At 62.1% G+C, this 115,343-nt stretch carries 108 protein-coding genes and 1 pseudogene (1 of these 109 running past the window's edge); 74 read left to right on the top strand and 35 right to left on the bottom strand.

All coding sequences use genetic code 11. The features are described 5' to 3' along the window. From Q7S58_RS12050 to trxB, 6 genes are all read right to left on the bottom strand, one after another. On the bottom strand, positions 1–524 hold the 5' portion of the coding sequence (locus Q7S58_RS12050; protein WP_304825588.1) for a hypothetical protein. The gene continues 52 nt to the left of window position 1, outside the view; 524 of the gene's 576 nt are visible here — the first part of the coding sequence; its start codon is at positions 522–524; its stop codon lies off the left edge, out of view. Positions 525–578: 54 nt separating this feature from the next. Further along, complete coding sequence (locus Q7S58_RS12045) at positions 579–1,937, bottom strand: GH1 family beta-glucosidase (RefSeq protein ID WP_304825585.1); 1,359 nt, start codon at positions 1,935–1,937, stop codon at positions 579–581. A gap of 68 nt (positions 1,938–2,005) precedes the next feature. Further along, positions 2,006–2,365: a cytochrome P450 gene (locus Q7S58_RS12040; RefSeq protein WP_304825582.1), complete on the bottom strand. Its 360-nt coding sequence runs from the start codon at positions 2,363–2,365 to the stop codon at positions 2,006–2,008. A gap of 7 nt (positions 2,366–2,372) precedes the next feature. After that, a complete protein-coding gene (locus tag Q7S58_RS12035) occupies positions 2,373–2,897 on the bottom strand; it encodes an aromatic ring-hydroxylating dioxygenase subunit alpha (protein ID WP_304825579.1) in 525 nt (174 codons plus the stop codon). A gap of 127 nt (positions 2,898–3,024) precedes the next feature. Then, the gene (locus Q7S58_RS12030) at positions 3,025–3,246 is read right to left on the bottom strand and encodes a hypothetical protein (protein ID WP_304825576.1); all 222 of its coding nucleotides are present in this window, start codon (positions 3,244–3,246) and stop codon (positions 3,025–3,027) included. Positions 3,247–3,317: 71 nt separating this feature from the next. Continuing rightward, positions 3,318–4,262, bottom strand: coding sequence for a thioredoxin-disulfide reductase (gene trxB / locus Q7S58_RS12025; RefSeq protein ID WP_304825574.1), 945 nt, complete (start codon positions 4,260–4,262; stop codon positions 3,318–3,320). 91 nt (positions 4,263–4,353) lie between these two features. On the opposite strand from trxB, the gene moaC reads away from it, so the two are divergent. From moaC to Q7S58_RS11990, 7 genes are all read left to right on the top strand, one after another. Further along, positions 4,354–4,896 carry a cyclic pyranopterin monophosphate synthase MoaC gene (gene moaC, locus Q7S58_RS12020; RefSeq protein ID WP_304825571.1) on the top strand — a complete coding sequence of 181 codons (543 nt, stop codon included), beginning with the start codon at positions 4,354–4,356 and terminating at the stop codon, positions 4,894–4,896. Continuing rightward, positions 4,881–6,089, top strand: coding sequence for a class I SAM-dependent rRNA methyltransferase (locus Q7S58_RS12015; RefSeq protein ID WP_304825569.1), 1,209 nt, complete (start codon positions 4,881–4,883; stop codon positions 6,087–6,089). The genes moaC and Q7S58_RS12015 overlap by 16 nt, the downstream gene beginning before the upstream one ends. Before the next feature lie 181 nt (positions 6,090–6,270). Beyond that, a complete protein-coding gene (locus Q7S58_RS12010; RefSeq protein WP_304825567.1) occupies positions 6,271–7,407 on the top strand; it encodes a YCF48-related protein in 1,137 nt (378 codons plus the stop codon). 28 nt (positions 7,408–7,435) lie between these two features. Continuing rightward, positions 7,436–9,826 carry an RND family transporter gene (locus Q7S58_RS12005; protein ID WP_304825565.1) on the top strand — a complete coding sequence of 797 codons (2,391 nt, stop codon included), beginning with the start codon at positions 7,436–7,438 and terminating at the stop codon, positions 9,824–9,826. Positions 9,827–9,864: 38 nt separating this feature from the next. Then, positions 9,865–10,248, top strand: a complete 384-nt coding sequence (locus tag Q7S58_RS12000; RefSeq protein WP_304825563.1) for a VOC family protein — start codon at positions 9,865–9,867, stop codon at positions 10,246–10,248. Positions 10,249–10,250: 2 nt separating this feature from the next. After that, positions 10,251–11,240, top strand: coding sequence for an ABC transporter ATP-binding protein (locus Q7S58_RS11995; RefSeq protein ID WP_304825561.1), 990 nt, complete (start codon positions 10,251–10,253; stop codon positions 11,238–11,240). 61 nt (positions 11,241–11,301) lie between these two features. Continuing rightward, positions 11,302–13,032, top strand: coding sequence for an ABC transporter permease (locus Q7S58_RS11990; protein WP_304825559.1), 1,731 nt, complete (start codon positions 11,302–11,304; stop codon positions 13,030–13,032). Positions 13,033–13,093: 61 nt separating this feature from the next. Here Q7S58_RS11990 and Q7S58_RS11985 read toward each other — a convergent pair whose 3' ends face one another. Beyond that, complete coding sequence (locus tag Q7S58_RS11985) at positions 13,094–14,731, bottom strand: Rne/Rng family ribonuclease (protein WP_304825557.1); 1,638 nt, start codon at positions 14,729–14,731, stop codon at positions 13,094–13,096. A 311-nt stretch (positions 14,732–15,042) separates the two neighbouring features. Between Q7S58_RS11985 and Q7S58_RS11980 the strand changes: the two genes are divergently transcribed. Beyond that, positions 15,043–15,642 (top strand): HNH endonuclease, encoded by a 600-nt coding sequence (locus tag Q7S58_RS11980; RefSeq protein WP_370655509.1) that lies wholly within the window; start codon positions 15,043–15,045, stop codon positions 15,640–15,642. A gap of 139 nt (positions 15,643–15,781) precedes the next feature. Then, on the top strand, positions 15,782–19,309 hold the full coding sequence (smc, locus tag Q7S58_RS11975) for a chromosome segregation protein SMC (protein WP_304825553.1): 3,528 nt from the start codon (positions 15,782–15,784) through the stop codon (positions 19,307–19,309). Positions 19,310–19,563: 254 nt separating this feature from the next. Here the strand turns inward: smc and Q7S58_RS11970 are convergent, their stop codons facing one another. Next, entirely contained in the window at positions 19,564–20,412 is an 849-nt protein-coding gene (locus Q7S58_RS11970) for an SDR family NAD(P)-dependent oxidoreductase (RefSeq protein ID WP_304825551.1), read from the bottom strand. A gap of 303 nt (positions 20,413–20,715) precedes the next feature. Here Q7S58_RS11970 and ftsY point away from each other — a divergent pair, with 303 nt between their 5' ends. The 16 genes from ftsY to Q7S58_RS11890 all read left to right on the top strand — a co-directional run bounded on the left by ftsY (position 20,716) and on the right by Q7S58_RS11890 (position 34,306). Next, the gene (ftsY, locus tag Q7S58_RS11965) at positions 20,716–21,981 is read left to right on the top strand and encodes a signal recognition particle-docking protein FtsY (protein ID WP_304825549.1); all 1,266 of its coding nucleotides are present in this window, start codon (positions 20,716–20,718) and stop codon (positions 21,979–21,981) included. Between the two features lie 46 nt (positions 21,982–22,027). Beyond that, positions 22,028–22,276 (top strand): cell division protein ZapB, encoded by a 249-nt coding sequence (gene zapB, locus Q7S58_RS11960; protein ID WP_304825547.1) that lies wholly within the window; start codon positions 22,028–22,030, stop codon positions 22,274–22,276. Positions 22,277–22,278: 2 nt separating this feature from the next. Further along, a complete protein-coding gene (locus Q7S58_RS11955) occupies positions 22,279–22,557 on the top strand; it encodes a cell division protein ZapA (RefSeq protein ID WP_304825544.1) in 279 nt (92 codons plus the stop codon). A gap of 267 nt (positions 22,558–22,824) precedes the next feature. Beyond that, the gene (locus tag Q7S58_RS11950) at positions 22,825–23,556 is read left to right on the top strand and encodes a 5-formyltetrahydrofolate cyclo-ligase (RefSeq protein ID WP_304825541.1); all 732 of its coding nucleotides are present in this window, start codon (positions 22,825–22,827) and stop codon (positions 23,554–23,556) included. Beyond that, on the top strand, positions 23,465–25,024 hold the full coding sequence (gene rny / locus Q7S58_RS11945) for a ribonuclease Y (protein WP_304825538.1): 1,560 nt from the start codon (positions 23,465–23,467) through the stop codon (positions 25,022–25,024). The genes Q7S58_RS11950 and rny overlap by 92 nt, the downstream gene beginning before the upstream one ends. A gap of 96 nt (positions 25,025–25,120) precedes the next feature. Further along, on the top strand, positions 25,121–25,660 hold the full coding sequence (locus Q7S58_RS11940; protein ID WP_304825535.1) for a hypothetical protein: 540 nt from the start codon (positions 25,121–25,123) through the stop codon (positions 25,658–25,660). Positions 25,661–25,679: 19 nt separating this feature from the next. Further along, a complete protein-coding gene (locus tag Q7S58_RS11935) occupies positions 25,680–26,540 on the top strand; it encodes an RNA polymerase sigma factor (protein WP_304825532.1) in 861 nt (286 codons plus the stop codon). 86 nt (positions 26,541–26,626) lie between these two features. Beyond that, the gene (locus tag Q7S58_RS11930; RefSeq protein WP_304825529.1) at positions 26,627–27,883 is read left to right on the top strand and encodes a hypothetical protein; all 1,257 of its coding nucleotides are present in this window, start codon (positions 26,627–26,629) and stop codon (positions 27,881–27,883) included. Positions 27,884–27,949: 66 nt separating this feature from the next. Further along, positions 27,950–28,918 (top strand): RnfABCDGE type electron transport complex subunit D, encoded by a 969-nt coding sequence (locus Q7S58_RS11925; protein ID WP_304825526.1) that lies wholly within the window; start codon positions 27,950–27,952, stop codon positions 28,916–28,918. Next, the gene (locus Q7S58_RS11920) at positions 28,842–30,224 is read left to right on the top strand and encodes a DUF2330 domain-containing protein (RefSeq protein ID WP_304825524.1); all 1,383 of its coding nucleotides are present in this window, start codon (positions 28,842–28,844) and stop codon (positions 30,222–30,224) included. The genes Q7S58_RS11925 and Q7S58_RS11920 overlap by 77 nt, the downstream gene beginning before the upstream one ends. Before the next feature lie 217 nt (positions 30,225–30,441). Continuing rightward, entirely contained in the window at positions 30,442–31,782 is a 1,341-nt protein-coding gene (gene ffh / locus Q7S58_RS11915) for a signal recognition particle protein (RefSeq protein WP_304825520.1), read from the top strand. A 19-nt stretch (positions 31,783–31,801) separates the two neighbouring features. Further along, entirely contained in the window at positions 31,802–32,059 is a 258-nt protein-coding gene (gene rpsP, locus Q7S58_RS11910; RefSeq protein WP_304825516.1) for a 30S ribosomal protein S16, read from the top strand. A gap of 27 nt (positions 32,060–32,086) precedes the next feature. Then, entirely contained in the window at positions 32,087–32,323 is a 237-nt protein-coding gene (locus Q7S58_RS11905) for a KH domain-containing protein (RefSeq protein WP_304825513.1), read from the top strand. Between the two features lie 111 nt (positions 32,324–32,434). Then, a complete protein-coding gene (rimM, locus tag Q7S58_RS11900; protein ID WP_304825510.1) occupies positions 32,435–32,935 on the top strand; it encodes a ribosome maturation factor RimM in 501 nt (166 codons plus the stop codon). Positions 32,936–33,050: 115 nt separating this feature from the next. Further along, complete coding sequence (gene trmD / locus Q7S58_RS11895; protein WP_370655507.1) at positions 33,051–33,746, top strand: tRNA (guanosine(37)-N1)-methyltransferase TrmD; 696 nt, start codon at positions 33,051–33,053, stop codon at positions 33,744–33,746. Positions 33,747–33,748: 2 nt separating this feature from the next. Next, the gene (locus Q7S58_RS11890) at positions 33,749–34,306 is read left to right on the top strand and encodes an RNA methyltransferase (protein ID WP_304825504.1); all 558 of its coding nucleotides are present in this window, start codon (positions 33,749–33,751) and stop codon (positions 34,304–34,306) included. A 115-nt stretch (positions 34,307–34,421) separates the two neighbouring features. Here the strand turns inward: Q7S58_RS11890 and Q7S58_RS11885 are convergent, their stop codons facing one another. Then, a complete protein-coding gene (locus Q7S58_RS11885) occupies positions 34,422–35,654 on the bottom strand; it encodes a hypothetical protein (RefSeq protein ID WP_304825501.1) in 1,233 nt (410 codons plus the stop codon). A gap of 174 nt (positions 35,655–35,828) precedes the next feature. Here Q7S58_RS11885 and mutL point away from each other — a divergent pair, with 174 nt between their 5' ends. The 13 genes from mutL (at position 35,829) to Q7S58_RS11820 (ending at position 50,275) form a co-directional block, all read left to right on the top strand. Beyond that, complete coding sequence (gene mutL / locus Q7S58_RS11880) at positions 35,829–37,676, top strand: DNA mismatch repair endonuclease MutL (RefSeq protein ID WP_304825498.1); 1,848 nt, start codon at positions 35,829–35,831, stop codon at positions 37,674–37,676. Further along, on the top strand, positions 37,673–38,659 hold the full coding sequence (gene miaA / locus Q7S58_RS11875; protein WP_304825495.1) for a tRNA (adenosine(37)-N6)-dimethylallyltransferase MiaA: 987 nt from the start codon (positions 37,673–37,675) through the stop codon (positions 38,657–38,659). The genes mutL and miaA overlap by 4 nt, the downstream gene beginning before the upstream one ends. Continuing rightward, on the top strand, positions 38,656–39,585 hold the full coding sequence (locus tag Q7S58_RS11870) for an acetyl-CoA carboxylase carboxyltransferase subunit alpha (RefSeq protein ID WP_304825493.1): 930 nt from the start codon (positions 38,656–38,658) through the stop codon (positions 39,583–39,585). The genes miaA and Q7S58_RS11870 overlap by 4 nt, the downstream gene beginning before the upstream one ends. A 140-nt stretch (positions 39,586–39,725) precedes the next feature. Further along, positions 39,726–40,841, top strand: coding sequence for a prephenate dehydratase (pheA, locus tag Q7S58_RS11865; RefSeq protein ID WP_304825490.1), 1,116 nt, complete (start codon positions 39,726–39,728; stop codon positions 40,839–40,841). Between the two features lie 42 nt (positions 40,842–40,883). Beyond that, entirely contained in the window at positions 40,884–41,960 is a 1,077-nt protein-coding gene (gene hisC, locus Q7S58_RS11860; RefSeq protein ID WP_304825488.1) for a histidinol-phosphate transaminase, read from the top strand. Between the two features lie 104 nt (positions 41,961–42,064). Next, on the top strand, positions 42,065–42,928 hold the full coding sequence (locus Q7S58_RS11855; protein ID WP_304825484.1) for a prephenate dehydrogenase/arogenate dehydrogenase family protein: 864 nt from the start codon (positions 42,065–42,067) through the stop codon (positions 42,926–42,928). A 115-nt stretch (positions 42,929–43,043) separates the two neighbouring features. Then, on the top strand, positions 43,044–43,742 hold the full coding sequence (gene cmk / locus Q7S58_RS11850; protein ID WP_304825481.1) for a (d)CMP kinase: 699 nt from the start codon (positions 43,044–43,046) through the stop codon (positions 43,740–43,742). 50 nt (positions 43,743–43,792) lie between these two features. After that, positions 43,793–45,538, top strand: a complete 1,746-nt coding sequence (locus tag Q7S58_RS11845; protein ID WP_370655506.1) for a 30S ribosomal protein S1 — start codon at positions 43,793–43,795, stop codon at positions 45,536–45,538. A gap of 41 nt (positions 45,539–45,579) precedes the next feature. Further along, positions 45,580–45,876, top strand: a complete 297-nt coding sequence (locus Q7S58_RS11840; protein ID WP_370655508.1) for an integration host factor subunit beta — start codon at positions 45,580–45,582, stop codon at positions 45,874–45,876. Then, positions 45,851–46,405: an HIT domain-containing protein gene (locus Q7S58_RS11835; protein ID WP_304825472.1), complete on the top strand. Its 555-nt coding sequence runs from the start codon at positions 45,851–45,853 to the stop codon at positions 46,403–46,405. The genes Q7S58_RS11840 and Q7S58_RS11835 overlap by 26 nt, the downstream gene beginning before the upstream one ends. 33 nt (positions 46,406–46,438) lie before the next feature. After that, complete coding sequence (locus Q7S58_RS11830) at positions 46,439–47,848, top strand: hypothetical protein (protein WP_304825469.1); 1,410 nt, start codon at positions 46,439–46,441, stop codon at positions 47,846–47,848. Next, the gene (locus tag Q7S58_RS11825; protein ID WP_304825466.1) at positions 47,845–49,458 is read left to right on the top strand and encodes a VWA domain-containing protein; all 1,614 of its coding nucleotides are present in this window, start codon (positions 47,845–47,847) and stop codon (positions 49,456–49,458) included. Before Q7S58_RS11830 ends, Q7S58_RS11825 begins: the two co-directional genes overlap by 4 nt. 64 nt (positions 49,459–49,522) lie before the next feature. Beyond that, the gene (locus Q7S58_RS11820) at positions 49,523–50,275 is read left to right on the top strand and encodes a site-specific DNA-methyltransferase (protein ID WP_304825463.1); all 753 of its coding nucleotides are present in this window, start codon (positions 49,523–49,525) and stop codon (positions 50,273–50,275) included. A gap of 6 nt (positions 50,276–50,281) precedes the next feature. Here the strand turns inward: Q7S58_RS11820 and Q7S58_RS11815 are convergent, their stop codons facing one another. From Q7S58_RS11815 to Q7S58_RS11800, 4 genes are read right to left on the bottom strand one after another with little or no spacing between them, the layout of a single operon-like run. Next, the gene (locus tag Q7S58_RS11815) at positions 50,282–51,256 is read right to left on the bottom strand and encodes an MBL fold metallo-hydrolase (RefSeq protein ID WP_304825460.1); all 975 of its coding nucleotides are present in this window, start codon (positions 51,254–51,256) and stop codon (positions 50,282–50,284) included. Then, complete coding sequence (locus tag Q7S58_RS11810) at positions 51,253–51,846, bottom strand: hypothetical protein (protein ID WP_304825457.1); 594 nt, start codon at positions 51,844–51,846, stop codon at positions 51,253–51,255. The genes Q7S58_RS11815 and Q7S58_RS11810 overlap by 4 nt, the downstream gene beginning before the upstream one ends. Then, entirely contained in the window at positions 51,843–52,841 is a 999-nt protein-coding gene (locus tag Q7S58_RS11805) for a methyltransferase (RefSeq protein ID WP_304825454.1), read from the bottom strand. The genes Q7S58_RS11810 and Q7S58_RS11805 overlap by 4 nt, the downstream gene beginning before the upstream one ends. A gap of 23 nt (positions 52,842–52,864) precedes the next feature. Further along, a complete protein-coding gene (locus tag Q7S58_RS11800) occupies positions 52,865–53,473 on the bottom strand; it encodes a CAP domain-containing protein (protein ID WP_304825451.1) in 609 nt (202 codons plus the stop codon). Positions 53,474–53,679: 206 nt separating this feature from the next. On the opposite strand from Q7S58_RS11800, the gene Q7S58_RS11795 reads away from it, so the two are divergent. From Q7S58_RS11795 to Q7S58_RS11780, 4 genes are all read left to right on the top strand, one after another. Further along, a complete protein-coding gene (locus Q7S58_RS11795) occupies positions 53,680–55,695 on the top strand; it encodes a thioredoxin domain-containing protein (RefSeq protein WP_304825447.1) in 2,016 nt (671 codons plus the stop codon). 113 nt (positions 55,696–55,808) lie between these two features. Continuing rightward, positions 55,809–56,306: a helix-turn-helix domain-containing protein gene (locus Q7S58_RS11790; protein WP_304825444.1), complete on the top strand. Its 498-nt coding sequence runs from the start codon at positions 55,809–55,811 to the stop codon at positions 56,304–56,306. A 101-nt stretch (positions 56,307–56,407) separates the two neighbouring features. Beyond that, positions 56,408–57,037: an HAD family hydrolase gene (locus tag Q7S58_RS11785; RefSeq protein ID WP_304825442.1), complete on the top strand. Its 630-nt coding sequence runs from the start codon at positions 56,408–56,410 to the stop codon at positions 57,035–57,037. Positions 57,038–57,134: 97 nt separating this feature from the next. Next, positions 57,135–59,057 carry an ATP-binding protein gene (locus Q7S58_RS11780; RefSeq protein WP_304825439.1) on the top strand — a complete coding sequence of 641 codons (1,923 nt, stop codon included), beginning with the start codon at positions 57,135–57,137 and terminating at the stop codon, positions 59,055–59,057. Here Q7S58_RS11780 and Q7S58_RS11775 read toward each other — a convergent pair. Genes Q7S58_RS11775 through Q7S58_RS11765 form a run of 3 tightly spaced genes read right to left on the bottom strand, consistent with a single transcriptional unit; the run spans position 59,054 to position 62,256 of the window. Continuing rightward, positions 59,054–60,598 (bottom strand): acetolactate synthase large subunit, encoded by a 1,545-nt coding sequence (locus Q7S58_RS11775; protein WP_304825436.1) that lies wholly within the window; start codon positions 60,596–60,598, stop codon positions 59,054–59,056. The two genes, Q7S58_RS11780 and Q7S58_RS11775, sit on opposite strands and share 4 nt — an antisense overlap. 13 nt (positions 60,599–60,611) lie before the next feature. Next, positions 60,612–61,343, bottom strand: coding sequence for an MlaD family protein (locus Q7S58_RS11770; RefSeq protein WP_304825433.1), 732 nt, complete (start codon positions 61,341–61,343; stop codon positions 60,612–60,614). Then, positions 61,336–62,256: a TIGR03560 family F420-dependent LLM class oxidoreductase gene (locus tag Q7S58_RS11765; RefSeq protein ID WP_304825430.1), complete on the bottom strand. Its 921-nt coding sequence runs from the start codon at positions 62,254–62,256 to the stop codon at positions 61,336–61,338. Before Q7S58_RS11765 ends, Q7S58_RS11770 begins: the two co-directional genes overlap by 8 nt. Before the next feature lie 129 nt (positions 62,257–62,385). On the opposite strand from Q7S58_RS11765, the gene Q7S58_RS11760 reads away from it, so the two are divergent. Continuing rightward, positions 62,386–63,576 carry an alpha/beta hydrolase gene (locus tag Q7S58_RS11760; protein WP_304825427.1) on the top strand — a complete coding sequence of 397 codons (1,191 nt, stop codon included), beginning with the start codon at positions 62,386–62,388 and terminating at the stop codon, positions 63,574–63,576. Here the strand turns inward: Q7S58_RS11760 and Q7S58_RS11755 are convergent. Beyond that, positions 63,557–63,838, bottom strand: coding sequence for a hypothetical protein (locus Q7S58_RS11755; RefSeq protein WP_304825424.1), 282 nt, complete (start codon positions 63,836–63,838; stop codon positions 63,557–63,559). The genes Q7S58_RS11760 and Q7S58_RS11755 overlap by 20 nt on opposite strands. A 40-nt stretch (positions 63,839–63,878) precedes the next feature. On the opposite strand from Q7S58_RS11755, the gene Q7S58_RS11750 reads away from it, so the two are divergent. Next, positions 63,879–64,244: a hypothetical protein gene (locus tag Q7S58_RS11750; protein ID WP_304825421.1), complete on the top strand. Its 366-nt coding sequence runs from the start codon at positions 63,879–63,881 to the stop codon at positions 64,242–64,244. A gap of 2 nt (positions 64,245–64,246) precedes the next feature. On the opposite strand, the gene Q7S58_RS11745 is transcribed toward Q7S58_RS11750, so the two are convergent. Further along, the gene (locus tag Q7S58_RS11745) at positions 64,247–65,368 is read right to left on the bottom strand and encodes an ArsA-related P-loop ATPase (RefSeq protein ID WP_304825418.1); all 1,122 of its coding nucleotides are present in this window, start codon (positions 65,366–65,368) and stop codon (positions 64,247–64,249) included. Beyond that, a complete protein-coding gene (locus Q7S58_RS11740) occupies positions 65,368–66,246 on the bottom strand; it encodes an ArsA-related P-loop ATPase (protein ID WP_304825415.1) in 879 nt (292 codons plus the stop codon). The genes Q7S58_RS11745 and Q7S58_RS11740 overlap by 1 nt, the downstream gene beginning before the upstream one ends. Before the next feature lie 38 nt (positions 66,247–66,284). Here Q7S58_RS11740 and Q7S58_RS11735 point away from each other — a divergent pair, with 38 nt between their 5' ends. Further along, complete coding sequence (locus Q7S58_RS11735) at positions 66,285–66,512, top strand: DUF4911 domain-containing protein (protein WP_304825411.1); 228 nt, start codon at positions 66,285–66,287, stop codon at positions 66,510–66,512. Positions 66,513–66,515: 3 nt separating this feature from the next. Here Q7S58_RS11735 and Q7S58_RS11730 read toward each other — a convergent pair whose 3' ends face one another. Genes Q7S58_RS11730 through Q7S58_RS11720 form a run of 3 tightly spaced genes read right to left on the bottom strand, consistent with a single transcriptional unit; the run spans position 66,516 to position 70,040 of the window. Next, positions 66,516–68,915 (bottom strand): glycoside hydrolase family 15 protein, encoded by a 2,400-nt coding sequence (locus Q7S58_RS11730; RefSeq protein WP_304825408.1) that lies wholly within the window; start codon positions 68,913–68,915, stop codon positions 66,516–66,518. Between the two features lie 27 nt (positions 68,916–68,942). Continuing rightward, on the bottom strand, positions 68,943–69,755 hold the full coding sequence (tatC, locus tag Q7S58_RS11725; protein WP_304825405.1) for a twin-arginine translocase subunit TatC: 813 nt from the start codon (positions 69,753–69,755) through the stop codon (positions 68,943–68,945). A gap of 15 nt (positions 69,756–69,770) precedes the next feature. Then, entirely contained in the window at positions 69,771–70,040 is a 270-nt protein-coding gene (locus Q7S58_RS11720) for a twin-arginine translocase TatA/TatE family subunit (protein ID WP_304825402.1), read from the bottom strand. Between the two features lie 81 nt (positions 70,041–70,121). On the opposite strand from Q7S58_RS11720, the gene Q7S58_RS11715 reads away from it, so the two are divergent. Continuing rightward, positions 70,122–71,156, top strand: a complete 1,035-nt coding sequence (locus Q7S58_RS11715) for a histone deacetylase (RefSeq protein WP_304825399.1) — start codon at positions 70,122–70,124, stop codon at positions 71,154–71,156. Positions 71,157–71,169: 13 nt separating this feature from the next. Then, on the top strand, positions 71,170–72,648 hold the full coding sequence (locus Q7S58_RS11710; protein ID WP_304825396.1) for an FHA domain-containing protein: 1,479 nt from the start codon (positions 71,170–71,172) through the stop codon (positions 72,646–72,648). 21 nt (positions 72,649–72,669) lie between these two features. On the opposite strand, the gene Q7S58_RS11705 is transcribed toward Q7S58_RS11710, so the two are convergent. Beyond that, positions 72,670–74,205 (bottom strand): alpha-L-fucosidase, encoded by a 1,536-nt coding sequence (locus tag Q7S58_RS11705; protein WP_304825393.1) that lies wholly within the window; start codon positions 74,203–74,205, stop codon positions 72,670–72,672. Continuing rightward, positions 74,124–77,546, bottom strand: a complete 3,423-nt coding sequence (locus Q7S58_RS11700; RefSeq protein WP_304825391.1) for a carboxyl transferase domain-containing protein — start codon at positions 77,544–77,546, stop codon at positions 74,124–74,126. The genes Q7S58_RS11705 and Q7S58_RS11700 overlap by 82 nt, the downstream gene beginning before the upstream one ends. 189 nt (positions 77,547–77,735) lie before the next feature. On the opposite strand from Q7S58_RS11700, the gene Q7S58_RS11695 reads away from it, so the two are divergent. The 5 genes and pseudogenes from Q7S58_RS11695 (at position 77,736) to Q7S58_RS11670 (ending at position 83,300) form a co-directional block, all read left to right on the top strand. Further along, a complete protein-coding gene (locus Q7S58_RS11695; RefSeq protein ID WP_304825388.1) occupies positions 77,736–79,016 on the top strand; it encodes an acyl-CoA dehydrogenase family protein in 1,281 nt (426 codons plus the stop codon). Positions 79,017–79,337: 321 nt separating this feature from the next. Next, on the top strand, positions 79,338–80,339 hold the full coding sequence (locus tag Q7S58_RS11690; RefSeq protein WP_304825385.1) for a phosphotransferase family protein: 1,002 nt from the start codon (positions 79,338–79,340) through the stop codon (positions 80,337–80,339). Positions 80,340–80,437: 98 nt separating this feature from the next. After that, positions 80,438–80,782, top strand: a complete 345-nt coding sequence (locus Q7S58_RS11685; RefSeq protein WP_304825382.1) for a DUF6285 domain-containing protein — start codon at positions 80,438–80,440, stop codon at positions 80,780–80,782. Between the two features lie 165 nt (positions 80,783–80,947). After that, positions 80,948–82,233, top strand: a pseudogene (locus Q7S58_RS22185) (glycosyltransferase family 87 protein). Positions 82,234–82,592: 359 nt separating this feature from the next. Beyond that, positions 82,593–83,300 (top strand): hypothetical protein, encoded by a 708-nt coding sequence (locus tag Q7S58_RS11670; RefSeq protein WP_304825374.1) that lies wholly within the window; start codon positions 82,593–82,595, stop codon positions 83,298–83,300. 95 nt (positions 83,301–83,395) lie between these two features. Here Q7S58_RS11670 and Q7S58_RS11665 read toward each other — a convergent pair whose 3' ends face one another. Then, positions 83,396–84,199 carry a hypothetical protein gene (locus Q7S58_RS11665; RefSeq protein WP_304825371.1) on the bottom strand — a complete coding sequence of 268 codons (804 nt, stop codon included), beginning with the start codon at positions 84,197–84,199 and terminating at the stop codon, positions 83,396–83,398. 468 nt (positions 84,200–84,667) lie between these two features. On the opposite strand from Q7S58_RS11665, the gene Q7S58_RS11660 reads away from it, so the two are divergent. The 13 genes from Q7S58_RS11660 (at position 84,668) to Q7S58_RS11600 (ending at position 98,237) form a co-directional block, all read left to right on the top strand. Beyond that, complete coding sequence (locus Q7S58_RS11660) at positions 84,668–85,930, top strand: LLM class flavin-dependent oxidoreductase (protein WP_304825369.1); 1,263 nt, start codon at positions 84,668–84,670, stop codon at positions 85,928–85,930. Between the two features lie 159 nt (positions 85,931–86,089). After that, a complete protein-coding gene (locus Q7S58_RS11655; protein WP_304825366.1) occupies positions 86,090–86,872 on the top strand; it encodes an alpha/beta fold hydrolase in 783 nt (260 codons plus the stop codon). 101 nt (positions 86,873–86,973) lie between these two features. Next, the gene (locus Q7S58_RS11650) at positions 86,974–87,540 is read left to right on the top strand and encodes a peptidylprolyl isomerase (protein WP_304825363.1); all 567 of its coding nucleotides are present in this window, start codon (positions 86,974–86,976) and stop codon (positions 87,538–87,540) included. 31 nt (positions 87,541–87,571) lie between these two features. Continuing rightward, positions 87,572–88,318: a CehA/McbA family metallohydrolase gene (locus tag Q7S58_RS11645; RefSeq protein ID WP_304825360.1), complete on the top strand. Its 747-nt coding sequence runs from the start codon at positions 87,572–87,574 to the stop codon at positions 88,316–88,318. 179 nt (positions 88,319–88,497) lie between these two features. Further along, positions 88,498–90,873 (top strand): phosphoenolpyruvate--protein phosphotransferase, encoded by a 2,376-nt coding sequence (gene ptsP / locus Q7S58_RS11640; protein ID WP_304825357.1) that lies wholly within the window; start codon positions 88,498–88,500, stop codon positions 90,871–90,873. 149 nt (positions 90,874–91,022) lie between these two features. After that, positions 91,023–92,891, top strand: a complete 1,869-nt coding sequence (locus Q7S58_RS11635) for a radical SAM protein (RefSeq protein WP_304825354.1) — start codon at positions 91,023–91,025, stop codon at positions 92,889–92,891. Between the two features lie 131 nt (positions 92,892–93,022). Next, a complete protein-coding gene (locus tag Q7S58_RS11630) occupies positions 93,023–93,832 on the top strand; it encodes a hypothetical protein (protein ID WP_304825351.1) in 810 nt (269 codons plus the stop codon). Between the two features lie 21 nt (positions 93,833–93,853). Continuing rightward, the gene (locus Q7S58_RS11625; protein ID WP_304825348.1) at positions 93,854–94,129 is read left to right on the top strand and encodes a DUF507 family protein; all 276 of its coding nucleotides are present in this window, start codon (positions 93,854–93,856) and stop codon (positions 94,127–94,129) included. Positions 94,130–94,146: 17 nt separating this feature from the next. Next, the gene (locus tag Q7S58_RS11620) at positions 94,147–94,428 is read left to right on the top strand and encodes a DUF507 family protein (protein ID WP_304825346.1); all 282 of its coding nucleotides are present in this window, start codon (positions 94,147–94,149) and stop codon (positions 94,426–94,428) included. Between the two features lie 323 nt (positions 94,429–94,751). Continuing rightward, complete coding sequence (gene cyaY, locus Q7S58_RS11615) at positions 94,752–95,072, top strand: iron donor protein CyaY (protein ID WP_304825343.1); 321 nt, start codon at positions 94,752–94,754, stop codon at positions 95,070–95,072. Between the two features lie 409 nt (positions 95,073–95,481). Continuing rightward, positions 95,482–95,769 carry a co-chaperone GroES gene (gene groES, locus Q7S58_RS11610; RefSeq protein ID WP_304825340.1) on the top strand — a complete coding sequence of 96 codons (288 nt, stop codon included), beginning with the start codon at positions 95,482–95,484 and terminating at the stop codon, positions 95,767–95,769. A 71-nt stretch (positions 95,770–95,840) separates the two neighbouring features. Beyond that, positions 95,841–97,469, top strand: a complete 1,629-nt coding sequence (gene groL / locus Q7S58_RS11605; protein WP_304825337.1) for a chaperonin GroEL — start codon at positions 95,841–95,843, stop codon at positions 97,467–97,469. Between the two features lie 351 nt (positions 97,470–97,820). Then, entirely contained in the window at positions 97,821–98,237 is a 417-nt protein-coding gene (locus Q7S58_RS11600; RefSeq protein ID WP_304825335.1) for a response regulator, read from the top strand. A 92-nt stretch (positions 98,238–98,329) separates the two neighbouring features. On the opposite strand, the gene Q7S58_RS11595 is transcribed toward Q7S58_RS11600, so the two are convergent. Continuing rightward, positions 98,330–99,085: a DNA repair exonuclease gene (locus Q7S58_RS11595; protein ID WP_304825332.1), complete on the bottom strand. Its 756-nt coding sequence runs from the start codon at positions 99,083–99,085 to the stop codon at positions 98,330–98,332. 158 nt (positions 99,086–99,243) lie between these two features. Here Q7S58_RS11595 and aroF point away from each other — a divergent pair, with 158 nt between their 5' ends. Further along, entirely contained in the window at positions 99,244–100,263 is a 1,020-nt protein-coding gene (gene aroF / locus Q7S58_RS11590; protein ID WP_304825329.1) for a 3-deoxy-7-phosphoheptulonate synthase, read from the top strand. Between the two features lie 41 nt (positions 100,264–100,304). Here aroF and Q7S58_RS11585 read toward each other — a convergent pair whose 3' ends face one another. The 4 genes from Q7S58_RS11585 to Q7S58_RS11570 form a co-directional block, all read right to left on the bottom strand. Further along, positions 100,305–101,465, bottom strand: coding sequence for a methyltransferase domain-containing protein (locus Q7S58_RS11585; RefSeq protein WP_304825326.1), 1,161 nt, complete (start codon positions 101,463–101,465; stop codon positions 100,305–100,307). A gap of 57 nt (positions 101,466–101,522) precedes the next feature. After that, positions 101,523–102,086, bottom strand: a complete 564-nt coding sequence (gene efp / locus Q7S58_RS11580; protein ID WP_304825323.1) for an elongation factor P — start codon at positions 102,084–102,086, stop codon at positions 101,523–101,525. 91 nt (positions 102,087–102,177) lie between these two features. Beyond that, a complete protein-coding gene (locus Q7S58_RS11575; RefSeq protein ID WP_304825321.1) occupies positions 102,178–103,671 on the bottom strand; it encodes a hypothetical protein in 1,494 nt (497 codons plus the stop codon). 15 nt (positions 103,672–103,686) lie between these two features. Further along, positions 103,687–103,824, bottom strand: a complete 138-nt coding sequence (locus Q7S58_RS11570; RefSeq protein WP_304825318.1) for a hypothetical protein — start codon at positions 103,822–103,824, stop codon at positions 103,687–103,689. 112 nt (positions 103,825–103,936) lie between these two features. On the opposite strand from Q7S58_RS11570, the gene Q7S58_RS11565 reads away from it, so the two are divergent. The 8 genes from Q7S58_RS11565 to Q7S58_RS11530 all read left to right on the top strand — a co-directional run bounded on the left by Q7S58_RS11565 (position 103,937) and on the right by Q7S58_RS11530 (position 110,921). Then, a complete protein-coding gene (locus Q7S58_RS11565; protein ID WP_304825315.1) occupies positions 103,937–104,944 on the top strand; it encodes a folate-binding protein YgfZ in 1,008 nt (335 codons plus the stop codon). Positions 104,945–105,061: 117 nt separating this feature from the next. Continuing rightward, complete coding sequence (locus Q7S58_RS11560) at positions 105,062–105,205, top strand: hypothetical protein (protein ID WP_304825313.1); 144 nt, start codon at positions 105,062–105,064, stop codon at positions 105,203–105,205. Positions 105,206–105,250: 45 nt separating this feature from the next. Beyond that, the gene (locus Q7S58_RS11555) at positions 105,251–106,810 is read left to right on the top strand and encodes an amidohydrolase (protein ID WP_304825311.1); all 1,560 of its coding nucleotides are present in this window, start codon (positions 105,251–105,253) and stop codon (positions 106,808–106,810) included. A gap of 6 nt (positions 106,811–106,816) precedes the next feature. Beyond that, positions 106,817–107,587, top strand: a complete 771-nt coding sequence (locus tag Q7S58_RS11550) for an enoyl-CoA hydratase/isomerase family protein (protein WP_304825308.1) — start codon at positions 106,817–106,819, stop codon at positions 107,585–107,587. Between the two features lie 24 nt (positions 107,588–107,611). Then, complete coding sequence (locus Q7S58_RS11545; RefSeq protein ID WP_304825304.1) at positions 107,612–109,159, top strand: class I adenylate-forming enzyme family protein; 1,548 nt, start codon at positions 107,612–107,614, stop codon at positions 109,157–109,159. A 98-nt stretch (positions 109,160–109,257) separates the two neighbouring features. Then, entirely contained in the window at positions 109,258–109,941 is a 684-nt protein-coding gene (locus Q7S58_RS11540) for an enoyl-CoA hydratase/isomerase family protein (RefSeq protein WP_304825301.1), read from the top strand. A 38-nt stretch (positions 109,942–109,979) separates the two neighbouring features. After that, a complete protein-coding gene (locus Q7S58_RS11535) occupies positions 109,980–110,099 on the top strand; it encodes a desulfoferrodoxin (RefSeq protein WP_304825298.1) in 120 nt (39 codons plus the stop codon). 579 nt (positions 110,100–110,678) lie between these two features. Then, positions 110,679–110,921 carry a GlsB/YeaQ/YmgE family stress response membrane protein gene (locus Q7S58_RS11530; RefSeq protein WP_304825295.1) on the top strand — a complete coding sequence of 81 codons (243 nt, stop codon included), beginning with the start codon at positions 110,679–110,681 and terminating at the stop codon, positions 110,919–110,921. Between the two features lie 7 nt (positions 110,922–110,928). Here Q7S58_RS11530 and rsfS read toward each other — a convergent pair whose 3' ends face one another. The 5 genes from rsfS to cgtA all read right to left on the bottom strand — a co-directional run. Next, positions 110,929–111,318 carry a ribosome silencing factor gene (gene rsfS, locus Q7S58_RS11525; protein ID WP_304825291.1) on the bottom strand — a complete coding sequence of 130 codons (390 nt, stop codon included), beginning with the start codon at positions 111,316–111,318 and terminating at the stop codon, positions 110,929–110,931. A gap of 85 nt (positions 111,319–111,403) precedes the next feature. Continuing rightward, a complete protein-coding gene (gene nadD, locus Q7S58_RS11520) occupies positions 111,404–112,042 on the bottom strand; it encodes a nicotinate-nucleotide adenylyltransferase (protein WP_304825288.1) in 639 nt (212 codons plus the stop codon). A 19-nt stretch (positions 112,043–112,061) separates the two neighbouring features. Then, positions 112,062–113,315, bottom strand: a complete 1,254-nt coding sequence (locus Q7S58_RS11515; RefSeq protein ID WP_304825285.1) for a glutamate-5-semialdehyde dehydrogenase — start codon at positions 113,313–113,315, stop codon at positions 112,062–112,064. Positions 113,316–113,323: 8 nt separating this feature from the next. Further along, positions 113,324–114,478: a glutamate 5-kinase gene (proB, locus tag Q7S58_RS11510; RefSeq protein ID WP_304825282.1), complete on the bottom strand. Its 1,155-nt coding sequence runs from the start codon at positions 114,476–114,478 to the stop codon at positions 113,324–113,326. Continuing rightward, a partial coding sequence (gene cgtA, locus Q7S58_RS11505) for an Obg family GTPase CgtA (protein WP_304825279.1) occupies positions 114,466–115,343 on the bottom strand: 878 nt, incomplete at its 5' end. The genes cgtA and proB, both read right to left, overlap by 13 nt.

The raw sequence follows: 115,343 nt of genomic DNA, 5'->3' as shown, positions 1-115,343 counted from the left end.
GCCCGGTGCGCACCGGCAGCTATCCGCGCGGAGATTCGAGAAGCGGTGGGTACGGCATTCACCACGCGCGAGACCATGGTGAGAGATACCCAGATGATGGCGGCCGCGAGCACGATCGTGAACCATGCCATCGCGCGAATTCTGCGCAGCATCGAGTTCAACTGCTTGACGGTGAACGGATCCCCGTCGCCATGCGCGGCAACTTCCTCCTGGCGTCCGATCCTGAATGCCAGTCCGAAGGTGATATAGGTCTGGATGAAGATGAGCAGGAAGGCGAGCGCCAGTTTTAGTTCGAGCGGCCCGCCGATCCGCGCGAAGTAGTCGAACTTCATCGACGCTTTCAGGTCCGTCAGGCGCATCGCGCCTGTAATCACAATAATTCCCAGCACGGCGATCGTGAACGGGTTATAGAACTTGAACCCAGCGATCAGGCTTTTACGGCGCGAGACTTCGTCGGGCGCGGTCTCGGCGGCGGGAATCAGCATATAGATGACGGCGAATTGCGCGCCGACGTATGCGGCCATCGCGCACAGATGCAGCCAGATGAGGATGTTGCCGCTGAGCATCAGTGTGCGGCGTTACTCGGCGGGATCGAAATCGAGGGCGCCGGTGCGGGCGAGCCTCGAGTACCAATGGCCGCTTTCCTTGACGAAGCGATCCTGGGTTTCGAAATCGCAATAGACAATTCCGAAGCGCTGGCGAAATCCTTCGGCCCATTCAAAATTATCGGTAAACGTCCACAGAAAATAACCGCGCACGTCGGCGCCTGATTGCATCGCGCGCGCGACCTCGCCGATAAAGCGGCGTAGAAAACTCACCCGCCGCTGATCGTTGAGCTTGCCGTCGGGGCCGGGCGCGTCGCCGTAGGAGCATCCGTTCTCGGTGACGTAAAGCGGCAGGCTCGGGTAGTCGTGCGCGATCTTCAGGATCATCTCGGACAGCGCCGGCGGATAAACCTCCCAGCCGAAGTCAGTGACTTCCTCGCCGCCAGGGCGTTCCTGCTTCACGCCGATGTTGCGATCGTGCGGATCGTGCGCGACGACTGCGCGCGTGTAGAGATTGATGCCGATGAAATCGAGCGGCGCCTTGATTGTCTCGAGATCGCCGGGACGAATATCGACGTGATTGCCAAACGATCCCTCGACGTAGGCTTGCGGATATTCGCCGCGCATCACCGGATCGAGAAACCACATGTTGTAGAACTGATGCCATCGTTGCGCGGCGGCGCGATCCTCGAGCGAACCGGTGCTCGGATGCACCGGCGACATGCTGAACGCGGTGCCGACCGCAGTCGGCGTGTTGCGCGACTCGCGAAGTGCGCGAATCGCCAATCCCTGCGCGATATTGACCGTGTGCGTCGCCTTCATCGCTGCGAGCGGTTCGCGGCGGCCGGGCGCGTGAATTCCCGTCAAGTAGCCGAGGATGGTGAAAATCCACGGCTCGTTGAATGCCATCCAATGCTTGACGCGATCGCCGAGCGAGTCCACCACGACCGCGGCGTAGTCACGAAAATATTCCGCGAGATCGCGATTGGGCCATCCGCCGGCATCTTCGAGCGCCTGCGGCAAATCCCAATGATAGAGCGTGACCCACGGCTGAATGTTGCGCTTGAGTAGCGCATCGACGACGCGATCGTAAAAATCGAGGCCCTTCTGATTCACCGCGCCCTTGCCGTCGGGCATGATGCGCGGCCATGAGAGCGAAATGCGCGCGGCATTCAGGCCGAGGTCGGACATGAGCGCGATGTCGCTTTCATAGCGATGGTAAAAATCGCAAGCGACGTCGCCGGTATCGCCCTTTTTGATTTTGCCGGGCGTGTGCGAAAAACGATCCCAGACTGATTCGGACTTGCCGTCCTCGTTCCACGCGCCCTCGATTTGATAGGACGCGCTCGCGGTGCCCCACAGGAAGTCCTTGGGGAAAGTGAAGGTCGCCATGGCGGGTTTGTTATCACAGCGAAATCAAGTTCGCGACCCCGCCACATTCTGGTGCGAGCGCGAGTGATTCAGGCGCGATCGAACTCGATATGCAATGCGCGCAAGCCGCGCAGGATGAAGCTCGGCGTATGCGTGAAATCGTTGCCGGCAGGCGCAAAGCGGATATTGCGGAGTCGCGCCAACAGCGTCTCGAACGCGACTTTGCCCTCGAGGCGCGCGAGTGCTGCGCCGAGACAAAAGTGGACGCCTTGGCCGAATGACAGATGAGTGCGGGCGTTCTCGCGGCGAAGATCGAAGCCAGCCGCATCCTTATATTGCGCTTCATCGCGATTGCCCGACGCGAACATCACGAAGATCAGCGACCCGGCCGGGATTTTCACGCCGCCAATTTCCGTGTCGATTTTTGCGAGCCGCGTCAGCCCTTGCACCGGCGATTCACTGCGTAGCGCTTCCTCGACGAAGTTGGGAATCAGCGCGGGCGTCGGCGGCGGCTGCACTCCAGGCGGCTGATGCGACGAAAAAATATCGGGGTGATTCAGGACGAAGAGGACGTCGTCGTAGCGATTGACGATGAAGAATCCCGCGCCGGGCACCTGGTACAGGGATGTGCTTCAGGCTGCCGTCGAGGTTCCACGCGAAGCCGTGAAAGGGGCATCGAATTTCGGCGAGACCGCATCCACCCTGCTCGCGCAGCAGGCGACCGCGATGCAGGCACGCATTGACGTACGCCTTGATCGTGTCTGGCCGAGTGCGCAGCACGACGAATGACATCCCCGCGATGTCGTACACGATATTGTCGCCGACGTTGGGGATGTCTTCCTCGCGGCACGCCATCTGCCACACGCGCTTCCAGACTTTCTCGACTTCGAGATCGAAAAACGCGCGCGAGGTGTAGCGCTCGATCGGAATTTCGTTGGGCATCGCGCTGACAGGATTTTCGCGGCGGAGAACTTCGGGCACCGGATGCGTATCGGTCGCGAGCAGGTGCTGATAGGTCGATGCCTTTGGAGCGCGCCGCCGCTGGATGTTCGCTGAGACCCATCGATGAAATTCCCCGTGGTCGAACTTTTGATGCGCCGCGGGCGGTTCAGGATTTCTTCAACGCCTCGGCGGCCTGGCGAGATCGCGATGGAAGGTCGCGGCCGCCAATCCATACGCACATATGAGGATCGGCGAACTTGGTTTCGCCCGAGATGTAACTGCCGTCGGCGCGGAACGTTCCGAATTTGCCGTCTTTCTCGACGCGCACGGTGCCATCGGATTGCAAATCATAGAGCGCACCGCTCAGCGGATGTCGAATCGATCTCATGTTCCTCGCACGCGCACGAACCGTATTGTCCGGCGATAACCCGCTCGCGAGGTGCTATGTCAAATGACCGCTTACGCGTGGTCGGAATGCGATTCGAGCCAGCGTTCGGCGTCGATCGCCGCCATGCATCCGGTGCCGGCGGCAGTCACTGCCTGACGATAGACGCTGTCGGCGACATCGCCCGCGGCGAACACGCCTTCGATGTTGGTGTAGGTCGAACCGGGACGAACCTTGAGATAGCCGACGTCGTCCATCTCGAGCTGACCCTTGAAGATCGCGGTGTTCGGCTGGTGGCCGATCGCGACGAAAACCGCGTCGGTCTTGACCTCGCTGGTGGCGCCGGTTTTGAGATTTTTCAAGCGCGCGCCGGTCACGCCATTTTTGGGATCGCCAAAAATTTCTTCGATCGCTGAATCCCAGATGAAACCAATCTTCGGATTCTTGCGCGCGCGATCCTGCATGATCTTCGACGCGCGCAACGTATCGCGTCGATGCACGATCGTAACCTTGGTGCAGAAGCGCGTCAGAAACGTCGCCTCTTCCATCGCGGTGTCGCCGCCGCCGACGACCAGCGCTTCCTTCTCCTTGAAAAACGCGCCGTCGCAGGTCGCGCACGCGCTGACGCCGTAGCCCATCAGGCGTTTTTCCGATTCGATATTGAGCAGCTTCGCCGATGCGCCCGTGGATACGATCAGCGTCTCGGCCTTGACGATCTCGCCTTCGACGTCGAGTTCGAAGGGCCGCTTGCCGAGCTTCACGCCGGTCACGTCGCCCGCCATGAAACGGGTGCCGAAGCGCTCGACCTGGCGGCGAAACACTTCCATCATCTCGGGCCCCTGGATGCCGTGTTCAAAGCCCGGATAATTCTCGACCTCGGTCGTGATCGTGAGCTGCCCGCCGGGCGCGTTGCCTTCGATCAGCAGCGGCTGCAGATTCGCGCGCGCGGTGTAGAGCGCCGCAGTGTAGCCGGCAGGACCGGAACCGAGGATCACGACCTTGTTGATTTCGTCAGCCATAAGTCTCGCGGGAGAAATTCAGTTGGGATGAGTTTCACCACTTTATTGAATATCCGGAGGCGGTCAACATAAGCTCTAAGCATTCACTTCGATGGCGAGCAAGAGAGCCCAAATCAAATCGAGCAACGCCGCCGCGGAGCGCCTGACGCATCTCGATCGCGACGGACAAATCCGGATGGTCGATGTCGGCGAGAAGCCGGTGACGCGGCGCGAGGCGATCGCGCGCGGACAGGTGAAGATGGCGCCGGCGACGCTCGAGGCGATCGTGGGCGGCCGCCTCAAAAAGGGCGAAGCGCTGGCGGCGGCGCGAATCGCGGGAATCATGGCGGCGAAACGCACCGCTGAGACAATTCCGCTCTGTCATCAGATCGCGCTCGAAGTTGTCGAAGTCGAGTTCAGGCCCGATACCGCCAAATCGACGCTCGAGATCCAGGCGCGCGCCGTCACCGACTCGCGCACGGGCGTCGAGATGGAAGCGCTGGTCGCGGTGAGCGCCGCGGCGCTGACGATCTACGACATGGCGAAGGCGATCGATCGCGCGATGGAGATTGGCGCGGTGCGGCTGGTCTCGAAACGCGGCGGCCGGAGCGTCGATTTCGTCCGGCCCGGCGAGTCCGAGTGGCCGGCGAAGTAAATCAGCCGCTCGCGCGAGTGATCCTGAAGCGCGGACGCGAGGGTCCGGTGCGCGGCGGCAATCCGTGGATATTTTCGCAGGCGATCGAACGCATCGCGCCGGCGCGGCCCGAGGCGGGCGCGCTCGTTTCGGTGCACGATGCGAACGACGCGCTGCTCGGGATGGGCTATTGCAATCCTGCGACCACGATCGCGGTGCGGATGCTCGCGTGGGGCGAAACGCCCGACCTCCGCGAGTTGATCGCGCGTCGTCTGAAAAACGCGCTCGAACTGAGGCGTCGGTTCATTCGCGGGGACACCGATTCATATCGATTGATTAACGGCGATGGCGACGGGCTGTCGGGCATCGTCGTCGATCGATACGGCGGCGTGCTGGTGATTCAACTGCTGACCGCGGGCGCGGAGCGGATGCGCGAGGCGCTGATCGCGGAACTCGACGCGATGCTTCATCCGCGCGCGATTATCGAGCGCAGCGCGGGCGCGGTGCGGCGGCAGGAAGGACTCGAAGATCGCGTTGGCTTGGTAAGCGGCGAATCGAGCGATCGGATGATTGCGCAGGCGATTGCGACGGAGAATGGAATTCGCGTTCACGTCGATTTCGAGCACGGGCAGAAGACCGGATACTTCCTCGACCAGCGCGAGAATCGGGCGCTCGCGGGATCGTTGGCCAAAGATGCGCGCGTGCTCGACGCCTACTGCTACGAAGGCGGCTTCGCGCTAGCTGCGGTCGCGGGCGGTGCGCGGCAGATCGTTGCGATCGACACGTCGGCGCGCGCGATTGGATTCGCGCGGCAGAATCTCGAGCTCAATACATACGCGCCCGACGCGGTGGAATTCGTTCATGGCGAGGCGCCGAAGTTCATGGCCGAGATGCCGAATCGATTCGATCTTATCGTGCTCGATCCGCCGCCGCTGGCGAGAACTCGCGGCGACGTCGAGCGGGCGGGGCGGATGTACGTCGAGTTGAACACGCTTGCGATGCGCGCGCTGGCGCCCGGCGGACGAATCCTGACGTTCTCATGCTCGACGCATTTTCGCGCCGAGGAATTCATCCGAGCGGTGCGCTACGCGGCGTCGAATGCGGGCCGTCAGATGCGCCTGATTGCGCATCTGGGGCCCGGCGCCGATCATCCGGTGCTGCTCGGCCACGCCGAGGGCGAGTACCTGACCGGTCTGCTACTTTCGGAATTATAGTTGCTGGCGGGACGCGCGGGCCTTGCTGTGGCGCGGCGCGGCGAACTCATCCAGCAAATTGGATATGGGAATTGACGAATCGAAAGTTGAGTTCGATCGAACGGTTGCCTAAATGAACAGCTTGCCAAGCCGGACGCTTTACTTGAGTATAGAGCAAATTTTTCCGCCGGATCGGAACTAGATGGAGCGACCTATCACGTCCTCACGACTAATCAAGACGCTGCTGGTTCTTGTCGCGCTCGCGACCGCCGCGTGTCATCGCGAAGTCGCGATGCCGCCGATGCCGGTCCACAACATCCGCTTTACGGACAAGTTTTTCGACGTGTGGCCGACCAGCCCGACGCGCGCATTTATCGTCGGCGATCGCGGCAAGGTATTGCTGACCGAAGACGGCGGCAAAACATTTCAACGGATCAATATCGGCGTAAATCTCGGCATCTTCGGCATCCAGATGACCGACGATCAGAACGGATTTCTGTGCGGCCAGGACGGGCTGATCATGCGCACGCGCGACGGCGGCAAGACCTGGGAGCGGCTGAATTCGCGGACGCATCTGTTTATTTTCGGGATGTCATTCACCGATCGATTGCACGGCTTCCTGGTCGGCGATCGCGCGCTCGTGATGAACACCAGCAACGGCGGAGAGACTTTCTTCAAGCGGCAGCTCGATCGGCAATTTCCGCCGGAGATCGCTGACTACGCGCTGCCGTACGAGGAGCCGGTGCTGTACAGCACGAGATTTGTGGACTCGGATCACGGCTTCGTGGTCGGCGAGCTCGGGCGGATCTGGGCCACCGACAACGGCGGCAAGAGCTGGAACGAGCAGCAGCAATCGCTGGTATCGCAATGGAAACGCGCGCTCGGCCCCAACGAGGATCAGCGCTTCGCGGATTACATTTTGCCGACTTTCTTCGGCGTTTCGTTTCGCGACCTAAAGAACGGCGCGGCGTGCGGGCTCGAGGGCGTCGTGGTGCAGACTGGGGACGGCGGCAAGTCCTGGCGCTTTGCGCATCAGGCCGAGAAGCCGGGTATGCCGCCCGACTCGCTGGTGCCGGGAACCGTGGTGTATCCGGCGCGCGATCCGCTGTTCTCGATCGATCTCTTTGGCGGCGACCAGGGCATCAGCAGCGGCAATACCGGCACAGTGCTGCGCTTGCAGGGCAACGGCGCATGGGCGCACGATCCGACGGTACCTTCGATTCCAGTCCAGTTCAGCCAGGTGCGATTCTTCGACCCGCAACACGGCTGGATCGTGGGCCAAGGCACGATCCTCTACACCGACGATGGCGGCAAGACCTGGCGCTCCTGCCAGGGCTAGGGCTGCGCCAAGGAACCCGGAGTACGCGATGACCTGGTATCGATTTGGAGAATGGATTCTGCGCCGCCGCTTCCTGGTGCTGGGCGTGGTCGGCGCGATGACCGCATTTTTCGGCTACTTCGCGCTCCAGACGCAGCTCGTGACCAGCTTCGGCGAACTGCTGCCGCAGGATCATCCGTTCATCAAGATTGCGCATAAGTACGATCAGTACTTCGGCAGCGTGAACAACGTGACGATCATGATCGAGGCCAAGGAAGGCACGATCTACCAGACCGAGATCGTCAAGAAGATCGTCCAGATGACGCGCAACCTGGATCTCGTTTACGGCATCCAGCACGGATCGGTGCGCTCGGTCACCACCTCCAGCTACTTCAAGCCGATGGCTGGCGGCGTGATTTTGAACTCGCCGATTCTGCCCAACGGCGAGATTCCGACCACCGCGGTCGAACTCGAGGAACTCAAGAGCAACGTCCACAAAAATCCCGGCGTGATCTTCGGCCAGTTCATCTCGTTCGACGACAAGGCCGCGGTCGTGGTCGGCAGCTTTCTCGAGACGCGGCTCGACTACAAATCGATCCTGAAGGACATCCGCAAGATCGTCGTCGATCCGGCCAAGGACAACACCGTCCACATCTATATCGGCGGCCAGCCGATTCTCTACGGCTGGGTGTACTCGTACACCAATCAGTTCCTGTGGATCTTCGGCGCGACGGTGCTGGCGGTCTGGATACTGCTGTACCTCTATTTTCGCGATTGGCGCGGCGCGCTCAGGCCGACCATCTCCGGCGTCATCTGCGCGATCTGGGGACTCGGCTTCATCCGGCTGATTGGCTTCGGACTCGATCCGCTGGTGCTCGTCATCCCGTTCCTCATAACCGCGCGCGCGGTCAGCCATTCGGTGCAGATGCACGATCGGTATTACGAGGAATTTTACCGGCTGCGCGACAAGGAAAAAGCGATCCTGTCGTCGTTTTCGGAACTGTTCGTGCCGTCGTTGTCAGGCATTCTGACTGACGCGTTCGGCGTGCTGGTAATCCTGTTGGTGCCGGTGCTGTTCCTGCAGAAGCTGGCGATCACGGCCAGCTTCTGGATTGCCGCGATTGTCGTGAGCGAGCTGTTGCTCAATCCGATCGTCTACTATTACCTCGAGCCGCCGCATATTGACGTGATCGAGAAGCGCGAACGCGGCGTCTTCAAACGCCTGCTGCAATCGATCGCGCGGCCGATGCTCGAGCCCGGCGGACGGATCGCGACGTTCGCCGCGACGCTCGGCGTGATCGCGCTTTGCGTATTCTTCTGGCAGGGCCTTAAGGTGGGCGACCCCTCGTCGCAGACGCCGATCCTGTGGCCGGATTCGCCGTACAACCGCGCGATGGCAGCAATCCAGAATGAGTTCGGCGCGATCGAGCAATTCGTGGTGGTGGTGGAACTCGAAAAGCGCGACGGTCTCAACAATCCCAAGCTGTACCACGTGATGGACGAGTATCAGCGCTACATGGAAGGCGACGCGGACGTCGGCCGCACCTTTTCGGTCGCCGATTTGCTCTCCAACGGCGGCTCCGCGCTGAAGGAATTCCAGCCGAAGTGGAACGTGCTGCCGACGACGGCGCGCGGCACCGGACAATTGCTCGGCGGATTGCTCGCCGGTGCGTCGCCGGCCTCGACCGCGTATATCCTGACGCCGCGCCGCGACGCGACGCAAATCACGGTGTTCTGCCGCAATCGCATCGGCGAGAACGTGCAGCGAATCGTGCTCCGCACGCAAAGATTCTTCGCCGATCCCAATCATCAGATTCCGGGCGTCAAGTTCTCACTCGCGGCGGGAATTATCGGCGAACTGGCGGCGGCCAATCAGGAAATTATCGACAATGACGTGCTGCTGAACGTGCTCGCCTTCACGACGATCTACATCATCGTGCTTTTCACTTATCGATCGTTCATGGCGGGACTCTACCTGCTATTCCCGCTGGCGCTGGCGAATGCCGCGATCAATGCCTACATGGGCGCGCACGATATCGGCATCAACATCAACACGCTGCCGGTAGTGACGGTCGGCGTCGGCTTCGGTATCGACTATTCGATTTACATCGTGAGCCGGATAATCGAGGAACTGGCGCTCGGCCGCGAACTCAAGGACGCCACCTACACCACGCTGGTGACGTCGGGCAAGGCGGTGGCGTTCACGGCGCTGACGCTGGTCGCGTCGGTACTGTTCTGGTACTGGTCGAGCATCCGCTTCGATGCCGAGATGGGGTTGCTGCTGGCGGTCTGGATGTTCGTTTCGATGCTCGGCGCGATGACCATCCTGCCGGTGCTGATCGTGACCTTCAATCCCGGTTTCATCCGGCGCGAGCGGGATCGCGTAATCGCGACGCGGCGTCCCGACCTGGCGCAGCGTGCGGTGGCAGCCTCTTCCTAGAGGCCGCTGTGCGTGGTTATTTTGCTCCGGAGCCCGAGATGAAACTGGAGCGGCTGGATCACTTTGGAGTGGAGGTCGCCGACCTTGCGCGTGCCGAGCGCTTTTACACCGCCGTGCTTGGCCTCGAAGTTGCCGCGCGGTTCGGCGATCAGATCCTGCTGAATTGCGGCGGCCAGAACCTCGCGCTGTTCGAGGTGAGCCGGCCTGCGCTCGACCCAGGCCAGCGTCGATCGATCATCGCGCATCCGCTCGGCCGCGGCCATCACGCATTCACGGTGACTCGCGAAGATTTCGCCGAAGCGCCCGAACGACTCGCGGCGGCCGGAGTCGAAACCGCGACGCCGATCGATTGGGGCGATCACGATTGCCTGTATTTTCTCGACCCGGATGGGAATCTACTGGAAATGGTGAGCTACCGCTGAGCGTGGAGACGAAAACGGGCCTCGGCGCGCCGGTCACGAACGGCGCGTCGGCGATTATACGTGCGAGCGATCTGCGCAAGTGCTACGACGATCGCGTCGCGCTCGACGGCGTTTCACTCGGCGTCAATCGCGGCGAGATCGTCGCCTTGCTGGGTCCCAATGGCGCGGGCAAGACTACCACGCTGTCGATCCTCTCCGGCGTCCTCGCGCCCGACTCCGGCACCGTCTCGATCGACGGCCACGACCTCGCGACCGCGAAGCGCCAGGCGCGCGACAGCCTCGGCCTGGTGCCGCAATCGCTCGCGCTATATCCAACGTTAACCGCAATCGAAAATCTGATGTTCTTCGGCCGCATCCAGGGCCTCTCGTCGAGTCGCGCCAAGGAGGCGTCGCTCAAATTGCTCGAGGAAGTTGGGCTGAGCGATCGCGCCGACGACATCGTCGATGGATTCTCCGGCGGGATGAAGCGGCGGCTGAACATCGCGTGCGGGATGCTCCATTCGCCAGCCGCGATCATGCTCGACGAGCCCACGGTCGGCGTCGATCCGCAATCGCGTGAGCGGATTTTCAGAGTGGTCGAAGCGGCAGCGGCGCGCGGCGCTGCGATTCTCTACAGCACGCACTACATGGAAGAGGCGGAGCGGCTCTGTGACAGGATTATCCTGATCGATCACGGCAATATCGTTGCGCGCGGCACCGCGACCGAATTGATCGCGCTGGCCGGCACCGAGACGCGCCTCGAGGTGACGACGCGCAAAGCGCTCGCGCCCGGATGGTGCAACGGGATGGCGGGCGTCAGCGAACTGCCGTGGGAAGTCGCGGAGGGATTTGCCGCGGCGCTTTCGGTCGTGAGCATCGATCACGTTCCCGAGTTGATTCGCCGCGCGGGCGAACTGGGCAGCGAGGTGATCGAATTTCATGTGCATCGGCCAAACTTGCAGGATGCATTCCTGAAGCTGACGGGGCACGCTCTGCGCGATGCGCCCGCGTGATCGTAAAAATCGTCAATTCAGCGCGATGCGTCCCGGCCGAGAGATGGCTCGCTGAGCGCTTATGAGGGCGCTGCGCGCAATCTGGTTCACGCTCGGCAAGGAATTTCGGCTGATTCGGCGCGACCGCATCGGGCTGTTCATGCTGCTGGTGGCGCCGATCGCGGTGATCGCGGCGGCGGGCTTTTCGCTGGCCAGAGTTTTCGGCGGCGACACCGGCGAGCGCGGCGAATATACGATCGCGATCGTCGATGAAGACCACGGCCTGATTTCGCACACTATTTTCAACGCGATCGCGCGCGACCAAAGCGTGAATCTCATGCACGTCGATACGCGCGCCGACGCGGAGGCCTCGGTGCGCGAGCGCAAGCAGGCAGTCGTCGCGATCGTCATCCCTGCGGGCACCACGCGCACGGTCGCCGGCGGCGGCAAAGCGCGGCTGATCCTCTACACCGATCCGGTCAAGTACCTGCAGACCGTTCGGATCGAGCTGATGGTTTCGGAAATGTGCCGCGAGATAAACGCCGGCGCAATCGAAAAAGTCCGGCGCGGCGCGACCCAGCAGGCGCAATATATCCACGATGAATTCGCCGCAGCGCAAGCCGCCGCCGAGAAGGCGCATGCCGAAGCGAACCGTCTCGCGGCGGCGAGCCTGGCTTCGCGCGAGGTGATCGCGGCGCACATCCGCGAACGTATCGAGAAGGAACTGAACGCCGCTCGCGATCATGCGAAGGCCGCGATCGACGCGGAGTTCGATCGCATCAAGGCCGACTTGAACACGCAGGCCGCCGCGCAACGCGCGAGGCTGGATCAATTGAAGGACTACTTGCAGCGGCTCAAGGTGTCGCAGACGGAATTCGAGGCCTGGTTCGCGCAGCTCAAGGAAATCGCCGGCAGCCGCGCCTCGAGTCTCCCGCCGCCGCCGTCGATCCCGGCCGCGCCCGCCAATCTCGATCTCACCGATTTGAAAATCGAATCGCCGGACGCGCAGTTGAAAACGGCGCAGCGCAATCTCGAAGCTTCGCTCACCGTGCCGCGAATTGAGATCAACGCGCGCGATTTTCCGCTGCCGAAGATTCCGAATATCGCGATACCGTCGATGGGCAAGATGAATGCGAACCTCGCGATACCGGGCACGCTCGGCTTCACCGAGTTCGATCTCAACGGCAAGGAAACCGCCGCCGCCAGCGGCTTCAACGCCTTCGACCTGCAGGTGCCCGGCTTCGCCGTGACGTTCCTGATGATCGGGATGCTGATGGGCGTATCGCTCGCGCTCATCGACGAGCGCGATTGGGGCACGCTCGAGCGCCTGCGCTCGGTATCGGCGCCGCTATGGACGACTCTCACCGGCAAACTGCTTGCGCGTTTCGTGGTCGGCTTCGTGCAGATGATGGTGCTGTTCGGGGCGGGATGGCTGCTGTTCGGAATTTCGCTCGGCCACATGCCGGAGGCGCTGATGCTGCCTGCCGCGGCGATCGCATTCGCAGGCGCTGCCTTCGGCCTGATCGTCGCCGGCGTGGGCCGCACGCGCGACGCGGTGATGCCGGTGGGCGCGATCGTGATCATGACGATGGCCGCGATTGGCGGATGCTGGTGGCCGATCGATCTTGAGCCGGCGTGGATGCAACAAGTCGCGCTGGGGTTGCCGACCACGTGGGCGATGCGCGCGTTCAACGACCTGATGATCCGCGACCTGTCGGTGACCAGTGCGCTGATGCCGACCGCGATCAACTTTGGCTTCGGATTGATCTACACGGTGATCGGCGTCGCGATCGCGCGCCGCCGCTTCGGCTGATCGATCCCGCCATTTCGGCTCGTGCAACTACCGCGGCGATCGATAATACAGGGCAGTTGAGCTATGCGGCGGCGGGGGCTTGCGCGAGTTCGAAGGCGCCGCCTTCGAGATTATCGCTCGATCGCAAAACGATTTTGGTCGATAGCCGATGCTCGAGCGTCTCGAGATCCTTGGCGCCGTGATCGTACAGGTAGCGCGCGACCTCGGGATTCAGTTTCACCACCAGCAGATCGTTGGGGCCGCGGCGCACCGCCTCGCGCTGGATTCCGCGCAGCACCTCGGCCGCGATGGTCGGGACGGATTTTACGACGCGGCGCCCTTCGCATCGCGGGCAGGTATCGGTGAGCAGTTTTTCCAGGCTCTCGCGCGTGCGTTTGCGAGTCATCTGCACCAGGCCAAGCTCGGAAATCTTGAGCGCCGAGGTGCGCGCCTTGTCGCGCTTAAGCGCCAGCGCGAGCGCGTCGCTGACTTTCTTGCGATCGCCCTCGCGCTCCATGTCGATGAAATCGACGATTATGATGCCGCCGATATTTCTAAGGCGCAGTTGATTGACGACTTCCTCGACCGCTTCGAGATTGGTCTTGAACACCGTATCGTCCTGGCTGCGCTTGCCGACGAAGCGCCCCGTGTTCACGTCGATCGCGGTCAGCGCTTCGGCCTGATCGAACACCAGATAGCCGCCCGATTTGAGCCACACCTTGCGATCGAGCGCGCGTTCGATTTGCGGCTCGATATTGAAGCGATCGAACAACGGCTCGTTGCCGTCGTGCAGCGACACGCGATTGCGCAAGCGCGGCATGTAATTCTGGACGAACTGCACGATGCGGCTGTATGTATTCGGCTCGTCGCACCACAAGCGATCGACTTCGCTCGAAAAAAGATCGCGCATCACGCGCAGCGCCACGTCGAGATCGCTGTAGAGAATCGAGGCCGGCGGCATGCTCTCGTTCTTGCGCAGAATCGAGGCCCACAACTTGGTAAGAAACGCGACGTCGCGCTGAATCTCGCGGCGGCTGACGCCCTCGCACGCCGTGCGCACGATGAACCCGCCCTGCGCCGGCCGGAGTTCGCCGACGTCCGCGCGCAGTCGCGCGCGTTCCTCCGCACTCGCGATCCGCCGCGACACCCCGATGTGATTGCTGGTCGGCGTGAACACCAGATGGCGCCCCGGCAGCGAGATCGACGAAGTCAGGCGCGCGCCTTTGGTGCCCATCGGCTCCTTGGCGATCTGCACGATGATCTCCTGGCCACGCCGAAGCTGCTGCTCGATGGGAAGATTGCTGCGCTGCGGTTTCTGCTGCCCCCTACCGCCGCGACGTCTGCGCGAGGGCTGCTCCGCCGCCGGTTGCGAGGCGCCGTCGGGCGCAGCCGGTTCCTCAAACGCGATTTCGCCGTCGCCGTTTTCGCCGAGCGGTTCAGTCTCGACGTCTTCCTCGCCGATCACTTCGGCGACGCTGCTGAGCGCCGAGATGCCGTCCTGGAAATCCGACACGTGGAGAAAACCGGCTTTTTCGAGCCCGATATCGACGAACGCCGCCTGCATCCCGGGCAGCACGCGCGTGACCTTGCCCTTGTAGATATTGCCGGCGAGGCCGACCTGCCGATTGCGCTCGAGGTAAAATTCCGCGAGTTCGTTATCTTCCAGCACCGCTACCCGCACTTCGAGTGCGGATGCGTTAATTGCAATTTCTCGTTTCACAGATGGACTCTTCTTATGCGGCGCGGAGGGTGCGTGACCTGGTCGATATCCAGGTTGCGATTGGTCCGCTGGCGTCTGAGCGAGGAGTTCAAATCGCGCACACTCACAGGGACATCGTTTTACCCTCTGCTTTCAATAACCTTGTGCCGGATCATACGAGCCGCGCTCGACCTCCGCAAGCAAGGCGTAAATGATTAAAAAATAACGACGTTTTTATCTTGGATGCCTTGACTTGAATGCTTGGGGCCGATACTCGTCTTAACGTGTCCGCAGCAACTCAAATGGCTGCTTCTCCTTCGCTGGGAACCAACCTGCTCAATAGCAGGGTTCTCGTGCTCAACCGCTCCTATCTGCCGGTCCACGTCACCTCGGTAAAACGGGCCTTTGCGCTCCTCTATCAGGGTGTGGCAAAGGCGGTCGATGAGCAATACCGGACCTTCGATTTCGATTCCTGGCGCGACCTCGCGATCGAAGTCGAACACGAGCGGCTCGGGATCGTCAATGGCTTCGTCCGTGTGCCGCGCGTGCTGGTGCTGACCGTCTACGAGAGGGTGCCGAAGCGCCACGTGCGATTTTCGCGCTTCAATATCTTCACGCGCGACGGCAATACCTGCCAGTACTGCAATCGCCGGCTGCCGCGCACCGAACTGAATCTCGATCACGTCATTCCGCGCTCCCGCGGCGGCATGTCCACTTGGGAGAATATCGTCTGCTCGTGTCATCACTGCAATCGGCGCAAGGGCGGCCGCACGCCGGAAGAGTCGGGGATGTTGCTGGTGAAGCGTCCGCGACGCCCCCAGTGGACGCCATTTTCGACCGACATGTTCAGCCTCAAGCATTACCGGGAATGGATGCCGTACCTGTCGCAGGTCGACAGCGCATACTGGAACACTGAGCTGATTCAGGACTAGATCGCGTCGGCAATCCCGCCGATCCACAACGAGGTGGGGTAGCGCGATTGCTGTGCACGATATGTAGGGTACGGTTGGCCTCTGACCTGACTTTGAGATAGGTTTTCAGAGGCGGCGGTGTGGTGGAGGCGATGGCAGCATGCGTCTTAAGAGCCTTGAATTACTAGGCTTCAAGTCCTTTCTCAATTCTACGACGATTAGCTTCGCGTCCGGGATGACGGCGGTGGTCGGTCCCAATGGATGCGGCAAATCGAACGTCGTCGATGCGATCCGATGGGTGCTCGGCGAGCAGGCGCCGACACGGCTGCGCGGCAAAAGCGTTGAAGATCTCATCTACGCCGGCAACGATTCCAATCCCGCAGCCGGGATGGCCGAAGTATCGCTGGTGCTGGAGGCCGAAGAGCGCAGCCTGTTGCCGGAACCGTATTCGGCGCTGAGCGAAGTCGCGGTCACGCGACGCGCGTATCGCTCGGGCGAGTCGGAGTACCTGCTCAACAAGATTCCCTGCCGCCTCAAGGACATCACGGAATTTTTCATGGCCGCGCAGATTCACAGCCGCGGCTACTCGCTGATCGAGCAGGGGCGAATCGAGGAAATAATCCAGGCCAAGCCGCACGAACTGCGGACGCTGGTGGAGGAAGCGGCGGGACTCTCGCTGTTCAAGGGGCGGCGCGAGATGAGCGAGCGCAAGCTCGAGCGGGTCAAGGAAAATCTCGCGCGCGTCGATGACGTGCTGAGCGAAATCGAGCGCCAACTGAACTTCGCGCGGCGGCAGGCAAAAAAAGCCGAGACCTACAAAATCGTCAAGGCGGAACTCGGCGAACTCGAGCGCTACGCCGCGGCGCGCCGGCTGATCGATCAGCGCGAAGAGCTGGCATACCAGACCGGGCGCGACGCGGAACTGAAGGCGGCGCTCGAGCAGTCGCGCGAGCACGTCGCCGCGATGCAGCACGCGGTCGAAACTGCGGCGTCGGCGGCGCAATCGGCGCGATCGGAACTGGGCGGGACCCAGCGCGAGCTCGAAAATCTGCATTCGAATGCGCAGCAGCGCGCGCGCTCACGCGAATTTTTAGAGCATCGACTCGCACGGATCGCGGAGCACGAACCCAACCTGCGCGCGCGGCTCGCAGAGCTTGATTCGAACGCGACGCTCGCGCGCGCGAATCGCGCGCTCGCGGGCGCAATGCTCGCGCGGGAAGTCGCGCTCGGCGGCGGCGACGGCGAATCAGAGCTGAAGGAACTTTCAGCGCGGCACGATTCAGCACAAAGCGAACTCAAGCAAGCCGAACGGCGCGCGGAAGAATTCAAGGACGACCTGTCGGACACCATTCGCGAGGCCGCGGTGATTCGTGGGCGACTCGGCGATCTCGCGGGCGAACGCGCGGAACTCGGCCAGCGGCTCGATGCGATCGAGATCGATACTCCGGCGATTGCGGCGGCGCTCGAGCGCGCGCGCGAGCTGATGAGAATCGCGGAAGCGGAACTCGAGGCGTGTCGGGCATCGGCAACCGGGCTTGAAGGAACAAGCCGCGACGCGGCCGATCGCGAGATCGAGGCGCGCGCGGCGCTCGAGCATCTCGCGGCGCGAATCGCGCATCGCAAGACTGCTTTGAATTCGCGAATCGAACAGACCTCGCAGCGGCCATCGAGCGGCGCCGGGCTGCGCCTCCGCACGGTGCTCGAATCGCTCAACGGCGATCGGCCCGCGACCGATCCCGCGATTCTGAATGATGTCGTGCGCGCGCCGAGGCCGCTCGAACCGGCTCTGAGAGCCGTGCTGGGCGCTTCGATGGAAGCGGTGATCGTCGAATCGCCGACGTTTGCGCTACGCGCGATCGAAATTCTTAAAGAGACTCGCGCCGGCCGGCTGGATTTCGTGCAGCAGCCTGACAGCGATATCGCGGCGCACGCGGCAATCGAGGCGCCCGGAATTTCGGGTCGCCTGCTCGACCTGCTCGAAGTCGAACCCAGGTTCGTGCAGGTCGCCGAGGTGATGCTCGGTCACGTGATGCTGGCCGATGATCTCCGCTCGGCGCTCGCCGCATCAAATTTAAATGGACACGGCACCGTTTTCGTCACGCGCGAGGGCGACTTGGTGTGGCCGGGGCGCATGATTTCCGGCGGCAGCGCCGACGACGGACAAACCGCCGCCGACCTCGTCGCGATGGAATCCGACATGCGCGATCTGGCTCGCGACGAAGCCGAGTACCAGGTTCGCGCCGACCAGGTGGTCGCGATTCGCGCGGCGCGCGAACGCGCCGATGCGGAACTTGATGCGGCGCGCAATCGCTCGCGCGATGCGGAAAAAAACCTGGGCGATTGCCGCACAGCCGCGGCGCAGGCCGAGCAGGCGGTCGTATTGGCGGAAGCGAATGCGAACAATTCGCGCCGCCGGCTCGCGGAAATTGCGGCGCTGATCGTCGCGTCGAATGCGCGCTTCGAAGAACTGGCGCTCGCGGAGCAGGAAGCGCGCGCGCGGCTCGCCGCGATCCAGAGCGAGCTTGCGATGTTGCGCTCTATCGCCGAGCAGACCGGCGCCGCGATGCTCGACGCGGCAAGCAAAGTCAAAGCTCGCAAGGCGCACCTGAACGCGCTTGAGAACGAACTCGCGCACGCGCGGCGGATCGCGAACGATGTCGAAGCGCAGTTCGATGAGCATCGCGCGAGCCTCGAGCGATCGAGCGCCGAGCGAGCCGAGTTCGAGCGCGAGCTTGAAACGCTGGCGGAGCAGGAAATTGCCGCGCGCGCTCGGCAAGCGGAGATCGAAGAGCATCTCACGAAGTTGCGCTCCGAGTGCGACGTTTGCGAGCGCGCGCTCGAGGAAAGCCGCGCCGCGCACAAGCTCGCTCAGGAGAATCTAGCCGCGCTCGAAACCGAAGCGACCGAATGCGGCCTCAAACGCGAACGCGCCCGCGCGCTCAGCGAGGAGCAGGGGCGAGCATTCGCCGAGAAGTTCGGCGCTGAGTTCGACGCGATCGCGGCCGAGATCATTCCGGAGCTGGACGGCCGCGAGAGCGCCCTCGACGACGCGCGAATTATCGAGTTGCGCGGCAAGATCGAACGGATCGGCGAGGTCAATCTCGCCGCCGAGAGTGAAGTCAAGGAACTCGAAGAGCGGGCCGGAGTTCTCAGCACGGAGCGCGCCGATCTGCAATCGGCGCTCGACGATTTGAGCAAAACAATTACGCATTTGAATCGCGAAGCGCGCAAACGATTTGCCGAGACGTTCGAGGGCGCGGCGAAAAATTTCGCGGAACTGTTCCCCAAGCTGCTGCGCGGCGGCAAGGGCCGACTTGAACTCACCGACGGCGGCGACGTGCTCGAAGCGGGCGTCAATATTTTGGTGCAGCCGGCCGGCAAGAAGATCAAGGAGATCGCGCTGCTCTCCGGCGGCGAGAAAGCGCTGTCGGCGATGGCGCTCATCTTCTCGCTGTTCCTGCTGAATCCGAGTCCATTCTGCGTGATGGACGAAGTGGACGCGCCACTCGACGAGTTCAGCCTCGCCGCGTTTACCTCGCTGATGGCGGAACTGAAGGAGCGCTCGCAGTTTATCGTGATCACGCATAATCAGCGCACGATGCAGCGCGCCGATCAGATCCACGGCATCACGATGGATCGTCCGGGCGTGTCGAAGATCATCTCGCTGAAAATCCCCGCCGCCGCGTAAGAGATCATCGTTCAGAGCTGCGCGATTTTGTCATTCAGAGCGGAGGCTGCCGGAGCGAAGAATCCCGGAGGGATGCGGAGCCGCAGTAAAAGGTCCGGGATTCTTCGCTTCGCTCTGAATGACAAGAGTGGGATGCCGAAACGGTTTAGTCGGGTTCGCTCAACCTGGTCGACGTTCGCGATGCTCGATCGAAATCCCTCGACTCCGGGAGCCTCCGCTCGGGATGACGGAAGTGCGCAATCGTTCCGAGCCAATCAGATCTGGCTGTAGCCGCTGCCTTTGATATCGACGCCGATGCCGACCGCCTTGTCGATCAAACCGTATTGCATCAACAGCGGCTGGCTGTACGTCACGAGTCCAGTCACCTTGTCGAGCGGCTCGGTCGCGAGTAGCAGCGCCGATTGCGCCATCCATTCGACCGGCTCGCCCGACGGATCGTCCATACTGGTGACCAGATGATGATGGACCGTGCCTGGCGTCGGAACCACCAGCGATGGCGATACGCAGGTGACTGAAATCCCGTCCGCGTAAACTTCCTCGGCGAGGCCTTGTGTGAAGCGCTCGAGCGCCGCTTTCTCGGCGCCGTAGCACGCGGTCCCGCGCACGGGCATCGCTTCTTTGTACGGTCCGCGGCCCGGCCCGATTGCCGAGCCCGACGAAATATTAACGATCGCTCCCGACTTGCGCGCAATCATGTCTTGCAGCACGAGATGACTCATCATGAATGGGCCGTGGACGTTCACCGCGAACGAGCGCATCCATCGCTTGGGCGGAAAATCCTTCACCTCGATGAAATAGGTCAGCGCCGCGTTGTTCACCAGCACATCGACGGGGCCGTAAATCCGGTGCGTCTCGACGACGAGCCTTTCGCAATCGGCCTCGGAGGACACGTCGCAGGTGACGGCAGTCGCCTCGCCGCCGGACTTTCTGATGCCCGCGACGGTGGTCTCGAGCGATCCTTCCAGCGGATGCTCGCCTTCCTTGAGCGTGCGCGCGGAGCAGATCACTTTCGCGCCTTCTTTGGCGAAGAGTTCGCTGATTGCCTTGCCGATGCCGCGGCTCGCGCCGGTCACGATTGCGACCTTGCCCTGCAACTTGCCCATACGATGGCTCCATTCGCGATCGCGGATGCCGTTAGGTTGTAGCAGGCGCCGCGCGATATGTCACAGGAGAAGAGATCCGAAACCTCACGAGGTTTCGGGCTTCCCGTGGCGACGCGAAGCCGAGTTCGGGCCGCAGGGCCGAATCGCTCTAGGAGAAGATGCGGCCTTCGGCCTGTTAATAGAGGAAAGGGTAAGGCGTCACGGGCGACTTCCGGCGGGCGGTTTCCGATTCCTGCCTTGACTGTTATTCTGCTGGTCGAACCACAATCAAAATACTTCAGATTTTCCGCTGGGATTTATCACGTGCTTCCGCTCTATATCAGCCTTCTGCTCACGATCGCCGGCGCCTCGGCGGTCGCGTTTATTTTTATCGGCGTCCTGATTCAATGGAGTCTGCGCAAAGCTCTTCCGTCGCGGCCAGAAATCGAGAGCGAGATAGCCGCGCCGATCGCCGATGAACAAATCACTGAGATAATCGCCGCGCCGCGGGAGGCGCCGAGCGAGCGTATCGAGGAAATCGCGCCGGCGCCGACCGTCGAACGCGTCGAGGAACCGGCTCGTCCCGCCGCTCCGCCAGTCGCGGTAAAACCTGCGCCCGCGATCGCCGAAAAACCTGAAGTTGTGCGCGAGCCAGTGCGAATCGGACTCGGGCTTCGCAAGACGCGCGAGAATTTTCTCTCGCGCATCCGCGCCGCGCTGACGGGCAGTGCGAAGCTCGATGAAATCTACGAAGGACTCGAAGAAGCGCTGATCGCCGCTGACGTTGGCGTCGAGGCGAGCATGAAGATTGCCGCGGGCGTGCGCGCCAAGCTCGGCAACGATGCCCGTCCCGACGTGATTCGCGACGCGCTGAAGGCCGAAATCGCCGCGATCCTCGCGTCGGCGGAGTGCAAGCCCGCGGACCCCGGCGAAGCGCCGCTGGTGATCATGCTGGTCGGGGTGAACGGAGTCGGCAAAACCACGACCGTCGCGAAACTCGCGATGCTGCTGAAACAGAAGCGCGGCAGCGTGGTCGTCGCCGCCGCCGATACGTTCCGCGCCGCCGCGATCGAGCAATTGCAGGTATGGTGCGATCGCGCCGGCGCAGAGATGATCAAACAGTCGCAAGGGTCGGACCCCGCCGCGGTCGCGTTCGACGCGGTCAAGGCGGCAGTTGCGCGGAAAAGCGGTGCGCTGCTGATCGATACCGCCGGCCGATTGCAGACGAAGGTCAACCTGATGGAGGAACTCAAGAAGATCGCGCGCGTCGTCGGGCGCGAACTGCCCGGCGCTCCGCACGAGACGTGGCTGGTGCTCGACGCGAACACCGGCCAGAACGCGATCAGCCAGGCGAAAATTTTTGGCGACGCAGTGAAACTCACGGGCGTAGTTTTGGCGAAGCTCGACAGCACCGCCAAGGGTGGCGTGGTGGTGGGAATCGCGGAGCGGCTTAAGATTCCAGTGCGCTATGTTGGGTTGGGAGAACGCCTGGAGGACTTGCGCGAGTTTGACGGGCCGGAATTTGTCGCGGCGTTGTTTGCAACCGACGAGGCGGGAGAGCAGAGTACCAGCGGATCATATGCCGCTTGATTCCTTGCATTAGCAAAATTAAACTAAAGGTAGAAGTTTTCGACTAATGGCGACCGACGTCCTGAAACAGCTCGATGAACGTATCCAGGCCTCTGTGGCCAAAATGAGCCAGTTGCGCAAGGAGAATGAGCAATTATCGCAGCGGCTGGCCGAGACTGAGAAACGCTATGCCGAAGCCGCCGCGCAAGTGAAGCAACTTAGCGCCGAGCGCGCGGCGCAGGAAAGCGAACGCAACGAAGTCCGCACGAGGATCGAAAAAATCCTGTCGCGTTTCGACGGTATCGATCTCGGCTGAAGATGAAAGGCGTTAACGTCCAGATCATGGGCCAAAGCCTGGTGGTCGCCAGCGATGCGGGCGATGAGTGGGTAAAGTCCGTGGCCGAGACGGTGGACGAACGTATCAAGGCTATCCGCGCAGGGACCCAGACCGTGAGTTCGATCAATCTGGTAATCCTTGCTGCGTTAAATTTCGCCGACGAACTCGAGCATCTGCGCCGGGAGCATCAGGAGTTGATGGATCGAATCGAGGCGATGAATAAACGGCTGTCCGCGGCGATCGATGGGGATCCATCGTGAAGCAGAGCGCGGCAGCCGGGTCGGATTTGCTTGCGACGGGGGCGGGAAAATTTGAATCTCGGAACAGGCCTAAACGCGGTGCATCCATGCAACGGGCCGTGCGAAATACTTGAGCCGCATCGATGGGCGACGAGCAGCGAAATTTTCGGCATCATGAGCGATACTTCGCAGCGACAGGCCGGCTGTCAGCCGGATCGAGAACGACGAGCGCACGCCGAGGCGTGCGATCAATGAAGAGTTAACCCGCTCCCGCCATGGCGTAAGACTGTGGCGGACGACAAGAAAAAGCTACGAGCAATACTACGCGATTGCCGCGATGCGCTTTCAGTCGAGCGCGCCGCGGCGATGTCGCTGTGCATTCAGCGCGAAGTGATCGCGAGCGCCGAGTATCGCGGCGCCGGGGCGGTCGTGCTGTATGCGTCGAAGGGCAACGAAGTCGCCACCGATGCGATCTTCGCCGACGCGATCGCGTCGGGGCGCGCCGTCTTCTATCCGCGGATCAAAACGGACCCGCGTGATCGATCGGTCAGGACGATCGTTGCGGGCCGGGTCCGCGATCGCAGCGATCTTCAACCTGATGCGCTCGGAATCATCGCGCCGCCCGAATCGGCGGAGCGGCTCGATCGACAGAAGTTTTCCAGCATCGTGATTTGCGTTCCCGGCGTGGCCTTCGGACTCGAAGGTCAGCGCCTCGGCAGGGGCGGGGGCTATTACGATCGTTTCCTCGGCCAGTTCGGCGCGGAAGCGATCGGCGTGGGACTCGCTTATTCATTCCAGCTGCTCGATCGAATTCCCGAAACGGAGTTCGACCGGCGGCTCAACATCATCGTGACCGAGTCCGCTGTTCATCGCGCCGGCGAAACGCCACTGCCGGCTCGCGAGGCGCGGACGAAGGAGGTACACCCGGGTGGCTCTACTCACCTTAATCCTGGGAATCATAATTGGTGGCGTGGTCTTATATTTTTGGGGGATAACGAACCAGCGCAAGGACGCCGTTAACCTGGAGGCCGCGCACGCCGAAATCGAGGGCATAACCAAGGAGGCAAAAACCCGCAGCGAACTGTTACTCAAGGAGGCTGAACTAAAGGCCAAAGACCTGCTCGTCGGCGCGCGCGCCGAAGCGGAACGCGAGATCCGCGAACGGCGGCGCGAAATCACGGCGATCGAAGCCAAGCTCGAAACTCGCGAAGAGAGTTTCGAAAAACGCCAGGAAGCATTCGAGCGCCGGGAGGCCGACCTTAATCGGCGCGATCAGAGCCTTCGCTCGCGCGAGAAAAGTCTCACCGAAAAGGAAGAACAACAGCAGGCGCTGATCGACGAAGCACGCGGCAAGCTCGAAGCCGTCGCCGGACTCACGCGCGAAGAAGCGAAGCGCTCGTTGATGGAGGAGATGATCGGACAGGCGCGCACCGAAGCGTCCAAGCATATTCGAATCGTCGAGGAAGAAGCGCGCGAAGAGGCCGATCGGCGCGCGAAACGAATCGTGTCGATCGCGATCGAGCGGCTGGCGGGCGAGTTCGTCGCGGAGCGCACGGTGTCGGTGCTCTCGCTGCCCAACGACGAAATGAAGGGCCGAATAATCGGGCGCGAAGGCCGCAATATCCGCGCGATCGAGGCGGCGACCGGGGTCGATATCATAATCGACGACACGCCGGAGGCGGTCGTTATCTCATGCCACAATCCGATTCGCCGCGAGATCGCGCGCGTCGCGCTCGAGCGATTGATCTCCGACGGCCGGATCCATCCGGGACGGATCGAGGAAGTCGTGCGCAAGGCGGAGCAGGAGGTCGAGGAATCGATCCGCGAGGCCGGCCAGCGCGCGATTATCGAGGTCGGCGTGCACGGGATTCATCCGGAGTTGGTCAAGCTGCTCGGGATGCTCAAGTATCGATACAGCTACGCGCAGAACGTTCTGATGCATTCGATCGAAGCGGCGTTTATCTGCGGCTCGATGGCGGCAGAACTGGGACTCAATGAAAAGCAGGCGCGCCGCGCGGCGCTGCTGCACGATATCGGCAAGGCGCTGACCCATGAAGTCGAGGGGTCGCACGCGCTAATCGGCGGCGAAATCGCGCGCAAGTACGGCGAATCGGCGAAGATCGTCAACGCGATCGCGGCGCATCATGAGGAAGTGAAAGCCGAAACGATTCTCGCGCCGCTGGTCGATGCGGCCGATGCGCTCTCGGGTGCGCGTCCGGGTGCGCGGCGCGAGGTGCTCGAGAGTTACGTCAAGCGTCTCGAGGATCTTGAGGCGATCGCGAAATCGTTCAAAGGGGTCGAGAAGTGTTTTGCGGTGCAGGCCGGCCGCGAGATGCGGGTGATCGTCGAACCGACCCAGGTCTCGGACGAAGACACCTCGATGCTGGCGCGCGAAGTGGCGCGCAAAATCGAAGCCGACATGACCTATCCGGGACAAATCCGCGTGATCGTCATCAGGGAGACGCGGGCGACCGAATTGGCGAAGTAAGACAATTGAAATTGCTCGAAGCGGAGGCTCGATCGCGATGCGGTCGGGCCTTCGCGCTTTACGGGGCGGCGCGCGCGCTACTATTATCGAAGCGCGATGCCGACTACGCGTGAAGTTCTCGACGCCACGATCGCTCTGGAAAAACAGAGCATGGCGCTCTATGTGCGATTCGCCAAAACTTTCGCGCACGATCGCGTGCTGCAGGATTTCTGGTTCGCGATGGCGCGCGATGAAGCCCGCCACGTCGGCGCGCTCGAGCTGGTGACGACGGTGCTCTACCAGGAATCGATGCTCGACAACGCGAGTCCGATCTCGCTCGAAGATGGGACCATTTTGCGGCTCCGCGCGCTGCTCGAAAAAGCGCAGCGCGACGCGGCGCCGGGAATCCCGCTCGAACGGGCGCTGGAAATCGCGCTCGAAGTCGAGGAGACCGAACTCGAGGATTTGGTGTCCGATCTGCTGAAGGCGTTGCAGGCGCCCGATGAATACGAGCGATGCCTGCGCTTGCTGGTCCACGATCTCGGCGAATTGAGCTACATGATCGAGCGGCATTCGCATGACCCAGCCCTGCTCGCGCGATGCGACGCGCTGGTCGATCGCCACGCCGAGACCCTGCGCCACTTCTCCGCGAAATAGTTTGTTCAAATCCGTGGGCATGGCGCCGCCAGAGTTCGCAGCCAGGTATGCTCGAGCGCTCGCCCGACTCTACAATCAATCCCGAGCGGAGCGCTGGAACGTAACTCAGGATTTGCTATTCGAGGCGGCGCATCGTGCGACGCGCTCAGCGGGAGCATCCGGCGATTTGGCGATCGCGGCGTTGCTCGATGCTCTGCACGGTGAAGATCTCGCACTCGCGCTCGCCTGCAAAGCCGGTCATGCCGGCGCGTGGGAACATGTCATCACGAAACTTCGTCCGTCGCTTTATTCAGCGGCGCGCGCGATCACCCGCGACGATGACCGCGGCCGCGAACTAGCCGATTCGTTGTGGGCCGATCTCTACGGACTCCAGGTGCGTGACGGCGCGCGTCGCTCGATGCTCGATTATTTCCACGGCCGCAGCTCGATTCTGACCTGGCTGCGCGCCGTGCTGGCGCAGCGTCACGTCGATTACGTCCGCTCCACGAGCCGCCTCGAGCAATTCGCCGACGGCGCGAATCCACCCGCCGATGCGAGTCGCGACGACGACCAATCCGAGCCCGAACGCGCACGCTACGTGCAGATGCTCGGTGCGGCGCTCGCGATCGCGCTCAAGTTGCTTGCGCCGCGCGAGCGGATGCGGCTTGGGTACTACTATCGCCACGCGCTTTCGCTGAACGAAATCGGCCGCCTGATGAACGAGCATGAATCCACTGTCTCGCGCCAGCTTGCGCGCTCGCGCGACGCTCTCAAGCGCGAAATTGAGGCGCAACTCAAAACTCAAAACGGCCTGGATCAGGAGCAAATTCGGCTGTGTTATGATTACGCTGCGGGTGATTTGCCAATCGATCTTGGCCGCGCGCTGCCCGAGGCTCGCTAAAATGAAAAGCCTAAACCGGATTCTTTCAGTCGTCGTGCGCAATTTTCGATGACTCATTCGTTCAAATAGAGACGGCGAAAGAGAAGTTGAATTCCTCGGACAAAAACAACCCGCCCCTCGACGCGATTTTGCGGCGCACGATGCGCGAATCGCCCGGCGACGCGACTTCGGACTGCCCCGACGCCGGCGTGATCGCTGCATACTACGATCGTTCAATGTCGTCGTCGGAGCGCGAGCATCTCGAGCAACATTTCGCCGACTGCGCGCGATGCCAGATGAATCTCGCCTCGATTGCGCGCGCCGATTCCGGAATCGTCGAGGCTGCGAAGCGATCGCCAGTCGCATGGCTTCGCGGATTGCGTATCGCGATTCCCGCGCTGGCAGCGGCGGCGGCGATCCTGATCGCGATCAGGTTCACACGCAACACCGAAAACCAATTCGAGCGGCAGCAACTCGTCGCGATGTCGAAGCCGGAGGCAGCGGCGAATGCGCCCGTCACGGAATCGCTCGCTTCATCGCAGACCGCTCCGCCAAATGAAGCTCCCGCCGCGCCCGCCGTCGGTGAGTTGGCGCTGAACGAACCCAAGCGCGCGCCAGCAATGGAAGAACGAAGCGCGCCGCTCGCTGATCAGGCGAAGCCGCTCGCCAAAGAAAAGAGTCGCGATACGTTCGCCGGATCGGCGAGAGCGCGGACAGAGGCGTTCGCTGAAAAACGCGCGATGCGCGCTGAAGCCGCGGCAGAACCGGAAACCCAAACACTCGCCGGCACTGAAGCGGAAGCATCCGGCGAAGCGGCGCCGTCCTCTGGAGGCGCGCTCGCGATGCGCACGGATACGGCGGCTGCCAAGGCTCCGTCAAGTTCGCCGTTACCCGACAATTCGTTGGGAGTTGCCGCGGGTTCAGCAGGATCGGCATCCGCAGGCGCAGCCAGCGCGTTTGCTGAACGCGGAACGGCCAGCAGCAGCTTCGCGTATCCCGTGCGTCCAACCGATCCGGGATTCAACGCGGTCGTCTCTGTTGAGGGTGCGGTCTGGGAAATCGGGCCGAAAGGAAAGATTGCGCGAAGCGTGACCGGCGGCGAATACGTCGCGCAGAACAGCGGCGTGTCCGCAGACCTTCTCGCCGGCGCAGCAACTTCCAGAGATGTGTGCTGGATCGGCGGCCGTGCCGGGACGATTCTACGCACGACCGATGGCGGCGCGAATTGGCGGAAAATCGCGTCGCCGACTAGCGACGACATCACTCAAATCACCGCCAGCAGCGCCGATCGCGCGAGCATCACCACCGTCAGCGGCAAGAATTTCGCCACCGCCGACGGCGGCGCCACCTGGCGTCCGCAATAAACCGCCCGATCTTTTCGTGCAAGAAAATTCGCCCGCGCCGTTCAAAGAGTCGAGAGGGACGACTCGATGGACCAGGTATCCGCGGCGATTCAGGCGAGCGCGATTCGAGCCAGCGCGATCAGGGCGGGCACAGCACGCACGGGCGCGATCGTATCAGCCGTTCGCGGTGCATTCTCCGATCCGCGGCTGTTCCAGATTTTTGCGCTCGGGATCCTGCTCGCGATCGGCGCCTGGTTCCGCGATTTCAGCCTCCGCCCTACGCAAGCGATTCTGACCTTCGCCGCCGCCCTCGCGACGCAGTGGGCCTGCTGGCCGCTGACGCCCAATAAGCCGCGCTCGCTCCGTAGCGCGATCATCACCTCGCTCAGCCTCTCGCTGCTGCTTCGCGCCGACAATCTGTTGGTGCATCCGATCGCCGCCGCGGCCGCGATTTCATCCAAATCGATCTTCCGATTTCGTGAAAAGCATCTGTTCAATCCCGCGACCTTCGGCGTGATCTTCGCCCTCAAGTTGCTTCCCGGCGCGTGGGTTTCGCCCGGCCAATGGGGACAGGACGTTGCGATCGCAGGATGGGTCGTCGTGCTCGGGATGCTGGTGACGCAGCGCGCGCGCCGCGCCGATATCAGTTGGGCGTTTCTCGCATTCTATCTCGGCGCACTCGCGCTTCGGGTCGCGTATCTCGGCCAGCGCTGGAGCGTGTGGACGCATCAGTTGTCGAGCGGCGCGCTGCTCTTGTTCGCGTTCTTCATGATTTCCGATCCGATGACGGCGCCCAACAGCCGCGCCGGACGAATCGCGCACGCAGCAGTGGTCGCGGCGATCGCATACGCATGGCAGTTCGGCTTCTACCGCACCAACGGACTCATTTGGGCTTTGTTTATCGCGGCGGCGTGCGTTCCGCTCTGGGACGCGCTCTGGCCGGCGCCGAAATTCAACTGGACTCAAAATGGAGGTCACGATGAAACCAATTCCGTTTCGACAATCGATGCTCGCGATGCTGATGTTCGCCGCGATCGCGCTCGGCAGGCCGCATGATGCGCGCGCATTCTGCGGCTTCTATGTTGGCAAGGCCAACGCGAGCCTGATCAATCACGCGTCGCAGGTCGTGGTAGCGCATCGCGACGACAAGACCGTAATCAGCCTGATGAACGATTACCAGGGCGAGCCGTCGGAATTCGCGCTGGTGGTGCCGGTGCTGGTGGTGTTGCAGAAGGGGCAGGTGCATATCGGCGATCGCGAACTGTTCACCAAACTCGACGCGTACAGTGCGCCGCGCCTGGTCGAATATTTCGATCCCAATCCGTGCGAGATCATGCGGCCGATGGCGATGGGGGCCGCGGGTGCGATGGACATGGCGAAGTCGAGTGCTCGCAATGAAGCCGAGATGAAAACGCTCGGAGTCACGATCGAGGCCGAGTACACCGTCGGCGAATACGACATCGTGATCTTGTCGGCGAAGGAATCGTCGGGGCTCGAGACGTGGCTGCAGCAAAGCGGTTACCGGGTTCCGCTCGGCGCGAGCCGCGCGCTCGCACCGTATATCCGGCAGGACATGAAATTTTTCGTCGCGAAAGTGAATCTGACGGAGCATCGCCGCGCCGGATTGACCTATCTCCGGCCGCTGCAGTTCGCGTTCGAATCGCCGAAATTCATGCTGCCGATTCGGCTGGGCATGATTAACGCGCAAGGCCCGCAGGATCTGATCGTCTATCTGCTCACCGAAAACGGGCGCGTCGAGACCACCAACTATCGCACCGTCAAACTGCCGAGCGGGATGGATATCCCGGAGTACGTCGGCGGTGAATTCGGCGATTTCTACAAGGCGATGTTCAATCAACAGGTTAAGCGCAACGATATGCGCGCAGTGTTCACCGAATACGTGTGGAACATGGGATGGTGCGATCCGTGCGCCGCGCCGCCGCTCTCGCGCGAGGAATTGAAGGGCCTCGGCGTGTTCTGGCTCGACGAACAGCCTGGCGGCGTTGGGATGCGCGGCGGCGTGATGATGTATCCGCCAATTGGCGGCGGTGCGCTGCCGGTGATGCTGACCCGCCTGCACGTGCGCTACTCGGCCGATACTTTCCCTGAGGATCTCGCCTTCCAGGAAACGCAGGATCAGGAAAATTTCCAGGCGCGCTATGTGTTGCGCCACGCCTGGAAGGGGTCGCGCGAGGCGTGCCCGGCGGCGAAGAGTTACTTCGAAGAGGTGAATCGCCGGCGCGGGCAGGAAGCCGAGACGCTCGCCGATCTGACTGGATGGACGATTGGCGACGTGATCAAGAAGGCCGGGCTCAAGGGAATCGAAGCGCCGAAGCCGTGGTGGCAGAATATCTGGGATTAAATTTCATCTCGTCCTCCCCTCGGCGAGCATCGCGAGATCACGGCGCGATCGCCTCGCCGAGGGGCATATCCTTACCCGCGCGATCATCGTACAGATGAGCCCGCGTTGACTTGCGGCGGGGGGTGGCTTAGCGTTGCCTGTTTGGTAGAGTTGTATTTCAACGTGAGTGGTCTGGGCTGCTCGCGTTACCTCGACCTGCTGCACCGAGTTCAGGCTTATGTTTGATACCCTCAGCGACCGCCTTGAAAGCGTCTTCAAGAAGCTCAAAGGCCAGGGCCGAATCACCGAGCGCAATATCGAAGAGGCGCTCCGCGAAGTACGCCTCGCGCTGCTCGAAGCCGACGTAAATATCAAGGTCGTGCGCGATTTCGTCGAGCACGTGCGCGGCAAGGCGCTCGGCCAGGAAGTGTTGCGCTCGCTCTCGCCCGAGCAGCACCTCATCAAGTTCGTCGCGACTGAGTTGCAGAACGCGATGGGCGGGACGGCGCGCGAACTCGATCTCAAGGTCAAGCCGCCGGTCAAGATCATGGTCGTCGGGCTGCAAGGCTCGGGCAAAACCACTTCGATTGCCAAGCTCGCGCGATGGCTCAAGTCGGAGCGCAAGCGGCATCCGATTCTCGCCTCGACCGACGTGTATCGCCCGGCCGCGATGGAGCAGTTGCGCGTGCTCGGCGCGAACGCCGGTATCCCGGTGCTCGACAGCAGCGAGGATCAGGATCCGATCGAGATCGCGTCGCGGGCGCTGGCGCGCGCAGAGACCGGCGGTCACGACGCGGTGCTGATCGATACCGCGGGCCGCCTGCAGATCGACGAAGAGCTGATGGACGAGCTGGTGCGACTCAAAGCCGCGCTCCGGCCGCATCATATTTTATTCGTCGCCGACGCGATGACCGGCCAGGAGGCCGCCAACGTCGCGGCGGGATTCCATGAGCGGCTCGGCATCTCCGGCGTCATTCTGACCAAGCTCGATTCCGACGCGCGGGGCGGCGCCGCGCTGTCCGTCAGGACCGTCACCGGCGCGCCGATTTTGTTCGCAACTACCGGCGAGAAGCTCGACGCGTTCGAGGTCTTCTATCCGGATCGGCTGGCCTCGCGAATCCTGGGCATGGGCGACATGCTGACGCTGATCGAGAAGGCGCAGCAGAACTACGATCAGACCAAGGCCAAGGAGCTCGAGCGCAAGTTCAAGAAGAACGAGTTCACCATCACGGATTTCGCCGAGCAGATCAAAGCGATCGCCAAGATGGGCTCGCTCGGCGACATCATCGGGATGATCCCAGGACTCAAGAAAGTCGCCGGCGCCGCTGACTCGGAGGAAGCGAAACTCGAGATGCGGCGTATCCAGGCGATCATCGATTCGATGACGATCCAGGAGCGCGACAATCATCTGATTATCAACGGCCGGCGGCGATTGCGAATCGCCTCGGGCAGCGGGACTTCGGTCCAGGACGTCAATCGCTTTCTCAAACAATTCGAACAGACGCGCAAAGTCATGAAGAAGATCACCAAGATGGGGGCGGGAAAAATGATGATGCGCGGAATGGGACTAGGGAGTTAATATAGATGAGGAAAAGCACATGGCCCTTGTAATCCGGCTGCGCCGTCATGGCAGCAAAAAGAAACCCTACTACCGTATCGTCGTCGCCGATTCGCGCTCGCCGCGCGACGGGCGCTTTGTCGAGCAGGTCGGAACTTATGACCCGGCTTTCGATCCACCGCGCGTCACGCTCAAGAAAGAAAATACCGATAAGTGGATCAAGGCGGGCGCTAAACCGAGCGACACGGTGAGAAAGTTAATTAAACGAGCCGACGAAGCCGCAACGGTCTCCGCTTGATGCGACCCGCTGCAACGGAGCCATCCTATGAAGGAGCTCGTTCAGTTCCTCGCGCAACAATTGGTGAACAATCCTGAGGCGGTGGACGTGAAGGAGACGCTGGGCGATACCGCATCGGTACTCGAACTGCGGGTGGCCAAAGAGGACCTGGGGCGAGTGATCGGCAAACAGGGCCGCACGGCGAAATCGATCCGTACGATCCTCAACGCGGTCGCGTCGCGCACCAATCGCAAAGTCGTGCTCGAGATTGTCGAAGACAAGTAGCGCTGAAGTGGCGCGGGGCGAAGGGTTCTCGCTGCCTCGTTCCCGTGCGCATTCCGGCTCAGTAGAAATCGGCGCCCGGCCTCACGGGCGCCGGCGCCAAATCCAGCCTCGATGCTCCGTATTGGCCGCATAGTTGGCGCGCACGCGCTGAAGGGCGCGCTCCGCCTGCGGCTCGACAACCCGGACTCCGACAGCCTCGAGCGCGCCCGGCGCATTTTTGTCGAACGGGGCGGCGAGCCGAAGGAATTCAAATTGTTGGGCGTCAGCAGGCTGAACGCGACCACGCTCCGAATCACCATTGAAGGCATCGCCGACGCCAACGCCGCCGACGAAATGAAAGGCGCGATCGCGATGCTCGCACCCGAGGATGTCCCGCCGCCGGCGCCCGGCGAGTTCTACTACTATCAGGCGATCGGCTGCGAGGTGTTCCTCGTCGATGGCTCCAGTATCGGCAAAATTGAAGAGGTCTTCTCCAACGGCGCGCAGGATATCTGGGTCGTACGCCACGGCGATCGCGAGATTCTGATTCCGGTGATCGCGGACGTCGTCAAGGCGATGGACTTCGACGCGCGCCGCGTCACGATCGATCCAATCCCCGGCCTGCTCGACTGATCTTTTCAGTGCCGGATTGAGTCAGGCATGGGCAAGACGCAGGCGGCTCGGTCGTTCGTGCGGCATCTGGCCCAATCTCCACTGCCCGGATAGATTTGGATAACGACGCCCGCGTTTGCACACGATGAAAATTCACGTAATCACGCTGTTCCCCGAGATGTTCGAATCGCCGCTGCAAGGCGGCATGATCGGTCGCGCCATCGAGCAAGGATTGATCGTGCTCAAGACTCATGCGCTGCGCGAATTCGGCCTCGGCAATTACCGCCAGGTCGATGATGCGCCGTACGGCGGCGGCAGCGGGATGGTGATGCGGCCGGAGCCGATCGCGGCTGCGATCGACGCCGTCGATGCTGAATGTCCCGGACTATGGCGCGTCCTGATGACTCCGCAGGGCGAAGTTTTCGATCAGGCGATCGCGCGCGAGTTTGCCGGCCGCACGCCGGGCCTGATGCTGATCGCGGGGCGCTACGAAGGAATCGACGAACGCGTGCGCGCGCTGGTCGATCAGGAAATCTCGATCGGCGACTACGTGCTGAGCGGCGGCGAGCTGCCCGCGATGGTCGTGATCGAAGCAGTCGGCCGGCTGCTTCCCGGCGTGCTCGGCAATCCCGAGTCGCTCGACGAGGAATCGTTCGCGGCCGGGATGCTCGAATATCCGCAATACACGCGGCCCGACGAGTTCCGCGGGATGCGCGTGCCGGACGTGCTGCTGAGCGGCGACCACGGCAAAATCCGCGAATGGCGGGCGGCCGAATCGCGGCGGCGCACGACGCGGCGGCGTCCGGACTTGCTCGAACGGCGGAGATCCTGAGCGTGGCGGACCTTTTCGTCGCGCTGATTCATCATCCGGTCGTGAATCGCAACGGCGAAATCGTGACCTCGGCGATCACCAGCCTCGACATTCACGATATCGCGCGGGCGGCGCGCACTTACGACGTGCGCGGCGTTTTCATCGTGCATCCGATTCCCGAGCAGCGGAATTTCGCCGCCAGCGTGATCGAACATTGGCGCTTCGATTTCGGCCGCGCGCATGATTCGCGCCGTCGCGAGGCGCTCGAGCTGGTGCAAATCGTCGCCGATTTGGACGAGGCGATTTCAGCCGCGGAAAAGGCCGCGCGGAAACGCCCGCTGATCGTGCATACGTCGGCGCAGACCGTCGGCGGCGCCAGTTACGCGTCGCTGCGCGAGCGCATGAGCCAGCCCGATGCGCCGCCGATGATGCTCCTGCTCGGCACCGGCTTCGGGATGGCGCCTGAAGTCGCCGCGCGGGCCGATATCGTGCTGGCGCCGATTCTCGGCCCCACCGACTACAACCATCTCTCGGTTCGCTCTGCCGCCGGGATCATTCTCGATCGCCTCCGCGGCCATTGAACGATTCGTCTGCCCCTGGACCGAGGCCGTCATCGCCAATTTTGAAGCACCGGGATCCTTCGACTCCGGCAGCCTCCGCTCGGGATTGTAGGATGACAGAGGGGGGGTGGGGTCGCTAGGGCAGGCCGACTTGCGCGCGCTTGGAGGCGGGCGAGTAGCTCGCCTTCAGAATTGCACCGCCGACCGATTCGGCGGTAAGCACGGCGCTCGCGTCGCATCCGCACTTGAGGCTCATCAGGTACGCGCTGCGGCCGAGCGTCGCTGCGTAGATGTCGAGTTGCTCCTTGACGCCCTGGATCGCGGCCTTGTCCTCGATCGTGACGTCCTTTGCGCTCACGACGACTTGCGCAGGTGTCGAGCCGGTGCGGTCGCCGAACATTTGTTTGAGCATCGCGACAAAGGCGGCGTGATCGAGCGTCGGCACGTCGGCCTTGAGCACTGCGTCGTAGGTGGTGTCGGCGCGATGGTCGGGCGCAGCGGCGATCGCGCGGCGGATCGCGTCGGCGCGTGACAGTTCGGCGAGCGGCGCGTGTTCGTATTGCGCGAGGATCTTGCGCGCCTGGCTGTCGTTGCCGCCGGCGATCGCACCCAAGGTTTTGCCGAGCAGTGACTGCGCCTGGCTGCGGCGAAGTTGCTGCTGGGCGGCGCCGATCATGCGCTGCACTTCAGGATTGTTGAGGCCCGCCTTCTGAAAGACGAGCATCGCGGTCTCGCCGTCGCCGCGATCGAGCAGGTTGCGCGCAGTCTCGAGCGGACTCAGTGGTTCGGTATCGCGAATCGGCGCGGTCTGCAGGTAGAGTTTGGTCGCCGCGACGAGCTTGGCTTCGACGCGGGTCTCGACCGCCTTGAAGGCTTGCCATTCGTCGCTCGAGATCAATTTTTTGCCGGTGGCGCGCTCGGCGAAGAGTTGCGCGGGCATCGCGAGGATCGCCGCGGCGCCGCCGATTACCGGCTCGCGATCGCTGAAGGTGAAGCGATGGCGATCTTCCGCCAGCGTCGACAGATTAAGCGTCCAGATTTCGTACGCGCCGGTGAACCTCGCCTCGCCCTTGTCGCGCGTGCTTTGAAACGACTCGGGCGGCAGGCTGACGACCATCACGGCGTCGAGCCGCTCGTCGGCGTCGCCGGCGACGAAGCGCTTCACGCAGGCGTCGATATCGCCGGGCGGCTGAATCGGCACGGCCTTGACGTTGGGCAATTTGCCGACGAGTTGATCGATATCGGTTTCGGTCTGCGGCGAAATCGGGCCGAGTACGCCGACGCCGATTTTGATTTCCGCGGCGGCGCGGGAAACGCCGGCGGCTACGAGAATAGTGGCGAAAAAAATCGTGACGATGTTTTTGATCATCGGGTATGCTTCGACGGAATCTTGGGTGCGCGCACGGGCGGTGAGCATTCCAAAACCGGCCGCCGAGTTCAATCAGTTCGAAACAGCGAGCGATCTCACATCGGCGCGAGTTGCTTGAGTATCCGGTCGTAAAGCTACAATGTCTAGCCAGCCGGTTCGAAGCGCCGGCGCCAGATGGCGGAGCACGTAGTTCACATATTGCCGGAGCAGGTGGCGAGCCAGATCGCGGCAGGCGAGGTGGTCGAGCGGCCGGCGTCGGCGGTGAAAGAGCTGATCGAGAACTCGCTGGATGCGGGCGCGCGCGCAATCAGCGTCGAGATCGAGCGCGGCGGCGTGGCGCTGATCGCAGTCGGCGACGACGGCTGCGGAATGACGCGCGAGGACGCGATCCTGTCGCTGCGGCGCCACGCGACGTCGAAGATTCGGAGCGCCGCGGACCTCACGGCAATCCGCACGCTGGGATTTCGCGGCGAGGCGCTGGCGTCGATCGCGAGCGTGTCGCATCTGAAGCTGCAGACGCGCCGGGCGATCGATGCTAACGGCGTCGAGCTAACGGCCGACGGCGGCAATATAGATGATACGCGCGAATGCGCGATGGCGGCGGGCACGCGAATCGAGGTGCGCGAGTTGTTTTTCAACACGCCGGCGCGGCTCAAATTTCTGAAGACCCTTGCGACGGAGCAGGGCGCGATCGCCGACGCGTTTCAGCGGATCGCGCTCGCCAATCATCATGTCGCGTTCGTGCTGATAGCCGATCAACGCAAGATTTTCGAGTTGCCGCGGGCGGCGTCGCCGCTCGAGCGCGTGCGCCAGCTATTCGGATCGAAGCTCGCGGGCAGCCTGCTGCGCTTCGAGCTGGATCGTCCGGGACTCCGCGCGCGGGGGCTGGCGGCGGCGAGCAACGAATCGTTCGCGACGGGCCGGATGATTTTCACCTTCGTCAACGGACGCTCGGTCCGCGATCGAATTTTGATTCGCGCGATCGAGCAGGCCTACCAGACGCTGATTCCGCGCGGACGGCATCCGGCGGCCGTGCTGTTCGTGGATATCCGGCCGGAAGACGTCGACGTGAACGTGCATCCGATGAAGACTGAAGTTCGGTTTCGTAATTCCGGCGCGGTGTTCGAGGCCGTTTATCACGCGGTGCGCGATCGATTGGCGGATCAGACCGATTCGAACGCGGCGGCAACATCGAAGGCGAATCAGGCGCCGGGTGACGTCGCGATGGGCTTGATCACGATGTCCACCGCAAGTGAGGAGCAAGCGGCGTCGAATGAACCGCGCGAATCGTCGCCGTCCTCGCCGCATTCGAGATCGGACGCACCGCTACGATTGGTTCCCGACGCGCCGCGGCCGGCTGCGTTTCAGCGTCCGCTCAGCCTCGCTTACGATCGGGACGATCGACCGACGACTGCGAACACGCCGGCGACAGCGCAAATCCCGATGTACTCGCAGCTTCGCGTGATCGGACAAATCTTTGCGGGCTATATCGCGCTTGAATCCGACGACGGGCTGATCCTGATCGATCAGCATGCGGCGCACGAGCGCGTCACGTTCGAGCGATTGCGCGCGGAATTGCGCGACGGCGGAGTGCGCGTGCAGCAAATGCTCGCGCCGGTGCCGGTCGAGCTTAACCCGGCGCGCGCGGCGCAGATTCAGAACGCCGTCGGCGAACTGCGCGCGATGGGCTTCGACCTCGAGCCGTTCGGACCGACGACGCTGTTGCTGAAGGGTGCGCCCGCGGTGTTCGGTCCCGAGGGCGGCGCGCGCTTGCTGGCGGACATGATCGATAGCCTCGGCGAGGCGGGTTTCCGCGGCGGCAAGGAGGACGCATTCGAGACCTGGCTGAAGCAGCTTGCGTGTCACGGCTCGGTGCGCGTCGGGCGCGTGCTCGAAGCGGCCGAAATTCACTCGTTGCTGGCCGAACTGGATCGCACCGAATTCAAAACCAACTGTCCGCACGGGCGGCCGGTGCATATAAATTTCGGGCGCGGACAGATCGAGCGGATGTTTCGCCGATGAGGACGAGCGCCGGGCCGACGTCGAGTATCGCAGCGGAGGCCGGCGGCGCGGCGAAGCTTCGCGTCGGCTTTATCGTCGGTCCGACCGGATCAGGGAAGTCCGCGTTCGCGATGGAAATTGCGCCGCCCCTCGGCGCGGAGATTGTCAACGCCGACTCGCGGCAGTTTTATCGCGGGATGGATCTCGGCACGGCGAAACCGTCGGAGGACGATCGCCGCCGCGTGCCGCATCATCTTATAGACGTGCGCGACGCGGACGATCCGCTCGACGTCGCGGACTTCGCGGCGATGGCGCACGCGGCGATTGCCGATGTCGCGCGGCGCGGCGCGCGTCCGATCGTGGTCGGCGGCAGCGGGCTTTATCTGCGGGTGCTGCGAAACGGGATTTTCAAGGGACCGGCGGCCTCGATGGATATCCGGCGCAAGTATGCGAAAATCGCGGACGAGCTAGGCGTTGCGTATCTGCACGACCATCTGCGCGAAATCGATCCCGAGGCGGCGGCGCGAATCGGCGTCAACGATCTGTTCCGGATCACGCGCGCGCTCGAAGTTTTCGAATTGACCGGCGAGACGATCACGGCGCATCACGGGCGGCATCGATTTGCCGATACGGAGTACGACGCGCTGACGGTCGGCGTCGAAGTCGAGCGCAAACGACTGTACGAATCGATCGATGCGCGCTTCGACGCGATGATCGCGGCGGGGCTGATCGAGGAAGTGCGGCGACTGATGGAAGCAGGGCAAGCATCGGAGCGATCGCGGCTCAGCACGATCGGCTACCGGCAAATGGCGGCGTATCTGCGCGGCGAGATCGCGCTCGCCGAGGCGATCGCGCTGGCCAAGCGCGATTCGCGCCGGCTCGCGAAGCGGCAGTTGACGTGGTTCCGCGCGCAGCCGGAAATCGTATGGCTTGACGCTCGGCGCGGCAGTCAGGATGCTCTCGCATTATTCGAGAATTTTTTCGGCGAGCGCGGTGAACTTTGAAAGGCAACCTGAACGGACATAAGAATCGCCGCGGCGCGAAGCGGCGCGCCAAAATCGAGGCGAAGGATGATGGCGCTGCGGAAGTCAGCCTCAGCGCGATCGAACGGGTGCGGCTCGCGCGCAATCCGATGCGGCCGCAGACGCTCGATTACGTCGATTTGCTGATTCGCGACTTCTTCGAGATTCACGGCGACCGGCGCTTCGCGGATGACCGCGCGATCGTCGCGGGGCTCGGCTACTTCGGGCGCCGCGCGGTCGCGATCGTCGGACAACAACGCGGACGCACCACGACTGAGCGCTTGAAGCGCAACTTCGGCAAGCCGCATCCCGAGGGCTATCGCAAGGCGGCGCGCGTGTATGAACTTGCCGACCGGTTTTCGATTCCGCTGATCACGTTTATCGACACGCAGGGCGGCGAGGCGGGCGTTGGCGCCGAAGAGCGCGGGCAGATCGAGGCGATCGCGCACAACCTCGAATTGATGGCGCGGCTCACGGTGCCGGTGATCGCGTGCGTGATCGGCGAAGGCGGTTCGGGCGGCGCGCTCGCGCTGGGCGTCGCGAATATCGTGCTGATGCAGGAAAACGCGTGCTACTCGGTAATCACGCCGGAGGGATGCGCGGCGATTTTGTGGCGCGCGGGCGGTGAGGAGAACGTCGCGGCGGCGGCGAGCGCGCTCAAGATTTCAGCGCCCGATCTGCTTGAGTTTGGAATTATCGACGAGGTCGTTTCAGAGCCGCAAGGCGGGGCGCATACCGCGCCCGCCGAAGCGGCGCATCTGCTGGGCGCGGCAATCACGCGCCATCTCGAGGCGCTGATCAAGCTGAAGCCCGGCGAACTGCGGCGCGATCGCGATCGTAAATTCGCCGCGATGGGCGCGGCCTACTTGACGAGGCCCGGAATCGAAAACGACAGGCCGATCGGCTAGCGCGCTGCTTCACTATTTGATGATCGCACTTCGCGGGCGACCTAAGTGGACTCAGCCAATGTTACCGGATCGAGAGCGCCGGCCGTGTCATCAATGGGTCGTTGAAAAGGGCTCTGCGATCGGTTACGCATTCGGAGTTCATGTCATCTCGAATACGCAAGAAAGCGGCGGCGGAACCGCCGTCGATCGAAACGCTGCGCGCGCGAATCGATGAAATTAACCTGAAGATCCTGCGGCTGCTGTCGTTGCGCGCGAGTCTCGCGACGGAGATCGGGCGCTTGAAGCATCATGATGGCGGCGTGGTGTACCAGCCGCTGCGCGAACGCCAGGTGATCGAAAAGATGATCGCGGAGAACCAGGGCCCGCTTGGCGACGAGCACATCAAGCAGATTTTCGTCGAGATAATTTCGGCGTGCCGCGCGCTCGAGCACGTGCCGCGGGTGGCGTTCCTCGGACCGGAGCATACGTATTCGCATGAGGCGGCGGTGATGCGCTTCGGCTCGAGCATTGAACTTGCGCCGCAGCCATCGTTTGCGTCGGTGTTCAACGAAGTCGAGAACGGGCGCGCGGACTTTGGCGTGGTGCCGGTGGAAAACTCCACTGAGGGATCAGTTACGCTGACGCTGGATCTCTTGATCGACACGCCGCTGGTGATAATCGGGGAGATCCTGCTGCCGATTCGGCATTCGATGCTGTCGCGCGAGGGCGACCGCGCGCTGGTGAAGAAGATCGTCTCGCATCAGCAATCGCTCGCGCAATGCCGCGGGTATCTGGCGGCGAATTTTCCCCATTGCGAGACCCAGCCGGTCGCGTCGAACTCACTTGCTGCGCAGCTTGCGGCCGACGATCCGTCGCTCGGCGCGATCGCGTCGGCGGCGGCGGGCGAGGCGTACGGCCTCAAGACGATCGCGGCGAATATCCAGGATATAGCGAGCAACACCACGCGCTTCATCGTGATGGGCACTCGCGCGACGGATCGATCGGGCGCGGACAAGACCACGGCGCTGTTCGCGGTGGCGGATCGGGTCGGTGCGCTCAACGAGGCGCTCAGCCTGTTCGCGCGCAATTCGATCAACATCTCGAAGATCGAGTCGCGGCCGCTGCGCGCGCGGCCGTGGGAGTATCTGTTTTTCGTGGACCTGATGGGTCATCGCGAGGATCCGAATCTCGCGCGCGCGCTGAAGGCGCTCGCGCGCAAGGCTCTTTTTTTAAAGGTGCTCGGATCGTATCCTGAAGGCAGGTCTGCCGCCGCGTAGCGGGCAGCTCATCGTCTCTTGATCAAAGCACAGGATTTGGTTTTGCCCTCGGTTGCCGCGCTCGCGCCGTACGAGCCGGGGAAACCGATCGAACAGTTGCAACGCGAACTCGGAATCGGCGAGCCGGTGAAACTCGCGTCGAATGAAAATCCGATCGGGCCGTCGCCGCTCGCGATCGAAGCAATCAAGGCCGCGCTGCCGGAGCTGAATCGCTATCCCGACGGCGCGAGCTACGCGCTGGTCGCCAGGATTGCCGAGCGTCACGGCGTCGCACCCGAGCGGGTTTTTCCGGCGTCGGGATCGGTCGAGGTGATCAACCTGCTCGCGTATCTGTTTTTGCGGCCGGGGCTCAACTCGGTCTATTCGGAGCATTCGTTTGCGATTTATCCGCTGGCGACGGCGGCGGCAGGCGGCGATCACAAGGTCACGAAAACTATCGATGGATTTGCGCACGATCTCGACGCGATGGCGTCTGCGATCGATGCGAACACGCGGCTCGTCTTCCTCGGCAATCCGAATAATCCGACCGGCACGATCTATCGGCGCGCCGAGTGGCAGCGCTTTCTTAAGCGCGTGCCCGAGCACGTGGTGATTGTGGCCGATGAAGCGTACTTCGAATTCGTGCGCGATCCCGAGTATCCCGATTCTTTGCAGGACCACGACGACCAGCGGCTGCTGATCACGCTCCGCACGTTCTCCAAAATTTTTGGACTCGCGGGAATCCGGGTCGGATACGCGGTCGCGCGCCCGGATATCATCCAGATGCTGCACAAAGTGCGGCAGCCGTTCAACGTGACGTCGCTCGCGCAGGTCGCGGCGATCGCGGGCATGGACGACAGCGCGCATATCGCGCGCACGCTCGAAGTCAACGCCGCCGGGATGCACTATCTCGAAGCGGAGTTCCGGCGGCTTGGGCTGAGTTTCGTTCCGAGTTTTGCGAATTTCATGCTGGTCGAAGTGGGCGATGGGCGTGCGGTTTATGATGCGTTGCTGCGGAAGGGCGTGATCGTGCGCCCGATGAACGGCTACGGCTATCCGCATCATGTGCGGATCAGCGTGGGCCTGCCGGAGGAGAATCGTCGTCTGATCGCGGCGCTATCCGAGGTGATTCGCAAGTAAATTCCCGCGCGGATTCTTGCGATCGGAACTACCGCGCGATTTCGAATCGAGCGCGCGGACCCAAGTCGATAGCCAAAAACCCGTCGGAAAAACATCAAACGAGCGTGGCGCAGCTATTCAATCAAATGACCGTGTGCGGGGTGGGACTCATCGGAGGCTCGCTCGCGCTGATCGCGCGCGACGCCGGACTGGTCGGCAAAGTAGTCGGCCTCGGGCGCTCGCAGGCGAATCTCGACGTCGCGCTCGAACGCAAAATGATCGATATCGCGACGCGCGATCCGGTTGAGGCGGCGCGCGGCGCCGATCTGATCGTGCTGGCGGTGCCGATTCTTGCGATGCGCGCTACGCTCGAAAAAATGATCGCGCACACGGCGCCCGACGCGGTCGTAACGGACGTCGGCAGCGTGAAAGGATTTGTGGTGCGCGCGCTGGAGCCGCTGATCACAGGCAATCGAGCGTTAGTCGCGGCTCATCCGGTGGCCGGCAAGGAAACCACCGGCGCGATCGCGGCCGATACGTCGCTCTTTCGCGATCGGCGCGTGATAATCACGCCGTCGGCGAAGAGCACGCCCGCTGCGATCAACAAGATCGAGCAGCTATGGAGCGAGACCGGCGCGTGCGTCGAGATGATGGATGCGGCGACGCATGACGAGTTGCTCGCGCGCGCGAGTCACTTGCCGCAAATCGTGTCGAGCGTGCTCGGCGCGGCGCTGGCGGACGAACGCGTCGGCGACAAGCTGGCGGTGGAGTACGGCGCGGGCGGACTTCGCGATACGACGCGGCTCGCGGCGTCGTCGTGGGAGATGTGGCGCGACATATTTATTACGAATCGCGAGGCGATCGCCGATGCGCTAAGAATTTACGGCGCGACGTTTGCCGAGTTTCAGCGGCTGGTCGAGACCGGCGACGTCGAACGGCTGGAAGAATTATTCGAGCGCGGACGCAGGATGCGCGAGCGAATCCGATGAAGCGGGCGTCCGTGTCATCCCGAGCGAGCGGGGACCTGCACCCTCACCTACCTCGTCGCTTCAGAGCGACTCGGCGTCCTCTCCCGCAAAAAAGCGGGCGAGGTATAAGACGGCGATGAAGAGAGCGAAGCCGATAGTTGCGATTGATGGGCCAGTGGGCGCCGGCAAATCGACGGTCGCGCGCAAGCTCGCTTGGGCGCTCGGGTTCGCATACCTGAACACGGGCGCGATGTATCGAGCATTGGCGATCGCGGCGCGCGAAGCGGGCGTCAGTCCTGGCGATGCGGACGTCGAAGCGCGGCTCAAGCTGGTGCTCGATTCGATTCGCATTCGATTCGACGGCGAGCGGATACTGCTCGATGATCATGATGTCACGGCTGCGATTACTGAACCCGAAATGAGTGAACTGGCGTCGCAGTTCTCGGCGATTGGAGCGGTGCGCGCGCGGATGCGCGATTTGCAGCGCGAAGCGGGTGCGGCGGGCGGCGTGGTGATGGAAGGCCGCGATATCGGCACCGTAATTTTTCCCGATGCCGAGTTCAAATTTTTTCTGAGCGCGGACGTCAAAGTTAGGGCGCGCCGCCGCTTCGAGGAATTGCGCGCGAAAGGTGCGGCGATCACTTTGCATGAAGTGCTCGAGCAATTGATCGAGCGCGATCGGCGCGACCGCGATCGCGAACTCGCGCCGCTCAAGCAGGCGGACGATGCGATCGCGATCGATACGACAAATTTTTCTGCCGATGATGTCGCGGCGGCGATGAAAAAGAAGATTGATGCTATAATCAACGGCGGCAAGGACTTGAAACGAGCCTAGCCCGGTTGTAAGGATTGCAGCAGCCCCGAAGTCCCGGAAGGTCCCACTAAATGGAGAAAGCGTTGCCTGAGCAAATGAGCGGAGGAGAAAATGACTTTGAGGCGTTGATGGAAGAGAGCCTCAAGGCTCCCCGATCCGGCGATGTGTTGGTCGGACGAGTCCTCTTGATCACCCGCGACAGCGTCATTATCGACATCAATTATAAGTGCGAAGGACAGGTTCCCCTGGCCGAATTTCTTGATCACGAAGGTCATCCGACCGTCAAGGAAGGCGACGAGGTTGACGTGTATTTCGAAGGCACCGAGACCGACAACGGTACGGTGATACTTTCGCACGCGAAGGCCGAGAAGTTCAAAGTCTGGCGCGAACTCGATCGCGCGTTCCAGACCGAGACGCCGGTCGAAGGGGTGGTGCTGGGCAAGGTCAAGGGCGGCCTCAAAGTCGATATCGGCGTGCCGGCGTTCCTGCCGGGCTCGCATGTCGATATTCGTCCCGCGCGCAATCTCGATCGATACGTCGGGCAGCGCGGACGTTTTCAAATCCTGAAATTCAACCGCGCGCGCGGTAACGTGGTGGTCTCGCGGCGGAGCGTGCTCGAGCGCGAGCGCGCGTCGCTGAAGGAGCAGACGCTCAAGGTGCTCGAAGAGGGCGTGATCCTCGAAGGCACCGTAAAGAACATCACGGATTACGGCGCGTTCATCGATCTCGGCGGCATCGACGGCCTGCTGCATATCACGGACATGGCGTGGGGGCGCTTGCAGCATCCGTCGGAAGTGCTGAAGGTCGGCGACAAAGTCAAAGTCGTGGTGCTGAAGTACGATCCGGAGCGCGAGCGCGTGTCGCTCGGCATGAAGCAGATCATGCCCGATCCGTGGACCAAGGTCGCGGAAGCGTATCCGCCGGGCACGCGCATCAAGGGCAAGGTCGTGAGCGTCACGGATTACGGCGCGTTCGTCGAAATCGAGAAGGGCGTCGAAGGATTGATCCACGTTTCGGAAATGAGCTGGAGCAAGCGCGCGGTTCATCCGTCGAAAGTGGTGAATCCGAACGACGAGGTGGAAGTGCAAGTGCTCGGCGTGGACGAAGCGAACCGGCGCATCTCACTCGGGCTCAAGCAGACCGAAACGAATCCGTGGGAAGAACTCGCGGAGAAGCATCCGATCGGCAGCCAGATCAAGGGGAAGGTCAAATCGATCACCGACTTCGGCGTGTTCGTCGAGATTGAACAGGGAATCGACGGCTTGGTGCACATCTCGGATTTGTCGTGGACCAAAAAGATCCGGCATCCGTCGGAAGTGGTGAAGAAGGGCGACGAGCTCGAGGCGGTCGTGCTGGGTATCGACGTCGAGAACGAGCGCGTGAGCCTGGGCGTGAAGCAGCTCGGCGCCGATCCGTGGAACACAGTCGCGGAACGCTATCCGCTCAACACGCGGATTCACGGCAAGGTCAGCTCGGTAGCGGACTTTGGCGTGTTCGTCGAGATCGAGGAAGGAATCGAAGGCCTGATCCACATTTCGCAGCTTAGCAACGAGCGCGTGGACAAGCCGTCGTCGCTCTATAAGGTGGATGACGAACTCGAAGCGCTGGTGGTGCAGCTCGATCCGAAGGAACGGCGTATCGGACTTTCGATCAAGGCGCTCAAGCAGCACGAGGAGCGCGAAGAGATGCAGGCGTACCTGAAGCGCGAGCATGAGGCGGCGCGATTCTCGATGGAAGACATCCTGAACGAGGAGCTCAAGCTCGATCGCGACGATAGCGAACGGCGCTCGGCGCGTGGACGGGGCAATCCCCGGTAACTTATTCATCGCGAGTGGCCGGGAGAATCGGCGCGGGACCGATGACCAAGCGGGAAATTATCGACGAGTTGCTGGCGCGCAAGCAGACGTTCACGCACCGGGAATCCGAAACGATCGTGAACGCGATGTTCGACGCGATGGCGACTTCGCTGACGCGCGGCGAGCGAATCGAAGTTCGCGGTTTCGGCAGTTTCGCGGTGAAGCAGCGTCGCGCGCGGCAGGGCCGCAATCCGAAAACCGGCGAACTGGTCAAGGTCGACGCCAAGCAGATCCCGTTTTTCCGCGCAGGCAAGGAACTCAGAATCGAAGTAAATGGCGCCGAAGCAGAGGACGAGTAGCCGTCCGGAGGCCGCGGCGGCGCCGGAGTTCCGGCTCTTTGCGCCTTGGCGCTTCGACTACGTGAAGCGCAGCGGCGCACCAAAGGAATGCATCTTCTGTTTCGGCCCGCTGATCGAAGCGGAGCGGCGAAAGCGCCTCGTCGTGTTCGATCATCGCGACGCGGTGGTGATGCTCAATCGCTATCCCTACACCAACGGGCATCTGATGGTCGCGCCGCGCCGCCATGTTGCGTCACCCGAACTGCTGAACCGCGGCGAGCGAAATCTGGTCGGTGATCTGATCGCGAAGTCGGTCGAGGTGATGCGTCCGCTGACCAATGCGTCCGGCTTCAACCTGGGCGCCAACCTGGGTCGCAGCGCCGGCGCCGGATTCGCCGATCACCTGCATTGGCATGTCGTGCCGCGCTACGAAGGCGACGCGAACTTCATGACGGTGCTTGCCTCCACGCGCGTGCTGTCGCAGAGTTTGGAAGACAGCTTTAAGTCATTGCGGCCCCTGTTCAAAAACGCTGCGGCTGACTTATCGTGATCCTAAGTGCAGAAGCACTCCGCGGGATTCTTGATGAATGAAAAATTGCTGAATATCCGGACGCTTGGCGAACTTAAAAGTGCGGGCTATGAGACGATGCCGGTGCGCATGGAGATGCGCAAGAATTTGCTCGAACGTTTGCGCACCAAGCAGACCATGATGGAGGGAATCGTCGGCTACGAAGAGACGGTAATCCCGGAAATCGAAAACGGCGTGCTGGCCGGCCATCACATGATTTTTCTTGGTGAACGCGGCCAGGCCAAATCGAGAATCATCCGGGCGCTGATCGAGCTGCTCGATGAATTCGTACCGGCGGTCGCCGGATGCGAGATCAACGACGATCCGTTTGCGCCGATCTGCCGGCGATGCGTGAAGCTGGCGGCGGCGAATGGCGACGCGCTCGAGATTGCGTGGATCGGCCGCGACGCTCGCTATGCCGAAAAGCTCGCGACGCCCGACGTATCAGTGGCGGATCTGATCGGCGAGATCGATCCGATCAAGGTTGCCGAGGGGCGGTATCTCGCCGACGAAGAGACGATTCACTATGGCCTGATTCCGCGGACGAATCGCGGCATCTTCGCCATCAATGAACTGCCGGACCTGACCGAAAAAGTGCAGGTCGGACTGTTCAACTTGATGGAAGAGAAAGACGTTCAGATCAAAGGCTACAAAATCCGGCTGCCGATCGATGTGGTTTTCGTCGCGAGCGCGAATCCTGAGGACTACACCTCGCGCGGACGGATCATCACGCCGCTGAAAGATCGATTCGACGTCCAGATTCGCACGCACTATCCGAAAACGATCGAACACGAGATCGCGATCATGGAGCAGGAAGCGGCGCATCCGCCGCGGACCGGCGTCGACGTGCGCATCCCGCAGTTCATGAAGGACATCCTGGCGCAGATCACGTTCGAGGCGCGCGCGTCGAACGAGATCAATCAGTCGTCGGGGGTCTCGGTTCGGGTCTCGATCAACAATCTCGAATCGGTAATCTCCAATGCCGAAAAACGCGCGGTGCGCAACAGCGAGAACGAAATCGTGCCGCGCATCTCGGATTTGCATTCGCTGTACGCCTCGACGGCCGGCAAGATCGAGCTCGAGTACGTCGGCGAAGATAAAAAGGAAGACGATCTGATCGAGCGGTTGGTCAATCGCGCGGTGCTCAAGGTATTCGATCGTTATGTAAAGCTCGACGATCTCAAAAAAGTATCGAGCTATTTCGAGCAAGGATGGGGCGTCGAGGTGTCCGACACCGCGCCGAATTCGGAATACATGGAGCCGCTGCGCGAAGTGAGCGGGCTGCGCGAGGCGATCGGGATGCTAGGGCCGTTCGAGACACCCGGCCTGATGGCCGCGGCGAGCGAGTTTATTTTCGAAGGCCTGCATCTGCATCAGAAGTTGAACAAGGATCGCCAGGGCGGGCGCTTCGCCTACCACGCATGATTCGCCGCGCACAGCCCAGCGTCGTCACGCGCTACACGCAGTGGGACGGCACGCAGCAGCTCAAGCTCGACGCCGACAAGGTGTTCGAGAAGCTGGCCGAGTATCTTTCCTACACCGACGACGTGCGCCAGGCGATGGAGTGGATGATGCGCCAGGGCATGGATTTCGACGGCGTGCGCGTGATGGGCCTCGAGGAATTTCTCGAGCAACTGCGCCAGGAGATGCGCCAGAAGTATCGCGACTTCAATCTCAAAAACGCGCTCTCCGAGATGGAGCAGAAGCTCGAGGACATCCTGAATCGCGAGCGGCAGAAGCTCGAATCGCTGAAGGAGCAGAAGCCCGGCGTCGAAGACAAGCAGCGCGAATTGTCGCGCATGCCGCGGCGGTTATCCGAGGCGTTGCGCAAGCTCGAGAGCTACGAATTCGAGGATGCCGACGCGAAGACGGATTTCGACGCGCTGCTCGAGGAATACGAAAACATCCGCGACCTCGAAAATTTCCGCGAGCGCAATCAGCACATGTTCCACGGTCCGAAGAGCCTCGGCTACGAAGAGGCGCTCGAGCTGATGCGCGAGATGGAGCGGATGCGCCAGCTCGAACAAGACCTGATGTCGGGGAATTTCGACACCATTTCGATGGAGGACTTCCAGCAGATTCTCGGCCAGCAGGCGAGCAAGGATTTTCAGAATCTGAAGCAGGTGATGGTGCTGCTGGCGCAATCGGGATACATGGTGCCGAAGGGCGATCATTTTCAGCTTTCGCCCAAAGGTGTGCGCCGAATCGGCCAACTCGCGCTGCGCGACATCTACCAGAACCTGCTGAAGGATCGATCGGGCGGGCACATGACGGACCATCGCGGCGTCACCGAGATGCGTCCCGAGCAGACCAAGCCGTATGCGTTCGGCGATCCGTTGAATCTCAACCTGGTCGCGACTCTGAAGCACGCGCTCGCGCGCAAGGCGGGCGTGCCGCTCGAGCTTCGTCCCGACGACTTCGAAATCTACGAGAATGACTACGCCAGTTCGTCGTCGACGGTGCTGTGTCTCGACATGTCGTGGTCGATGAGCTGGGAAGGGCGGTTCGCGGCAGCCAAGAAAGTCGCGATGGCGATGGAGACGCTGATTCGCTCGAAGTTCCCGCGCGACTATTTTTCGATCGTCGGTTTTTTCACGCGCGCGGTCGAACTCAAGCTGAAGGATTTGCCCGAGGCCTCGTGGAACATGGGCGATCCGTTCACGAATCTGCAGGACGGACTGCGGCTCGCATCCGATCTGCTGGCGCGGCATCCCTCGCGCAATCAGCACATCATCGTGATCACCGACGGACAGCCGACGGCCTACTTCCTCAACAAGCGGCTCTACTGCGAATGGCCGCTGTCGTTCGGCGGAATCAGCATGCGGGCGGCGCAGGAAACGCTGAAGGAAGTCGAGCGCATCACCCGCAGGGGCATCACGATCAACACCTTCATGCTCGACGACTCGCCGAGCCTGCGCGCGTTCGTCGATAAGATGACGCGAATCAATCGCGGGCGTGCGCTGTTCACGCGTCCCGATCATCTCGGCGAATACCTGCTGGTCGATTATCTCTCGAAGAAGCGCAAGCGTGTCTGAGCGCCGGTCCCGCCGCGCGAACGTTGCGTCCTCGATAGCGCGAGACCAAGCTGCCGCGACCTCGATGCCCGCGCCGGGTGTGATCTATTCCGGCGATTGCGTCGAGGTGATGCGCGATTGGCCCGACGGTATCTTCGACGCGTGCATCACGGACCCGCCGTACAACATGAGCCGCCGCAAGGGCCTCAAGTGGGCGTTCAGCTCCCACGTCACGATGAGCGAGCTGTGGGATCGCTTCAGCAACGACGACTACTTCGATTTCACGCGGCGCTGGCTTGCGGAGGTCATTCGCGTGGTGCGGCCGAACGGGAACATCCTGGTGTTCGGCAGCTTCCACAATATCTACGTGATCGGATTTATTCTCGAGCACGTGCTCGGGCGCCGAATCCTGCAGCAGATAACCTGGTTCAAGCCGAACGCGCAGCCGAATATTACCGGGCGGCTGCCGACCGAGAGCACCGAGTACATCATCTGGGCGTGCAACAACACGCCCGAGCACGCGGCGAAGTGGACATTCGATTATGCAGAATCGAAGGCGATCAACGGCGGCAAGCAGTTGCGCAATCTGTGGACGTTTCCGTGCACGCCACGCTCGGAGCGGAGTGCCGGCGCGCATCCATCGCAGAAGCCGGCGGCGCTGCTGACAAGAATCGTGAAGCTGTGGACGCGGCCCGACGATTTAATCCTCGATTGTTTTCTCGGCACGGGTACGACCGCAGTTGCGGCGAAGGTGCTCGGGCGGCGATGGATCGGTATCGAGAAGGACTCGGCGTACGGCGATATTGCGGCGCGGCGAATCGCCGATGCGATCGAATAATCAGAACTAGCGCGCGTTAGCGGCGGCGGCCCTATCGTGCGCCTCAGCCGATTCGGGCAGGGTCCAGGCGCCGCCGATCTCGCGCAGTACGATTCGGTTTTGTTCCGCGCCGGACGCCGCGATCAATCTTCGCAGCGGCTCTTCCATCGGCTCGTTCGACAACCTGAAGGTGCCCCAATGAATCGGCACCAGGTAGCGGGCGTGCGTCTGCTGGAACATCGACCACACCTGCTCCGGATTGGCGTGATTCCAGATCCATGGGTTGTATGCGCCAATCGAAAAGATCGCGACCTCGGGCGGATTCGACGCGATATCGGCGAACAGGTTCGTCACCGCGCTGTCGCATCCCAGCATCACGCGATGCCCATTCTTGTCGAGCACGTAAGTGTTGTAGCCGAAGGTCTGGCCCCACGGCCATCGCTTGCCCCAATGCCGCGCGCCCATCGCGCTGATCGTCAAACCGTTGACGGTAGTCTGTTCGCCCCACTTGAGTTCGCGGATATCGGCGAAGCCGAGCGGCGCGATCAGCGGCGCACATTTCTCGCACGCGATAACGACCGCGCTTCTGGGTAACGACTTCAGCGACGGCAGATCGAGATGATCCATGTGCGCGTGCGTGATCAGGATGAGGTCGAGCGGGCCAATCTGGGCGGGCGCGAGCGGAGGATCGACGTGCCGCTTGGGTCCGATCGTCACGATCGGTCCGATCGACAAGCCGACGCGATCGTACAAACTTGGATCACTGATCAGGCGGGTGCCGAAAAAATTCATCAGCACCGCGGCATGCCCAAGGCTCGCGATCGTGAGTGCGCTGTCGGGCCACGACGACGGCTCGAGACGAGGCCGCGAGTGATTGCCGTTTCCGTCCATGGACTGAGCGTACGGCGCGTTCACGAATTTCGCCAGTGCAAGGATCAGCGCCAACGCGATCGCGATTGCCGGGGCCGCAATCCGCGCGCGCCATCTTCGCGCCGATCTCATTTGACCGGTTTGAAGCACGGCAGTTCCTTGACGACGACGTAGCTGTAGGTGCGCTCGCGCCACTCGAAGGTGCCCATCCCGGCGCCGAACGCCGCCGTCATCGAATTGAGTTGCTCGCTGTCGGACGGATTCGTGACGTCGGCGGGCGCGTACGCGAGAATCTGCGGCTCCTTCGCCGGCAGCATCTGGTAGAGGGGCGGTTTGAAGTTCAGTTTCGCGATGCCCGGTTTTGGCCGCCATGCGTCGCCGGATGAATCGCCGGTGCGCACGAGCATCCACGTTGGATTGCCCTCGTGCTCGACGATTTTCCACTGCCGCGATTCGATCAGGCCGTCGGGCGTTTTGCGCACTTCCTCGACGCCGGGCGCGGTGCGGAGCAGTTCGTCGCATCGCTCGGCCTCGTCGGCGGTGCCGATGATGCCGCCCTTCGATTGCTTCATCGCGACTTGCGCGCCGACCATCTGCGCGGCGCCGACCGCGACCGTTGGCGCAAGGCTCATGAGGGACAACCCGGCGCATCCGGCGCACGCCGCGCTGACTGCGATTGCGATTACCGCGAGCGCGACGGCGGATTCGCGCGAACGAGTCACGGTTTGCGCGCGATCACCATCGAAGAGGTGAACGGCGGACTCGGCAACGACTCCAGTCGAATGTCGATAAAGCCTGCGCCGCGGAGCCATCCCGAAACTTCGCTGAACGAATAATCGCGGCCGCGCGTGGTGAGCAGCAGGTAGAGCGAGAAAATCGCGCCCGCCTTCGGCTCCGTCAATTCCTCATTCATGATGTGATCTTTGACGACTGCGATGCCGCCGGAATTCAGCGCGCGAAAGCATTTGCGCATCAGGTCGGCGTTGGTCGCCTCGTCTTCGCTGTGAATTATATTCGACATGAAGATGGCGCTACAGCGGCCCGGCAACTCGACCTTGCGGTAGTTGAGCGGGATGAGATCGATGCGCGGCGCGAGATCGGGCTCGCGCTCGGCGATGATTTGGCGCGCGACCTCGAGCGTCGCCGGCAGGTCGAAAATCGCGGCGCGCAGATGGGGCCATCGCCGCAGCATCGCCGCGACGTAAGTTCCCGGACCGCCGCCCAGGTCCGCGATGATCGGAAACTCGCTGAGATCGAGCCGCTCGGCGACGTAGGTTGCGTCGCCGCGCGCGCGCGTGAGGCTGTCCATCGCTCGAATGAAGCGCTCGGTCTCATCGGGCTTGACCTGGAACATATCCGGCGTGCGCGCGGGCGCGCCGGTGCGGATGGTTTGTTCGAGATGCGCCCACGTTTCGAACAGCGCCTCGTCGAACAAGATCAGGTCGCCAAGATATTCAGCCGAAGATTTGATCAGGAAGCGGCGAGCGATATCGGCGAGGTCGTATTGTTTCCCGGTTTTCGCGAGCAAATCGAGCGCCGTGAGCGCGTCGGCCAGCACTCCGACCGCGCGCCGATCGGCCTTGAGCGACGCCGCCAGCGCATCAGCGTCGCATCGGCCATGCGCGACGCTCTCGAACAGCCCAAGCTTGAGCGCGGTCTGAATCGCGCGCGCTTCGGCGTGACCTCCGGCCAGCGCTGCGAGTTGGGAGAAATCCATCGTGAGTCCCGCAGCCGTCGCGATCAGCGGACGAAATCTTGCGTGACGTAGGTGCTGCCGTCCGACGCGTGGGCGATGCCGACGCCGGTTTCGGTAAATTTCCCCGACAGCAGGTTCGCCTGATGCGCCGGACTGCCGAGCCATCGGCGCATCGCGTGCGTCGGCACGGCGTTCGGATCGCCATAGTCGTCCATGTAGATGTTTTCGCCGACTGCGTGGTAGCCGATTCCGACGCCAGCGATTCGATCGGCGGGCGCGACTCCTTCGGGGCTTTCATGCGCAAGATAATGGCGCATCGCCATGTCGTAGCTGTGGCCGCGCGCGATCACGGCGAGCCGTGGCGAGAATTTCAGCGGTTGCTGTCCGGCCCGCGCGCGCTCCTCATTCACCAGGCCCAGAATTTCGGATTCCTGTTCGGAAAGGCCCGAGACTTTTTCGGGCGTCGGCGGCGCGGTCCGCGTCCAATAAAGCCGCGCGAGAATCGCCCCTATCAGTGATAGAATGAGAAGGCCGAAACCAGCCCTGATCGCACGGCGGCGTTTGACGACTTTGGGCGTTGGGATGCGGATGACTTTGGCAGGACCGTGCGGCGCACGCGACGGACGTCGGCGGGTGGCTGATTTACCGCTCATCGCGGAACTGCGCAGCGCCGGTCGGCGGCGTTAGTCGTGGAAGTCATCGTTTGAACCTGAAACCAAAATCAATTCAGTCGAAGTGCATCCGCAAGGCTGTGTTTTTTGGGTACCGCGCCGTCCGTTTCATGTCAACGCGAAGAGTCCTTGCGTTACTCGCGATCGTTTGCATCGCCGCATTTGCACCGCTCGCGCGCGCAGAAAACTTGGCGCGATCGAAAGAGCCGGCGCTGCCGGCAGGAGCGCTCAAATCGGCGTCGAGCATGTATTTGCGCCAGGCCGCCGCGAGCCCGATTCGATGGCAGCCGTGGAGCGCGTCGTCGTTTGCACTCGCGCGCTCTCTGAACCGTCCCGTGCTGATCGATATCGGCGCGATCTGGTGCCATTGGTGCCACGTGATGGACGAGACCACGTACTCGGACCCCGAAATCGCCGCGATACTGAACCGCAACTTCGTGCCGGTGAAAGTCGATACCGACGAGCGGCCCGATATCGACGCCTATTACCAGAGCGCGGCGAGCCATCTCACGGGAGCGGGCGGATGGCCGCTAACCTGCTTCACGACTTCGACCGGCGCGCTCTTTTTCGCCGCGGGCTACGTGCCGCCGCGACCAGGCGCGGGCCCCGGTGGAAGCGGCGGGAAGAATACGTCGATGCTGCCGTTGATCCGCCGTATCGCCGATTTGTACGCGCACGATCGCGTCGCGCTCGAACGCCAGGCGGAGGCGAACGCGGCAAAACTGAAAGTCCAGCCGGTGGCGGATCGTCCGCCGCAGACAGGCCTGGATGCGCTGCGAGCTGAGATTCTGGCCGGGCTGCAGCGCTCATACGATCGCAAAACCGGCGGGTTCGGCGCCGGCTCGGGACCACGCTTCTATGATTTCCCGGCGATTCGCCTAGCTCTCGCGCACGGATTTTACGGGCATCCGGAGTTCACCGCGATGTCGCTCGACACGCTGCGCAAGATCGCGGCGGGCGGAGTATTCGATCAACTGGGCGGCGGGTTTCATCGCTACTCGACCGACCAGAATTGGGCGGTGCCGCACTTCGAAAAACTCGGCTACGACAACGCGATGGCGCTGGAAGCATACGCGGAGGCGTACGAAGCGAGCGGCGACCAGGAACTCGCGCGGGTGGCGCGATCGATCGCCGGCTACGTGAATCGCGAACTACTCGATCCGAAGACGCATGCATTTTATTCGCATCAGGACGCCGATTCGTTCAAAGGCGACGACGGCAGCTACTACACCTGGACCATCGACGAAGTGAACCTCGCGCTGCCGCCCGAGGAGGCGCGCGCTGCGATCATTTTCTTCGGGATGGATCACAAGCCGGCGCGCGCGCCCGACGGACGAATCGTGCTGCGGCGCGCGGTCGATGCGGCGCAACTGGCCGCTCGCCTGAAAATCTCCGAGGGGCAGGCGCGCGCGATGATCGACCAGATCACTGCATCGATGCTTGCGGCGCGAGCGCGGCGCAAAATCCCGCAAGTGGATCGGGCCGTGATGACCGATCGGAACGCGCTGATGTGTGATGCGTACCTGGTCGCCTCGGCCGCGCTCGACGACGAGCATCTCAAGCAGATTGCGCTTGACGATTTGGATTTTATCCTCAGCCATCTTCGCGAATCCGGCGGCAGCTTTCGTCACGTGTGGTCGGGCGGCCGCGCGCGAGTGTCGGGGCTCGCCAGCGACCAGGTTTATCTGCTGAATGCGCTCGCGAACGCCTATCAGTACTCCGACGAAGCAAAATATCTGAGTGAGGCGCGCGCGCTCGCCACCATCGTGTTGAAGGATTTTCGCGAGCCAATCTTGAATCTGATCGTCGATCGAAAAGGCGCCGACAAGGTCGCTCCCGTGGTCGAGACGATCGGGGGCCGCCAGGTTTTTTATGACATGCCGATGCCGTCGGTGCAGGCGTCCGCTGCGCTTGCGATGAGGAAATTGGAGCTGATCACCGGCGACGCGAGTTACGCGAAGGCAGCGAGCGATCTGATCGGCGGCGCGGCGCCAGCGGGTGTGGCTGCGATGGCGGGATCGGTCGGCACGCTCGGACTCGCGCTCGAATATCGCGCGCATCCTGATTCGGTGATCGCGATCGGCGGAGCAACGTCGAACGAAACCAGCGCGGCGCTGATGAAGACCGCGCTTGCCGCGTATCGGCCGGGCAAAGTTGTGACGCGAATCGAATCGCGCGGCTCAAGTGCAAAGAAGTACAATTAACCCAGATCCCACCGCTGGCAACGACAGTTTCAAAGTGCAACTATGGTTATGCGTGGCAATGCCGGGAATTTGCGGCGCAATTCAAAGTGAGGGACATCTAGGAAAGAAAAGCGATGCGATGGGCCGCGGTCAAAGACATGCGATGCTCGGTCGCACGGACGTTATCGGTCGTCGGCGAGCGCTGGACGATGCTGATATTGCGCGAGGCGTTCCTGGGCCGGCATCGCTTTGACGAATTTCAGCAGGGGACCGGAATCGCGCGCAACATCCTCAGTTCGCGGCTGCGCGACCTCGTCGAAAAGGGCATCTTCGAGCGCGCGCGCGCCGACGGCGAGCAGGGACGCGTCGAGTACCGGCTCACGGAAAAAGGCTTGGACCTTTATCCGGTGCTGATTGCGCTGATGCGATGGGGCGATACGTGGCTCTGCGACGAAACGGGGCCGCCGCTCACGCTGGTGCATCGCAACTGCGGCGCGACCACGGCTCCCACGATGGTCTGTTCGGAGTGCGGAGAGCATCTCGCGGCGCGCGAAGTCGTCGCGGTTCCGCAAAAAACAGCGCATCGCGCACGGCGCGAAGCGCGAATCGATCGCAAGCGCGCGCCCGGCTGAGCCTTCAACATTAATTATTTGTTAAGCGTTCGACCTTTTTCGATTCGAGTGCGCTGCCATCTGGTCTGGCGCCGCGCCGCCGCGCACAATATTCCACCTCGATGATCGATCTGGTGATATTCGACGCTGACGGCGTGCTGTTCGATTCGGATGAATCGAACGTCGCTTACTACAACTGGATTTTCGCGCAGATGGGTGAACTGCCGCTGGATCGCGACGAGGAAATCGCAGCGATTTCGTATGCGGCCACCGACGTGTTCAAGGGCCGCGCGCGCGGCGACGCCGACAAGCTGAAGCGGATGCACGATCTCGCGCGCACGATGGATTCGTCGCCGTTCCTGCGCTTGCTGCGGCCGCATCTCGAACTGCGTCCCTACATGATCGAACTGAAACGCCGCTACAAGCTCGGGCTGGCGACGAATCGATCGGCGACCGTACCGGCGTTGATCGAGCATCTGGGACTCGGCGGTATCTTCGACGCGGTCGCGAGCGCGCGCGACAAGGTGCGTCCCAAGCCGGCGCCAGATATCATTGAGCTGTGCCTGGAGCGCGCCGGCGTCAGCGCGAGTCGCGCAGTGTACGTCGGCGACAGCCAGATCGATCGCGTGGCGGCCGAAGCAGCGGGCACGCATTTCGTCGGCGTGGGCCGCCGTATCGAGCATCATCGGCTGATTCCGAATATCGGCGAATTGCCGCGGACGCTCGAAAACCTGATGGCGGCGCTTTCCTGAAAACAGAGTTCGATCGAGATGCAGTTCGCGCGCGACAACGGTTGTCGCGGCGGACTGGTACTGTTCTGTGTTCGCAGGGGATCAAAGGGGTGCTCCGATGAAACGCAGGGAACCGAAAAACGACCAGGTATTTGGCGAGGCGGCAAAATTCGCCGCCGGGCGCATCCGTCCGTTTAAGGACGACGGCGCGATCCTCGACGCGGTTCGGATTTTGTCGGGACTGCGGGGCCGGATTACCGACAACGAAGACGCCGGCACAGCCGAACAGGCGCGACGCCTCGAGCGGCGCGTGGCGCGGCGGATGCGCGACGCGCTCGCGAAATCATCCGCGGAAATCTACCTGGTGCAGACCATCCGCCGGCTCGCGCTTAACGACACCGAACAGGAATTGCTGCTCTTCCTGGTCGCGTCTGCGATCGGCATCATCCCGCGCATCCAGCAGATCGCTAATATCCAGGAAGCGATGAACCGCAGCGGCAGCGATCGACTGATTGTCGCGCGAGCCTTTGCGGAACACGCGAAGCTGATGGCCGAGGGCCTCATCTCGCTCGACGACGAGGAGGATTTCGCCGAATCGAACATAACCGTATCGCAGGAATTGCTGGCGCCGCTGCTCAACCTCGATGCGTCGGCCGACAAGGGATGGGAGGTGAAAACTCAGGAAGAACTTTTGGCCCGCATCTATCCGCTGTTCACGGAGTTGAACGATCGCGCGCAATTGCTCGACGGCCAGGGGTTTCACTTTCACATGATGAGCGGACTGGTGATGCCGACCAATCGCAAAATCGAGCGGCTGACGAAACGTCTGGTGCGCACGCTGGAATTTCATCCCGACTGGGAAATCAATCATGTAGCAGGAGGACTCAACTGGAGCGAACTGCATATCATGGTCGCGCTGATCGGCAAGGATCTCGGCTACCTCGACGCGAGCGACGACATGTTCTGTGGCGAAGGCCTCGCGCGATGCGCCAGTCCGCAGATTCCGAGAATCGCCCAATCGCTGGCGTTGCTGCGGCGCGAATCGACGATGCGCGAGAACGGATTGATTCGTGTTTGCGGCGGCTACGGCGATTCGCAGGTGATCGAAGACGAAGGCACGCTGCGCAGTTGCGAATTTGAGCTCACGCCGGAAACGCGCGAGAAGCTCGATATCAAGCGGCAACAGCGGGTGCGACGGACTCGCAGCCGCGTCAGAAGCGCGGTGGTCGCGATGGCCGACCTGGCGCACAGCGACAAGGTGCGCTTCTCGCTCGAGATGCTGCTCGCCAACGGGCGCAACGTCGGGGTGATGCTCGACGAGTGGGGACTCGGCGCCAAAATCGCCTACGGACGCGGAGTCACCGCGCTCTTCTCGGGGCCGCCGGGCACCGGCAAAACGGCGTCGGCCGAGGCGATCGCGCATGCGATGGGCAAGCCGATTCTGGCGATCGATTACGCGGAAATTCAGAACGCCTTCGTCGGCGAGACCGAAAAAAATATCACGCGCGTCTTTCGCGAGGCCCGCGAAGCCGAGGCGGTCCTGTTCTGGGACGAAGCCGACGCGATGTTTTTCAATCGCGACTCCGCCTACCGCAACTGGGAAGTGCGCGAGGTCAACGTGCTGCTGCAGGAACTCGAACGCTTCGACGGCGTATGCATCCTCTCCACCAATCGCAAGGTCACGCTCGATCCGGCGCTTGAGCGGCGAATCGCGGTGAAGGTCGAGTTCGAGCGGCCGGACCTGAATATCAGGCGCGAAATCTGGCGGCGGATGATCCCCGACAAGCTGCCGATGCTCGACGTTGATGTTGAGAAACTCGCGGCTTGCGATCTCACCGGCGGTGAAATCAAAAACGTGGTGCTCAACGCCGCGCGAATCGCGCTCTCACGCGAAGGCAAAGGGCCGGTGACGATGGCCGACTTCGAACGCGCGATCGCGATGGAAACGACGAATCGATGGAGCAGGCAAGGCGGCGCGCCAATCGGTTTTCAACAAACCGGCCGGATTGATCCGGCCATATCGAAGCTGCCGAAAAACTAGAGCAACATCTCGATCAGATACGGACCCGGCGTCGCGAACGAGCGCTCGAGTTCTTTCGTCAGCGCCTCGGCGGTCTCGACGCGCACGCTCGGAACGCCGAGCCCGCGCGCAATCATCGACCAATCGATGTCGGGATTCGACAAATCGGTGAGCGAGCGCGCCTTGGGACCGGGCTCCTTGATGCCCGCGCGCGCCAACTCGACCTGCAGAATCCGGTAGCTGTGGTTGTTGCACAGCACGGTGGTGACGTTCAGCGATTCGCGCGCCTGCGTCCACAGCGATTGGACGGTGTACATCCCGCTGCCGTCGGCCTGGAACGCGATAACCCGACGATCAGGGCACGCGACCGCGGCGCCGGTCGCGCACGGGAGCCCCTGTCCGATCGCGCCGCCAGTGAGCGCGAGATAGGTATGCGCAGGCGCATTCGCCGACGCGTTGAAGAACGGCAGTCCAGTGGTCGCGGCTTCGTCCATCACGATCGAACGCTCGGGCATCGTGCAGGCGATCGCCGCGCCCGCCGCCGTCGCGTCGAGCTTGCCCGACGGCCGCTCAGCGCGCGCTGCCTTCGACGGCAAAGACACCGCAACCGGCGCGCCGAGTTCACTCGCGAGCGCTTCGAGCGCCGCGGGCACATCGTCGGTCGGCTCGGCCAGGTTCGCGAGCGACGCACCTTCGGGAACGAGATAGCTCGGCAGGTTCGGATAGCCGAAAAACGCGACCGGCTTCTTCGCGCCGGCCAGCACGATCAGGTCGAATGGCTTCAGCGTCTCGAGCGCCTGCTCGGGGAAGTAAGGAAGACGATCGACGGCAGGCATGCCGACGCCGCGTTCGACTCGCGACGGAAACGTCTCGGCGATTAGATTGCATCCTGACTTGGCGACGATTCGAGCCGCGGCCTTGAGTCCTCGCTCGCGCAGCGCCGTGCCGCCCAGCAGGATCGCGACGCGCATGGCTTTGCGCATCATCTGGGCAGTTTGCTTCACCGCCGATTCGGAGACCGCCGGCGGCGCGGGCGCTTCGATCGGAGCCGCCGCCGACTCGGCCGGATCCCACTGGCAATCCGATGGAATGATCAGCGTCGCGATCTGTCCCGGCGCGTGACCCGCCACCGCGATCGCATCGGCAGCCGCGCCTGCGAGCGAAGCCGCGCTGCGCACGCTGCGAATCCATCCGGAGACCGGCGTCGCCAGCGAAACGATATTCGACGTGAGCGGAGCGTCCGCGCCGACGTGCCAGGTCGCTTGATCGCCGATCAGATTCACGATTGGCGATCGCGCGCGGCGCGCGTTGTGCAGATTGGCGATTCCGTTGGCGAAGCCGGGACCGAGATGAAGCAGCGTCAGCGCCGGCTTTTCGGCCATGCGCCCGTATCCGTCCGCGGCGCCGGTGCATACGCCTTCAAAGAGTCCCAGGATTGCGCGCAGTCCTTCGACTGAATCGAGCGCGGCGACCAGCGGCATCTCGGTCGTACCGGGATTCGCGAAACAGACTTCGACTCCGGCCGCGATCGCGGTGCGGATCAGGCTTTCAGCTCCGTTCATAGAAATTCACCTGTCAGGGATTTGGCGAGGTCAGCGGGATCGCAAGCGGATTCGTCGGTGCCGTCATGCCGGGCATTATGCCGCCGATCTGAGTGCGCAGCCGTTCCGCCTGCTCGACTTTGCCGTTGCGCATCAGTTGCCGCTCGACGCCCGCGGCCTCGCGCTTCGCGGTCTCGACTTCTTGGCGCGACGGCGGCGAAATCGCCATCGCATTTGCGATCGTCTGGCGCGAAATCATCCCGAGCATCTGCTGCATCTGGATCATCTGCGGCGTCGGCGTATTCCCACCGACGACTTTCGACAGCGCCTGCGCGTAACTGCCCGGCCCGCGCGCCGAGATGAACAACTGCGCTTCGTTCATGCTGGACGCACCGTCGAGTCGCGCGCCCGGCGGCGCCGCATGACTCATCGCATCGACGTTCATCACGTCGAGCGACGGCTGCGCGCCAAGGCTGTTGAGGGTCATGATCGAATCATTGTGAATCTCGTCGGTATGCGAGCCGTCGACTTGAAACGCTACTTCCGAATCGCCGCCGCCGATCGTCGAGACTCCCGTCACGTGGCCGATCGTCGCCGACGCGTGCGTCACCGGATCTCCCGGGCCGAGTCCGCCTGTCGTATCCAGTTGCGTGCTGTAGGACGCGGGCGGCGAATAGCATCCCGCGATCAGCATTGCCAGAAAAAAAACACCGCCTGCCCCGATCGCCGAGGCGGACGATGCGATCGATCGATTCGACTTACGCAAACGCAGGCATGACCTCTTTGGCGAACAGCTCGATAGTCGGCGGCGGCGCGAAGTCGCTGAAGAAAATCGTAAACGTCGTGATTCCCATCGCGATGCGCTTTTTGAACTCCTCGATGAGCTGCTTCGGCGTGCCCTTGATGCCCGTCGTCACGAACGGCTTCAGCATCTGCGCCATCTTCCACTTCGCCTCGACTTCCGCGTCGTTCTGGCCGATGCAAACGAGCAGTTGCTCCGAGATGTCGATCGTCTTGACGTCGCGCCCGACGTCCTTGCAGTGCTGTTTGAGCACGTTGAACTTGTGCTCGAAGCTCGCGTAGCCGGCGGGACAATTCCATCGATCGGCAAATCGCGCGACGAGTTTCAGCATCACTTTTTCACCGCTGCCGCCAATCGTGATCGGCGGATGCGGCTGCTGCACAGGTTTCGGATTGCACGCGGCTTCATCGACCGTGTAATGGCGGCCCTTAAACGTCGCCTTCTTCTCGGTGAACATCAGCTTCAGGATGTGCAAGCCTTCCTCGAACATCTTGAGCCGCGTGGACATCGGCGGAAATTCGTAGCCGTAACCCTTGTACTCTTCGGCCATCCAGCCCGCGCCATAGCCGACCTCGAGCCGTCCGTTGCTGATGTGATCGATCGTGCAAAGCGACTTCGCGAGCAGCGCCGGATTGCGATACGAATTGCACATCACGAGCGTGCCGATGCGAATTTTTTCGGTCTTCGCCGCCAGTCCCGCCATCAGCGTCAGGCACTCGTGATGATCGAGGTCGGGCATCCCGGGGCTCCACATGTGATCGACCAGCCAGATGGAATGGTAGCCGAGCTTTTCGCATCGATGCGCCCGCTCCTCCATCTGATGCCAGCTTTGTCCGGCTTGTGGAGAAAACAGCGCGAATTGCACTTTCTCGCTCATTTCAAATTGCTCCTCAGCGTGGTTGGCGTGAAAACCGATCGATCCTGTTTCGCATGGCGGCGGCGAAGGGTCAACCGCCTCGCGCGGCCACTTGTGCGAAGCCGCGAAATCGTGGAGAGGATTATCTCCATGACTAATCGATCAAGCCGCAAGACTCATGCGATGCTGCGCGTCGGAGTCGCGATTCAACTTTACGCGATCCTCGCAATCTGCGTTTTTCAGGGAACTGCTCGCGCCGATTCCACTGAGGCCGCGGCGTTTGCCGCGAGTGGCGCGGCGCACGAAATCAAGGGCGCGCCGGGAATTTACGAATGGTCGTATCAAGCGACGGTCGGCAAATCGCCCTTCGACAAAATCGGATTGCATCGCACCGCGAAGGGCCCCAACCCGCCGGCGCATCCCGACGCCGTCGTGCTCTATCTGCCCGGCACCAACATGAACGGCGAGGTCGCGCTCGAAGATCCGCGCTACTCGTTCCAGCTTTATCTCGCGAGCCACGGCGTGGACGTATGGGCGATGGACTATCGCACGCATTTCATTCCGCCCGCGACGGCCGAGAAGGATCTTTCCGAACTCGCGGGATGGACCAATGATCTGTTCGAGTCGGACATCGACGCGGCCGCAAAATTTGTGCGCGAGCAGACTGGCCGCGAAAAGATTTTCGTCGCGGGATTCAGCCGCGGCGTCGAATTTTCGTATCTGTACGCCGCGATGCATCCTGACCGCGTGCAGGGAATCATCGCGCTCGACGGTTTCATTCCGCTAAAGCCGATGCGCAAAGTCGCGGCGCCCGCCGATCACTTTGCCGACGATATCGGCGGCGCGCATCTCACCTATGACAAGCGCAAAGTGCTGATGCAGATGGTGATCGACAATCCCGCTCAGGCGGCGCCGATTCCGAAGTACAAAACCGCGCGCGAGAATCTCGAGCACGTGGTTTACGGCGCCGGCGGATTTTTCGGCACCAACGGCGGTCTCGCGAATCCGCAAGGTGGGTTCTCCGACGCGGTGGTGCTCGCGAAGCTGCTGATTTCGTACGATCGCTATTGGCCCGCGGTGCAGGACGGCGAGAATCCCTTCACGCCCGCGCTGCTCGAACAATTGAAGACCTCGAAGATTCCGGTGATCGCGTTTGCGAGCACCAACTTCGGAAGCCAGTGGCCGACGATGGTCGAAGCTGCGGCGAAATCGACCGGCGCGCCCGACCCCTCTTACAAAAAGTTCGACGGATGGGGTCATCTCGACGTTTTGGCCGGCGCCAAGTCAGAGACGGAAGTGTTTGCGCCGACGCTGGCGTGGATCAAGCAGCATCTGACGTAGGCGGATACTGCGGCGGACGCGGCGGAGCAGGGCGATACGCCGGCAGAATCATCACGCACGCGAGCGCCCACGCACCGAGCGCGAAGCCCGCGATCGCCCACGCCGTGATCGATCGGTTGCGGCGAATCGCGACGATCGCAGTCAGCGGCGCGAGCGCCAGATCGACGATGATCGACGTCGCGATCAGATTCGCGGGCGATTCGGCGTAGCCCATCAGGCCGAAGCCCGACGTGAGGCCGAGGATGTATGCGACAGTGGTCAACGTTTTGCGCGCGCCTGCACTCTATATATAGTTGCAGATCATGGCACGCGGGCGCGACGACAACCTGATGAGCAAACTTCGCCAGATGAGCGAGGACGGGCTCGCGAGTTTTTTCAACGAGGTCATGACCAACGACAAGATGCGATCGGGTCTCGGGCGCGCGGGCGAACGCTTCATGGCGAACAAGCAAAGCTTCGATCGCAACGTCGAGCAGGTGCTCGATTTCGTCAACATCCCCTCCAAGCGCGACGTGCGCGATCTGAAGACCCGCCTCGATCACCTGAGTTCACAGATTCTGAACCTTAGCATCAAGCTCGATCGGCTGCTGGATGCGGACGAGCCGCGCACCGAGCCCAAGCCAATCGCGCGGCGCGGCGCCCAGTCGAAGAAAACTTCCCGCTCGTAAAATCATTCCGATTTCAGACCGCGGCCGATCGCGGCCAGGTCCGAAAGTGTGCGCGGCTCGCGGCCGAGTTCCGGCGCGACCATCAAGGCGGTATCCGATGGAAGCGCATCGCGCAGCATCTCGAGCGAGATGTCCTGGCGTTTTTTGAGCGCGGCGTAGTCGGCGAGATTTTGCCTGAGCTTGCGCTTCAGCGCCGCCGAAATTTTGGCCGAAGCGAATTCGGAAGCGTCGGGCAGATCGGGCATCACGCGATTGACGATCATCGCGGAAACTTTGAGACCCGCGCGATCGAGCGCCGCGATAAAATCGCGCGCCTGCGCGACGCGCCCCGCTTCCGCCGTCGTGACCATCACGATTCCAGTGTTCGCCGCGCGCAACTTTTCCTGCGCCCGCGCCGCCCGCGCCGCAAAGCCCTCGTACAGGCCGTCGAAACTGCGCACGAACGCCTGGATGTCCGCGAGCAGCTTGAGTCCCGTCACGCGATCGAATGCCGTGAGCACCGCGCGCGCCGCGATGTCTGCAAGCCGAAGCTGGCTGCGGATGATTCCCGCCGGCGCGCTCAGCAGCGTTACCGCGCGCGAGTTCAGCAGTTCGAGCAGGCGGCGCGGCGCGTCGAGGAAGTCGATCGCCTCGGCCGCGGGCGGAGTGTCGAGCACGACGAGATCGGTCGCGGGCTCGTCGCTGAGTTCGAGCAGTTTCTCCATCGCCATGTAATCGCCGACGCCCGCGAGCGCACCCGACAGATTGCGATAAATCCGATTTTCGAGAATGAGGTCGCGCGCTCGATCGGAAGATGCATAACGCGCGATGATCGCGTCGAAGGTGCGCTTCGGGTCGAGCTTGAGCGCGCGCAGCCGCGCGCGACTGTTCCTCGACGCGCGCGCACCGCGGACGCCGTCGAGCGGAACTTCGCGCGGCTCAGTCGAGGCGAGATCGATTCCCAGCGCGTCGAGCAGCCGCGGCGCGGGATCGACGGTCATCACGTCAACGGTGCGTCCCGCGATTGCTGCGTGTACCGCGAGTGCCGCGCTGATCGTGGTTTTGCCGACGCCGCCCGGCCCCAGGCATACGACGAGGCTGCGCGAATCTGTTGGCGAGATCGCGTCGGTGGGCGCTCGATTCATCAGTCGAGCAACTCCGCTTCGAGTACGTCCGCGATTTCCGACAGTTCGGCAAAACCGATCGCCGGCGTGAACAGCATCGGCAGCAGAATCGTTTCGAGGCCCGCATTGGCGAGCCTGCGTGCGCCGATCAGACCGCGCTCGCGCGCCGCCTTGCGCATCACGGCGAGCTGCGCGTTGCCGCCCGCCGGACTGAGCGCCGCCAGCTCGGCCGTGGTGAACATCGCATCAGGCACTCGATTCATCAGCGCCGCGATCGCCGCGATGCCGGCGTCCTGAATTGCCTTGGCGGTTTCGAGCGCCTCGCGAATCGCCAATTCCTCGGGTGACGCGGTGACGATCGCGCCGAATCGCGTCGCGTCGCGGAGCAACACGCTGACCGAATCGGCGAGGCGATTTAAGGTTCCCGTCGGCGCAATACTCTTCACCCCCGACGCGACCGACAGCAGTTCGAGCGCGCTGCCCGACGCGGGCGCGTCGATTACGACGTATCGATCACGCAGCGCGGCGTCGCCGGCAAGCATTCTCGATCTTTCGAGCAGCAGAAACGCCTCGAGTCCCGGCAGCGCCGCGGTCACGTAGCCGAAGGTGCGGCTTTTGAGCATCCGGCGCGAGATCATCCGCACCGGCACGATTCGCTCGATGAATGCTTCGAGTTCGGCGCGCGCCGACAGCGCGATCACCTCGAGCGAATCGCTCACTTTGATCGGCGTCGATCCGTTGGGATGCGCGCCCAGCAGTTCAGCCGCGGACAATCGCCCATCCAAATCCGCGAGCGTCGTCGGCCGATGGCGCGAGAGTGCGATCGCCAGCGCCGCCGCGACCGTGCTCTTGCCGGTGCCGCCTTTGCCGGTTACGAATGAGATTCGCGGCAGCGCCATCCGCTAGAATCTAGGGGTCGCGCAGGACGCAGTAAACCGTGCGCATCGAGCAGCCAAAAATCGATTCGTTTCTAATTGCGATTCCGCCCGCCGAGGTCGTGCTCTTCAAATCGATCTTCGAATCGTACGACAATCTCGCGACGCTCCGCACCGAGGATCCGCGGCTGCATCACCTGCGGATTTATTTTTCCGCCGAATCGCGCGGCGAAGTGGACGCGTTGCTGGCTTCGCTCGAGGCGCGCTTCTCGATTCGCCGCCTCAACTGAGTCTCAATCCTCGATCGCGACCGCGTAGTCACGGCCTTCCCATGCGCCGGAATCGCGCCATTTGAAGGTGAACCGAATCGGCGCCTTGTCATCTTCGAGCGCATCGATATCGACGTAGTAAAAGCCCAACGGCGTCGGCGTCGCGATCGTATCCTCGACGTCGCGCCATTCATTTTTCGACCAATGAAGCACGAAGCCTTCGTCCGCGAGGATGCGCAAACGACCGCCGCGCGCGACCCTCCGCGCATGGCGATTCGTCTTCCAGACCTGCAGCCTGCTCGGGCGATGCGGCCGATTCGCGTAGCGCTCCGCCACCTCGGGAATCAAATCGAACACCTGCTTGTCGGCGGTCGAGCGCAGCAGCTTGATGTACTCCGCGTGCGCCCACATCAGCGGCGTCGCGCTGCCGGTCTGCGCGCCATATTTGAGCAGCGCCCGCGGAATGTCGGGTTGATCCCAGATTTGCTCCGGCAGCAATTGCGTCGCGTTGGCAAACCGCTCCATCGCGCGCAGATACGGCATCGGATCGCGACCCGCCGCGAGTTCGTAATGTCCGCGCTCTCCAGTCAGCAGCGGCCACGGACGCCCGCGCCCCGAACCGATGAACGGACCGCCATCATCCTGCTGCCCGTAACCGTCGTGCGTGTAGCGCCGCCAGCACGGACCCGCCGGAAAATCCGTCTTGAGCGCCGCGTCGAGCACCCGCAACGAATCTTCCATCAGCGGATCGCCAGCCTTTCGAATCCCGTAGCGCACCAGTTCGAGAAAACCGCCATCGACGATTTCGGCCGCGGGAAATTCGTAGCGCTCGCCCGGCGGCCGATTGCGGATCGGCGTCAGCTTGCCCGCGAGACTCTCGTCGGCGTCGGGATTGCTCGTATCGACCGGATTGATTCGCACGTAGTGGCGCTTGATGCCCGGCACCAGGAATCCTTCGTCAGTGACGGTCCAGCGCTCGACGTTTGCCTCGAGGAAGTCCGCGTACTCCTCCAAAAATTGCGCGCTCACGAGATCGCCGCGCTGGCGCGCGAAGCACGCCGCGCAGATCAGCGCGGTGATATTCGCCGCCAGTGTCGAGGGCGAGTAGCCGGCATTCTCCTCCCACCTTTCCTGCGGTGTCGCGACTCCATTCTTGATCAGGAAAAACGCCGCCGCGCGCACCATCGGATACGGATCGAAATCCTTGAGCCCGTGATGCACATGCAGGCGCCACGCGAGCGTGATCGGAAACGACACCTCGTCAAGCTGGATACCGTTCCAGTACGGCTGCCCGTCGATCCAGAAATTCTGCGGGAAGCCGCCGTCGGCCCGCTGCGCGCATGCAAGATAAATCAGCGCGCGGAGCGCGGTCGCGGTATCGCCCGACGCCAGCAGTCCCGTCACGCTGTTCACCATGTCGCGCGTCCACACCAGGTGATATCCGCCGAGATCTTCGTCGCCCTTGGCCTCGCCCCACGGGATGCTGAGCGACGCGATCAGCGCGCCGGGATATGTCTTGTCCTCGTGCGCGAGTAGCAATTCGCGGCTCCGATGGTAGAGCGCGCCATTGTCGCCCGACCATTGCTCGAGCGGATGAAAATGCAGGCACGCGCGATTCCACTGCTCGATGAAGCGCGTGCGATGCTCTGCGAACGGCTCGCAGAGCGACTGATGCAGCGTGGTCACCGCGCGATTCAGTTCGCGTCCGAACGCAACCCCGAGCGTGAACGAATAGCCGCGCCGCAGATCGATCTCGCCCATCATCGCGATATTGCCTTCTTCGGCGGCGGCGAACTCGAAATCCATCTTGAAGTTGCTGTTCAGATCCTGCCAGCCGTCGGTGCTGCCGACGTATCCGATCGAACTGCGGACGAACGGCGTCGTCGCCGCCATCGCGAGCCAGATTCCTTCCTTGTGCGCGGTCAGAAATTCGTGCCCGATTATCCGCGTCAGATTGCCGTTGTTGCCCCATCCCGCGACCCCGAGATGCGGCGCGAGCAGCACGTACAGATGCAGTTTTTTCAGCAACTCGGGATCGCCTTCGATCCTCGTGTTGATCAACAGCGTCGGCTGGTGCGGATCGGTGATGATTTCCTTGATCAGGTGATAACGCCCGTCCGGCGAATGGCTCACGACGCGGATGCCGAGTCCGTGCTCGTTCAGATATTCGGTGGTCGCGGATAAATTGCGGCGCTCCTCGTGGAAAAAAGTTTCACCGTCGGTGATCAGGAATTGCAGATCGCGTATCTGCGGCTGATCGATGGTCGGGAAATAAATCTCGTTCAGCACCCCGGCCGACGCAGTGAACCAGATTCGGCTGACCGACGAATATGCGGTGCCGATCGCATCCTTGGCGCTGCGGGTCCACCGCGGCGCGATTCCGGGTGCGCCGCTCGCGACGGGAGTTTTTATGATGGTCGCCATAAGTGCCCCTTTCGATGCTCCGGCTGGTCAGATGGTCTCAGTATTGTCGGGCGTTGCGGCAGCGATTTTTTCCTCGGGCTTCAGCCGAAACGCCCACGCGACGCCGATGCTCAGCGCGTAGAGAATCAACAGCGGTATCGCCAGCAAGAATTGCGAGATCATGTCCGGCGGCGTCAAGGCGGCGGCCACGATAAAAATCGCAAGAATCGCGTAGCGGATGTATCCGATCATCATTTTGTAATCGACCAGCCCGAGCTTGGTGAGGAAAAATGCAAAAATCGGCATCTCGAAGGTGAGCGCGAACGCGAGCAGCAGCTTGGACGAGAACGCCAGGTACTCGCTGATGCGAATCGTCGGCGTGACGCCGATACTCGCGTACTGGCCGAGGAAAAACGCGTAGCCGATTTTGAAAACCACCGCCCAGCAGAAGTATCCACCGAGTGCGAAAAAAAGCGTCGCGAAAATCACGAACGGCTTCGCCATCCTGCGTTCGGTTTCGTACAGGCCCGGCGCGATGAACTTCCAGATTTCGTAAAATACCGCCGGACTCGCGATGAACAAGCCGGCGATCAACGCCACCTTGATCTTGGTGTAGAACGCCTCGCCCACGCCGGTGCCGATCAGCATCACCTTGCCGCCCGAGACTTCGCGAATCGGCCACGTCAACGCATGAAACAGCGGGTCGGCGATCGCGTATGCGATTGCGAAGCCGATCCCGATCGCGATGAATGCGCGAATCAGATGCGTCCGCAGCTCCTGCAGGTGCTCGATCAGCGACATCCGCGCCTCTTCGCGTGCCAGAGGAGTGGGCGCCGGCGGTGTGATATCCTCGCTAGTCACGATGCGCGATGCTGGCTATGGTTTCTCGGGCGCGCGACTTTCAGGAGTGGATTCTTGCGTGATCGAGCGGGTCACCGCGCTCGGCGGCGCCTTGCGCATCGGCTCATCGTCGAGCACGTCGGACATTTCGCGCAGCACGGTGTTACTCGCAAGGCGCAGCTCGCGCATGATTTTCCCCGCCGCGCGCATGACCTCCGGCAGCCGTTCGGGCCCGAGCACGATCAGCGCCACTGCCAGGATCAAGATGATTTCAAATGGATTCGGCAACTTGCGATTTTGCGTCACTCAGCCGAGTTTAATTTCCGGAGCGCCTGCGCGCCGCATCCGAATGGCTGATAATCATTATACCTGTTTGAGGTGTCAACGATGCTCAAGACCGCCGTCGTGACGGACCGCCGCTACGCCAAACATTTCGCGGGCCGCGCTCATCCCGAGCGTCCCCAGCGGATCGAAGCGATGATCGACATGGCGGAGTCGCTGCAGCGTCCCCAGCTTGAATTTATTACGCCGCGCGCCGCGACCCCCGATGAAATCGCCCTATGCCATCGGCCCGAGTACATCGCAGCCGTCGAGCGCACTGCGTCGGTCGACCGCTTCGACTTCGATCGCGATACCCATACTTCGCGCGAGTCGTACGAGACCGCGCTGCTCGCGGCGGGCGGCGTGCTGACCGCGGTCGAAGCGGTGATGGATGGCGCGGCCGACAATGCCTTCGCGATCGTGCGTCCGCCGGGGCATCACGCGTTGCCGAATCGCGCGATGGGCTTCTGCTTTTTCAACAATGTCGCGATCGCCGCCGAATGGCTGATCAAGGTGCGCGGCCTGAAGCGCGTGATGATCATCGATTGGGATTTGCATCACGGCAACGGCACGCAGGAAATGTTTTACGAATCGCCCGAGGTGCTCTACGCCTCCGCGCATCAGTTTCCGCATTACCCCGGTACCGGCTCGCTGCACGAAATCGGCACACTCGCCGGGCTCGGGTTCACCATCAACGCGCCGATGCTCGCCGAGTTGGGCGACGCCGAATATCTGCGCGTGTTCGATCGTTTGATCATGCCGATCGGGCGCGCATTCAAGCCCGAGTTCATCCTCGTGTCGGCCGGCTTCGATTGCCACTTTCGCGATCCGCTCGGCGCGATGCGCGTCACCGAGGCGGGCTTTGCCGCGATGGCGCGGCGGGTCAAACTGCTTGCGGCTGAATGCTGCGGCGGCAAAATGGCCGCGTCGCTCGAGGGCGGTTACGACCTTGAAGCGATCGCGGAATCGGGACGCGCCGTGATCGACGAATTCGGACGCGAGGCCGACGAACCGATCGATACCCACCTCGGCGGCGACGGCGTGATGCCGATGATCGAGCGCGCCTCGCACAACGTCGGACGCTTCTGGAATCTCGACTGACGCCGAACGCAAGATGGCATCGGAACATGGCGCGGCGCCGCGCGCTCCTCGCGACAATGTATCTGCCAGGGGCCGGCTGGTTTCGACCGATGCCGCCAATCCGCGCGAGTACCTGCTCGACCGGCCGACAATCTCCGTCGGCAGTCATCGCAGCAACGACATAGTGCTCGGCGACGGGACCGTGTCGCGCCGTCACGCGCAGTTCACGCGCGTAGCGGGGCGGTTCAATCTCGCGGATCTCGGATCGACCAACGGGACGTTTGTCAACGGCCGGCGTATCCGGAACCCGGTCGCGCTGAACGCCGGCGACGAAATCAGATTCGGTTCGATAAAGTTTGCATTTGCGATCGCTTCTGGTTCATCGAGCGCAACTCCGCGTTCGAAAATTCGCCGCGCGGGCATCGTCGCGATGCTCGCGATCGTTTTCGCCGCCGGCATTCTAGGCTTGATCTATCGCAACGAAGTCCTGCAGACGGCGCGATCGCTCGGGTCAAAAACTTCACCCACGCCGCCGATTGCTCCATCGAGCGAGCCTGCCGAGAATCCTGAAACGGCGGTTGCGCAACCCGAACCGACCTCAGTCCCGCTCGCCGATCAGCCGGCGTGGCTTGCGCGTCTGAATTACTATCGCGCGATGCTCAACCTCGCGCCGGTCGCCGAGGATCCAAAGCTCAGCGCGGGCGATCGCGCGCACGCGAAGTACATCGTGAAGAATTACGCCGACGCGATCCAGCACGCCGGCCTCGGCGCGGAGATGCATGAAGAAGATCCCCACAACAAGTGGTTCACCAGCGCGGGCCTGGAAGCCGCGCAGGCCAGCGACATGGAGGCGGATTACATTCCCGGCGGCGCTCGCGAGAGCGATCCGAGCGGCTCCGCCGATCCGTCCGGATGGGCGAAGGAGCGGGCGCCCGGAACGCCCGTCTGGACAATCGACGGATGGATGGCGATTCCGTTCCATCGGATGCCGATGCTCAATCCGCGGCTCGCGCGCGCCGGCTTCGGCACGTATTGCGAGGCGGGCGCGTGTGCCGCGGGCTTGAATCTTAAAGATGGCACGCGCGAGCATCTGCCGCCGAACGTAACAATTAAATGGCCACTCGCGTTTCCACCCGACGGTTCGACGATTCAAATGGAATCATTCGGCAACGAATGGCCCGATCCGCGCTCGAGCTGCAGCGGCTACGAGCCACCGAGCGGGCTCGCGATCACGCTGCAGATGGGCGAGTTCAGGGATGCGCGCCTCGGCGAATTTTCGGTGACGCAGGAAAATGCCGACGGTAGCCGCGTCGCGCTCGAGGCCTGCGGCTTCGATTCGCAGAGCTACACGAATCCCGACACAGCGGTGCAGCAAATCGGCCGCGACATCCTGAACAACTACGCGGCCGTCGTCGTCATCCCGCGCCGCCCGCTCCTGAAAGGCGGCAAGTACAACGTCTCGATCACCGCCGACGCCAAGCCGTATTCCTGGTCGTTCTCGATCGCGCCGTGAAATTGCAATTATCGCCGCGTTTCACTCCTTGAAGTCGAGCGCGATCACCGTCGCCAGAGGATCGATCTCATTCTCAGGAATCTGAATCACCAGTTCGCCGACGGGATCCTGATTGAAGAGCATGTCAGCCGCGCCGATTCGCTTGCGGACTTTCAGCGGAGTCGTGCTCGATAGCACGCGCGCCTCGCCAACGCGCCGGATCTTCACGCCGCGCACCGATACCGATTCGTACGGGCGCATCACGCAGTGCAGATAGACGCGATTGCCGCGCCGCGTCGATGGTCCGTAGAACTGCCACGGCTCGAGTCCCGGCGTTGTGCCGACTATCGCCTCGCCGTTGCGGCTCATCCAAACGCCGATCGCGTCGAGGCGCTCGCGATGCTCGCTCGGCAGCGCGCCGTCGCCCATCGGGCTCACGTTGAGCAGCAGATTTCCGCCCTTGCCCGCGACTTCGCAGAGCGTGTGAATCAGCGCGCGAGTCGATTTGAGGTCCGTGTCCGACGGATTGTAGCCCCAGCTATTATTGATGGTGAGGCAGGTCTCCCACGGACCCTCGAGCGGTTTGGGCGGCACCGCCTGCTCCGGCGTTTGATAGTCGCCGTGCCCCGGAATGCGATCGTTGATGATCACGCCGGGCTGCAACTCCCGAATCATCGCGACGAATTCGCGCGCCTTCCATTCCTCGGGCGTCCGTTCCCATCCGCCGTCGAACCACAACAAATCGATCTTGCCGTAGTTGGTCAGCAACTCGCGCATCTGCGCGAACATGAACTCGACGAAACGATTCCACTGCTCGGGAGTCGAGCGGCGCCATTGGCCCCATCGATACGGCTTGTCGCTCTCGGCGAACGCGGGATAGTCGGGATGATGCCAATCGAGCAGCGAGAAATAGAGCCCGACCTTCAGGCCCTCGGCACGGAACGCATCGGTATATTCGCGCACGATGTCGCGCTTGAAAGGCGTGTGCTCGATCGACCAGTCGGATTGCTTCGTATGGAACATCGCGAAGCCGTCGTGATGCTTGGCCGTGAGCACGCCGTATTGCATCCCGGCGCGCTTCGCGATGCGCGCCAATTCGCGCGCGTCGAACTTTACCGGATTAAAGGTCCGCGCCGCGGCGTGATACTCCTCGACGCCGACGCTCTGGCTATTCGGCAGCGCGCCGACGCCGCCCACCAGCGGCCACGATAGTTCCCATCCGTGCTGGCTGGCGGGTCCCCAATGGATGAACATCCCGAATCGTGCGCAGTCGAACCATGATGCCATAGCCGCGCATTGTTCCCCGCCCCACGCTGGCTGTCCATAGCATCGCTCGCGCGCGATCGCCTTGGTGCATACTGAGCCGAGCGCTGCGTACGCGAAGAATCCCGGATTTTCACCTCTCCCGTAAAATTGTATGGACCGGAGTGATAGTCCGCATAACTTTTCACCTCTTGAACACCCGCTCTGACAGGAATCTGGCGCGAGGCGGCGATCTACCACGTATCGATATACGGCCGCTTCTTCCCCGTGCGAATTTCCGGCGGCGGCGCCGACCTGAGTCCCGCCATGATCCATTTCCGCGATTCGAGCGGATCGATCACGTCGTCGATCTCGAAGTGCGACGCCGTGTTCACCGCCTTGCCGTGCTGATACATCCGCTCGACCATCTCGTCGAACAGTTTCTTCCGCGCCGCCGGATCCTGCTCCGCGATCAACTCGTTGCGATAACCGAGCTTCACCGCGCCTTCGAGACCCATCCCGCCGAACTCGCCGGTCGGCCACGACACCGTGAAAATCGGCGCCTTGAAACTGCCGCCCGCCATCGCCTGCGCGCCGAGCCCGTAACCCTTGCGCAAAATAATCGTGAAGAACGGCACCGTCACGTTCGATCCCGTGACGAACATCCGCGCCGCGTGCCGCACCAGCGCCGTCTTCTCGACCTCCGGCCCCACCATGATCCCCGGCGTGTCGCACAGAAAGAGCATCGGGATGTCGAACGCGTCGCAGAGCTGCATGAATCGTGCAGCCTTGTCCGCGCCGTCGCTCACGATCGCGCCCGCCAGATGCGCCGGATTGTTCGCGATAATCCCGATCGGCCGCCCCTCGATCCGCGCCAGCGCCGTCACCATCCCCGGCCCGAAGTGTCGCCGTATCTCGAGCACCGAATCCTTGTCGGCGAGCGTCTCGATCACCGTGCGCACGTCGTAGATGCGGAGCCGATTCTCCGGAATGATCCCGCGCAGCAATCGCTGGTCGGCGCATTCCCAATTCGCCACTTCGCCCTGGAAATACGAAATGTATTTCTTCGCGACGAGCACCGCTTCCTCCTCGTCCGCCACCGGGATATCCACCACCCCGTTCGGCACCTGCACGTCCATCGGCCCCACTTCCTCGGGCCGGAAGATTCCCAGGCCGCCGCCTTCGATCATCGCCGGGCCGCCCATCCCGATATTCGATCCTTTCGTCGCGATCACCACGTCGCAGCATCCGAGCAGCGCCGCATTGCCCGCGAAGCATCGCCCCGACGTGATCCCGATCAGCGGCACCAGCGCGCTCAATTTGCCGAAAAAATTGAACGCCATACAGTCCAGCCCCGCGACGCCGATTCCGTCGGTGTCGCCCGGCCGCCCGCCGCCGCCTTCGGTGAAAAATACGATTGGCAATCGCGACCGCTCCGCGATTTCGAACATCCGATCCTTCTTCCGATGATTCTGCTGGCCCTGCGTCCCCGCCAGCACCGTGTAGTCGTATGACATCAGGATGCACCGCGAGCGCGACGGCTCGAACACGTCGCCATTGACGCTTCCGATCCCCGCGATCATCCCGTCCGCCGGCGTGCGTTTGATCAAGTCGTCCAGCGCGCGACGCCGCCGCTGCGCCGCGATCACCACCGGCCCGTATTCGATAAACGTGCCAGGGTCGCACAAATCCTCGATATTCTCGCGCGCCGTCCGCTGCCCCGTCTTGCGCCGCCGCCCCACCGCGTCCGGACGCGCCGCGTCGAAGCCCAGCGCGTGCCGCTCGATCACTTCCTGCAAGTCCGGCCTGATTCGATCCAGATCGACCTCCGCGCGCACCGCCTCCGCCCGCTCGCCGACATCCGCCTCCTCGATAAACACGATTGGATGCCCCTCGAAAATCGCATCGCCCTTCGCGACCGCGACCCCGCGCACGATTCCGCTCACGTGCGCGTTGATCACGTGCTCCATCTTCATCGCTTCCATCACCGCGAGTTGCTGCCCGCGATGCACGACGTCGCCCTCCGCCACGTCGATCGACACGATCGTCCCCTGCATCGGCGCCTCGACCGCGACCGTGTTCTCCGCCGCGCCTTCGTAGCTGCGCGCCGGCGCGATCGTCTCGACCTCGCGCGCGACTGCGCTTTCATCGACGCTCGATTTGCCGTGAGTCAGCACCGCCAGCGGATCGCTCGAATCGATCTTCGCGCCCGCGCGCCGACCGCCTGCCGGCCGCGCCGCCGCCGGCTGCTCGAAGTACATCCTCCGATGATTCCCCTGCGCGTCGCCCACCAGCTCCGCGATGTTGCTCTCGATAAACCGCGTATGCACCCGGTTCGCCGCGAACTCCGGATGCCGCAGCAGGCTCTGCAGAAATCCGATATTGGTCGCCACGCCCTCGATCTTGAACTCGCTGAGCGCCCGATACGCCTTCGCCACCGCCTCGCCGTAATCCCGCGACGTCGAATGCGCGATCAGCTTGCCCAGCAGCGAATCGAAATTCGGATTGGTGGTGTATCCCGAGTACGCAAACGTATCGATCCGCAGTCCCGGCCCCGACGGCGTCTCGAATGCGCTGATCGTTCCGCCCGACGGCTTCGCGCTGCCATCCGCCGCCATCGATTCCATGTTGATGCGCGCCTGGATCGCATATCCGCGCGGCGCTGGAATCTCAGCTTGCAGCAAGCCGAGTTCCGCGAGCGATCGTCCCGCCGCGAGTTGCAACTGAACCTTCACCAGATCGATTCCGGTGACCGCCTCCGTCACCGTATGCTCGACCTGCAGGCGCGGATTCGCCTCGATAAACGCGAACACCGGCTCGCCTTCGCCCGCGCTCGCATCGACCAGGAACTCGAAGGTGCCGAGATTGTCGTAGCGCACTTCTTTCGCCAGCTTCACCGCTGCCGACGTCAGACGATCGCGCAACGCTCCCGGCAATCCCGGACTCGGCGCGATTTCGACCACCTTCTGATTGCGCCGCTGGATACTGCATTCGCGCTCCCACAGATGGCTCACCTCACCCGCGTGATCGCCGATTATCTGCACTTCGATATGACGCGCGCGCGGCATCATCTGCTCGACGTACACGTCGCTGTTGCCGAATGCCGCCCGCGCCTCCGATTGGCACCGTTTGTACGCCTCCTCGATCTCCTCTGCGCGATACACCGCGCGCATCCCGCGCCCGCCGCCGCCCGTGACTGCCTTGATCATCATCGCGCCGCCCTCGCCGAGCGCCGCAAAAAATTCAGCCGCGTGCTCGACGCTCGTCGCACTCGACGTCCCGCTGAGCAGCGGCACCCCGCATCGCTCCGCGAGCGCGCGCGCCTGCATCTTGTCGCCGAACAGCTCGAGGATTTCCGCCCGCGGCCCCACGAACGTGATCCCTTCCTCGGCGCAGCGCCGCGCGAAATTCGCGTTCTCGCTGAGGAATCCGTAGCCCGGATGAAGCGCGTCGCAGCCCGTATCTTTCGCCACCGCGATCATCTGTTCCGCGTCCAGGTACGCCCGCGCGCCCGTTCCGCCGAGCCCGCGCGCCTCGTCCGCCTTGCGCGTATGCAACGATTGCGCGTCGTCTTCCGAAAACACCGCGACCGTGCGGATTCCCATCTCCGCCGCCGCGCGCATCACGCGGATCGCTATCTCACCCCGGTTCGCTACTAGAAGGCTACTCGGCAGCATCAATTGATCTCGTCCCCTGATTCTCGATTACTTGCGGCAACTGCGCCTCGTATCTTTGCTAGATGTAAAGCACGTCATCGCCGGATTGGGTAGGGTCGCATCTCCGCGCGCGACTGCTTTCCGCTTGCCGTTTCAATCCACACTCTGGTAGGCCTCGCTAATAACGGTTTCGCCTCAAGGAGATTTCCCGTGGACTTTAATATCCCCGCTGATATCAGCGCCTACCTCAAAGAACTCGACGCCTTCATCGAAAAGGAAATCAAGCCGCTCCAGGCCGAGAACGACAACGAGCGATTTTTCGATCATCGCCGCGAATGGGCTCGCACCGATTTCGAGCGCGACGGCCTGCCGCGCCACGAATGGGAAGCGCTGCTCGCCGAGATGCGCCGTCGCGCCGACAAGGCCGGCCATTATCGCTACGCACTGCCCAAAGAATACGGCGGCAAGGATGGCACCAACCTCGGGATGGCGATCATCCGCGAATACCTCGCCGCCAAGGGCCTCGGCCTCCACAACGATCTGCAGAACGAAAGCTCGATCGTCGGCAACCTGCCGACGGTCCTGATGTTCCGCGATTTCGGCACCGAAAAACAAAAGAAGGATATCATCCCTAAAATCCTCGACGGCTCGATGCGCATCGCGTTCGGCCTCACCGAGCCCAATCACGGCTCTGACGCCACCTGGATGGAAACCCGCGGCGTGCGCGACGGCGACCACTGGCGCATCACCGGCGCAAAAATGTGGAACACCGGCCTCCACGTCGCCACTCACGACTTCGTCTTCGCCCGCACCAGCGGCAAGGACGGCAGCCCGCGCGGCATCACCTGCTTCATCGTCCCGACCAACAGCGCGGGCTTCAAAATCGAAGAGTATCTCTGGACCTTCAACATGCCGACCGATCATCCGCGCGTTTCGTTCACCGACGTGATGGTGCCGGCCGACGCGACCCTCGGCGATCCTGAAAACGGCCTCGCGCTCGCGCAGCATTTCGTCCACGAGAATCGCATTCGCCAGGCCGCGTCATCGCTTGGCGCCGCGCAATACTGCATCAACGAGAGCGTGAAGTACGCCAGGATTCGCAAGCCCTTCGGCAAGCCGCTCGCGTCGAATCAGGCAATCCAGTGGCCGTTGGTCGAGCTCCACACCGAAGCTGAGATGCTCCGCAATCTCCTTTACAAGACCGCCTGGCAGATCGATCAGATGTCCAAGCCCGAGGTCGCGCTCAAGATCTCCGACAAAGTCGCGATGTGCAATTTCCGCGCGAATCGCCTCGTCTGCGACGCCGCCGACCGCGCGATGCAGGTCCATGGCGCAATCGGCTATTCGCGCCACAAGCCCTTCGAGCACATCTTCCGCCACCATCGCCGCTATCGCATCACCGAAGGCTCGGAGGAAATCCAGATGCGCCGCGTGGCGCAGTACCTGTTCGGCTTCTTCAAGGACGGACGCGCCGGCCAGGCCGACGCATGAAATTCTGTCATTCTGAGGCGCCGTCCTCCTGTTACAGCGAGCCGACGACCTCCGGTCATTGCGCGCCGCCTTCTTCTCCCTCTCCCGTTATTTTACGGGAGAGGAGGCCGAAGTCGCGGCACGCGACGAGGCAGGTGAGGGTGCCGGATCGCTTGCAAGCCCATCCGCGCCTTGATCCGTCTCCCCTTCTCCGTCATCCCCAGCGGAGGCTGCCGAAGTCGAGGGATCTCAATGCGTGCGTCGCCCCGATTCCTGGCGATTTCGCTGCGACAGCCGCGCACCGGACGAATCAAGGTCCCCTCGCAACCCCAAAGTTAACCGATGACCGCCGATAACTTCGCCGACAAACTCCAACTCGCCGTCGCGCGCCACATCGGCCCGCCCGGCGCCATCCACGATCTCCAGCGCCTCACCGGCGGCGCCAACAAAACTACCTGGTCCTTCGACGCCGATGTCGCCGACCGCCAACGCTTCATCCTCCAGATGTCCAGTATTGCGATCACCGACGAGCCCGACCCGCTCGCCGGCGTCTCACCGCATCTCACTGCCGAGGAGGACGCCGCCTTCATGCAAGCCGCCGTCAAGGTCGGCGTGCCCGCGCCGCGCGTCCGCGCGATCCTCGACCCATCCGACGGCCTCGGCGCCGGCTACGTCACCGAACGCGTGGACGGCGAGACCCTCGCCGGCCGCATCCTCCGCGACGATCGCTACGCCAATGCGCGCAAACTAATGACCAAGCAGTGCGGTGAGATCTTGGCGACCATTCACACCATCCCGCTCGCCGACGCTCCCTTCCTGAAACGCTTCGATCCCGGCCAACTGGTCGCGGCGCAGCGCAAAATCCTCGCGTACCGCGGCCTCCATCTTCCCGCCCTCGAATGGGGCCTCCGATGGGCCGCCGAAAACGCGCCGAAAAATCCACGCGTCACCGCCGTCCACGGCGATTTCCGCCTCGGCAACTTCATCGTCGGCGAAGAGGGCATCCGCCTGCTGCTCGATTGGGAAATTGGACAAGCCGGCGATCCGATGCAGGATCTGGCCTGGGTATGCGTCAAAACCTGGCGCTTCGGCGGGCCTAAGCCGGTCGGCGGCTTCGGCGCCCGCGAGGAACTCTTCGCCGCCTACGAGCACGCCAGCGGCCACCGCGTCGATCCCGCGCAGGTCCGCTTCTGGGAAGCGTTCGGCAGCGTCAAGTGGGCCGTCGGATGCCTCGGGCTCGGCACCCGCGGCGTCGAAGAAATGAACGTCGAGCGATGCGCCATCGGCCGCCGCATCGAGGAACCGCTCTGGGACTTTTACAACCTGATCGAAGGCCGCGACTGACTATTTCAGCGATTACTTCAGTGACTATTTGACTGGGTATCTAATTACTATTTGACTGACTACCCTATCGCAGGAAACAACTGACTATGCCGCGCAGCATGCCCGATTCCACGATCCTCCTTAAGGCTGCGATCAAGTACCTCGAGGAAGAGCTGATGCCCACCCTTGGCGCCTACCATCGCTTCAAGACCCGCGTCACCGCCAACGCGCTCAACATCGTGCGGCGCGAGCTCGAACTCCGCGATACCCAGGCCGCCGCCGAGCACGATCGCCTGGTCGAATTGCTCGGCCACGACGGCGAGGTCGAGGCGCTCAGCGCCGAACTGGCCGAGAAAATCCGCACCGGCGCAGTTCCGCTCGACTTGCCCGGCCTCCGCGATCACCTCCACCAATCGCTCTCGGACGCCTTGTCGATCAACAACCCCAAATGGCTCACCCGCTGAGCCACCGCGGCCATTTGTGTTAGTGCCTTAGTCCCTCATCCATCGTCGCGTAAACCTCAATGATTCCCTCCGTACACCACCGGCGTCATTCTGAGGCAACTATCTGATCGCGTCGCGCATCACGGAGTCATCAACTGTATCCGTCGATCGCCGACGCGCCGCCGCATGCCGACTTCCGATAATCTCAGCCCCAGCTCGATCCTCGCCTTCTTCCGCGACGCGCCGTGGCTCAACCGCCGCTCGCTGCGCCTCTATCCGCGAATTCTTCTCGCCGTCTTCACTCTCGCGGCGATCGCCTGGCTGATTGCCAGCGCCGGCCTGCGCGATCCCCATGGACATCCGATCGGCGCCGACTTTATCGACCCCTATGCCGCGTCGTGGCTCGCGCTTCACGACCAGCCCGCCGCCGTTTACGATGTGCAGCGCCTCTGGGCGGTCGAGTCCGCCGCGACGTATCGAGGCGTCGGCTACGCCGGTTTTCACTATCCACCCACTTACTTGCTGATAATTCTGCCGCTCGCCGCGATGCCTTATGCGTGGTCGCTGCTGCTATGGACCGTCGTCACGCTCGCGCTCTACGCCGCCACGATGCGGCTGATCGATCGTGATCGCGACGCCGATGCGCTCTGGCTCGCGCTCGCGTTCCCGGGCGCGTTCGTCAATCTGACCAGCGGCCAGAATGGTTTCCTCACGCTCGCTTTGCTCGCGGCGGCCTGCTCGCGATCGATTCGCGGCCGATTCTCGCCGGCGTGCTGTTCGGCCTGATGACTTACAAGCCGCAGTACGCAGTGCTGATTCCGCTGTTCCTGATTGCGACCGGCCGCTGGCGAGTGCTCTGGATCTCCGGCGCAACGACGATGCTCTTCGCGGCGATGTCGCTCGCGATATTTGGAACCGCAACCTGGCGCGCGTTCTTCGGCAGTATCGCGTTTACTCGCGTGGTCGTGCTCGAGCAGGGCGGCAGCAGCTTCGGCAAGTTGCAGAGCGCGTTCGCCGCGATGCGGCTCTGGGGCGCCGGCGTGCACATCGCGTATGCGGCGCAAGCGATCGTCGCAAGCGCCGCCGTGTTCGCGTTGCTCTGGATTTGGCGGCGCACCACTAGATTCGAGATTCAGGCCGCCGCGCTCGCGACCGGCGTGATGCTGATGTCGCCGTACATGATGGACTACGACCTCGTGCTGCTGGCGTTGCCGATCGCGTGGCTCAGCCTCGACGGTCGTCGCACCGGATTCCTGCGCTGGGAGAAGTCGATTCTGGCGTTTGCCTGGATGCTCCCGATGTTCGCGCGCACGCTCGCAATTGATTTCAGGATTCCGCTCGCGCCGCCGCTGCTCCTCGTCCTGCTGGCGCTGATCGTCCGCCGCTCCGAATCTCAGCGGAAGGCGGACCATTTTAAAGCGGGGGCTTCCGGTTGCGATGAAGATGCGCGCTCCGCGCTGTTAGAAGTATGAGTTAGGCAAAGTGTTTCCCGTGAAACATTCCTCCGGAGGCCGAAACCTCATGCAGGTTTCGGACTTCCCGTTGGGATGAGGATGCGCGCTCCGCGCTGTGAGACAGGATTCCTAATCCTGGGCCGTGGGTTCGAATCCCGCAGGGGGCACCAGGAATTCCCGACCTGATGATTCGGGTTTAGTTTCGAAATCGAGACGATGCCATCAGGAAAACAGAGCTATGGCGTCGTTCGGCAGCCGCGCCGCCGTGATACAATCTGTTCCGAGCGAATGGAAACGGCCACTTCAAATCACCTGTGCGGATGATCCAGACTAACGCTACGCGGCCGCACCGTTCGCGGATAAGGATTCTGACGACGTTGGCGCTATTGCTCTTTTTTGCCCTTGCGGCGCGATCGCCCATATCCGCTAATACGGCGGCTCCGTCCACCGCGATACGCCCTTCAATTCAAGCGACTCGGCAAGTGACGGCTGCCAGTGCGGCGACAGCCACGTCTGAGTCGCTGCCTGCGCAGACCCCTACGAGCGCGCCCAGCAGCCGCGACACATCTCCTGCGGCTCACGACGGCGGCTATACCGGAAGCGCTATATTGCTCGGCCTATTGAGCGGCGTGATCGGATCGTTGATTAGTGCCATCGCCTCCACCTGGTACTTGCCAAAGCGGCAACACGAATTTTGGCTGCAACAGCAGCACGTGGGATTGTGCATGAAAGCCTACGAGAAATTGATGGAAATCGTGGACGAATTTGAGAAGCAAGTCTATTACAGCAACCAGCGACCTGGATCTGACTTCACTAAAAGACAACTCTCGATAGCCGGAGACATCCGCGTACTGTTCGGCGAGTCACCTGCTTGGCAAAAGTTTGTAATTCTCGACACCTTCATGACTACTTCGTTGCCCTCCGAGAAGACAGGCGGAGACGCAGTTCGTGTTCGCGATAACGCGCCGCCGAAATACTCAGACTTCGTTCGCGTTCGCGATAACGCGCGAACCGCGTTGCTGCACTACATCGGAATCAGGCCAACGCCGCTTCCAGAAGCGACCGTCGCCAGTTCCGGTCGCTGACCCAGCCCTTGTCGTCTCGCGGCAGAGGACCGTCAAAACATGTGACGCCGAAAAGGTGAACACACGGCGCGGCCGCGTGGCGGAGATTCATCAGTTCAGTATCCAAAAGGTGGGACCGACCTGAGCACGTAGGGGTAGACGAGGTAGAGAAGAAACGAGGTATTAGCGAGAAGCATCGCAGCTAGAACAGTCGCTTGTATCCGATCTCTCGGGTAACCCTTTCGCATTAGACCGCTACCTATAATCCAAAAATTAGTCAAAAGAGCGATTCCAAAGACAAGTGACAACCAAGGATTTGGGCTAGCTTTGGCAACTTGCTCCGATGCCGACCGGATTTGACCTGGAAATCGGAGCGCAAAAATTTCTCGCTGTCCTTCAATGGTGCCCACGACAGAGATTTGGCTGTCAGCAGTTCCGGCATACATGATCTGGACAACAGCGCCGTCTCCCTTTTCGAGGATTTGCCAGGAGACTGGCACCAGTCCCTCGTTCGACCGATCCATGCTAAGCGAGATTCCCGCAACGCTTCTGCTCACCTTTTGGATGTTTGCCCTCAAGATGGGGCAGGGCGGCTTCACAACAATGCGTATACTATCTAAGATAGCCTCTCGCTTTATCGATTCACTTCCACGGTTCCAAATGGAAATCTGAGCGGCCGTTACACCTCCCTCAATTTCGCGACCATTAAAAAGGACGTGAATATCGGTCGAGACGTGGGGCGTGACTATGGAAGCGCGATTTGGATGCACATAGAATGCAAGTTCCCGATATTTTTGGCTCGCGATATAGAAGTACACGCCCGCCGCTAGGGAAAGCACGTTCAAGATCAGACTGAAGCCGACAACCCACGGATTCGTCATCCAACCCTTCGAGTCTGCTGCTGGCGTATCGTCGTTCATTCTAAGACTTCACTTTGGATTCGGCGTTCGACGTATGACTTGGCATCGCCAGATGTTAGGCCAATAAACGCGAGAGCGACACTGGCGGCTGGGATTCACGAACAGTGAGTTAGCAAACTGCGGCGTGGCCGACAAATGGCGCTCGGAAAACAATCAGCGCGTCGCGGCATTCAGAGATGCGCTTGCTTTACCAGAGCATCTCCCTTTTCCTATTCTAACAGGGCGGAGCCCGCATCTTACGTTAAACGGGAAGCCCGAAACCTGCGGGAGGTTTCGGAAAAATCTTTCTTCCCTGCATCCGGCTCATCGAAGGGGCGTCCATTTCAGGGCCGGCATCAGCTCGTCCGAGTATCGCGCCCGCGACGTCTATCCCGATCGCACGAGTTTATCCGGCGAGTATGCCGAGGGTTGGGAGTTGGCGGCTCGCCGTGTTATTGAATCGATTCACGACGTTCCAGGAGGCCAACGATGAAAATCTCGATGTTCCACCTTATGCCGTATCGCGATCTGCCTGCGGACTTCGAGCAGAACTATCACTCGGTGTGGGTCGATCCGCCGTATTGCGAACTCGCCGATTCGCGCAAAGTCGGCCAATACTACAACTGGACCCTCGATGAACTGATTCACGCGGCCAAACAGGGAATCGACGGGATCTGCACCAACGAGCATCATCAGAACGCCTACGGATTCATGCCGAATCCCGACCTGATGGGATCGATTCTCGCGCGCGCGACCAACGGTACCGATGTCGCGATCGTGCAAATGGGCTCGACCCTGCCGACCTCGAATCCGCCGATTCGGGTGGCCGAAGAGTACGGCATGATCGATTGCATCAGCGGCGGCCGGTTGGTTGCCGGGATGCCGCTCGGGACCTCGCAGGACGTGAATTTGTGCTACGGAATCTCGCCGATCGAGCAGCGCGAGCGCTATTACGAGGCGCACGACTTGATCATGAAGGCGTGGACCTCGCGCGAGACGTTCGCGTGGAACGGCAAGTACTTCAAATTGCCGATGGTGAATCTGTGGCCGCGCCCGATCCAGCAGCCGCATCCGCCGGTCTGGATTCCGGGCAGCGGCAGCCTTTCGACCTGGGATTTTACCGCCAAGCACGATCACTGCTACTGCTTCCTGTCCTACTGGGGCAACAACTTCGGCAAGCGCGTGATGGACGGTTTCTGGGATTTCGTCGCGAAGGGCAATCACGATCCCAATCCGTATCGCGCGGGATTTTTGCAGTTGGTGGCGGTGTCAGAAACCGACGAACAGGCGGAGAAAGACTACTACAAGCACATCCGATATTTTTACGACAAATGCCTGCATATCCTGCCGGAATATTTCCCGGTCGCGGGCAATCAGGACTACAAGAGCCTGGTCAACAGCGTCACCAAGCTGAATCCGCAGATGTTCGATCTGGTCAATAAGATCCCGAACTGGAAGTACAAGGATTTCGTCGAGAATCAGTTCGTGATCGCCGGCTCGCCGGCGACTGTGCGGCAGCAATTGATGGAAGCGGTCAAGAAACTGCGCGTCGGCAATCTGATGGTGCTGCTGCATATCGGCTCGATGCCGCATGATCTGACGATCAAGAACATCGATCTCTTCTGCAAGGAAGTGCTGCCGCATTTCCGTGGCGTGTGGGACGGCGAATGGGAAAACAAGTGGTGGCCGGAATCGCTCAAGGGCAAGCGCAAGGGCTTCGATGGCAACGGCGCGCAGGCCGCGGCGCGCTGAGATCGACATAATTCGAATTCGAGCGTTTTTGTGTCATCCCGAGCGAGCGCAGCGACGAGGGAACCCGGATCCGGGATTCCTCGCTGCGCTTCGGAATGACACGGATGGACGAGCGTCGTCGCGCACAAATTCCGAGCCAAGGAAAGGAACTAACTGAAAATGGCCACTGCAAAAGAACAGCAGCTCAGCGTGTGGGGCGACCGGGTACATCCCAAGGTCAGAATAATCGGCAGCGGCGCGCCGCTCGTCTATCTGCACGGCGGCTACGGCCCGATCGAGTCCGAACTGCTCGACGAACTGGGCAAGACCTTTACCGTCTATGCGCCCGAGCATCCGGGAATCACCACCGGCGACGAGGATGCCTACAAGGCGCTCGACGACATGTGGGATCTGGTCCTCTACTACTATGATCTGTTCGACAAGTTGGGGCTCAAATCGCCGGCTGTCGTGGGCCATTCGTTCGGCGGCATGATCGCGGGCGAAATCGCGGCGACCGATCCGACCCGGGTCAGCAAACTCGTGCTGGTGAGTCCGCTCGGGCTCTGGCGCGACGATTCTCCGATTCGAAATTACATCGTGACGCCGCAAACCGAATTGCCGGCGCTGCTATACAAGGATGAGCATCATCCGGCGCTCAAGCGAATCATCCTGAACCCAGAGGATCAGGAGGGCTTCATCCGCATCACGTGGGCGCTCGGATGCACCGGCAAGTTCATGTGGCCGATTCCCGACAAGGGCTTCGCCAAACGGATGCATCGCGTGGCCGCCCCGACGCTGATCGTGTGGGGCAAGGACGACAAGTTGCTGCCACAGGTGTATGCCGACGAATTCAAGAAAGGCATTCCCGGCGCGAAGGTCGATCTGGTCGCGGGCGGCGCGCATATGATGCCGCTCGAGGAGCCAGCGAAGCTCGCCGCGACGATCGCAAAGTTTCTGAAGTGACCGCGGCGTCGCCGCTTGCCAAGCCTGCTAGGCTCGAATACTCCAGAGGGGTCGCTCGCAAACAGGCGATACGGCTCCTCGATAGGTAGAGAATCGAATCAATGAAGCGCAGCTATTTCAAATTGTCGGGCCTTGCATCGTTCGTCGCGATCCTCGTCTTCGCGTCGGCCTGCAACGGCTCCAACGCGGATGGACAACCAGTGAGAAACACAGGGCACTACGCAATTATCGAAACTGAACGCGGCACGATCGTCGTCGAACTTTATCCGAAGGTTGCGCCCAAGACGGTCGCGAACTTCGAGAAGCTCACCACCGATGGCTTCTACAACGGCCTGAAATGGCATCGCGTGGTCCCCGAGTTCGTTATCCAGGGCGGCGATCCCGACGGTACCGGCACGGGCGGTCCCGGCTACAAAGTGCCCGCCGAGATCGACAAGAATGAGCATCATTTGCGCGGCTCGCTCGCGACCGCGCGGACGGGCGACGACGTCAATCCGCAGCGCGAGTCGAGCGGCAGCCAGTTCTACATCTGCATCGAGCCGCAGCCGGGTCTCGACGGCCAATACACGGTCTTTGGCGCTGTTATCAAGGGCATGGACGTGGTCGATCAGATCAAGCAGGGCGATCACATGAAGAAGATCACGCTCGCGAAGGAGCCGCCCAAGTAGCGCGAACCCTCGCGCGGCGAACACTGTCACTATGCCGGAATCAGGAAGCGGGCACCCGCATCCCGCGGGGCCCTACTTCAGCGTCGATCTGCATCTGCACACCAATCGCGGCAGCTCGGACTCGAATCTTGCGCCGAAGGATTTGGTCGAGCGCGCCCGCGCGATCGGAATCGGCGCGGTGTGTATTACCGAGCATGACACGATGTGGGACTCCCGCGAGATCGCGGAGATGGCGGCGGACTCGGGCGTGATTTTTCTCCGCGGGATGGAAGTCACCACCGACATGGGGCATATCGGGGCGTTCGGCCTCGAGCGCTACATCGGGGGAATTTACAAGCTCGCGGAATTGCGCCGTGTAATCGACGGCGAGGGCGGCTTTCTCGTCGCCAATCATCCGTTCAGGTACAAGCTCGACCCGCGCTTCTCGTTTATCAATCCCGATCACGAACCGATCGATCCGACCTTTCCCGATCGTGCGGCGAAGCTCAAAATTTTCGGACTCGTCGATGCGATCGAAGTGCTGAACGGCGCATGTAGCGAAGACGAAAATGTTTTCGCGCTACAAGTCGCGCGGCATCTCGGGATGGCGGAAGTCGCGGGCTCGGATTCGCATTCGGCGGGCTCCGTTGGATGCGTCACGACGCTGCTCGACGCGCCGGTGAAGACCGAGCGCGACTTGATCGACGCGATCAAGGCGGGTCGATGCCGTGCCGGCCGCGGCCTTCTGAAAAATGCGCTCGCCCGGTTCGATCTGCCGGATTATCTGCTCCCGCAATAGGACGGTCACCCAGGTCGCCGTGCATCTTTCCTTTCATTTCGTCTCTCAGCCAAATTGAAAGGAAAATTCAACTTCCACGCGATGAAATATTCTTGAATTGATCGCGCTTTGCGGCGCGCGTCATTGTCTGCCCGCCAATCACTGCGATAAACTGCTCGCGCCGCAGCTGTTTTTTACCGATGAGTACCAACAAGGATCGCCTCGCGTTGATCGAAAATCTCTCCGCCATCAGCGGGGAGCATTCCGACGACTTGCGCGACACACTGGACCGCGTCGTCGAGACGATCGCCAATGGCATGGAGGCTGAAGTCTGCTCGCTCTATCTGTTCGATCCGCAGCGTGAGCGCGTAACGCTGCGAGCGACTATCGGGCTCGATCGTGAGTCGGTCGGCAAAGTTTCAATGCGCATGGATGAAGGGCTCGTCGGGATGGTGCTCGAAAAGCAGGCGCCGGTTTACGTACCCGACGCGATCAGCCACGAGCGCTACAAGTATTTTCCCGAGACCGGCGAGGAGCGCTACCACACATTTCTCGGCGTGCCGATTCAGGACGGCCGCAAGAAGCCGCTCGGGGTGCTGGTCACGCAGACGCTCGAGCGCCGCAAATTCACGCGCAGTGAGATCCGCCTGCTCAGCACCGCGGCCAACCAGGTCGCACAAATCCTGTCGCACTTTCGACTGCGCGAGACGCTTGCGACCAAGGAAAAGGAACGGCTCGAATATCGCCGCCGCATGATCGAGGCGAATCGCCAGCTCAAGGACTACGAGAAGGTCGGCGGCAAGACGCGGGTCGCGACGCCGATGAAAATCCGCCGCCCGCGCCTGGTCGGACTTTCCGCCTCGCCCGGATTTGCGCAAGGCCACGCGCATATCGTCGGGACTTTTCTAAGCACCGTCGAACGCAATCAGCGCTCGCGCGATCCAAAGTTGGAAGCGCGCCGTCTCGAAGATGCGCTCGTCCGATCCAGGCACGAGCTCGGCGTGCTGAAGACCCGGATGGAGCCGATGATGGGCTACTCCGATCTGCAGATCTTCGACGGCCATCGCATGATTCTCGAGGATGACGAATTCATCGGACGCATCCGGCAAGCGATCGCCGACGGCTACACCGCCGAGAGCGCGCTGTTTCGCGTGATCGAGGAACTGAGCGCCTCGATGCTTGCGGTCGCCGACAGTTATCTGCGCGAGCGCGCGACCGATTTTCGCGACGTCGGCCATCGCGTGCTGCGCCATCTCCGGCAGGAAGACAAGAAGGGCGCTTTTGCCAAGGCGACGATCATTGTCGCGGAGGAGCTGACGCTCTCGCAGATGACGCTAGTGTCGCACGAGAAGCTGGTTGGCATCGCGCTGCAATCGGGCGGCGTCACTTCGCATGCGGCGATCCTGGCGCGCGCGTTTGAGATTCCGACCGTGGTCGGCGTCGAGCATCTAATGGAATCGATCGTCGAAGGCGATCAACTGGTGCTCGACGGCAACTCGGGCGTCGTTTACGTCAATCCGAGCGCCGAGATCGAGCGTGACTACGTCGGACTGTCGAAGCGCTATGAAGCCTTCAAGAAGGAACTGATTGAGGAGGGCGACGAACCGACCGCGACCCGCGACGGGCATCGCGTCATGATGCTCGCGAATATCGCGCTGCTGCCAGACGTCCATATGGCGCTGCGCTACGGCGCCGAGGGGATCGGCCTGCTGCGCTCCGAGTTTTCCTTTCTCACTTACGAGGATTTTCCCGACGAGGAGCAGCAACTCGCGCTCTACAACCGGATACTGGAGCAGGTCGGCAAGCGTCCGGTGACGATTCGCACGCTCGATATCGGCGCCGACAAGTATCCGCCCTACATGCGGGTGCCGCGCGAAGAGAATCCATTTTTGGGCTGGCGCTCGATTCGTATCTCGCTCGAGATGTCGGGACTGTTCAAGGTTCAATTGCGGGCAATCTTGCGCGCGGCCGCGCGCCACAACGTGCGGATTCTTTTTCCGATGATCTCGAGCCTCGAGGAGTTGCGCCGCGCCAAGGAATTGCTCGCCGAGTCGCAAGCCGAGCTGTTCGCCGAAGGCCTCGAGCACAATCCGCAAATCGAAGTCGGCATCATGGTCGAAGTGCCGTCGGCGGTGTGGCTCGCGCCACGCCTCGCCCGCGAAGTCGATTTCTTCTCGGTTGGCACCAATGACCTGATTCAGTACCTGCTCGCCGCCGATCGCAACAATCCGCGCGTCGCGCATCTCTACGAGGCGCTGCATCCCGCGGTGATTTCCGCGATCGCCGAAGTCGTCAATGTCGCTCGCGCCGCCGACAAGGAGGTATGCATCTGCGGCGAGATGGCGAGCGACCCGTTGGCGACGTTATTGCTAGTCGGTATGGGCCTTGACGAAATGAGCCTCAGCCCCCTCTTTATTCCGGTGGTGCGAAAGGTGATTCGCGCGGTAGACTATCAAACTGCGCGGCTCATCGCTCGCGAAACGCTGCAGATGGCCACCGTGCAGGAGGTCAAGGGCTACCTGGTTGAGCGCTACCGGGATTTGGGGCTGATCAACCTGGTCGAGATGTATCGTTGATCCGAATCCCCGGCCCGGAATTGGTTAGTGTTTAGCATCCACTTTTATCTTGAAATCTTGACTGGTCGGGTCTGGGATAGTTTACTCTGACCGACTGGTTAGGTATCGTCGATGAAACAAGATAAGGTGGGGTGGAAGAGGAACTGTTGATGGTATTGCTTGCTTTTTTTGGAATATTCCTCGTCTTCGGCGCAGCGGTACTCTACTGGCTGCTCGGGACGAGTCGCTACGGCGGAAATCGCTCGACGGTCACGCTGCAATTGACGGCAACCCAAGCCGCGCTCGCCCACGGGGCGGTCAAGCCGGAGCCCTGCCGCACAATCCGGGTTTATTTCATAAAACCCTCCCGCTACGACGAGGAGGGCTACGTCCAATATTTCCGCTATGGCGTCCAGCCCAACAACACTTTGACCGTCCTGACCGCCCTGAATGAGGCGTTCAACAAGCGCTGCGCCGGCGAGCGCAATGTCCGCCTCGAGACCGTCATCTGGGATGAGATATGTGACGGCATCGTCAGCCCCCAGACCATCACGGCAATCAAGGAGAAGGCGCGCGAGGATGGCGTCGAGTTGCTGATGGGGCTGGCCGGCGTGCAATCGAATCAGTATCCGCGCGGGCGCGATCTCGCGTTGCAATTTGTCGCCGAGGGACTGCCCACCATGATGGGTGGTTTTCACGTCAGCGGGTTCCCCGATTCATGCAAATTTCTAAACGAATGCGGCGTCACCACGGTGGTCGGCGAGGCGGAAAATATCTGGGGCGCGATCGTCGAGGATTTTCTCCGCGGCGACCTGCAGAAGCATTACACCGTGACCGAAGGTATCCGCGCCAAGACCGGCCAGGACGACATCATCGTCCCGCTGATTACCGACTCGCTGCTGCCGGTGCTCGACGATCGATATCTAACGCGATTTTTTAACGAATCGATGACCACGCTCGATACCTCGCGCGGATGCCCCTTCACCTGCTCGTACTGCAGCGTAAAAAATGTGATGGGGCGCACGATGCGCTCGCGCGAACCTGATTCGGTCGTCAGTTGGGTGCGCGATGCGTGCCGCAATCACGGTATCGAATCGCTGTTCCTGGTCGATGACGACTTCTTCCGCTCGCCGCGATGGGAAGAAATTCTGACCGGCCTGATCGACGTGAAGAAAGAGTACCCGAAACTCTCCTTCATGATGCAGGTCGACGTGGACGCGTCATGCTACGCGAATGTCGCCGAGGGCGAGGCCGAGACCGCCAAGCATCGCCGCAGCCGCAAATTTACCGAACTGGCCGCCGCCGCCGGATGCTACCAGGCATTCGTCGGAATCGAGTCGCTCAATCCCGACAATCTGAACTTCGCGACCAAGTATCAGAACACCGACGATCGCCAGCATAAGTGGAAAATCGAAGCGGCGCGCGCCCACGTGATCGACAAGTACAAGCGCGTCGTCGAGAACTGGCACAAGGTCGGCGTATCGGTGCATGCGGGCTACATGCTGGGCTTCCCGTTCGACGGCCCCGATTGCGGACGCGTTGCCGCGGCGACGCTCAAGAAGATCGGCTTCGATATCGTGTCGTTCTTTATCATGACGCCGCTGCCGGGCACCGAAGACCAGGTCCGTTTCACCAAGGAAGGCTCGATTATCGATTGGGATTTCAACCAGCTCGACTCGCAGCACGTGACGCTGAAGCACGAGAAGCTCGACACGGAAAGCTGGCTCGGCGCGTATCGCGATGCGTTCCTCGGTTTCTACTCGATTCCGCGCTTGCTGCACACGATTTTCACCGTTTGCGCAGGCCGTAATCTCGACGCCGAGTCGCGTCGCGCGGTGCTCCGCCAGTTCACCTATTATTTTTTCAGCTACCGGCAGGGGCGCCATCCGATGGTTGGCGGCATCTGGCCGATTCGCCGCCGTGACGTGCGCCGCGCCACCGTCACCGATGACGAAGCGCGCCGCTTCTATCTCGGCAAGCGCTTCGACGCGATCCTGCGCGGCGACGGCGAAGAGGGCTTCGCCGCAGCGCCCGCCTGATCGAGCTGACAAGAACTATCGAATCGTAAAGGCCGGCGCGATCCTCAAAGATCGCGCCGGTTGTTTTTGGCTCAGGCTATGAAAACGCGCTTGCGCACTCCCTCCAAAAACAGATAGGCATTCATCCGAGCATGTTCACTTTGCCGATTCTCGTCGCAGCGCTGGTCGCCGTCGCGGTGCTGATCTTCGTGCCGTTCCTGCGCCGAATCTTCTTCGTATTGCTGCGGCTCGTGATTTTCGCCGCCGGCCTCGCCGGCGCCGTGGCGGGCATCGCGATCATGATGAACAACGAGACGCCCTTCGAAAAGCCCGGCGCCAGGCAGCGCGTGATTCGATTCGTCACGATGAATTCGGCCGCCGCCAGCAAAGACGGCCACGGCAGCGTGGTTTGCGAGATGGGGCCGAACGGCGTGCTCCACGCCGCCGCGGCGCCGTCGCCCGTACCGATGTCGCCCGAAGAAGCGAAGATGCGCCAGTTGATCGCCGCCGCGAAGCAGTCCCCGACCGCCACACCGACGCCAACTCCGACCGTTGGTGTGACGCCAGAGGATGACGTCTTTCCGGAATTGATTCGCCGCGGTTTCCCCGGCCTCTCGCGCCAGAAGCTGTTTCAGTTGTCGCAGGAGACCGTCAATTCGCTCGGCGGCTGGAAAATCATCAAGGCCGACCCGCATAACTACACGCTCGATTGCATCTACCGCACGCGCATCTTCGGCTGGGAAGACGACGTCAGAATCACCATCCTGCCGTCCGGCGATATCGACGTATGCTCGCGCTCGGGGACCGCGCGCCCCGATTCGACCTCGATGCTGCGATGGTTTCCCGGCGACCTCGCCGCCAACATCGGCCATATCAAGGAATTTTACGAAGTCCTCGAACCCAAGATGGACGCCGTTTACAAGGAAGAGCAGGATAAAGAGAACGCCAAGAAGCCCCGCTGACGCGCGGGCAAGGAACTACCCATGGCGGTTCGGGAAGCTCAAATCGACGCGCTCGCGAATCATCTGGTGCAGGGCCTCGTCGATCGCGGCGCAGTCAAGCCCAAAGCCGACCTCAAGGACCTGGTCGCTTGCGTGGTCGAGTTGATGTCTGAAAATTTCGAAACCGAAGCCAAAATCGACGAAGAGGCCGACCAGATGGCCGAGGCCGAAGCGCGCCGCGACACCCGCCTCGACGTTACGCGGCTGCGCGGACTGATTCGCCAGCGCCTCGCCGAGAAGAAAAACTTCACGCTGTAAGATCGATCTGAATTGAAATGAAATTTACCGAAGCACGAGTGCTGTTCCTCGCGCGCGAATCGCTCGCAAAACTCCGCGACGAAGGATTGGCCGAGATATCGAATTTTCCGCTGGCGCTCCGCCAGGCGCGCGAACTGGTCGCTCAGTTCAGCGAGCAGGGCGACGAAATCGACGCGATCGTGCGGCGCAAGATATCGTCGATCAAGCGCGGCGTCGTCGAAGGCTCGAACGAATGGACGATCCTCTTCAAGCGCTATCGCGACGAAGAACTGCGCAAGAAAGGTCCCCAGCAGCGTTGATTATTTTTGTGTCATCCGGAAAGCTTGTGAATTTGTTTCGGCACAGAGCGACGACTGCTTTGTTTCACGATCGGCGAGGCCGACCACTTTGTCATTCTGAGGCCAAGGCTGCGACGCCGAAGAATCCCGGATCTTTTTGCTTGCGCCGTCTGCACCCTCACCGCCTCGTCGCAAGCGCCTCGGCCGCCTCTCCCGCAACGAAGCGGGCGAGGCAAAGAAGGGATTCTTCGCTTCGCTCAGAATGACAAACATTGGCGACCAGGCGACAACAGTGGAGAGCGATCAGATTCTGCAAAAATCAGCAATTAGGAAAAGTTTAAATCATGGACGACGCAGAATTTCTGAAACTCTCCGACGCCTGCCTTGCCAAGGTCGCGAAGTGGCTCGAAGATCTCGATCCCGACGAGGTCGATTTCTCGGCCGCCGAGGGCGTCGTCAATATCGAGTTCGCCGACGGCGCCAAGTTCGTGCTGAGCCGCCAATCGCAGATGAAGCAGATGTGGCTCGCCGCCGGCGCGCACGGCTTCCACTACAAGTGGGACGCCAGTCGCGCGACCTGGCTCGACGACAAGGACGCCCACGAGCTGTATCCTCGCCTCGCCGAGGCAATCTCCGAGCAAATCGCCCACCCCGTCACATTCTGACGGCCTCCTGATGCCTCACCCGCTTCGCGACAGATGGTTTTGGCCTGCTTCTAACAGCAAAAAGATCCGGGATTCTTCGCTGCGCTCTGAGTGACAAGAGTGAGATGCCGAAGCAGGTCTAGTCGGGCTCGCTCACGCTGGTCGACGTTTCGCGATGCTCGATCGAGATCCCTCGACTCCGGCAGCCCTTCGCTCGGGATGACGGAAAGAGCCGAGCGATGAGCAAGGTTCCTCCACAGGGTTGTTCACAGGGCTTGCATTTCCCGGCGATGGCGCTAGTATGCCGTTAGCACTCGCGACGTGCGAGTGCCAATTGACAAATCCCACGGAATGATTACGTTTCGTCCGGACCGGACTCCATCCGGTCAATCAATTCACTGTTAGCAAGGCAAGGAGGCTCCCGTTCCCCATGAAAGGATTCAGACCGCTTGGTGATCGCATCTTGATCAAGCGCATCAAGGAAGAAGAGAAGACCAAGGGCGGCATCATTATTCCCGACACCGCCAAGGAAAAACCCCAGGAAGGCAAAGTGATTGCCGTCGGCAAGGGCAAATACGACGAGGGCAAGCTCATCCCAATCGAAGTGAAGGTGGGCGACAAGATCCTGTTCGGCAAGTACTCGGGCAGCGAGATCAAGCTCGAGGGCGAAGATCTAATCATTATGCGCGAGGACGACATCCTCGGAATCCTCGAATAGGCGACCCGCTGTTCCGGCAGTTGCAAACGGATCTTTTCGACGAACTTGAACCCAGGAGAAGCTAAAAAACCATGCCTGCAAAGGTAGTACGTTTCGCACAAGAGGCGCGCGAGAAAATCCTGAAAGGGGTGAATGTCCTCGCCGACGCAGTCACCGTAACCCTCGGCCCCAAGGGCCGTAACGTCGTGCTCGAAAAGAGCTTCGGCGCTCCCACCGTGACCAAGGACGGCGTCACCGTCGCCAAGGAAATCGAGCTCGAAGACAAGTTCGAGAACATGGGCGCGCAGATGGTCAAAGAGGTCGCCTCGAAGACCTCCGACATCGCCGGCGACGGCACCACCACCGCCACCGTGCTCGCGCGCCAGATCTTCACCGAGGGCATCAAGATGGTTGCCGCCGGGCACGATCCGATGTCGCTCAAGCGGGGCATCAGCCGCGCCGTCGAGGCGATCACCGCCGAATTGAAGAATCTGTCGAAGCCGACCAAGGATCGCAAGGAAATCGCCCAGGTCGGGACCATCTCGGCCAACAACGACTCGACGATTGGCGATATCATTGCCGAGGCGATGGAAAAAGTCGGCAAGGAAGGCGTCATCACGGTTGAAGAGGCGCGCGGCCTCGAGACCCAGCTTGAAGTGGTCGAGGGCATGCAGTTCGATCGCGGCTATCTCTCGCCGTACTTCGTGACCGATCCGGAGCGGATGGAAGCGAAGCTCGAGGACGTTTACATCCTCATCCACGAGAAGAAGATCTCCTCGATGAAGGACCTGCTGCCGATCCTCGAGACCATCGCCAAGAGCGGCAAGCCGTTCCTGATCATCGCCGAGGATATCGAAGGTGAGGCGCTCGCCACGCTGGTGGTGAACAAGATTCGCGGCACGCTGTCGTGCGTCGCGGTCAAAGCGCCGGGCTTCGGCGATCGGCGCAAGGCGATGCTTGAAGACATCGCGGTTCTCACCGGCGGACATGCGATTTCAGAGGAGCTTGGACTCAAGCTCGAGAACATCACGCTGAGCGATCTCGGCCGTGCCAAGCGCCTGGTCGTTGACAAGGACAACTGCACGCTCATCGACGGCGCCGGCAAGAAGAACGACATCGAGGCGCGCATCAAGCAGATTCGCGCGCAGATCGAAGAGACGACTTCGGACTACGATCGCGAGAAGCTGCAGGAGCGGCTCGCGAAGCTGGTCGGCGGCGTCGCGGTGATTCGCGTCGGCGCGGCGACGGAAATCGAAATGAAGGAAAAGAAGGCGCGCGTCGAGGATGCGCTCCATGCAACCCGCGCCGCGGTCGAAGAAGGCGTGGTCCCGGGCGGCGGCGTCGCGCTGATTCGCGCGTCAGGCGTGCTCGATAACCTCCGCGCCGGCGAAGACGAGAAGGTCGGCATCGCGATCATCAAGAAGGCGGTCGAAGGACCGGCTTGGTGGATTGCGTCGAATGCGGGCTGGGAAGGCTCGGTCGTCGTCGACAAAATCAAGAACAACAAGGGCCCCTTCGGATTCAACGCAGCCAGCGAGGAGTTCGAGGATCTGATGAAGGCCGGCATCATCGACCCGACCAAGGTCGTGCGCAGCGCGTTGCAGAACGCGGCGTCGGTCGCGAGCCTGTTGCTGACCACCGAGTGCATGGTGGCCGAGAAGCCAGACGAGAAGGGCGGTGGCGGGATGCCGGGCGGGATGCCTCCGGGCGGCATGATGTAATCATCCGATTGCATCTGCGGCTCGCAGCTCGAATGCGATTAGTTGAACGGCGGGATCTTCGGATCCCGTCGTTTTTTTTTGCGGCTGGACCTTCTCTTCAGACTCAATTAGCTGTCACGGCGATGCAACAAAATCGCGCCCCTGCTACCGCATCGCGAGGCTGTTTTGTTAGGATTCATCTTTCGCGGCAGCCAAATCGTCTTTTTTGGAAAGGTGTCCAGTACCTTCTGCGAACGATTGGCACCCAATCCAGCATCTGCCGTTCTTGGCCTCACCCTTGCTCACGTACGGAGCAATTGCGTCGCTGAACCTTGTGGCACCGGGGCAGAGCGAGCGTATTGGAGAAAATCGATGTCAGTACGTGTATTGATCGCAGACTGCTCGCCAGCCGCCCGGGACGTTATTCGCCAGCATCTCGAATGCGGCGGATGCGAGGTCGTCGCCGAGACGGAAACCGCCCGCCAGGCTATCGATCTGTTTCGCACCACGCGCCCGCACGTAGTCACGCTCGACGTTGGTCTTAGATCGACCGGCGGCTACGACACGGTTTCGGTCTTCAGGACGATTCGCCGCGAATCGCCTGAAACCTCGATCGTGATCGTCAATGCGTCGCGGCATCCCTACGATGCGCAAGTGTTCATTCGCGAGGGCGCGCTCGACTTCGCTATCGAGTCGTTCGACAGTTACACGCTCGAGCTGATGTGGCGGCGACTCTCGGAGATCTATCCTGAACTCAAGCGAAGCGACGGTGCCGCGTCGGGACGCTGAAGGTCTCGGCGAGTCGCGAAGCGACTTTCAAAATGGGTCGCGTTGCGGACCCTGGAACGAATCGTCAGTGCGAGCAGTTGCGCGGGGTGAAACTATTCGCCGACTACCAGGCGCTCGACTGCGACTGGCTCGCCGGGGACGCAGTTCACCCATAGCACCCAGCCGGAATTATCACTCGAATAAAGCGGTGCGGGCGTGCCGCAATAGAAGGCGCGGGTGTTCCCCTGCGATACGTCGTTGAAAATGTGCACGTGGCCGAGCGCGATATAATCGTAGCGGCTGCGCTCGATATCTTGCGGCGTGATCGGCGAGGACCGCTCCATCTCGCCTTCTTCCATGAAGAAACCGTGCGCCAGCGCGATATTCCAGAGCCCGTCCTCCCGCTCGGGAACGCCGTGCAGCGGCCGATAGTCGGGCGAATGCTCGACCAGCGCGCGACCCCATACGCGAGTCGCCAGATGATCGAAATCGAGCACCTTGCCTTCGGGTTCGAGAATCAGATGCAGATTCTCAGGCAGTGCGTTCGGCGCCAAGCCAGCGTAAATCGAGCGCTCGTCGTGCGCGTCGTGATTGCCGGGGATCATCACCACCGGCATCTGCGCGCGCCCGATCGTGCCGAGCGCAAACGCGAGGCCTTCTTCGCTGACGCGCGCGGAATCGAACAGATCGCCGACAATCAGCAACAAGTCGGCGCTGCGATCATTGGCGATATCGATCACGCGGCCGAACGCAGTGCGCACGCGATCGCGCAACTGGACTCCGCGCTCGCCGGAACCGAAGGTATCGGTCTCGAGATGCACGTCCGACGTATGGATAATCCGAAGCGGCCGTTGCGGTTTGCCTGGCAAATTAGTCTCCGTCGCGTCGCGCCCGCGCGCGGTGCTCAACTCCTGTCGATCGCAGACCGGTGTAACGTTAGAATTACTAGACTTTCCTGAGTCATTCTATCGCAGGTCGGCATCCAAGCGCTAATTCGCTGAATAATCGGGCCGAGGGAGTTCAACTTTTGATTGTCGTAATGAAGGCTCACGCCACCGAGGAAGAAATCCAGGCCGTCGTCCGGATGGTCGAGGACCTCGACTACAAGGCGCACGTAATCAGCGGCATCGAGCGCTCGGTCGTCGCGTGCGTCGGCGATGAGCGCGGCGCAAAGCATCAACTGACGCACCTCGAATCGGTGGCAGGCGTCGAGCGCGTGATGCCGGTCGTCAAGTCATTCAAGCTCGCCTCGCGCGAGGTCAGGCCCGAGGGCTCGACGATCAGGATTGGCAACGCCGAGATCGGCGGCAAACGACTCGCGGTGATCGCGGGTCCGTGCGCGATCGAGAGCGAGGCGCAGATCGAAGCCGCCGCCGACGCGGTCAAAGCTGCGGGTGCTCACATGCTCCGTGGCGGCGCGTTCAAGCCGCGCACCTCGCCGTACTCGTTCCAGGGCATGGAAGGCGAGGGCCTCGTGCTGCTGGAGAAGGCGGGCCGCCGCGTCGGATTACCGGTCGTTACCGAGATCATGGATCCGCACGACATCGATCTGGTCGTTGAGCATGCCGACGTGCTGCAGGTCGGCGCCCGCAACGCGCAGAATTTCTCGCTGCTGCGGCGGCTCGGCAGAACCAACAAGCCGATTCTGCTCAAGCGCGGGATGTCCACCAAGCTCGAAGAATTCATGATGGCCGCGGAGTATATCCTGTCCGAGGGCAACCCGAACGTCATCCTGTGCGAGCGCGGCATCCGCACTTTCGAAACGGCGACGCGCAACACGCTGGATTTGAACGCGGTGCCGCTGCTGAAGGAATGGTCGCATCTGCCGGTCGTCGTCGATCCGAGTCACGGCACCGGCATTTACTCGCTGGTCGCGCCGATGGCGCTGGCGGCGATCGCGGCGGGCGCGGACGGCTTGCTGATCGAAGTGCATCCGAAGCCGGAGAGCGCGCTGTCCGACGGTCCGCAACAATTGAAGCCCGCGCGATTCGCCAATTTGATGAAGGCGCTCAAGCCGCTCGCCGAAGCGGTGGGCCGCACTATCTGACGAGCAATCTGATCGAGCAATTCGAAGCTCGAGCGGAAGGATCAGATTTTCTTGCAAACGTAGATCGCCGCGGGCGTGCCGAGGATCGAAACGCGATACGTTTTTTCCGGTGCGATTTTTCGAGCACGCTCGAGATCGCGCATCAGCCGCCATTCGGCGGTTAGCAGCACCATCCGGCCGCCGCTTTTCAGCACCCGGCCGAACTCCGCGAACCATCGCGGATACAGCTTGCGATTCTCGCCGTGCGTGCCGTACCTGATGCCCCACGGCAGGTTGGTGACGATCGCATCCACACTGCCCGCCTCGAGCGGTATCGCGGCGGCGTCCCAATTTTCGAGTTTGATCGGCTGGTAGCGATTGCCGACATTCGCCTCGGCCGCGGCGAGTGCTTCGCGATCGCGGTCGCTGCCGAGCAGCATCGAATAGCGCCCCAGATGCGCGCGCTCGATCAGAATCGTGCCCGCGCCGCAGAATGGATCGAGCACCACGTCGTCATCCTGCGGCGACGAGAGCCATGCGAGCGCGGCGGCCGTCGCAGGACGCAGCGACGCGGGCCGATGCGCCGTTTTGTAGTCGCGATGGCGCATCCGGTCGTCGCTGAGCCGCACCGTGATGAAAAATTCTGTGTCGATCATCGTCGCCCAGAACTCGACGTCGGCGTCGGCTTCGTCGAGACGCCACGTGTGATCGCGCCGCTCGAGGATTCCGCGCTCGACCACGCGCTGAAAATCGACGCGGCGAAATTCATGCTCACCCGCCATGCGCGCGACGACGCGAAATCTGAGTCTCCGGCCCGCGCGGCTGCCGGGTGAAAAATGGACGCGCCACTGCACGCCGGCCTCGACGAAGGGAGCGTCGCGCGCCGCGCCGCGAATTTTTTCGAGCGAACTGGTCTCCGGCGCGAGTCCGGCGCGATAGCCCGCGAGCGCAAAAATATCCTCCGCGGTGCGAAGGCTCGCGATCGGTTGCGGCGCGGGCGCAAAGAAGATCGACATGCCGGCGCGATCGGGCACTGCGCGCCGCGTGATTTCGCGAGCGCCGCGGATTCGCGATTCGATCTCGTCAGCCGCGATCGTTTCGAATCCCGGCTGCGTATGCGCGATGTATAGATTCGGTCCGAACCGCAGCGGATGCGGCGCGGCGCGATCGCGCGGACGCGCGGGACTGCGGCGCATCTGATGCGCACGTTCGACGCTTCTCATTTTTGTGCGCGGGTCCGGCCGCCTGGCTAATCGTCGCGCGGTTCCGCGATCGAACCGTTACTTCGAGCGCGACAGATACTCGTGCGTCTCGGTGTTGATCGTGATGGTGTCGCCTTCGGCCACGAAATGCGGCACCTGGATCACCATCCCGGTTTCGAGCGTCGCCGCCTTGAGCGTATTGTTCACCGCCGCGGTTTTCATTCCGGGGTCCGCCTGCACGACTTTCAGCGCGACGGTTTTCGGCAGCGTCACGTTGAGCGGCGTCGTTTCATAGAACTCGACTTCGACTTCGAGGTTCGGCGTGAGAAAACCGACGACGTCTTCGATCAGTTCCTTCGGAATCGTGATCTGCTCGTAGTTCTCGGTGTTCATGAAATGAAAATCGTCGCCGTCCTGATAGAGGAACTGCATCTTGTGCTGATTCAGGATGACGCGCTCGACGCGATCTTCCGAGCGGAACCGATTTTCAGTTTGCGAGCCGGACTTGATATTGCGCAACTTGGTCTGCACCATCCCGCGCCAGTTGCCCGGCGTGATGTGCGTGATCATCATCACGCGATACAGATCCTTGTTGTACTCGACGATCATTCCGGCGCGCAGTTGCGTCGCTTGGATAAGCATATTAGGGGCACTCTCGAAGCATAAATTAAGTAATCCATACTACAGTAGCGCCGCTGGGGGCGGCAAGTTAGCTGCGGCGCAAGCCAGTCCTTCAATGCAGAATCTTGCTCCACCACGGCGTCTTCGGCGCGGGCTGCGGCGGATATCCGTATCCCGGCGGCGCTCCGTATGGAGGCGGCGGGCCGTAGCCGTTGGGGTACGGATTCGGCGCGTACGGATTCGCGCCGTAGGCATAGGGATTCGAGCCATAGGCATACGGATTCGGGCGTCCGTACGGTGCGCCGGGATAGGCGGGATATCCGGGCGGCGCGTACATCGGCGTGTTGTTGTACGTATTCAACCCGCCCTCGCTGTTGCCGGTCGTGTCGATCGACGCCTCGACGAAATCGGCGCCATTGCCATACGCGCGGATTTTCGCATCGCTGCGCGGCGGCATCGGGAAGGTGACGTCGAAGCCGCTGAAGCCGCCCGCGCTCAGCGGGATCGCTTTCGCGAGGCGTCCGTTCACATAGACGCCCGCGCGCTTCACGCCGCGCCCCGCGATCTGTCCGACCACTTCGACGTTGCCCGGCGCGCCCATCACCTCTTCCGCGTCGATCACGTTGATCTGCACGTCGGTAAGTCCGCCGAGCGAAGGACCGGCGCCCATCCGCCGCCGCGACGGCGAATCCGCGTCGCCCGGGCGCGGAATCTCCGCGGTGTTGTTGCGCGGTGCGGGACCGCTCGACGCGATCGGTCCCTCGATCGTCCTGCCGCCGCTGCCGGCGCCCGGCTCGACTTCGATCAACTCCTCGCGCCCATGCGTCGCCGCCGCCATCGAGGCGTCCGGCGCGACCGTCGCATGCGCCTCGCGGCCATAGGAATCAGACACCCGAATCGATTCGGCGGGCGACGGACTCCTGATCGTAAAATCGAAATTTACCCGCTGCTCGCCGCGCGTACTCGCGACGTCGATATCCCTGCTCTTCTGCTCGCCGTCGTAGATGCCCGCCGATTTGAGATCGGTGCCTTGCAGAAATCCTTTCACGCGCACCGCCCCTTCTTTGAAAACCCGCGACGCGATCTGGATCTTCGGCGCTGCGGGAAGCCTCTCGGCCGACGGCGGTGCGATTGATGACAGCGTCGCGGCCCGGCTGGTCACCGACGCGGGCGCAACCTTGGCCGCCGGAATATTTTTTTCAAGCTCGCTGATTTGCGATTTCAGCGCATTCCATTCGGCGAGATTCATACCGTTCGAACCGCTGGCCGTGAGCGAATTGATTTGCGCGCGATCGCTCAGGATCGAAGTCATCGCGCGGCTCGCCTCGTCGCGGTCGTTGGCCGTCAACGCCGCCGAAAGCGTTTGCGCGTCGCCCGCCAAGCTCGCGACGGGAGCGAGAATCGGTCCTGCCTTGCCCGCTCCGGTGTTGATCGAATTCAGCAGGCGAAACGCATTGTCGCTCAACTGCGAGGCGGTCGCTTGCATGTCGTCGGCGCTCGACACGGGGGGGGTCGCGAGCAGCAGTAACCCGAGAATCGCGCAGCAGCGCGACAATGCAGTAATGATTCGCGCTCCGCGGCGCAGATTTTCCCCCGTGATTCTCACTCGAGTTCGCGCGTCCTACGACGATTGGCGATAGCGCTCGACCGACGCCTTGATTCGCCGCGAAAGTTTAAGGAACACTTCACCTTCGTCGTAGATTAGCAAAATCAGAGCGCCGCCGGCGCCGATGATCAGACCAAGAATGAATGCGCCCATCATTTTTTCCCTCCGTGTTGGTTCGGATTATATTCAGATGACCGCGCATAAAAGAACCGCCTAAATAGCGGTCGATTCCCATATCGGATAAGCTCTAAGGATCGTGAACAGCGTGGAATCGAAAGATAGTGCGAACGGCGCGGCCAGCGGGCTCGAGGCCGACTACGCGGCAGTTGTCGGCGGCGCGGGCGTGCGAATTTTCGGCGAGAGAAAAATCGTGCGGGTGATCGGTGACGATCGCGTGACTTTCTTCCATGGGATGTGCAGTGCGGACGTCAAAGGCGCCGCGCCCGGCGCGATCCTGCCGGCGCTGATTCTCACCGAGCATGCGCACGTGATCGCGGACCTTTTCATCTGGGTGACGGACGACGCGTTGCTGCTCGATATCGAGGCTGAAGCGTGGAGTCGCGCCCGCGCGCATCTCGAGCGTCTGCTGGTTGCCGACGACGTGGAATTTGAAGATGAACTTGAACTTTCGATAATCGATGTCGAGGGTCCGAAGGCAGCCGCGGCCGTGCAGCTCGTCGCAGGCGAGGCGTTGTCGCTCGAGAAGATTTGGTCGCACAACGGCAAAACGTCCGCCAAGACATCGGAGACGATCGAGATGATCGTCGGCAGGATGCCGCGTTACGGCGCGCCGGCATTCAGCGTGATCGTGCCAAGCGCCACCGCCGCATCGATCGTCGCGAGCATGATCGATCAAATGCCCGCCGTCCGACTGATCGACGCCACAGTCACTGAAATAATCCGCGTCGAAAACGGAATCGCGCGAATCGGCGTCGATACAACCGACAAGACGATCGCACTCGAGGCGCGGCTTAATCGCGCGATCTCGTTCAACAAGGGATGCTACGTCGGGCAGGAGACAATCGAGCGCGCAACCGCGCGCGGCGCTTTGAAAAAACGCCTGCGGGGACTTGGATTGGAGAGCATCGCCGAGCGCGGCGCCGTCGTGAGTTTGCAGGGAAAAGAAGTCGGCCGCTTGAGCAGCGTCGCATGGTCGCCGCGGTTCGGCGCGATTGCGCTCGCGATTTTGCATCATAGCGCATGGACGCCGGGCACTCGCGTTTCGATCGCGGACAGCGGTGGCGCGACGGTGAGTGATTTGCCGTTCGCATGATCGAAATGTTTTCGCTAGATAATGTTCGCGAGCGCGGGAATCGTTATTTAACCGAGTTCAACCGATACTTTAGATATTCAAGCAGGCGTTCGCGCCTGGATGTGAGGAGCGGTCAGAATGGCAAACACGCTGGGAAAACGTTACATGTGCGAGAAGTGCGGCACCGAAGTGCTCTGCAACAAGGCGGGAACGGGAGCGCTCGATTGTTGCGACGCCGAGATGAGAATCAAGGAAGCCAAACCGCTGCCGTCGTCGGATTGACGATCCGGTCCGCGCGATCGTCGCGCGCCGAGGACTGATCGAACATTGGCTGCGATAGCCGGGAAAGCCGACCTGATGCTCCACGAGGGCGTGGTCGTGGGCCACCCCGAGAGCGATTCGGTCGCGATCTCCGGCGGTCAGATTCTCGCCCTCGGAAATTTCGCCGACCTCAAATCGATGGTCGGCCCGCGCACTCATTTGATCAAACTGGCGGGACGCGCCGTCGCTCCCGGCTTTATCGATTCGCATCTCCACTTCCTCGAAGCGGCCGCCGCGGCGACTGGACTCTCCGTGCAACGATGCCGCAGTGTCGGCGACTTGCTCGCCGACTTGCGCGTCGCGGCGGGCAAGACTCCTCCCGGCAACTGGCTCCGCGCGTTCGGCTGCGACGAGGCGCTGATGTACGAGCGGCGCGGACCGACGCGCGCCGAGCTCGACCAGGCACTGCCGAAAAATCCGCTCCGGTTGCGCCATCAGACGTTGCATGCGACCTGGCTCAACTCCCGCGCGATCAATCTGCTCGGTCTGGAAGCGCCGAATTTCGCGCCGCCCGAGGGCGCGCAGCTATTCCGCGACGGCGCCGGCAAACTGACCGGCCTCGTGGTCGGGATGGAAACCTGGGTGACGCAGCATCTGCCGCTCGTGACGCGTTCCGAACTCGAATCGCGCGCGCGCGTGATGAGCCGCGAACTCTCGGCCGCCGGCGTGACCACTTTCACCGACGCGACCACGCGCAACGGCTCGGCGGAGTTCGAACTCTTCGCCAAGCTCGTGCAGGCGAATGCGATCACGCAGCGCGTCGGCGTGATGGCCGGCGCGCAGCATCTCGATTCAATCGATCACTGCGCTAAGGTCGCGCACGCGGCGGGAATCGCGCTCGCTGGCGTGAAGTTCATGCCGGGCTATCCTTACGATCGCGCCGGCCTGTCGCGGCCAGTGCGCCTCGCGCTCACGCGCGGCCTCGATTGCGCATTTCACGTCACCGAAGTCGAGGAACTCGAAGAAACGCTTGCCGCGCTCGAACTGGCCCGCCCGCAGATTCCCGGCGATCGCGCGATGCCGAATCTGCGCATCGAGCACGGCGGAATGATCCCGCCTGACTATGTGGATCGGCTCGCGGCGCTCGACGCGTGGGTCGTGACCAATCCCGGCTTCATCCATTTTCGCGGGCCTAAGTACGCCGAGGAGCCGGGCCTGATTCCGTATCTCTATCGCGCGCGGAGCCTGAAAGACGCCGGTATCAAGCTGGCCGGCGCGACCGACGCGCCAGTCACGCCTGCGCGCCCCTTCGCGGCGATCGCCGCGGCAATCTCGCGCACGACCGTCGATGGCGCCGAGATGGGCGTCGCGGAAGCGCTTGCTCCGATCGACGCGTTCGCGCTTTTCACCACCGAAGCCGCGCGCCTCGCTGGACTCGACACCGGCGCGATCGAACCCGACTATCTTGCCGACCTGATTGTCCTGCCGCGCGATCCGCTCGCGCTGCCGCCGGCCGATCTGATGAACATCAGCGTCGATATCACGATCGTCGCCGGCAAAGTCGTTTATGAACGCGGACGCCCGGCCGTCGCCAGCAGCGACAGCGCCGACCTGCACTCGGGTTAAGTCCTGATGGCGAGCAGCGATCGCGCGGTTCTGTACAATCGGCGCGGGCCAATCGCGCTCGTCACGCTGAACCGTCCGCGGCAATTCAACGCCTACAACATGGCGATGCGCGACGAACTCTTCGGCGTGCTCGGCGCGATCCACGACGACTCTGAGGTGCGCGCGATGGTGCTGCGCGGCGCTGGTCCGGCGTTCTCGGCCGGCGGCGACCTCGCGGAATTCGGCATGGCGCCGTCGCCGATCGTCGCGCGATGGGTGCGCTTTCGCCGCGACGTCTGGGGCACGATGCGCGCGCTGCCAATCCCGACGATTGCCGCCCTTCACGGTTACACCGTCGGCGGCGGCCTCGAGATGGCGCTGCTCTGCGACTTCGCGATCGCTGCCGACGACACGAAAATCTGCCTGCCCGAGACCGGCGCCGGCATGATCCCCGGCGTCGCAGGCACACAGACCGCCCCGCGCCGACTCGGCCTCGGCCGCGCGCTCGATCTGTGTATCACCGGGCGTTGGATTGACGCAGAGGAAGCGCTACTTGTAGGTTTGGTCGCCGATGTGGTCCCGGCTGCCCACCTCGATCGCGCGTCGCTGCAACTCGCGCGCGAGGTCGGACGGTTGCCGCGCGCGCATTCGGCGATGCTCAAGCTGGCCGTGTGGGGAGGTCTTGAGTTGCCGCTGAGGGACGGCCTCGACCTCGAACGGCGCTTGGCGAAGAGACTGGCGATGGTGGCGGATCGAGCGGCGCGTAGCGGGCATCGACCGGCTGCGCGGCGCAGATGAATCGGCGCCCAGGAGGACGTTTCTGTGAATACGGTTAACTTCGTGACGATCCCGTCGTCGATCGTGCCGGATCAGGAAATTCTGGTGTTCGGCAATCGGCGGCTGACGTACGCGGAACTCAATGATCGCGTGTCGCGCCTGTGTGCGGTGTTCAAGCAACTCGGCTTGCAGCCGCGCGACGTGCTCGCGGTGCTCGATACCAACTCTGATTTGTATATCCAATGCTACTACGCCGCCGCCAAAGCCGGCCTGACTTTCCTGCCGCTCAACTACCGCGCCAAGGACGCCGAACTCGAGTACATGATCAACACCGCCAACACGCGGCTGCTGCTGGTCGGCGATCGCTACGCAGAGTTGATCGACCGAATCAGGCCGCGGCTGAAGGTCGCGCAGATCGTCGCGCTCGGCAACGAAGCGAGCGGGATGCGGCATGTCGAGCCTCTGCTCGCAAAGGCCGAGCCCGACGACGCCGAAGCCGAAGTCGAGGACGAGGACATCTCGATCCTGATGTACACCAGCGGGACGACCTCGCTGCCGAAGGGCGTGATGCTCCGCTTCCGCGATTTCGCCGCCTACGTCACCGCCAACGTCGAGATGGCCGACGGCACCGATCGCGGCGTCGCGCTGGTGTGCGTGCCGTTTTATCACATCGCGGGAACCACGGCGTACATGACCAACATCTGGACCGGCCGCAAGCTGATCGTGATGTCCCAGTTCGATCCCAAATCATGGCTTGAGATCGTCCAGCGCGAACGCGTCACGCACGCCTTCGTCGTCCCCACGATGATGAAGCAATTGATCGACGAACCCGGCTTTGCCTCGACCGATTTTTCGAGCCTCACGAATCTCGCCTATGGCGGCGCGCCGATGCCGGTGCAGGTGATCCGCCGCGCGATTGAAGTCTTTCCGCCAAAAGTCGGCTTCGTGAATGCTTACGGCCAGACCGAAACCACTTCGTCGCTCACGATCCTCGGCCCTGACGATCATCGATTGGCAGGCACCGCCGCCGAGATCGAGTTGAAGTTGAAGCGCCTCAACTCGATCGGCAAACCGCTGCCCGACGTGGAAATCAAGGTGCGCGACGACGACGGCAAATTTCTCTCCGCTGGCGAAGTCGGCGAGATCATCATCCGCACCCCGCGCATCATGAAGGGCTACGCTGGCCGCGACGACGACGCGCGATTGCCCGACGGATGGCGCGCCACCGGTGACCTCGGCTGGCTCGACGACGAGGGCTACGTGTTTTTTGCCGGCCGCAAGGACGACATGATTATCCGCGGCGGCGAAAATATCGCTCCGGCTGAAATCGAGACCGTACTGATGAGTCATCCGGCGGTCGATGAATGCGCCGTGATCGGCGTGCCGTCGGTCGAATGGGGGCAAACGGTCAAGGCCTTCGTAGTCCCGCACAAATCGCCGCCGGTGACCGAAGCGGACCTGGCCGAGTTTTGCCGCAGCCGTCTCGCGAGCTTCAAGCGTCCCGAAACGATCGAGTTCATCGAAGCGTTGCCGAAAAATCCGCTCGGCAAAATTCTGCGCAAGGATCTGCGCGCCCCCGGCGGAGCCGTCTGACGCCTCGACGCATCAAAAAGACTTCACCCGACTCGCGCGGCGCCACTGCCGATTCGTCGATCGAGGTCGCCGATGCCAGCGGATGCGTCACCGCCACGATGCGATTTCGCGGCGCCCGCGCGACGCTGACGCCCGCGATGGCAAGCCGCCTGCTCGACCTGATCGAGCAGGTCGAGGACGACGACAGCTCGCGGATGCTCGCGATCACCGGCGCGGGCGCGAATTTCTGCGTCGGCTTCGACGATGGCGTCGATCCGCGAATCGTCGAATCGCTCGCGGTGCTCTCGAAGCCCACCGTCGCGATCATCAACGGCGACGCCTTCGACGAAGGATTGGAACTCGCGATGGCGGCCGACATCCGGATCGCGATATCGTCCGCGCGTTTCGCGATCGCGCAGATGCAGCATGGAGTGATGCCGCATTTCGGCGCGACGCAGCGCTTGCCGAGATTGATCGGCGCCGCCAGCGCGCTCCGCATGATGCTCACCGGAACGGCTCTCAGAGCCGACGAGGCGCTGCGGCTCGGCTTGGTCGCCTATCTCGCGAAGAATCGCGCCGACCTCGCCCAGGTCAGCGGACGCGTCGCGCAGGCAATCTTGAGCCGCGCGCCGCTCGCCGCGCGCCTCGTCAAGGACGCGGTGCTCAAGGGCTACGACATGACGCTCGAACAGGGCATCAGGCTTGAGGAAGACTTGTACGCCCTGCTACAAACGACAGCCGACCGCGCCGAGGGCGTGCGCGCTTTCCTCGAAAAGCGTAAACCGTTATTCAGAGGCGCTTGAACCTCCGGCATCAACCTCAGGAAAGGATCGAGATCAAAATGGCAAATCAGCTCGGCAAGGTTTACATCTGCGGCAAGTGCAGCTCCCAGGTAATCGTCACCAAGGGCGGCGCCGGCACGGTCAAGTGTTGCGGCGCTCCGATGGAACAAAAAAAGTAGCGCGCCGATGCCCGGCGATGGCCGCGTGATCTTTCGTGCAGGAACTGGTCGCCGACAACGACTCGATCGACTCTCGTCATTCTGAGAGTCTGTGAATTTTCCTTGATGAGTGATCTCTTTCCGTGTCATTTCGAACGCAGTGAGAAATCCCGGATCCGGGTTCCCTCGTCGCTTCGCTCGCTCGGGATGACACGGAACGGCTTCGCCCGCGCCGTCATCCCAGCAAGGCCGCCTTTCCAACATCCTGAGAGTCTGTGAACTTTTCGTGGATGAGTGGCTTCACGACTATTTCATCACAAGGCGGAGGCTGCCGTCCTATACCTCGCCCGCTTCGTTGCGGGAGAGGTCGCCGAAGCGCGCCAGCCGCGAAGCCGACTTCGGGCCGAAGGGCCGAATCGCTCTACGATAGAGAGGCGGGTGAGGGTGCCGGATCGATGGCCACAGCATCTCTCCCGACATTACGCTCGGGCATCCCGAACAATGCCGCCACTTGTTATTCAGAGCAGAGGCCGCCGAAGTCGAAAGAATCCCGAAAAGAAATGCGCTGCGCTGTCCAAAGCTATTCGTTAGGAGGACACCATGCTTGGAGCGATTGTAATCGGCCTGGTCGCCGGATGGCTCGCCGGAAAACTCATACGGGGCAGGGGCTTCGGACTAATCGGCGATTTGGTGCTCGGACTCGTCGGCGGGGTGGTCGGCGGCTGGATCTTTGCCGAACTCAACGTGCCGGGACCGAGCGGCGCGATCGGCGCGATCGTGGTTGCGACAATCGGCGCGGTGATCCTCGTCTGGATCGCGCACGCGATTCGCGGCGTCGCGTAATTCTTTTCTAAGCGTTGGCGCGGAGCCGAAGCTCGCGCGCCTGCGTGCGGAACGGCTCGGGCAGCTTCACTTCACGCGAATCAATCCAGTTGGTTTCGAGCCGATAGAACTCGCGCGCCGGCTCGTAAAACAGATGCACCACGATGTCGTCGTAGTCGAGCACGATCCAGTGCGCATGCTGGAAACCCTCGATCGCCAGCGGACGCTGCTCTTCCTTCGACATCCGCTCCTCGATCCCGCGCGCGATCGCCTGCACCTGCACGTCCGAGCGCCCCGTCGCCACCACGAAGTAATCGGCAATCGAACTCAGATGCTCCGCTTCGAGCACCACCAGATCGTAGGCCTTCTTGTCGAGCGCCGCTTCGACTACGGCGTATGCCTTTTCGATCGAATTCAAATTCTGCAAACCGCAGCGAACAGGTGCGTTGTGTGATTCGGCTTCGGCAGGTATTGGCGACGATACTTCAGCAGAATTTCACTCCTCAGTAGAGTGCGTGGCGCTGGATATAATCCACCACGTCGCCCGGCAGCAGGTAATTGATCGATTCGTGGCGCTGGAGCTTGCGGCGAATTTCGGTCGCTGAAATAGGAAAAAAAGTGGTATCGACGAATGACAGCGTTTGCCCGCTCGGATGCACGTAATGATCTTCTTTTTGAGTGTAGCCAAACCGTTTCAGCGCGGCAAATGAAACGCGCGGCTGCGTCTGCTCCCGCGTCATTAATCTGGTGTGAACCGCGATGTTGCAAAGCCGCGTCAGCTCGTCGGGATCCTTCCACGTCTCGAGCTCCGCGAATTGATCCGCGCCCATCATCAGGAAGAGCGTCGCCGGCTGGCGCAGCGTCGCGAGATAATGGCGTATCGTTTCGATCGAATACGAACGTCCCGTGCGCCGAATCTCGACGTCCGAAGTCATGAAGTGGCGATTGCCCTTCGTCGCGAGGCGCACCATTTGCAAGCGATGCTCGCCCGGCGCAAGTTCGCCCTCGACTTTGTGCGGCGGCGACGCAGCTGGCACAAAATAAACCAAGTCGAGAGAGAGCGCTTCGCGAACTTCCTCGGCCGCCCGCAGATGGCCGAAATGAATCGGATTGAAACTGCCGCCGAACAGTCCTACGCGCATCGTGCTGAGTTTGATCGCTTCAAAGTCGGACTTGCCCGGAGCCCCGGATCACGTACTTGTAGGTCGTCAATTCGTTAAGTCCCATCGGCCCCCGCGCGTGCAGACGATTGGTCGAGATGCCGGTCTCGGCGCCGAAGCCGAATTCGAAACCGTCGGTAAATCGCGTCGAGGCATTAACGTAAACCGTAGCGGAATCGACCTCGCGTTCAAAGCGCGCCGCGGCCTTCGCGTCGTCGGTGACGATTGCGTCCGCCAGATGCGATCCGTGGCGCCCGATAAACGCAATCGCTTCGTCGATCGAATCGACGATCTTCACCGACAGGATCAAGTCCAGGTACTCGGTGTCCCAGTCCTCGTCGCTGGCAGGCCGGGCGTCGCGCACGATTCGGCGCGTTCGCTCGTCGCCGCGAAGTTCAACGCCCGCCGATTTCATCCGCGCCGCGAGCGGCGGCAGGATCGCGTCGGCGACCGCGGAATGAACCAGTAGATTCTCCATCGCGTTGCAGACCGAAGGCCGGCTGCATTTGGCGTTGAAGCAAATCTCCTCCGCCATTTTCAGATCGGCGCCGCGATCGACGTAGGTGTGGCAGAGACCGTCGAAGTGCGGCAGCAACGGCACCGCCGATCCTTCGAGCGCTTCCTTCAGCGCTTTTCCCCCGCGCGGAATGATCAGATCGATCAGCTCAGGGTGCCGCTTCAAAATTTGAATCACCTCGCGATCCGGATTGCGGATCAGCGTCACCGCATCGAGGTTCAAGCCGTGCTGCTCCAGCGATGAACCGATCAAATCGGCGAGGCGCGCGTTGCTCTCGAGCGCCTCCTTGCCGCCGCGCAGGACGATCGCGTTGCCGGCCTTGAAGCCCAGCGCGCCCGCATCGATCGTAACGTTGGGGCGCGATTCGTAAATGATCGCGATCACGCCGAGCGGCACGCGGACCTTGGCGATCTCGAGACCGTTGGGTCGCCGCCATTTCTCGATCACGTTGCCGACCGGGTCCGCCAGCGCCGCGACCTCCTCGACGCTTTTGGCCATCGCTTCGATTCGCGCCGGCGTCAGCGTGAGGCGCTCGACGAACGCGCCGCCGCGGCCGTCGTCGCTCGCGCGTTTCAGATCTCGTTTGTTTGCCTCGACGACTTTCGCCGCCGACGATCGGATCGCCGCCGCCAGCGTTTTCAGCGCCGCGTTCTTTTGCTCGGTGCTCGCGAGCGCCATCTGCGGCGCGCTCATCCACACCTTCTTCAGCGTCGCAATCGTGTCGGCTTCGAGTGGCATCGGCGTCGTTACGCGAGTTCCTTCATCAGCACGAAATTATCGCGATGGATGATCTCATCGGCAACCTTGTAGCCGAGCAGTTGCGAAATTTCGCTCGAACGGCGCCCCGCAACTTTCACGACGTCTGCCGCCGGATAATTAACCAGCCCCCGCCCGAACTCGATTCCATCGGGATCGATCAGGCTGACGCAGTCGCCGCCGCCGAAATCGCCGCGAATCTCGCGGACGCCCGACGGCAACAGGCTCCGCCCCTTGCTCTGCAACGCCTCCGCCGCGCCGCGATCGACGCCCAGCGCGCCACTCGGCCGGAGCGCGAACGCGATCCAGCTCTTGCGCCGCTTGAGCCGGCTCCCCGCCGGCACGATCAGCGTGCCGATTTCCGACGCCGGATCGATCGCCTTGTTGATCGTGCCGTCGCCGCGGCCGCGCGCGATTATCACCGCGATTCCGGCCCGCGCCGCCTGCCGCGCCGCCTTGAGCTTGGTCGCCATCCCGCCAACTCCGAGCGGCCCCGCACTCTCCGCACTTTCCGCGACCAGTCCGCGCATCTCGGAATCGGGATCGCTGATCACGGGAATCAGGCGCGCGTCGGAGCGCTCGCGCGGATCGCCGGTCAGGACGCCATCGACGTCGCTCAGAATGATCAGCAATTGCGCTTGCACGAGGCTCGCGACCAGCGACGACAACACGTCATTGTCGCCCAGCCGAATCTCATCGACCGCAACGGTGTCGTTCTCGTTCACAATCGGAATCACGCCGGCTTCGAACAGCTCAGAAATCGTCTGGCTGGCATTGGTGCGGCGCCTTTTCTCGGCGAGATCCTGATGCGTGAGCAGAATCTGCGCGACGCTTCGGCCGTGCGCGCCGAATGCCCGCGCCCATGCCGACATCAGATCGATCTGTCCAGTCGCGGCGGCGGCTTGCCGCGCAGCGATCGTCGTGCGGTTCAACTTCGCGAGCCGCGCGCGTCCCGCAGCGACCGCGCCCGACGTGACGATCAAAACTTCGCGGCCGCCGCGCACCGCGGTGTCGACTTGCGCCGCTAACTGCTCGATCACGTCAGCGCGCAGCCCGCTCTGATCCGACAGCACCGCGCTGCCGACCTTGATTACGATTCGGCGCGCGCGCCCGACCGCGGATTCCTTGTAATTTAGCTGGGACATGCCGCCGCTTGATCCATCTGACGGAGCACGCCGGCGATCGCCGCGATCAACGGTTCAAGACCGTCGCGCCGATCAGCCGAAATCGGAAATACATCGAGCCGCGTGCGCTTTCTAACCTTGCGCGCGATCTTCGTCGCTTCCGTTTTCGTGACGAGGTCGGTTTTGTTGAGAGCGATCAGCGCCGGTCTTTCCGCGAGCATCGGATCGAACGCCGCGATCTCGCCGCGCACAGTGTCGAATGCCGCCTCGGGATTTTCCGCGATGTCGAGCACATAGATTATCAGCCGCGTGCGCGTGATATGCCGCAAAAATCGGATGCCCAGTCCGTGCCCGAGATGCGCCCCTTCGATCAGCCCGGGAATATCGGCGAGCGTGAAACCGTCTTCCTCGTCGATAAACACGCGACCGATATTCGGCGCGAGCGTCGTGAACGGGTAGGGTGCGATTTTCGGCCGCGCCGCGCTGAGCGCCGTCAAGAGCGTCGATTTTCCCGCGTTCGGAAGTCCCACCAGGCCGGCCTCCGCGACCAGTCTGAGCTCCATCCGAATCCAGCGCTGCTCGCCCTGCGTGCCAGGCGTCGCGATCCGCGGTGAGCGCCGCGTCGATGAAGTGAAATGCATGTTGCCGCGCCCGCCCTCGCCGCCCTTGGCGATCACCGCGGTCGCGCCGGGGATCACGAGGTCCGCGAGCGTCTCGCCGGTCGAGTCATCGAACACGATCGTGCCGGCCGGCACCCGCACGATCACGTCTTCCGCCGAATGCCCGTACTGCTGCTTGCCGCGCCCAGCCTCGCCGTCCTTCGCGATCACACGCGGCTGGTACTTGAAATCGAGCAGCGTCGAAAGGCCCTCATCGACCTGGAAGA

This window comes from Candidatus Binatus sp., assembly GCF_030646925.1.
Lineage (GTDB): Bacteria > Desulfobacterota > Binatia > Binatales > Binataceae > Binatus.
Note: the sequence above shows the minus strand (reverse complement) of the source record. Positions and strands in the feature narration are given on the sequence as shown.

Excerpts from the sequence above, each read along its gene's own strand:
- Q7S58_RS11925 (WP_304825526.1), top strand. The coding sequence starts at position 27,950 with ATGGACCAGGTATCCGCGGCGATTCAGGCGAGCGCGATTCGAGCCAGC.
- pheA (WP_304825490.1), top strand. The coding sequence starts at position 39,726 with ATGTCATCTCGAATACGCAAGAAAGCGGCGGCGGAACCGCCGTCGATC.
- Q7S58_RS11585 (WP_304825326.1), bottom strand. The coding sequence starts at position 101,465 with ATGAGAAGCGTCGAACGTGCGCATCAGATGCGCCGCAGTCCCGCGCGT.
- Q7S58_RS12030 (WP_304825576.1), bottom strand. The coding sequence starts at position 3,246 with ATGAGATCGATTCGACATCCGCTGAGCGGTGCGCTCTATGATTTGCAA.
- zapB (WP_304825547.1), top strand. The coding sequence starts at position 22,028 with ATGGCGACCGACGTCCTGAAACAGCTCGATGAACGTATCCAGGCCTCT.
- Q7S58_RS11630 (WP_304825351.1), top strand. The coding sequence starts at position 93,023 with ATGTTCACTTTGCCGATTCTCGTCGCAGCGCTGGTCGCCGTCGCGGTG.
- Q7S58_RS11700 (WP_304825391.1), bottom strand. The coding sequence starts at position 77,546 with ATGCTGCCGAGTAGCCTTCTAGTAGCGAACCGGGGTGAGATAGCGATC.
- proB (WP_304825282.1), bottom strand. The coding sequence starts at position 114,478 with ATGTCCCAGCTAAATTACAAGGAATCCGCGGTCGGGCGCGCGCGCCGA.
- Q7S58_RS11825 (WP_304825466.1), top strand. The coding sequence starts at position 47,845 with ATGATTCGCCGCGCACAGCCCAGCGTCGTCACGCGCTACACGCAGTGG.
- Q7S58_RS12000 (WP_304825563.1), top strand. The coding sequence starts at position 9,865 with ATGAAACTGGAGCGGCTGGATCACTTTGGAGTGGAGGTCGCCGACCTT.
- smc (WP_304825553.1), top strand. The coding sequence starts at position 15,782 with ATGCGTCTTAAGAGCCTTGAATTACTAGGCTTCAAGTCCTTTCTCAAT.
- mutL (WP_304825498.1), top strand. The coding sequence starts at position 35,829 with ATGGCGGAGCACGTAGTTCACATATTGCCGGAGCAGGTGGCGAGCCAG.
- Q7S58_RS11955 (WP_304825544.1), top strand. The coding sequence starts at position 22,279 with ATGAAAGGCGTTAACGTCCAGATCATGGGCCAAAGCCTGGTGGTCGCC.
- moaC (WP_304825571.1), top strand. The coding sequence starts at position 4,354 with ATGGCGAGCAAGAGAGCCCAAATCAAATCGAGCAACGCCGCCGCGGAG.
- Q7S58_RS11905 (WP_304825513.1), top strand. The coding sequence starts at position 32,087 with ATGAAGGAGCTCGTTCAGTTCCTCGCGCAACAATTGGTGAACAATCCT.
- Q7S58_RS11885 (WP_304825501.1), bottom strand. The coding sequence starts at position 35,654 with ATGATCAAAAACATCGTCACGATTTTTTTCGCCACTATTCTCGTAGCC.
- Q7S58_RS11530 (WP_304825295.1), top strand. The coding sequence starts at position 110,679 with ATGCTTGGAGCGATTGTAATCGGCCTGGTCGCCGGATGGCTCGCCGGA.
- Q7S58_RS11845 (WP_370655506.1), top strand. The coding sequence starts at position 43,793 with ATGGAGAAAGCGTTGCCTGAGCAAATGAGCGGAGGAGAAAATGACTTT.
- Q7S58_RS11970 (WP_304825551.1), bottom strand. The coding sequence starts at position 20,412 with ATGGGCAAGTTGCAGGGCAAGGTCGCAATCGTGACCGGCGCGAGCCGC.
- Q7S58_RS11650 (WP_304825363.1), top strand. The coding sequence starts at position 86,974 with ATGAAGCGCAGCTATTTCAAATTGTCGGGCCTTGCATCGTTCGTCGCG.
- Q7S58_RS12010 (WP_304825567.1), top strand. The coding sequence starts at position 6,271 with ATGGAGCGACCTATCACGTCCTCACGACTAATCAAGACGCTGCTGGTT.
- Q7S58_RS11920 (WP_304825524.1), top strand. The coding sequence starts at position 28,842 with ATGAAACCAATTCCGTTTCGACAATCGATGCTCGCGATGCTGATGTTC.
- Q7S58_RS11935 (WP_304825532.1), top strand. The coding sequence starts at position 25,680 with ATGGCGCCGCCAGAGTTCGCAGCCAGGTATGCTCGAGCGCTCGCCCGA.
- Q7S58_RS11600 (WP_304825335.1), top strand. The coding sequence starts at position 97,821 with ATGTCAGTACGTGTATTGATCGCAGACTGCTCGCCAGCCGCCCGGGAC.
- Q7S58_RS11990 (WP_304825559.1), top strand. The coding sequence starts at position 11,302 with ATGAGGGCGCTGCGCGCAATCTGGTTCACGCTCGGCAAGGAATTTCGG.
- Q7S58_RS11540 (WP_304825301.1), top strand. The coding sequence starts at position 109,258 with ATGCGATTTCGCGGCGCCCGCGCGACGCTGACGCCCGCGATGGCAAGC.
- Q7S58_RS11730 (WP_304825408.1), bottom strand. The coding sequence starts at position 68,915 with ATGGCGACCATCATAAAAACTCCCGTCGCGAGCGGCGCACCCGGAATC.
- Q7S58_RS11785 (WP_304825442.1), top strand. The coding sequence starts at position 56,408 with ATGATCGATCTGGTGATATTCGACGCTGACGGCGTGCTGTTCGATTCG.
- Q7S58_RS11515 (WP_304825285.1), bottom strand. The coding sequence starts at position 113,315 with ATGCCACTCGAAGCCGACACGATTGCGACGCTGAAGAAGGTGTGGATG.
- Q7S58_RS11750 (WP_304825421.1), top strand. The coding sequence starts at position 63,879 with ATGGCACGCGGGCGCGACGACAACCTGATGAGCAAACTTCGCCAGATG.
- groES (WP_304825340.1), top strand. The coding sequence starts at position 95,482 with ATGAAAGGATTCAGACCGCTTGGTGATCGCATCTTGATCAAGCGCATC.
- Q7S58_RS11535 (WP_304825298.1), top strand. The coding sequence starts at position 109,980 with ATGGCAAATCAGCTCGGCAAGGTTTACATCTGCGGCAAGTGCAGCTCC.
- Q7S58_RS11820 (WP_304825463.1), top strand. The coding sequence starts at position 49,523 with ATGCCCGCGCCGGGTGTGATCTATTCCGGCGATTGCGTCGAGGTGATG.
- efp (WP_304825323.1), bottom strand. The coding sequence starts at position 102,086 with ATGCTTATCCAAGCGACGCAACTGCGCGCCGGAATGATCGTCGAGTAC.
- cyaY (WP_304825343.1), top strand. The coding sequence starts at position 94,752 with ATGGACGACGCAGAATTTCTGAAACTCTCCGACGCCTGCCTTGCCAAG.
- Q7S58_RS11765 (WP_304825430.1), bottom strand. The coding sequence starts at position 62,256 with ATGAGCGAGAAAGTGCAATTCGCGCTGTTTTCTCCACAAGCCGGACAA.
- trxB (WP_304825574.1), bottom strand. The coding sequence starts at position 4,262 with ATGGCTGACGAAATCAACAAGGTCGTGATCCTCGGTTCCGGTCCTGCC.
- Q7S58_RS11815 (WP_304825460.1), bottom strand. The coding sequence starts at position 51,256 with ATGAGATCGGCGCGAAGATGGCGCGCGCGGATTGCGGCCCCGGCAATC.
- Q7S58_RS11760 (WP_304825427.1), top strand. The coding sequence starts at position 62,386 with ATGACTAATCGATCAAGCCGCAAGACTCATGCGATGCTGCGCGTCGGA.
- rimM (WP_304825510.1), top strand. The coding sequence starts at position 32,435 with ATGCTCCGTATTGGCCGCATAGTTGGCGCGCACGCGCTGAAGGGCGCG.
- Q7S58_RS11790 (WP_304825444.1), top strand. The coding sequence starts at position 55,809 with ATGCGATGGGCCGCGGTCAAAGACATGCGATGCTCGGTCGCACGGACG.
- Q7S58_RS11685 (WP_304825382.1), top strand. The coding sequence starts at position 80,438 with ATGCCCGATTCCACGATCCTCCTTAAGGCTGCGATCAAGTACCTCGAG.
- Q7S58_RS11710 (WP_304825396.1), top strand. The coding sequence starts at position 71,170 with ATGGCATCGGAACATGGCGCGGCGCCGCGCGCTCCTCGCGACAATGTA.
- Q7S58_RS11800 (WP_304825451.1), bottom strand. The coding sequence starts at position 53,473 with ATGAGCGGTAAATCAGCCACCCGCCGACGTCCGTCGCGTGCGCCGCAC.
- Q7S58_RS11560 (WP_304825313.1), top strand. The coding sequence starts at position 105,062 with ATGGCAAACACGCTGGGAAAACGTTACATGTGCGAGAAGTGCGGCACC.
- Q7S58_RS11620 (WP_304825346.1), top strand. The coding sequence starts at position 94,147 with ATGAAATTTACCGAAGCACGAGTGCTGTTCCTCGCGCGCGAATCGCTC.
- Q7S58_RS11805 (WP_304825454.1), bottom strand. The coding sequence starts at position 52,841 with ATGGATTTCTCCCAACTCGCAGCGCTGGCCGGAGGTCACGCCGAAGCG.
- Q7S58_RS11570 (WP_304825318.1), bottom strand. The coding sequence starts at position 103,824 with ATGGGCGCATTCATTCTTGGTCTGATCATCGGCGCCGGCGGCGCTCTG.
- ptsP (WP_304825357.1), top strand. The coding sequence starts at position 88,498 with ATGAGTACCAACAAGGATCGCCTCGCGTTGATCGAAAATCTCTCCGCC.
- rpsP (WP_304825516.1), top strand. The coding sequence starts at position 31,802 with ATGGCCCTTGTAATCCGGCTGCGCCGTCATGGCAGCAAAAAGAAACCC.
- Q7S58_RS11940 (WP_304825535.1), top strand. The coding sequence starts at position 25,121 with ATGCCGACTACGCGTGAAGTTCTCGACGCCACGATCGCTCTGGAAAAA.
- Q7S58_RS11780 (WP_304825439.1), top strand. The coding sequence starts at position 57,135 with ATGAAACGCAGGGAACCGAAAAACGACCAGGTATTTGGCGAGGCGGCA.
- Q7S58_RS11740 (WP_304825415.1), bottom strand. The coding sequence starts at position 66,246 with ATGGCGCTGCCGCGAATCTCATTCGTAACCGGCAAAGGCGGCACCGGC.
- Q7S58_RS11775 (WP_304825436.1), bottom strand. The coding sequence starts at position 60,598 with ATGAACGGAGCTGAAAGCCTGATCCGCACCGCGATCGCGGCCGGAGTC.
- miaA (WP_304825495.1), top strand. The coding sequence starts at position 37,673 with ATGAGGACGAGCGCCGGGCCGACGTCGAGTATCGCAGCGGAGGCCGGC.
- Q7S58_RS11715 (WP_304825399.1), top strand. The coding sequence starts at position 70,122 with ATGCTCAAGACCGCCGTCGTGACGGACCGCCGCTACGCCAAACATTTC.
- Q7S58_RS11830 (WP_304825469.1), top strand. The coding sequence starts at position 46,439 with ATGAATGAAAAATTGCTGAATATCCGGACGCTTGGCGAACTTAAAAGT.
- Q7S58_RS11690 (WP_304825385.1), top strand. The coding sequence starts at position 79,338 with ATGACCGCCGATAACTTCGCCGACAAACTCCAACTCGCCGTCGCGCGC.
- Q7S58_RS12005 (WP_304825565.1), top strand. The coding sequence starts at position 7,436 with ATGACCTGGTATCGATTTGGAGAATGGATTCTGCGCCGCCGCTTCCTG.
- Q7S58_RS11625 (WP_304825348.1), top strand. The coding sequence starts at position 93,854 with ATGGCGGTTCGGGAAGCTCAAATCGACGCGCTCGCGAATCATCTGGTG.
- Q7S58_RS11645 (WP_304825360.1), top strand. The coding sequence starts at position 87,572 with ATGCCGGAATCAGGAAGCGGGCACCCGCATCCCGCGGGGCCCTACTTC.
- Q7S58_RS11660 (WP_304825369.1), top strand. The coding sequence starts at position 84,668 with ATGAAAATCTCGATGTTCCACCTTATGCCGTATCGCGATCTGCCTGCG.
- Q7S58_RS11655 (WP_304825366.1), top strand. The coding sequence starts at position 86,090 with ATGGCCACTGCAAAAGAACAGCAGCTCAGCGTGTGGGGCGACCGGGTA.
- Q7S58_RS11840 (WP_370655508.1), top strand. The coding sequence starts at position 45,580 with ATGACCAAGCGGGAAATTATCGACGAGTTGCTGGCGCGCAAGCAGACG.
- cmk (WP_304825481.1), top strand. The coding sequence starts at position 43,044 with ATGAAGAGAGCGAAGCCGATAGTTGCGATTGATGGGCCAGTGGGCGCC.
- Q7S58_RS11665 (WP_304825371.1), bottom strand. The coding sequence starts at position 84,199 with ATGAACGACGATACGCCAGCAGCAGACTCGAAGGGTTGGATGACGAAT.
- Q7S58_RS12045 (WP_304825585.1), bottom strand. The coding sequence starts at position 1,937 with ATGGCGACCTTCACTTTCCCCAAGGACTTCCTGTGGGGCACCGCGAGC.
- nadD (WP_304825288.1), bottom strand. The coding sequence starts at position 112,042 with ATGCGCGTAGGACTGTTCGGCGGCAGTTTCAATCCGATTCATTTCGGC.
- Q7S58_RS11550 (WP_304825308.1), top strand. The coding sequence starts at position 106,817 with ATGGCGAGCAGCGATCGCGCGGTTCTGTACAATCGGCGCGGGCCAATC.
- Q7S58_RS11835 (WP_304825472.1), top strand. The coding sequence starts at position 45,851 with ATGGCGCCGAAGCAGAGGACGAGTAGCCGTCCGGAGGCCGCGGCGGCG.
- ffh (WP_304825520.1), top strand. The coding sequence starts at position 30,442 with ATGTTTGATACCCTCAGCGACCGCCTTGAAAGCGTCTTCAAGAAGCTC.
- Q7S58_RS11745 (WP_304825418.1), bottom strand. The coding sequence starts at position 65,368 with ATGAATCGAGCGCCCACCGACGCGATCTCGCCAACAGATTCGCGCAGC.
- Q7S58_RS11635 (WP_304825354.1), top strand. The coding sequence starts at position 91,023 with ATGGTATTGCTTGCTTTTTTTGGAATATTCCTCGTCTTCGGCGCAGCG.
- groL (WP_304825337.1), top strand. The coding sequence starts at position 95,841 with ATGCCTGCAAAGGTAGTACGTTTCGCACAAGAGGCGCGCGAGAAAATC.
- Q7S58_RS11705 (WP_304825393.1), bottom strand. The coding sequence starts at position 74,205 with ATGGATCATGGCGGGACTCAGGTCGGCGCCGCCGCCGGAAATTCGCAC.